The sequence below is a fragment of the Terriglobus roseus DSM 18391 genome, from assembly GCF_000265425.1.
In the GTDB taxonomy this organism is placed as follows: domain Bacteria; phylum Acidobacteriota; class Terriglobia; order Terriglobales; family Acidobacteriaceae; genus Terriglobus; species Terriglobus roseus.
Window position 1 is genome coordinate 4,839,668 of the sequence record NC_018014.1, and the last position, 114,705, is coordinate 4,954,372.

A 114,705-nucleotide genomic window follows, 5' to 3' on the forward strand; every position below is an offset into this window, starting at 1 on the left:
CAGCAGCGTTTGACGAATCATAGGATCTTCGCTGGCACCGGTCTTTTCGTCGGCTAGTGAAGACTGCTCCACCTTCGACTTCAAGCGGACGCCACCGCCGTACTCTTCGACCTGAGAATCGAAGTTGAGGCCGACGTCCAGATACGCAATCTGCCTTCCGGGATCGGCCGCCTGCGCCCCCTTCGTCACGGTCAACGGCACACGGCTGCCCTGCTTCATCTGCATGCGCTGCCCCGGTGCCAGCGTCATGGTGTAGCGAGCCACCCCAATGCGCTTACCGCCGTCACTGTCAGTAAACGTGTAAGTCAGCCGGTAGAGCTTGCTCGGCACGTCCAGCTTGGCCACCAGATCTTCAGTGAGTTTTAGATCTTCCGGGCCTCCCACGGCAGCAATTTCACCACGAGACGGAACCAGCATAATGCGCAGTTGCGGCGACACCAGGTTTCGTATGGCTGTGACTATCTCGTTCTGCTCTGCCTGGGTACTGGCGTAATGAAGAGGGTAAGTGCGCAGAATATGTGGCCCCGCCTGCTGCGGCGGCGCTGGTGCGTTGGTGCCGGCAGTTGGTGACTGCGACAACGCCGCGCCACATGGGGACAGCAGCGCGCAAAGCGCAGCAGTAGCAAGAGAGATCTTCATTGGGTTCCTCCTCCGGATTCCATCAAGGTCGTGTCAGTCCTGTCAGGTTGAGCGATTGGCGGAGCGGGCTTGAAGAACTCGCTCACCTGATCTTTTTCCGCCTGGTAGCGGTCGTCACGCGGACCGGGGCCCAGTCGCGCAAGTTGCACGGGATCATCCCGATGCGCCAGCCGTATCAACAGGCGCTCCTGCTCGGTAAGTGGCAGGGGTGGCGCCGGAAAGCTCTGCGGCTGTGCCGTGGCGTTCGCTGTGTCGTGCGGAATAGTTACGTCAGGCACCAAGCGGCGAGACGGCGCACCTTCTCGCCGCTTGATCACCACAGCAACCCGGGCCGGCGGCTGCGTTGCAATCATCGGTTCCACCAACGGCGCATGATGCGCAACCTTGCTCGTCCGCCGCTCGTGTGAAGGACGCATCACGATAGCGACAAGCACCGCACACACAGCCACAGCACCTGCGAGCCGCAGAGCATGCGACCAGTCTCCAAACCAGCGCACACTCGTAGCTTCCGGCTGTGCCTCACGCAGCGCTTGCGCAATGCGCACTTCCAGCGAAGCATCCGGCGCAACTTCACGCAGACCACGCAATACCCTTTCAAGATTCTTGTCGATGTCGTTCATCGCGCCGACCTCCGATTCAAACGTTCGCGCAGCCGTGTTCGCGCACGGAACAGCAGTGCACGCACAGCCGATTCACTGCGGCCCAGCACGGCCGCCATCTCTGCGTGATTCATCTCTTCCACTGCGGCCAGCAACAACACATGCCGCTCCGCCTTCGGTAGCCGCTCAATCTCCGCGAGCACCGCCTTCAACTCCAGCGCCTCTGCAACGGCACGATCCGCCGGCAGCTCTGCCGATACCAGCGACTGCGCAAAGGCATCCTCCATCTGATCCGGCCGCAACTTACGGCGACGGTCCAGCGCCAGGTTCCACGCGATCCGTACCAGCCACACGCGCATGTCACGGACATCGGGCAACGACATGCGATGTTGCACGACACGCAGGAACGTCTCCTGCACCACGTCATCCGCCTCAGCCCGGTTGCGCAGTACAGCATGCGCCATGCGGAACAGCAGCGGCGTATACGCGGGCACCAGCGACTCCACCGTGATGACCGGCGCGGCTTCTTCTGCTTCAGACAACGACAGGCCGCACCCTTCCGCGTAGATCATGATTACTCTCTACAGGGAAAGACGGTGCGGCCGACATCGCGCTCGAATTATTTTTAGGACTTCGACAGGCTTACTTGCCGTGCGTGACCCGGTACAGGATGCCGTTCTGTTCGTCGCCCAGCAGGATGCTGCCATCCTGCATCTGCGCCAGGCCAAATGGCCGTGCAAAGCGAGCCCATCCACTTCCGCCCTTCACGGGCATCAGGAAGCCTTCGACGAATGGTGTCATCGTCTTCGCACTCCCACCTTCAAAGTGGATACGTACGACCTCGTAACCACTGGGCGGATTCGCTCCCCAGGATCCGTGCATCGTCGCAAGCGCATCGCCGTTGTAGTCCGCGGGCAGGCCCGTGCCACTCAGAAAGATCAACTGCATACCGGACGCGTGCGCCGCCCACGTCAGCACAGGCCGCGTCGACTTCGCATCCCACTGATCCAACGTCACGCCGTGCGGCGGAGTCAGGTACAGGTTGCGCTCGCCGTCGCCCAGAATGTACGGCCAGCCGTAGTCCTTCCCCATCTCCAGCTTATTCAGCTCCTCCCGCTGCGCTTTATCACCCTGCCAGTCGACACCGTCATCCCAGCCATACAGCGCACCCGTTGCCGGCTGAAACGCAAAGCCAATGGTATTGCGCAGACCGGTTGCAAAGGTCTCTTTGCCGCTACCGTCCAGGTTGAAACGCTGCATGGTGGCGTTGGCCTTGTTGTGCTCCTCGCAGGTGTTGCAGGTACTGCCGACGGAGACATACAGCTTGTTATCCGGCCCAACGGCCAGCGTGCGGTCGACGTGCTGGCCCGCGTCCGGCAGGTCCTTGATCAGCAGCTTCGACGTACCCAGCGTTCCATCGGCTTGGATGGGAGCACTGTAAACCTCTTTGATCGTCACGTAGTACATCGTGCCGTCATGGATCACCATGCCATGCACATCTTCCAGCGCCACCACCTGCTTCTTCGTGGCGCCGTCCGGCGACAACATCGTGATGGTGCCGGCGTCGCGGCTGCTCACATAGATATTTCCAGCACGCGAGATCACGATCACGCGCGGACTCTCAAGCCCTTCGGCAAACTTCGCAATATGAAATCCCGCAGGCAGCTTCAGCTTCGCAAGGTTCTCCGGCGTAGCCTTCAGCGGTGCGGGCAGAACCACGTTGACCTGGTGCGTCTCCCTGCTCGGGTTGGGCATTGCCTGCGCATGCACCATGGCAGAAGAGATCAGTACGGCGGCGGAGGCGATCGAAGCAAGCGTGCGTTTCATATCTCTACGGATGCCTCCGAACCTTGCGCTGGATGCTGCATCCGCTAGGTTCGACACCGAACATGGCGCAATTCTGCCTACCCGGATGCGTGTTACTGCGTCCTACAGAAGCGGAGTAGTACTGAGGTGAAAACGATGAAACACCCGCTTGCAATCACCGCTCTATGCGCCGGACTTGCATTGGCGCCATCCATGGGTTGGGCGCAGTCAAACGCTGCGGCGACGCAGCCGAACGCGACAACCCCACAGGACTACAACAGCAAGACCTGGTCCCAGGAGGACGCCGGCCGCATCGTGCAGGAAGTACGCCACCGCCTCCTGAGCCTACCCAACTACAGCGTCTTTGACTCGCTCTCGTTCGGCATCCAGGGCCGCACCATCGTGCTGCGCGGCTTTGCCTCACGACCCACACTCAAGCAGGACGCACAACGCGCCGTGAAGGACATTCCAGGCGTGGAGACGGTCAACAACCAGATCAAGGTACTGCCGCTCTCCCCGATGGATGACCGCATACGGGTCGCCGTCTACGTCCGCATCTACACGCAACCCGCGCTGCGCAGATACACCGGCGCACCCGTTGGCTTTGGCATGGCGCCGTCCGTCGCGCTGCAGGCCGGCGGCATCACGAACGATCCACCGCGCGGCTACCACGCCATCCACATCATCGTGGACCATGGCCACGTCACACTCACCGGCGTAGTCGATCGCGAGTCCGACGCGAACATCGCCTCCATGCAGGCCAACGGCACACCCGGCGTCTTCTCCGTCGACAACGACATCGTGATCGCCGGACAAGCGCCGCGAGAAAAAATGGACTAGCCGCGGTTCTGGTCGTCCTTACCTTCAAACAAGGTAAGGACGACCTACCGGCTCAACCCAACCGCAGCCTTCATCTTGCCCCAGACCCACTTCGGCATCGTCGACCGCACCATGTGGTTCCGCAGCGCCTCATACGTCGACATACCCATGCTGTATCCAAGAATCAGGCGCAGCAGCTCTGGATCTTCCTTCGACTTACGCACCAGCGCATCGATGCGGTCGCTGCCATTGAACAACCGGCTCTGAATGTCCACCGAGTGCTGCAGATCGCTGCCAATCTCCCGCTGCCATGCCACCTGGTAACCGCTCAGCGATCGCGCGTCATACCTCTTGGATCGGATAGCCGTCAGCGCCGCATCCGCTGCCAGTGAGCCGCTGGTCATCGCGTAGTAGATCCCCTCGGCCGTGAACGCATTCACAAACCCGCCCGCATCCCCCGCCAGCAGAACACGATCCGTATAAGTCTTCTCCAGCGGCCCGCTGATCGGAATGGGAAATGCTTTGTATCCCTCAGGGTTGGTCTCGCCAGTCACATCGCCCTTGGCCTTCAACTGATCGACCCACTCCCCATGAAACTCCGCACCCTTGCCGCGCAGCTTCGTCAGGTACCAATCCAGCTTGCATGCATACCCCAGGTTCAGGTGCTCGGTCTTCGGGAAGATGTAGCCATACCCAAAGGCCTCCTTCAGCGTAAGGAAGATGTAGATGCTCTCGCGATCCTTCACATCCAGCCGGTCGTAGGTCGTCTCTTCCATCATGTCGATGGCGTACAGCTTGTGCGCCGCCTCATCCCGCAGCCCCGTATGTCGCGCAATCACAGAGTTCGCAGAGTCCGCACCAATGATCATCGGCGCCGTAAACAGCTCGCCCGTACTGCTCTCCAACTCGACATGGTCCGGCTTCACAATGCAGCGGCGAATCATCACGCCAGTGCGCACCGTGCAGACACTCTCCGCTCGCCGAAACAACGCCGCATCAAACTCCCATCGGCGAATCAGATGCAGACACGTGCTGTCCGCCTGATACGTCGCGCGCGTACCGTCCGGCGACTCCAGGTGGATACGGCTCAGCGGATTTACAGAAACCTCGCCCGCATCCAGAAACTCCCGCACATACGGAAACCTGTCCAGCAGACGAGCCGTCAGGCCGCCACCACAGGGCTTCTCACGCGGAAACGCCGCCGCCTTGTCCAGCAGCAGAACCCTTACGCCGGCCAGTCCCAGTTGATACGCAGCAGTAGCACCTGCAGGGCCACCGCCCACAATGATGATGTCGAAGGTGTTGTCCATCAAATCCATTGTAGGCAATGCGCCTTCCGCCAACGCCCGCATCGCGTATAACCATTGCGTACTTCTGTTTCTCCACTTACAAAAGCTGTTGAGGAAACAATGCGATTTGCAGTAGCTGCACTGGCAGTCATGATGGTTTCAACGAGCACGGCGCTCGCGCAGACGTCCACCACGCTCACCTCGGACGAAACCGCAAAAGTCGACGCCGCCGTCAAGGCCGCCTTCGACAAAAGCGGCGTTCCCAGCGCCGTCGTCGGCATCCGCCGCGGAGGCTCCCTCGTCTACACCAGGGCCTTCGGCAACGCCATCGTGGAGAAAGCTCTCCCCGCACAGACGACCATGGCCTACCCGGTCGGCTCCATCTCCAAACAGTTCACCGCAGCCTGCATTCTTCTCCTCCAGGAGCAGGGCAAGCTCAAACTCGACGACCCAGTCTCCAAGTGGTTTCCCGAATTCACGCGTGCCAACGAAGTCACCATCCGCAACCTGCTGACCCACACAAGCGGCTACAGCGACTACGCCCCCCAGGACTACACCATCCCTGCGTGGACGAAGCCGATCGACAGCTACAAGCTCATCCGCGAGTGGGCAACAAAACCCCTCGACTTCGACCCCGGCACCAGGTGGCAGTACAGCAACACCAACTTCCAGATGGCCGCACTCATCGTCGAAAAGATCACCGGCCAGCCCTTCCACAACTACCTCTGGGCCAACGTCATCCAGCCGCTCAAACTCGAAGGCGTACTCGACCTCGACACCGACCGCACCAAGCTCAAGCCGCACGGCTACGAGCGCCACGCACTAAGCCCGCCGCGCCCCGCCATTCTTGAAGCACCCGGCTGGTACAGTGGCGACGCCATCCTCGCCATGCCCGTCGCCACACTGCTCGCATGGGACGAGAGCATCGTCCACCGCACACTGCTGAAGCCCGAAAGCTACGACGCCATGGAGACCGACTTCAAGCTCAAAGACGGCAGCAGCTCCCACTACGGCCTCGGCGTCTTCGTCGCGCACTCCGGCGGCAAAACCATCCTCTTCCACGGCGGCGAAGTCGGCGGCTTCGTCTCAAACAACGTCGTCGATCTCACCGACGACATCGCCTACGCCGCACTCACCAACTTCGAAGGCCCCGGTGCAGACGCCATCACCAGCGCCATCCGTCCCATCCTCATCGCATCGCCGCCACGTGCCGTCAGACCCGCAGCAGCACCTGAACAGACCAGCGTACCCGCCGCCCCCGTCTACACACCCGCACCCGCCGAACAGGCCAAGGCAATCCTCACCAGCTTGCAGACAGGCAAGATCGATCGATCCCTCTTCACACCCGACGCCAACTTCTACTTCAGCAACGGCACGCTCTCGGACTTCGCCACAAGCCTCGCACCACTTGGCCCCATCGTCACCATCGCCCAGACCAGCGAAGCGCTGCGTGGCGGCATGACCTACCGCACCTATGACGTGAAGTTCGCCACACGCACACTGTCGTTGAACTCTTACACACAGAAGGACGGCAGGATCGAACAGTTCCTCGTAAACGGCGACTAACGGAATACCGCGCGCGTCCAATCAGGCGTGAGGTTTCGCATGTTCGCTCGTTCGATCCGTTTCGCCGTCCTCGCCACCACACTTGCCCTGCCGCTATGCGGCTACGCGTTGGATCGCGGCACCTTCCCGGTGCCCACGCAGGACGTCGCAAAAGCTCCCGGCAAGCTGCAAGTGGCCGTCTTCGCCGGCGGCTGCTTCTGGGGCACGCAGAGCGTCTTCGAACGCGTCAAGGGCGTGAAGAAAACCGTCGTCGGCTATGCGGGAGGCAAAGCCAACACCGCCACCTACGACCAGGTCACCACCGAGACCACCGGCCACGCCGAATCCGTCGAAGTCACCTACGATCCCGCCGTCATCACCTACGGCGGCCTGCTGCGCATCTTCTTCTCCGTCGCGCACGACCCCACACAACTCAACCGCCAGGGACCGGACGAAGGCACGTCCTACCGCTCGGCCATCTTCTTCAACACGCCCGACCAGCAACGCATCGCGCAGGCCTACATCGCGCAGCTGAACGCCGCGCACGCCTTCAAGTCAAAGATCGTCACCGATGTCACACCGCTGAAAGGCTTCTACCGCGGCGAAGACTACCACCAGGACTACGCCCTGCATAACCCGAACAACCCCTACATCCAGACCTGCGACCGCCCAAAGATCGAAGCACTCAAGCGCGAGTACCCAGACCTCTTCGTCGATTACAAAGGCCAGTAAAAGCAGTAAAAACAAGAATCCCGGGTGCCCGCTCAACCAAGTACCCAAACAATCGGGTGCCCCAACAATCGGGTGCCCCATTCTTTGCGAAGCAAAGGGTGGGTTATCGCGCAAAGCGCGACCTACGATCCCCAGGCCGCACGAATGTCTGTGCCACACGGATGCATGTGCCACGGGGATAAATGTGCCGCACGAATCTTCGCGCCGCACAGATTCCGCGCCTCACAGATATTCGGGCCACACAGATCCCAGCGCCGCACAGATCCCAGGCCGCACGAATGTCTGCGCCGCACGAATGAGGGTCATTCGGAAGGGCACAGCTTCAGCTGTGCCAACAACGCCCCTAAAACAGACCGGGCTTTAGCCCCTGAGGTCAGCGTTCTTCCGCGATAGCACGAATGCAAACCAGTAAAGCCAGATTCCTTAACCCGAATAACGGCACAACGCAATCTATGCCGTTACAACCAACGATCCGTCTGCAGCGATTACATCTTCCCAATACTGATCAAAGCAGGCGCACTCCGCTGCGTAGGCACACGCCGCGTCCAGTCCGGAAACCCAAGCTCCGGCATCGGCTTCGCCACAAACAACTTATGACACTGCGCCGCCGTCCACCGGGCCCACGCCTTGCTCTTCTTCTTCCGCGCGCTGTCCGTAGAGATACCGGTACCCGCATACATCTGCCGGTAAAGCTTCGACAGAAACATAAACGCCACACGAGCCTTCAAATTCGGCGTGCATGCACTGCGTTCCCAGATGGCAGGCCAGTCATAGAATTTATCCCACACCTTCTGCGTGCGCTCGCTGATCTCGCCGGAACTCATCGTCGGGTGCGGCGTAAACATCTTCGGCCGCGACTCCGTCGGAATCAGCCAGTACCGCGTGATCGGCACACCATCGATCACCGTCGGATTCTTCGCCTGCTCCTTCTCCCAGCGGCCGAAGTCCACCGTCCCGGGAAAGGGCGTCATCATCACGAACTGCGCAAACGTAACGCCCGCCTTCAGAGCCATGGCTACCGTCGCGTCAAAGGTCGCAGGCTTATCCGTTGGCAGGCCAAAGATGAACGACCCCAGCACGTGTACGCCATGTTGCTTGAACGTCTGTAACTGCTTCGCCAGCGCGTCGCCGGAGTAGTTCCAATCCTTGAAGACAGCCTTCAAACCCTCAGGAGTGACAGCCTCCACCCCCACCAGCGCGCCCTTGATATTCGCGCGCTTCATCGCATCCAAATACTCAGTGTCCTCGCCCGCTTCCATGGTGATCTGCGTGAAGAAAACCATGTCCTTCGGTAACTTGCTCAGCTCGTCCATCAGCTCAAAACGCTCGTTGCGTATCGCCGTCAACTCCGCGATGCGCGCCTCGTTGTTCTGCTCACGCGCCAGTCGCAGATCGGTCAGCGTCACCGGGTAGAAGTTATCGTCCGCGAGGGCAATAAATCGGAAACCGATGCGGCGCAGGTTCACAATCTCATCGATCACGCTCTGGAACTTGCGCTGTCGCGGCTGCTGCCCATCCGTACGCCACACACTGCAGAACGAGCAATGCTTCGGGCATCCACGAATCGTCTGCACCGACGCCCACATGTAGTGATCGCGATTCATCAGGTCCCAGCGTCCCGCCAAAAACTCATTGCCCTGGATGCGTCCGCCTTCGTAGATCCGCGTGCTCTCTGCAAGCCCCATCGAAGGCGATCCCGCAGCGATACAGTCGCGCACCACGTTGCCCCACGCAATATCGCCATCGCCCTTCACCACGGCATGCGCCTCGCCAATCTCCAGGCACTCCTCCGGGAACAGCGTCGCGTGAATGCCGCCATAAACCACCCACGCGCCACGAGCCCGCGCCATGCGGCCAACGGCGTATCCACGCAGTGCATTGCCGGTATGGACACTGACACCGACAATGTCCCCCGGCTTAATCGTCTCCGGGTTAACCTGCTCGATCGATTCGTCCACCAGGATCGGATCGCCCGCAACCTCTGGTGTTGCCGCTGCCAGAACAAAGAGCCAGCGCGGCGTAATGACCGCAGTGCCAAAGGAGTTATCGCTGGGGTTAATGAGGTGAACGCTCAAATCGGATCCCTTTCCTCGTACGAAGTACGTGGTACGTGGCATCCAAGAGCATCCCCTCTGGCCGACCGGTCAGGAACCGGGCAGCGGCGAACGTGGGGAACGTCCTAAGTTGTCCCCAGAATCATACGCTTTTGTGTTCTACCCGACATTTCCCGAACAGACGGGTTCCCCATTCTTTGCGAAGCAAAGAATGGTATCGCCCGTCAGCGCGACCACTTTTTTCTGCCGAGGTGTCGCACCATGCGCGACTCGATCGCGTCGCGCCTTGCAGATCTTCCGTCAGAGGCAACCAGGCACGACAAACTCCTGCCCCCGGGAGTAAGATTTTCGCCGCTGCGATCTCTCCGGGGCCTGCGCGCCCTGATTCGCAAAGAAGGAGCCCTCCGACATGGCCACAACACCCGCACTGAATCCCGCCACCGGCGACCATCCACTCCACCTGCGCAAGCAGTACGACAACTACATCGGCGGCCGTTGGATCGCGCCCGCCAGCGGCCAGTACTTCGATAACGTCACACCCGTCACCGGCGAAGTCCTCTGCCAGATCGCACGCTCCAACGCAGCCGATGTCGACAAGGCGCTCGACGCGGCACACGCCGCGCGTGCCGCATGGGGACGCACCAGCACCACGGAACGCGGCCGCCTGCTCGAGCGGATCGCCCAGCGCATCGAAGACAATCTCGAACTGCTCGCAACCGTCGAGACCTGGGACAACGGCAAGCCCATCCGCGAAACCATGGCCGCCGACCTTCCGCTGATGGTCGATCACTTCCGCTACTTCGCCGGTGTCATCCGCGCCGAAGAAGGCACCATCTCCGAGATCGACGCAACCACCGTCGCCTACCACTACAACGAACCTCTCGGCGTCGTAGGCCTCATCATCCCGTGGAACTTCCCGCTGCTCATGGCCGCATGGAAACTCGCGCCCACACTCGCCGCCGGCAACACCGTCGTGCTGAAGCCCGCAGAACAGACACCGCTCTCGATCCTCGTCTTCATGGGTCTCATCGAAGACATCCTGCCGCCGGGCGTCCTCAACGTCGTGAACGGCTTCGGCCTCGAAGCAGGCAAGCCGCTCGCATCGTCGCCGCGCATCAAGAAAATCGCCTTCACCGGCGAGACGACCACCGGCCGCCTCATCATGCAGTACGCCTCGCAGAATCTCATCCCGGTCACGCTCGAACTCGGCGGCAAGAGCCCCAACATCTTCTTCGAAGACGTCATGCGCGAAGACGATGCCTTCTTCGACAAGGCACTCGAAGGCTTCGCAATGTTCGCCCTCAACCAGGGCGAAGTCTGCACCTGCCCCTCACGCGCACTCGTCCAGCAGAGCATCTACGACCGCTTCATGGAGCGCGCCATCCAGCGTGTCGAAGCCATCAAGCAGGGCTCACCACTCGACAAGACCACCATGATCGGCGCGCAGGCCTCGTCCGAGCAGCTTGAAAAGATCCTGAGCTACATGGACATCGGCAAACAGGAAGGGGCAAAGGTCCTCACCGGCGGCAAGCGCGCCGAGATGTCCGGCGATCTCGCCAACGGCTTCTACGTGCAGCCCACAGTCTTTGAAGGCAACAACAAGATGCGCATCTTCCAGGAGGAGATCTTCGGACCGGTCGTCTCGGTCACGACCTTCAAGACGGAAGACGAGGCGCTCGAGATCGCGAACGACACGCTCTACGGCCTGGGAGCCGGCGTGTGGACACGCGACATGAACCGCGCCTTCAACTTCGGCCGGGGCATTGAAGCAGGCCGCGTCTGGACCAACTGCTACCACCTCTACCCCGCCCACGCAGCCTTCGGCGGCTACAAACAGAGCGGCATCGGCCGCGAGAACCACAAGATGATGATTCATCACTACCAGCAGACGAAGAACGTCCTCGTCAGCTACAGCCCGAACAAGCTCGGCTTCTTTTAAACGGTTTGCCCTCCCGTAGCGCAGTATCGGGCCTGCACGAATGCTGATCCGCCAAGCTGATGCTCCGGATCACTGAAGCAGGCATGCAGCCAACTCGATGCTGCGCTGCGGGAGGGTAAAGTTACGACACCGATGAGCGACACAACCACCATCCCCGAACAAGTTCACCGCACCCCCGCGGCCACAGCACTCATGGAACAACTCGAAGCAAAACACGGCCCACTCATGTTCCACCAGAGTGGCGGCTGCTGCGACGGCTCCTCGCCGATGTGCTACCCACGAGGCGAATTTCTTGTAGGCGATCAGGACGTCCTGCTCGGCACGCTCGGCGAAACCCCGTTCTACATCTCCGGTCCGCAGTTCGAATACTGGAAACACACCGAACTGACACTCGACGTAGTTCCCGGCCGAGGCGGCATGTTCTCACTCGACAATGGCGAAGGCGTCCGCTTCCACATCCGCTCCCGCGTGTTTAACGATGCAGAGATCGCCGCTCTGCGCTCCGCCGGGCGCATCTAGACTCTCCAACGCTTGTCATCCCGCAGCGCGTCTCCCGCGTTCCGCACCCAGCCGCAAATGCCAGGCGCCCGGAAGGGCACAGCTTCAGCTGTGCCAAGGACCTCCCCAACAAGACGGGCTTTAGCCCCTGAGGTTTAGCTTTCTTTCCAACAAACAACCCGAAAGCCTCCGCATGAAACGCTCTCGCGTTCCGCACCTAGCCGCAAATGCCAGGCGCCCGGAAGGGCACAGCTTCAGCTGTGCCAATGACCTCCCCAACAAGACGGGCTTTAGCCCCTGAGGTTTAGCTTTCTTTCCAACAACAACCGAAAGCCTCCGCATGAAACGCTCGCGCGCTCCGCGCCCAACCGCAAATGCTAGGCGCCCGGAAGGGCACAGCTTCAGCTGTGCCAAGAACCTCCCCAACAAGACAGGCTTTAGCCCCTGAGGTTTAGCTTTCTTTCCAACAAACAACCGAAAGCCTCTGCATGCAACGCTCTCGCGCTCCGCGCCCAACCACGAATGCCAGGCGCCCGGAAGGGCACAGCTTCAGCTGTGCCAAGGACCTCCCCAACAAGACGGGCTTTAGCCCCTGAGGTTTAGCTTTCTTTCCAACAAACAACCGAAAGCCTCTACACGCAACGCTCTTACGTCACGCTCTACAGGCGTGCCCGCAGCCACCCACAGCATGTCAGACGTCCCAATGCGCGCGTGGTTCGCGCAAGGCGCGAACAGGAGGAGCCGTGGCCTTCAGGCCACGGCCAAATAGGAGCTTCAGCCCCGGCCCCTCAAAACAGCAAGGGCGCCGCGAACGCGGCGCCCTTCCCCAAACCAACAACCATCTAGGCGTTATACGAAGAAGAAGCCACACGCCCGCCCGTACCAGTCCAGTTCACATGGAAGTACTTCCCACGCGGCTGATCGACCCGCTCAAACGTATGCGCACCAAAGAAGTCCCTCTGAGCCTGCAACAGATTCGCAGGCAAAGTCGCCGTCCGATAGCCGTCGAAGAAGGAAAGCGCAGTCGTAAACGCCGGCATCGGAATCCCCGCAGCTACACCGTGGCCGATCGCCCTTCGCCACTTCGAAACGTACTTCGTCAAAGCATCCTTGAAGAAGTCATCCAGCAACAGGTTCGCCAAGTCAGGATTCTTGTCATAAGCCTTCTTGATGTCGGACAAAAACGCCGAACGGATGATGCATCCACCGCGCCACATCAACGCAATGCCGCCAAGGTTCAGCTTCCAGCCGTACTCCCGCTCAGCCGCCCGCAGCAGCATGTAACCCTGCGCATAGCTGATGATCTTCGAGCAGTAAAGAGCACACCGAACATCCTCGATGAACGCTGCCTTGTCCGTAATCGCGGGAGTGTCCGTCGGTCCACGGAAGACCTTCGAAGCAGCCACGCGCTCATCCTTCAACGAAGACAGGCACCGCGCAAAGACGCTCTCGCCAATCAGCGTGACAGGCTGCCCCAGGTCCAGCGCATTGATCGCCGTCCACTTGCCCGTGCCCTTCTGTCCGGCCGTATCCAGGATCTTGTCGACCATGGGCGAGCCGTCCTCGTCCTTCTTGGCAAAGATCTTCTCGGTGATCTCAATCAGGAAGCTGTCGAGCTCGCCCTTGTTCCACTCGGCAAAGACATCGTGCAGCTCGTCGGGGCTCAAGCCTAGACCGTCCTTCAGCATCTGGTAGGCTTCGCCGATCAACTGCATGTCGCCGTACTCGATGCCGTTATGAACCATCTTCACGTAGTGCCCGGCGCCATCCGGACCGACCCAGTCACAGCAGGGAGTGCCATCGTCCACTTTGGCAGCGATCGACTGGAAGATCTCCTTCAGGTGCGGCCAGCTCTCCGGGTTCCCACCCGGCATGATCGAAGGACCGAAGCGAGCGCCCTCTTCACCACCGGAAACGCCGGTGCCCAGGAAGAGGATTCCCTTGTCCGCAAGCTCCTTCGTGCGGCGGGTGCTGTCCGTGTACAGCGAGTTACCGCCGTCGATGATGATGTCGCCCTTGTCCAGAAACGGAACGATCGACTGAATCGTCTCATCCACGACACTTCCGGCCTTAACCATGATCATAATGCGGCGTGGAAGACGCAGTTTCTGGCACAATTCCTCGATCGAGTGCGTGCCAACAACCTTCGTTCCCTTCGCCTCATCAGCCAGGAAATCATCCACCTTCGAAGTGGTGCGATTGAACACGGCCACGGAGTAACCGTGGTCGTTCATGTTCAAAACAAGGTTCTGGCCCATCACCGCCAGGCCGATCAGACCGATGTCACACGTTGCTTCAGGCATCTGTGCAGTTCCCTTTCGTACCGGCTGCAAGAGTAACCCTGTCCAGCCAGCATGTGAACCATACAGTCTGCCGAGCTTACTTTTCTTCCTTTTTCTTGTTGCGCGCACGCACCTTAAACCAGATGGGCGAGCCAATAAACTTGAAGCTGGCGCGGATCTGGTTTTCAAGAAAGCGTTCATACGAGAAGTGAAGCTTCACATCGCGGTCTGTAAACAACACGAACGTGGGCGGCGCCACAGCGGCCTGCGTCATGTAGTAGATCCGCAGACGCTTGTTGTACGGCACGCCCGCCTTCTCGAATTCAACCGTATCCAGGAAGCGATTCATCTGTCCGGTGGTGACGCGCTTGCGGCGCTCACGCGCGACGAGCTGCACCTTCTTGAAAACTTCTTCGACGTTGATGCCGTCCTTCGCACTGATGAAGAGCAGCGGTGCATAGTCGAGATACTTCAGAGCGTCGCGCACCTGCTCGGTGTACGCCTTGATATCTGCAGGCGCCTTGCCGTCTTCGTAGTCGTCCTTGCCATCCGGACGCATGCGACCAGTAGTTACTTCGTCCCACTTATTGACGACGATGATGACGCTGCGGCCGCTCTCATGCGCGTACCCGCCGATGTTTGCGTCCAGCCCCGTCACACCCTCAGTCGCATCGATGATGAGCAGCGCAACGTCCGCTGCCTCAAGGTGCTTGCGCGCCATGATGACCGACAGCTTCTCCGCCATCAACGTGGTCTTACCCTTGCGGCGGATGCCGGCAGTATCCACAAAGCGGAAGCTATGGTCGTTACGCATGACGACTTCATCGACAGCATCGCGCGTGGTGCCTGCGATGGGCGAGACGATCGCGCGACCGGTACCGGTGAGTGCGTTCAGCAGCGTCGACTTACCAACGTTTGGCCGCCCAATGATGGCGACCCGCGTCTCCTTGCTAATGTGTTCGCCATGGCTGCGCAGCTTACGCTCGCGCTTCGTCTCATCGGTCTCTTCTACCTCTTCGACGTAGATATCGCCCAGGTCTTCGACTTCTTCTTCTTCCACCATCGGCAGCGCAGCGGAGACAGCCTCCAACAGATCGCCCATGCCAAGGCCGTGTTCACCACTTACTGGAAACACTTGCTTGAAGCCGAGCTGGCGGAAGTTCTCCGCATCGGTCGAGATCTTCTCCGTGTCCATCTTGTTGACGGCCAGGAAGATGGGCTTGCCACTCTTGAGCAGGATGCGTGCGAGTTCAATATCGGGCTGCGTCAGTTCGGCGCGGCCATCGACGACCTGCACGATAGCCTCAGCTTCCTCGAGCGCGATGCGCGCCTGCCGGAAGATCTCGGATGGGATGAGTGCTTCGTCGTCCGGAACGACGCCGCCAGTATCGACGATGCGCAGCAGGCGACCGTCGAATTCGACTTCGCCATAGATGCGGTCGCGCGTGATGCCAGGTTCGTCGCCCACAATGGAGCGGCGGGTACCGGTCAGGCGGTTGAAGATGGTACTCTTACCGACGTTCGGGCGGCCACAGATTGCGAAGAGCGGCGCGGCGATGGAGTCGCTGGGGCGCTGTACATCTTCGATCAGCGGCAGCATGGCCGCGAATGCGTTTTCAGTCTCCGGGTCGCTCAGCGATGCGATATTGACGCGCGAACGCACGCCCTCATCACCACCCATGCCGCGCGATCCACGCACCGGACGGTTCGTCGGTGCCTTTTCAGCGGGCTGTGCGCCGCCGGCCATCTGCGCGCCGGTAACAGCTTTGCCCTTCACACGCGTCGGTGACTGCGTGCGAACCTTGCTCTTGGTAAACGCCGCCTCCTTCTTCGCGGAGACGGTCTTGCGGCCCTTCGGCGAAGCTCCGCCAACCGACGTCGCCGACGCCTTCGCGCCCTTCGGCGTTACGCCTTTGTGCGGACGCGTCTGCGCCAACCTGTGCTTCTTACCGAGCCGTTTTTTCTCCTGTGCCATTGCGCCTGCCTGCTTCCCACCTTCAAGGGTAGCAGCGTAGGAGCGATTATCGGCACCCGATCGTCAGTTCTGGTCCGGTGCGTCGGTGGCGTTGATGCGGACCGGAGGCTGCACGTTCGCGGATTTGCGCCGCAGCACCGCGGCAGGCAGGGATGACTTCATCGCCGTCAGCAGGCCCAGGGCAACAATGAGCCAGACTGCGGAACCGGCGACCAGCCTGACGATATTCGCTCCATGGCTTTCGCCAAGAGGCAGCACGCGCAGGACGAAGGACGTAGCAAACCCGCTCGCCATCGCCGCCAGCAAAGCCTTGCCCAGCTCAAGCCACTGTAGATCCGCCAGGCTGACCATGCGTTTGCGATGCAGCAGCACGGCGAGCGAGATCATGTGTGCCGCGATGCCGATGTCGGATGCTATGACCAGGCCGCGCATACCATCTGCGTGAAAGAGGAACCAGTACACCGGCAGCGAAACCACCGTGACGATGGTGCCAGAGATCATGGGCGTCAGCGTATTCCCTGCACCATAGAAGGCGCGTGCATACAGGTTCTGCGAGGTCCAGAAGACCAGCGACAGGCAGAAGAGCACGAAGAGTTCAGCGGCGGCGGAGGCATCGCTGGTGTGAAAGCGCCCACGGCGCAATGCCACGTCAACGATCGGATAGGCAAGAGCAATCATCAGCGCCGAGAGCAGTAGGCTGACGGACAACAGACGTGAAACCGAACGGTTCACGGCAGCACTGAAGGCCGCAACGTCCGCCTTGGCCCAGAGCGATGCGAAGAACGGCAGCGACGCCGCACCGGCTGCCGGGCCAATCATCATCATGGGCGAGTTGAACAACTGCCGCGAGTAGTTCATGGTGGCCACCGCACCCTTCACCTCGCTAGCGAAGTAGCTACGGATCTGCGGGTCGAGCGTGGTCAGCGACTGGCCCAGCATCAACGGCAGGCTGAGACGTATCCACTCGCGCAACGCCGGATGCTTCCAGTCGTATTCCGGCGACCATTGCATGCCGATCGACCGCGCACCCGCCAAGTTCAGCGCAAACATCCCGAAGATCGCACCAACTACAGCGCCGATTGCCACCGAATAGATGCCAAACCGCATGTGCAACAACACCGCGCCCAGGATGATGCCGCCGTTGTAGACCAGCGGCTGAAGTGCCTGGTAGAAGAAGATCTTCTTTGCCATCAGCCGCGATCCAAAGACGCCGCCCGCAAGCAGCAACAGCGGGTTGAAGAGCAACACGCGCGTCATCCAAACGCACTGCTGAGCCGTCTCCGGCGAATCAAAGTTATGGAACTTGTACTTAACGTAGATCGGGGCGATCACCATCCCCAGCAGCGCAGCCGCGGCCAGAACGGTCAACATCACGTTCAGAATGTTTGAGAGTGCCCTGTCACCCTCTTCCAGCCGGCCTTCCGCCTCGTACTGCGTAAGCAGCTTGATGAAAGTGGTGGATGCGACTCCGCCAATGAGCAGGTAGTTGATCGTGTCGGGCAGCTCAAACGCACCGGTGTACGCGTCAACGGCGGGCGACGCTCCGAAGAAATACGCGATGAGGCTGCTGCGAACCAGGCCCAACACGCCGCTGAGCAGCGCAGACACCATCAATAGCAACGACGCGGAGTATGCGGACGACGATCCGCCCGGGCGCAATAGCGCCGCGATTCTGCCTCTGGATGGTGTCGTTTCGTTCAAAGCTTGCTTGATTCTAGCCACCACGGTGCGCGGCGGCGACCCCTAAGCGAGATCGCTCTCTGCCTTCGGCGCATTCAGGTTGCGTGCACGCGGCCCCTGCGCGGTCGATAGTGGACGTGCAACAGGCTGGCTGGGCATCGATGGATCGGTCCAGTTCTTCCAAGTGTCTTGCCTTTCGGCTCTGTGTCCGCCGACCGGTCGTGGCGGAAACGACATCATGGCCACGTTGAAATCTGTGTACTGGCGCTGACCGCAACGGGTGCAGCGCACGGGGTAGCGCATCATCAGGATTTCTGCGAAGTCTGTGAAGCGCAAGCGCGACCGGCGAAAGCGCGGGTTGCCGCAGAGCGGACAGGCGACGACGCCCTCCGCCAGCTCTACGACGGGACGATCTTCGTAGGGGCGGACCAGATGACGGCGGTGGTTGGCCTCAACCGTGGTGACGCCGATGCTGCTCTCTTCCAGTTGCTTTGTGTCGGCCATGTGATGTCAGGCTACGGTCTGACCATGACTGCCGCAAGACAAACAGGTGGATCGCGACCAAATATCCCAAATCAGGAAAAGGGGCGTCGGATAGCCGACATTACTGATCAGTTGGCTGTTTCTGCGGATTGAGCAACCGTTCCAGCTCTGCATCCAGCGAGCCGGCGAAGAGCGGCGGCGGAACATCGGCCACGGCGCGGCGCCTTGCGGTGATCTGCAGACCGCGATGCGCCGGGTTGACCTTTGGCCGGGCGCCGGGTGAGGGCCGTTCCAATAGGGTGGCAAGCTCCCTGAGTTCTGCCTTCATCCGGTGCAGGCGGCTTGCCGCGGTCTCCGAGCCAGTTTCGATCGGTCGGATGGGCTGTGGCTCCGGGGCGACCTTCGCAGCCGGCACGGCACGTGGACCGCGTGGTTCCGCCTTCAGCGCCTGGCGGGCGCCGGGAATGGTGTATCCCTCGTCATAAAGCAACTTGCGGATCTCGAGCGCGGTCTCGACATCGCGGCGGCGGTAGAGCCGCTGGCCGGTGCCGCCCTTATTGGGCTTCAACTGCGGGAATTCACTCTCCCAGAAGCGCAGGACGTATGCGGGCAGATCCAGCAGGCGGGCGACTTCGCCGATGCGGAAGTAGAGCTTGTCGGGAATCTCCGGCAGAGGGCCACTCGACTTCTTCCGGTTTGCATCTGCCCCAGCCAAATCAACTCCCTCACGACCGCATGGTGTATGGCGATTGCCGCTCGCAATTCGCCTCAAGTGTAGTCCTGCGGACACTTCGCCGCGTGAGGAATTCGTGCAAAAACACGAGCGACAGCGGTGTTTCCGCCGAAAAAAAGGCCCCGCAAAGGATGCGGGGCCTTGCTCATGGACAGGAACAGCGGGCTTGCAGCATTCCAAGGGACGTTGGGTGCCTCCCAGCGGGTCGTCTCCCTGACGAAAGACCCGAATCTACTACGCCAACGCTACGGATGGGACACAGGTTGCCAGCCACCCTAGATATTGGGGTAGCGTACCAAGATTGTCAAGCGCAGATTTGCACAACTTCTGTTACAGAAGCAAGCGCCGTGGCTCCGCCGGGATGACCGTCTTCGAAATCAGTTCACTCAACGGAACCATCGGCCCCGTTCCGCCGTATGCTGCTTTCAGAAACGCAGAGGAGCCACCCATGTACGTCCCGCTTCGCACGATCGCTGCACTCACCCTTCTGTTGCCGCTGGCCGGCTGCATGGTCGAATCCCGCAAGGGTGACAAGGGCGGCAAAGACGTCGCCATCACCACGCCGCTGGGCGGTATGAGCGTAAAGACGGACAGTGACACGGTGAGTAAGAAGGTTGGTCTACCGCTGTATCCGGGCGCCGTTCTGGAGAAGAAAAATGGCAAAGACGACGGCGGATCTGCCGACGTCGACATGAACTTCGGCGCGTTTCATCTGCGCGTGCTGGCGCTGAGCTTCGATTCGACCGATTCGCCGGAGAAGATCAGCGAGTTCTACAAGAAGGCACTGTCGCAGTACAGCGACGTGATCACTTGCCGGCACAAGCAGCCAGTTGGCACGCCCGTAAAGACGGGCCTGGGCCTCACCTGCAATGACGATAATCACGTCAAGACACATGGCAAGGAACACATGGACGATGACGACTCCACAGAGATGAAGTCCGGCTCGCCGTCGCGGCAGCACATTGTTTCGTTCAAGAGCAGTGGCAGTGGAACCCATTTTGGCCTGGTCGCGCTGGAACTGCCTCGCGATGACAACAAGGGCGAGTAAAAGTCATTTCTTTCCGGCGGATTTGGCAGCGGCGCGTTTTTCGCGGACTAACACCCGGTACTCGCGCTGCTTCAACTCCATCAGCCGCTGAATGCGTGGCGGCAGCTTTGCCTCGACACGGCTGTGCGCAGCCCGCAGATGGTGCTGCCACTCGGCTGCGGTGAAGACGTCCCAACGTTCGACGACGACCCACTGCGCACGCGCCAGATACGGTGCAGGTCGCACGCCTTCGATCTCCAGCAGCGGCTCAAACTGGTCTGCCGGTACCGCGAACCCGGCGACGTGCGGACCGCCGGGTTCCGGTTCCATCATGGCGAACATCTTGCCGCCGACTGCCTTATCCAGCACCCAGTAGACGAGATTGTCCCACTGCAACGTCTCCTCCACGCGCGGCAGCGATAGAAGGAAGTCGCGGGTGCGATCGAGGCTCATGGCATTACTGTACGGCTACATGCGGTGTGCGGCGCAGGTGCAAAGTGTCGGCTATCCGCGCTAACATAGAGCGCATGTGCCGCTCCCTGGACAGGTTGAAGCGCTTTCGTCACGGCAAGCATGATCGCGGCCGCACTGCCGTTTAGCGACGCCCGTCGCACACACTTCACTTCCCTTTGCTACTCTTTCTCACCACGCCGCCTGGGCCACGTTTCGCGCTTTGTGAAGCACAGTGTCTGCGGCCAGCCCACGCGCCTTCACCGGCTCGTTTGAGGATCTGACAACACTATGAGCACCACTTCCCTGAACACCTTCGAATCACGCGCCACACTACAGAGCGGCGGCAAGAGCTACACCTACTACCGCCTGGATTCCCTGGCCCAGCGGGGCATCGAGCTCTCGCGCCTGCCCTTTTCCCTGCGGGTTCTGCTGGAGAACCTGCTTCGCCGGGAAGACGGCGTGACCGTCACTGCCGACGACATCGAGTTCCTGGCGAAGTGGCAGCCCGCCGCCGAACCCAGCCGCGAGATCGCCTACATGCCCGCGCGCGTGCTGATGCAGGACTTCACCGGCGTTCCCGCCATCGTCGATCTGGCCGCCATGCGCGATGCCATGAAGGTGCTCGGCGGCGATCCGCAGAAGATCAATCCGCTGCAGCCGGCAGAGCTGGTCATTGACCACTCGGTGCAGGTGGATGAGTACGGCCTGAAGAACGCGTACGACCTGAACTCGCTGCTGGAGTTCCAGCGCAACCGCGAGCGTTACGCCTTTCTGAAGTGGGGTCAGACGGCCTTCGACAACTTCAGCGCGGTACCGCCAGGCATGGGTATCTGCCACCAGGTGAACCTGGAGTACCTGGCACGCGTGGTCTTCACGACGCAGGACAACGTTGCGTATCCGGACACGCTGGTCGGCACGGACAGCCACACCACCATGGTCAACGGCCTGGGCGTGCTCGGCTGGGGCGTAGGTGGCATTGAGGCCGAGGCAGCCATGCTGGGCCAGCCGGTATCGATGCTCGTTCCGCAGGTTGTGGGCTTCCGCCTGACGGGCAAGCTCCGTCAGGGCACCACCGCGACCGACCTGGTGCTAACCGTGACCGAGATGCTGCGCAAGCATGGTGTCGTGGGCAAGTTTGTCGAGTTCTACGGTTCGGGCATCAGCGAACTGCCGCTGGCCGATCGCGCGACGATTGCAAACATGGCTCCTGAGTACGGCGCGACCTGCGGCTTCTTCCCTGTGGACGCAGAGACGCTGACCTACCTGCGCCTGACCGGCCGCACCGAAGACCAGGTAAATCTGGTGGAGGAGTACCAGAAGGCACAGGGCATGTTCCACACTGCGGACGCTCCCGAGGCCGAGTACAGCTCCACACTTGCACTCGATCTGGCTACCGTGGAACCCTCCGTCGCCGGCCCCAAGCGTCCTCAGGATCGCGTTGCGCTGTCGCAGACGAAGGAGAGCTTCGCCAAGGTGCTGCCGACGCTCTACGGCCCTAACGCGAACGTGAAGGGTGATCGCCAACTCACGCGGTGGCAGGGCGAAGGCGGCCACTCGTCCGCAGACGGTTCGGTTGAATCCACGGTGGGCATGCCGGAACCCGGCAAGGCCGGTCACCTGGAGACGGGCCTGGAAGCCATCGGTTCCGTCAAGGAACGCCTGGGCATCGATGTCGAACCGTACCTGCACCACGGCAGCATTGTGATCGCGGCCATTACGTCCTGCACCAACACCAGCAATCCTTACGTGATGATCGCGGCAGGTCTGCTGGCGAAGAAGGCTGTCGAGAAGGGCTTGATGACCCCGCCGTGGGTCAAGACCTCGCTCGCGCCGGGTTCGCGTGTTGTGACCGATTACTACGACAAGGCTGGCCTGTCGCAGTACCTGGACGCGCTGCGCTTCAACACCGTCGGCTATGGCTGCACCACCTGCATCGGCAACAGCGGACCGCTGCCCACCGATGTGTCGAAGGCCATTGAAGATCACGGTCTGGTCGCCGTGTCGGTGCTCTCCGGCAATCGCAACTTTGAAGGCCGCATCAACTCTGACGTTCGCGCCAACTACCTGATGAGCCCGCCGCTCGTCGTAGCCTACGCACTTGCTGGCACGATCGATTTCGATTTCGACAAGGAGCCCATCGGCTTCTCGCCGGATCACACCGCGGTCTTCCTGAAGGACATCTGGCCGACGCAGGAAGAGGTCAACAAGACCGTCGCCGACTCTATCGACGCCGAGATGTTCCGCAAGCAGTACTCGACCGTCAGCGATGGAGATAAGAACTGGCAGAGCCTGAAGTTCCCGCTGGGCGATGTCTACGGCTGGGAGCCGGACTCCACCTACATCCGCAAGGCACCGTACTTCGACGGCATGCCGGCAACGCCTGCTCCCGTGGTCGATATCCACGATGCACGCGTGCTCGCCGTCCTTGGCGATTCCGTTACGACCGATCACATCTCGCCTGCGGGCAGCATCAAGCTGAACGGCCCGGCCGGCAAGTACCTGACGGACAACGGCGTGAAGCCCGGCGACTTCAACAGCTACGGCTCGCGTCGTGGCAACCATGAGGTCATGGTGCGCGGAACCTTCGCCAACGTCCGCCTGCGCAACAAGCTGGCTCCCGGTACCGAAGGCGGCGTGACACGCCTCCTCCCTGAGGGCACCGGCATGTCCATCTACGACGCGTCAGTCGAGTACGCCAAGCGCGGCACGCCGCTCGCGATCCTTGCGGGCAAGGAGTACGGTTCCGGCTCGTCGCGGGACTGGGCTGCGAAAGGTCCGCGCCTGCTGGGCATCCGCTTCGTCATTGCGGAGAGCTACGAGCGCATTCACCGCAGCAACCTGGTCGGCATGGGCATTCTTCCCCTGCAGTTCCAGCACGGTGAGAATGCAGAGTCGCTCTGCCTGACCGGCGAGGAGACCTACTCGGTTCCCGGCTTGAAGGACATGCTGGACAGCAAGTTCGCCAACGGCAAGCAGATCACCGTGGAAGCCACGCACGCGGACGGCACGGTCACGAGCATCCCCGCAACCGTCCGCATCGACACACCGCAGGAGATCCTCTACTACCAGCACGGCGGCATCCTGCAGTACGTGCTGCGCCAGTTGGCCGGTAAGGCGTAACCCAATCACAGAGCAGCAAGACAAGGGCCCGGAGCAATCCGGGCCCTTGTCTTGCGAAGAAAGTTATACAAACCGACGACGCCGAAAGTTCACCTAGCGACGGGAACGGCATTAGCGTTCGCAGTCCACTCAGTTTCCGAAAACCCGACTTTCGATGGAACGGGCACCTTCCCGTTACGTCAGGGGCGTTGTGCTCTGTAGCCTGCGGCGGGAATTGTGATCCGGAAGGTGTCTGGGGTGAAGTTGGGGTGATCTTCGAAACTCAGAAAGGTGGTTGTGGTTGACGATCGAAAGCCGTTTGCCTTGTTCTCTATCTCCACCACATCTCGCAAGATGACAGGTCGAATAGGGTCTATGCACATTGTGCGAACGGCCTGCTCCAACACGATGCGGACGACTACACAACGCCTCTCGCTATCCGCGAGATGGACGTAATCATCGCCGACAACGAACAAAGACGCTTGATTGCTGCTTGGTACGATGAAGTTCATGAGCGATGGCTCGTAAAAGGACATGAGTGGAAAGCTGCACTGTCCGCCCGTTTCATTCAAGTAATAGCTCAGCCCTCCATCCCCTGAATAGAACTGTTGGGTTCCGTCGCAGACCATCGTTGTTCGGTCATCCCCGCTGTTGACTCTGCTCATTTTCAGCGGGCCTTCAGCGGCTAGTTTGATGTGAATATCGGTGCTTGCCAGCTTCAACCCAGGCCCAGAAACCTGCATCGTCTGGACGGCTTCGGCTCTCCAACTCCGCGTATTTTCTCCAAAGCTCTTCGCCCTTTGGAGCAATTCCATCGCGTCCGGAGCGCTCTGAGCTCGAATCGATCCTGTCAGTAAGATCAGCAATAGGACTCGGTGCATGGGACTAAGGCTACTACGGCGACCTTGAGGTAAGGTGGCCTCCGCTGACGCTCCCACCAACTCCACAGAAGTCGGCTTATCGTTAGAAGTCAGCTACTCCCTAAACGGCGTTTGCGGAAAGCCCACAGCCGCCTTTTTCCGAAAACCAGACTTTCCGGGTAAAAGGTTTTCTTGCACATCGCAAGCGACCGTTGAGATGATGGGCCATGCCGAATTCGAGGAACAGGTTCCTGTCTTTCGTTATCCTTGCGTCATTCGGTGTCGGCGCAGGGTGTAAACATGCCCAGCAACCAATCACGTCGGGCATTGTGGTTGGAGATTATGTCTACATATCTGAAGATCCGGAGAACAAAGCGAGTGATCACAACGCAGATCACCTGAGGCTCCAGCCTGATGGGAAATACGATCTTGTCCAAGGCGGCTCTTCGAAGCCTAAAACTGAGACCACAGGGAACTGGCGAATATGGAGTGGCGGGAGCAACGGACCAAGAGTCCTGTTAGATAACTCGGGCTACCCGATTGAGATCCATGACCGTGAGATCAGACTTCTCATCGATAACGACGTGGGCATCTGGTTCTCAAAAGCTAGGTGATCTGCAGCGACTCACCGTCAGTTCGCCTAGCGCGGCCGCCATGGATTCCAGAAAACGGGGTTTTCGGAAACTGAGCGGGGATTTGCAATCGGGAGTCGACTTCTCTCACTACTGTCCCTGCCCCCTTGTCATCGGGTGTCACTCAGGACGACACTGTCCTCGATGCCAAGCCTTCGCCCTGTCTCGCTCGCTCTGTTCGTACTGGCACTCTCAGCGCAAGCCCAACAGTCCCTCACCGCGGAACAGGCCATCGCGAAGATGCGTGAGGCTGCGGGCGTTACGGCGGTTCCGAACACGGTGGACACCATTAAAGCGGGCGATCCGGCCACCGTCGTCACCGGCATTGCGACGGTCATCGCGCCCACCATGGAGGTGCTACGCAAGGCCGCCGCCGCGCATGACAACCTGATCATCACGCACGAGCCGACGTTCTATAACCATCAGGACGCGGACACCATGTTCAAGAACGATCCCGTCTATGCCGAAAAGATGGCCTACATCCAAGAGCATGGCCTCGTCATCTTTCGCTGGCATGACGGCTGGCACGCACGCAAGCCGGATGGCATTACAGAGGGCTGGGTGAAGAAGGCTGGCTGGAAGCAATACCAGCATGCGGACAACCAGTACCTCTTTACCGTGCCGACGATCACCGTCGCCGAACTGGCCAAACAGCTTGCGGCAACGATGGGCAATCGCATTGTGCGCGTGATTGGCGATCCGAAGATGAAGGTCACCAAGGCCGCTTACGCGCCGGGAGCTTCCGGCGAGGCACGGCAGATCCAGGCTCTGGAGCGGGACGACGTCGAGGTGCTGGTGGCTGGTGAGATTCCTGAGTGGGAGACGATCTCCTACACGCTGGATGCCGTGCAGCAGGGACGCAGGAAGGCGATGATCCTGCTGGGGCACTACACGTCAGAAGAGCCCGGCATGGACAACTGTGCCGTTTGGCTGAAGACGGTCTTCCACGAGACGAACATCGATTTCATTCCAGCGGGAGAGCCCTACTGGCTCTCTGGGCAGCCACCCAAGCGATAGGAATACCAGTTTCATATGGCTTGAGTATCATGCTCGACATGCGTCCCCAGCGTGTCGTCACCGCAGCCCTTTTCTCAGCTTCGCTCGCAGTCCCTTCTGTCATCGCGCAGCAGCCGCAGACGGTCCTGAACCTGCCATCCAGCAAGCAGCTGATGCTGCCGGTACTGGGCGCGCCGCAGCGCCTGAACAGCCTCCCCATGGCCATGGTGACTTCGCCGGACGGCCGCTATGTCGCCGTCGTCAACGGTGGCTACGGCACCGCCGAGAGCGACTACCTGCAGTCCATCGCCATCATCAACACGGCGACCGACGCGGTACAAGACTTCCCGGAGCACCGGACCGCGCGCGACATGCCGCAGACGCTCTATACGGGCCTGGTCTTCTCATCGGACGGCACACACCTGTATGCCAGCCTGGATTCCCTGACCGATCCGGAAGGTAAGGGCAAGCAGGCCACCGGCAACGCCATCGCCGTCTACAGCTTTCGCGATGGCGTGATCACGCCGGAACGCCTGTTGAAAGTGCCACTGCAGACGCTGGCACCGGGTCGCACGCAGAATGAACTGAACCCAGACACACCCAAGGGCAAGGCGATCCCCGTACCGACCGGCCTCGCGATCGTCCCGGGTAAGAACGGCGCCGCCGACCGGCTGCTGATCGCCGATGACTACTCCGATGACGTGCTGCTGATGGACACGGCCACCGGCGCAACGCTGAAGCGCTTCGACCTGGCCAGCAGTCCGGTCGTGCCTTCGACTTACCCCATCAGCATCGCGGTCAGCCGCGACGGCCGCCGCGCCTTTGTAGGTCTTTGGAATGGCTCTGCCGTCGCCGAGCTTGATCTTGTCAGTGGTCGTACGGTGCAGACGCTCCCGCTGATGCCGCCCGCGCGACCCATCGATCCCAGCTCCCACCCGGCGGCCATGCATCTGAGCGCGGATGAGTCGCGGCTGTACGTCGCGCTTGCCAACCGCGATGCCGTCGCAGCCGTGGGCCTCAACGGCACACGCATGAAGCTGCTGGGCACATGGGACACGCGCCTGCCCGGCCAGACTCTCTTCGGAGCAATCCCCTCTGCGCTGGCCTTCAGCAACGACGGCAAGGAACTCTTCGTCGCCAACTCCGGCTCGAACGCCATCGCAGTACTGCACACCACGGACAAGCTGAGCCCGAAGACACCCGCCATCGCCGCAGGCTTCATCCCCACCGAGTGGTTCCCCACCGCCGTCACCGTGCACGCAGGCCATCTGCTCGTAGCAACCGGTAAGGGCAAGGGCACCGGGCCGAACGCGGCGCCCGCTGCAGCGCCGCACGATCCGGCAGCGGCAAAGGTCTTTAAGCCGCGCGCGCATGCGTACATCGCCACGCTGCTCTACGGCTCCGTGGCGTCCATCGATCTGACAAAGGCGATGCCGGACCTGGCGAAGCTGTCGGCTGCGGTAATGACCAGCAACCGCATGAACGCGGCGCAGGAGCATCTGCGCTTCGCGGGCGGCGCCAATCCCATTAAGCACGTGATCTACATCATCAAAGAGAACCGCACCTACGACCAGATCCTGGGTGACCTGGGTGTAGGCAACGGTGAGCCGTCGCTGACCATGTACGGCAAGAGCATCACGCCCAACGAGCACAAGCTGGCGCTGCAGTACGGCGTACTCGACAACTTCTATGACTCCGGCGAGGTCTCCGGCAACGGCCACGTATGGTCGACCGCAGGGATCACCAGCGACTACACCGAACGCATCTGGCAGCAGAGCTATCGCGGCGGCGAGCGCATGTATGACTTCGAGGGTGTCGTCGAGCAGGGTTATCCGCTGGCTGAAGGCATCAGTGACGTCAACGAGCCGGCGAGCGGCTACATCTGGACGAACGTCGCGCGGCACGGCAAGACGCTGATGAACTTCGGCGAATTCATCAACACCGACTTCTGCACCGACAAGCACGTCGCGCAAGACAAGAGCCCGCTGCTGGGTACTCCGGAAGGCCAGGCGACGGGCTGCCCGCGCACGGCGATTCTGCCTGGCGAGCCCATCCCCACAAACTATGGCGGCGGCAACAGCCCTTACCCCTGGCCGATTCCGCTGATCGCAAAGAACACCGCGACCAAGCCCGAACTCCAGAACCACTACGATCCGCTCTACCCGGACTTCGGACTCGAATTCCCGGAACAGCTTCGTTTCGAAGAGTTTCGCAACCATGTGGAGCAGTGGAAGCGTGATCTGGCAGCGGGCCACGACACCATGCCGAACTTCATCATGATGCGCATGGGCAACGACCACACGGCGGGCACCAAGGCCGGCAGCCCGACGCCGCGCGCCTCCGTTGCGGACAACGATCTGGCCGTTGGCCGGCTGGTCGATGCCATCTCGCACAGTAACCTGTGGGACAGCACTGCAATCTTTGCGCTGGAAGACGATGCGCAGGACGGCGCGGACCACGTGGACGCGCACCGCAGCATCGCTCTGATCGCCAGCAAGTACGCACCGCACGGCCCCAGCGCGACGGTCGATCACACCTTCTACACGACCGTGAGCGTGCTGCGCACCATGGAAGACCTGCTGGGCCTGCCGCCCATGAACAACAACGATGCCTCCGCACCGCTGATCCAGATCTTCAGCGGCGACGGCTCCGCTGAGCCCTTCACGGCCGACTACAGCAATCGCGACAACAAACTGATCTACACCGCGAACACCCCCCAGGCCATTGGTGCGAAGGCCTCGGCGAAGATGGACTTTACCCACGAAGACCGGGCCGACCCGCGCAAACTAAACGTGATCCTGTGGCAGGATGCCATGGGCAATGCCGCGGCGGTGCCGCAGATGATCCTGCATCCGAAGGACGCCCACAAGGACGATGACGACGACTAGCGGCGTGGGTTCGTCACGCGGCTGCGGTCGACGGTTCATGCACCCGTCGTAACTCCGGCACCCCGGCAAACTATACTGCTGGGAGCCATGAGTGAAAGCCACGCCCCCGTGATGGATATCCAGCAGATTATGAAGCTGCTGCCGCACCGCTACCCGTTTCTGCTGATCGACCGCGTCATTGACGTGGATCCCAAGCAGCGCATCGTCTGCCTGAAGAACGTGACGGCGAACGAGCCGCACTTCACCGGACACTTTCCGGACTACCCGCTGATGCCCGGCGTGCTGATCGTGGAAGCGATCGCGCAGGCCGGCGGATGCCTTCTGCTGAACGAGATCCCCGACCGCGAAAACAAGCTGATGGTCTTCACCGGCATCGACGGCGCGAAGTTCCGCCGGCCCGTAACGCCGGGCGACCAGCTCCGCATTGAGGTCACTGTTCTGCAGTGGCGCTCGCGCGCGGTGAAGATGCATGGCGTCGCCACCGTGGACGGCAAAGTCGCCTGCGAGGCGACGGTGATGTGCCAGCTCGTACCGCGCCCCACGGCTCCCGCTGCCGCGCCGACCACCCCAGCCGCCCCAACCACCGTCGGCGAATCGAACCCGCAGCAGGACGCGACCGCACTTCCCGAGGCCGCGGTTTAACGATGCCCATCCATTCCAGCGCGATTGTCGCCGCCGGCGCCGTGGTGCCGGAGAGCTGCACCGTCGGCCCCTTCTGCATCGTGGGGCCGAACGTCGTGCTGGGCGAGCGCTGCGAACTGGTGAGCCACGTCATCCTCGACGGTCACCTGACCATGGGCGACGACAACCGCGTCTTCCCTTTCACTTCCCTCGGCTGCAGCCCGCAGGACCTGAAGTACAAGGGCGAGCCGACGAGGCTGACCATCGGCAACGGCAACACCTTCCGCGAGAGCATCACCATCAGCCGCGGCACCGCAGGCGGCGGCGGCGAGACGACCATTGGCGATGGCTGCCTGATCATGGCCTACGTCCACATCGGCCATGACTCGCACATTGGCAACGGCTGCATCCTGCCCAACGGCGCCACGCTTGCCGGTCACGTCATCGTGGAGGATTATGCGGTCCTGAGCGCCAACGCACCGGTGCACCAGTTCTGCACGATCGGCGCCTATGCCTACATCGGCGGCGGAACGACCATCACGCAGGATGTGATGCCCTACTCGCTCACCAGCGTCCGCCGTGAGAACCGAGCCTTCGGCATCAACAAGGTTGGGCTGGAGCGTCGCGGCTTTACGCCGGAAGAGATCAAGCAGCTGCGTGCCGCCTACCGCCTGCTGCAGAACAACAAGATGAATACCTCGCAGGCGCTGGAAGCCATCCGCGAGAAGATCGCTGCGGGCGAGTTCGGGGAGCGCGTCGGCTACCTCGCCGAGTTCATTGCGAAGAGCGAGCGCGGCGTGATCAAGTAAATCTGCAGAAGCGGACCCCACATCTCGCCTGTGAGACGTGGGGTCCGCACTACACCTTACCGCGTAATGCCTGCGGCAGATCCTCAAACGCAACCTTCGCCTGGTCGCCTGTGCTGAACGTCTTCACCGTTGCAGACTTCGCACTGACCTCATCCTCGCCCAGGATGACGATGCTGCGAGCCACACGGTCTGCAGCGTCGAAGCTCTTCTTCAGACGGAAGGTACCGTCACCGACTTCAACACTCAGTCCACCGGTACGCAACGTGCGTGCCAGCGCCAGCGCAGCGGCGTTCTGCGCAGGGCTGAGCGGTGCAATGTAGGCGTCGATCTTCGCAGCGTCTGCTTCACCCTCAGCAGCGACGCGAGCTTCTTCCAGCGCCTGCAGCGTCAGGATCAATCGGTCCTCACCGATAGCGAAGCCGATGCCCGGAGCCTTGGGGCCGCCCAGCATCTCGCTCAGACCGTCGTAGCGACCGCCGCCCAGCAGCGCGTTCTGCGTGCCCAGACCCAGGTCCACCGTGAACTCAAACGTCGTGCGCGTGTAGTAGTCGAGACCGCGCACCAGTCGCGGGTTCACCGTGTACGGCACGCTGCAGGCATCCAGCGCAGCCTTCACCTCGTTGAAGTGCTGCGTCGATGCTTCGTCCAGATAGTCGGCGATCTTCGGCAGAGCGTTGATGATCTCCTGGTCGGCCTCGTCCTTGCTGTCGAGCACGCGCAGTGGATTCGTCTCGGCACGCCGCTGATTGTCGGGACACATCTGATCCTTCACCGGCAGCAGCGCCTCGCGCAGAGCGGCAACGTAACGCGGGCGATCAGTCGACGATCCAACCGAGTTGAGCAGCAGGCGCCAGCCCTTGTACTCGTTCTCCGCGCTCGCGCGTGGAATACCAAGCTCGTCCAGCAGCGTGGCAAGCATCTCCAGGATCTCCGCATCGCGCAGCGGTGATTCGCTGCCGCTGGTTGCAGGTCCGATGACCTCTGCACCGATCTGGAAGAACTGACGGTAGCGGCCCTTCTGCGGGCGCTCACGCCGGAACTGCGGGCCGATGTAGTACAGCTTCTGCAACTGGCCCGTATCGCCCAGCTTGTGCTCGATGTAGGCGCGCACCACACCGGCTGTATTCTCGGGCCGCAGCGTGAGTGACTGGGCCTTCTCGCTTGCAGCGCGTGCGCGGTCTTCCCACGTGTACATCTCTTTGCTGACGATGTCGGTCTCTTCGCCAACGCCGCGTGCGAAGAGCTCGGTCGCTTCAAGAACGGGTGTGCGGATCTCGCCGAAGTTGTAGCGTGCGAAGACATCGCGTGCCGTGCGTTCGACACGATTCCACAGGGCAGTCTCAGGGGGCAGCAGGTCACGCGTGCCGCGGATTGCTTTGACGATCGGGGCCATCTGTTCAGTTTAGCGAATGGCACAAAGTACGTATGCGCACAGGCTATGCAAGCGAGCTACAGTTGCGATAGAACGTTGTGCGCAGAACGCGGACAACAACTGCGGTGCTGTACGAAGAAGCAGCAGAACCAAATTCTGCTCGCACGGAAAACTTCTTCTTGCCATTGCACCATCTGCGGTGCACCATATTGCTGTGTTGCAATCGTGTCATTCGTCTGCGATTGCCTCATGCGTCCGCTGGGTTTGTTGCATCCTACCTGCATCGGTAGCTGGAGGTTGAACCATGATGTTCGATGAAGAGTTGAAGCTTTACGCCGCGCCCAAGGACGACTACGACGAGCCGGAGCTCGACGAAGAGGACGCCGACGAGGACTTCGACGACGACGAAGACGAAGAGGACGAAGTCACCACGACCTCGGACGATGATGATGACGACGTCACACTGGATGACGAAGAAGACGACATCGACGATGAAGAAGATCGCGATGACGACACCGACGCCGAGGGCAGCGACAAGATGCTGCATAGCGAGCACCATGCGGAAGAGGCCACGCTGAAGGCGCCGCCCTCAAGCCAGGTGGATCCTTATACCCCGGCTGACGAAGAGTCCGTCGTTCCTGAGCAGAGCGTCGCAGAGATTCCCGTTGCGACCACGCTGAGCAGCATTCCCACGCCGGCCAAGAAGGCAGCGCCCGCGAAGGCCACGGCCAAGAAGGCAGCGAAGAAGACGCCGCCACCTGCAGCGAAGAAGGCCGCCAAGAAGACGCCACCGCCTCCGCCGCCCGCGGCCAAGAAGGCTGCTAAGAAAACACCTCCGCCGCCTCCACCCGCAGCGAAGAAGGCAGCCAAGAAGACGCCGCCACCTCCGCCACCCGCGAAGAAGGCTGCGAAGAAAGTAGTCAAGACAGCAGCAAAGCCTGTGGTCACGAAGAAATCCGCACCAGCAAAGAAGACTGTCGCGAAGAAGACCTCCACGAAGAAAGCCGTCGTGACGAAGTCTCCCGCGAAGAAGTCCGGTGCAACGAAGTCTGCCACGAAACCGTCGGTGACGAAACGTGGTGGCAAGGTCGTCAGCAGCAAGGCGGCAAAATCCAACCAGCGAGGCAAAACTTTGGCAACGAAGAAAGCAGCTCCTGCAAAGAAGGCTGTGGCCAAGAAGGCCGTAGCAAAGAAGGCTGTGGCCAAGAAGGTCGTAGCCAAGAAGACAGTGGCCAAGAAGGCTCCTGCTAAGAAGACCGCAGCAAAGAAGACGTCTGCAAAGACGGCGACCAAGACGGCTTCGAAGACAGCTTCCAAGACGGCCACCAAGGCAACCAAGGCCACCGCGAAGAAGGCAACCAAGAAGGCCACCAAGTAATCCGGTTCTTCCCCAACCCGCACCACTGAAGTTAAGGCAAGCAAAAAGGCCCGGCTCCTCATCCCTGAGGCTCCGGGCCTTTTTGCGTCCCGAGGTCGATCACGCTGAAGAAGATTCAGTAGCAGGGCAGGCAAAAGGGCGAGCCCGGAGGCTCGCCCTGCACTTTTTCGAAAACGTAGCTTACGACTTTGCAGCCTTGGCTTCTGCGATCGCGGCCAGGACTTCCTCGCTGTGGTTTGCGACCTTCACATCCGGCCATACCTTAACGACCTTGCCCGCGGGCGAGATCAGGTACGTCACGCGCTTGGCGGCCTTCATCGGTCCCATCGCCATCACAGGGACGCCGTACTCGTCGACGACCTTGTGTTCCGGGTCGGCGAGAAGCTTGAAGGTGAGGTTCTCCTTGGTGCAGAAGATCTTGTGGCTCTCAGCGGTGTCCAGGCTCACGCCCAGGATTGCTGCGTTATTCTTGTCATACAGAGCCTGGTCGCGCTGGAAGTTATGCGCTTCCAGGGTGCAGCCGGCCGTCTGATCCTTCGGGTAGAAGTACAGGACGACCCACTTGCCCTTGTACTGCGACAGGCTCACCTGCTTGTCCTCCTGCGAGGGCAGCGTGAAGTTCGGCGCGGAAGCGCCCGGTTCCAGCATGGCGCCTGCGCCCGCTGCCATTGCCAAACGCGCGGTGGCACCCACTGCCAGCACCGCAACCACTACCATCGACCACAATCCTGCACGCTGCATGGTGAATCTCCCTTGGCCCGTTCGATCATTTGCTTCGAGCCGTGGCAGGACACGCCGCCGCGGCTCTATTTTTGCAATCGGTGATCAGTATGACTCAGCCCACATGCTGCGGGAAGCGCAAACGCGCAAGATTGGGTAAGTCTTTGAAGTGCCGCGGTAAAGCTGCGGTGTGACTTAGACCATTGCTGGTTTCGCTTCACCAACCACGGCGATCCCGGCAGCATCCGCCTCGCGCAGCATCGAAGCCTCATCAAACAGCAGCGTCCGCCCGGCTTCAATCGCCAGACAGGTTGCGCCCGCCGCTGCCATCGCCCGGATGGTGGGCACACCGACGACGGGCACGTCAAAGCGGAGGTCCTGCTTTGGCTTCGCGACCTTCACGACCGTCAGCGACCTGGCCAGTGTCGATGATTCCTCTTCGACCGATTCCATCAGCGCGCCGGCGCGGGCTATGGTTGCGTCCGTGCCCTCCATCGCCTCGACTGCGACGCACGCTCCCGCCGCAATGACGACGGTTTGCCCCAGGTCAAAACCGGCGATGCCACGTGCGACCGTCAGGCCATAGGCGATGTCGTTCCGCTCAACTTCGTTTGGCGCGCGTTGCGTCAGCACACCCGACTTTGCCAGCATTGGCTCAAGATATGCGGTGGAACTGATGAGTTCGATGCCCTCATCGCTCAGGACCTTCGCAATCGCTCCCAGCAGCATGTCGGTGTTGCGGGTGCGGAGATTCATGAGTAGTTTTGCGAGTCGCCAGTCGGGGCGGATGGCGGAGAAGATCTGCTTGTGGCGGACCTGTCCGGCCATTACGGCGTTGCGAACGTGCGCCTTTTGAAACGTCTCAATGAGCCTTGATAACTCTCCCAGGCTCATCCAGTGCACTTCCATGCCGGAGTCGCTCGCGGCGCGCACGTCCATCTCCGGATCGGTCTCTTCCTTGATGGCGGCGACGACCACATGCAGCCCTCGGGCACGCGCAGCGTCCAGCAGCAGGAACGGGAAACTGCCGTTGCCTGCGATCAATCCCAGCTTGTCTGTTTGCTTCTCCACAACAAAGACTCTACCGCGTCGACGACTGCCTACCCCTGGGTGTTTGCCTCGGAGGAGAGCTGCAGCCACTCCTCTTCGAACTCGAGGGGCGAGCCTGTCTGTCCGCAGACGTGCATGTGCAGGTTGGCCGAGGCCTGGCCGCCGGGCAGGGTGATGGAGGCTCGGGCTGTGTCGGCACAGGTGTTCTTGTCGTAGACGGGGCCCACGACCCAGCGCAGCGTGGACTGTGCAGTGGTGCCGGGCCCGAGAGTGACGGGCACCAGCACCGGGCCGGGATGCATGCCGCGCGGCACGTTGACCTGTACCGCGACGGGTTTGCCCGCGGCGTCTGTGAATGTGAGCTGCGGGCGCTTGGGCACACGGCAGGTTCGGGCGCTGGTATTGCGCAGGACCATCAGCGTTCCGTCGTGGGACATGCCGGTGTATTCGCCGTCGCGACCGTCGAAGGTCAGCTTGATCTCGCTCGCAGCGCAATCGCCGGTCGGCGCTGGTGCCTTCAAGGCGGCAGTCGGCACGGCGCGCGCGGGTTGCGCTGCCTTCTCTCCGCAGCCCTGGGTTACGACTGCCAGTAAAGCCATGGCCGTGATCGAAGTGAATGTCTTCATGGTCTGTAGGATGCGGCCTGTAAAAAATCTGCCGGACAGCAGTTGCGCTATCCGGCAGGAGGCCAGTGACACAACTTGTACAGAAGTTAGAAGTTGAGCTTGAGTGCGAACTGGTAGAGTCGCGGCGTGTAGTTGGAGTCGGCATCGGTGACGGTACCGAAGGCTGAGTTGCCAAGCTGCACGTTGCCGCTGCCCTGCGTCAACTGATAGCTGGGTGTGTTGGAGATGTTGAAGCTCTCCGCACGGAACTGTACCTTGGTACGTTCCGTGACGCGGAAGTCCTTGAAGAGCGACAGATCGATGTGACGGAAGTGCGGACCGAAGACGTTATTCCGTTGCGTGGTACCGATGGTGCCCAGCGGCTGCGGAACGAAAGCAGCCGTGTTGAAGTACCTGGCATTCGTGTGGGTGCCAAGATCCGGAGCGGCGATCTGGTTGGGACGATCGGTACCGCCGTTGTTGATGGGAGTGGCGCGGTTGTTATACCCGGAGTCACCGGGCAGGGATGCAGAGCTGCTGTTGAGGATGGAGACGGGCTTGCCGCCCTGCCACACGGTGATGGTGTTGATCTGCCAGCCGCCCAGTGCGAACGTCTCAAAGGCGTTGCTGTAGTGATGGCCATCCAGGATGGCGTAGTTGAGCGAGAGAGCAAAGCGGTTCTTGATGTTGTTCTCCGCAAGGCCGTAGTCGATCAGGCGAATGCGCGTCGGATCTGCGTTGTACGCGCCCTGAGCACCCTCCTGCGAGAAGCCAGTGACATCGTTTGCCGCGCGGCCCCAGGTGTAGTTGCCGTCAAACGACAGGCCGTGCACGAAGCGACGCTGGAAGGAGACCTGCAACGCGCTGTAGTTGGAGATGCCTTCGCTGATGATCCAGCTGACACCGCCCAGGTTCGGCAGGACCGCGTTGAGAGGACGTGCGCTGGACGTACCGCCCTGGCTGATAGGGATGGTTGAGTTACCGGGCTTGGGAACGTTGATGTCGCTGATGGTCTGCGGCAGGTGCTGACCGATGTTGCCGACGTAACCGATGGTCAGGACGTTGGCGCCAAACTGCTGCTGCACCTGCAGATTGAACTGCTGAATCATCGCGGAACGGAAGTTCGGGCTTTCCGCGGTGAAGGAGAGCGCCGGGCTGTTGATCGTCTGCGCGGCGGGCAAGGGCAGGCCCGCGTCAAACGTCGGGATTGCACCGGCAACCGTGGCGCAATCCGGGTTGGACGCACTGGCTGCGATGCCCTGCTGTCTCTGGATCTGGTAACCGACGCTGGAGACGCAGTTGGGGGAGTAGACGGAGACGAACGGAGCATTCTTCAGATCGGCGTTGGAGGTGTAGTTGCCGGGGAAGAAGCTGAGTCCATAGCCACCGCGCAGCACGGTCTTCGGCGCCGCCGAGAAGGAGAAGCCGACACGCGGTGCGAAGTTGCTGTGATCGACACCGATGCCCGCGTGGCCGTCGACACCGTTGACACCCGGAACCTTCAGAGCCTGACCTACGTTGGTCGAGTTCAGCGTAAGAGCCTGGTTGAAGTCGAAGTTCGAGATGTGACCATGTGCCTCAGTAAACGGGGTGAACAAGTCGTAGCGCAGACCGTAGACCACGGTCAGGTTTGGCATCGCCTTCCAACTGTCCTGCACGAAGAAGCTCGGCTCATAGGTGCGGTAGTCGGGCGTGTTGAGGTTGTAATTACGGCCTTCCGAGGAAAAGGCGCCAACCAGTGAGCTTGCCAGCTGGTTATCCTGCTGTTTCTTCTGGCGGGCGGTCGCATCAGGGATCTGTGTGGAGGACACGTTGTCCGAGATCAGGTTGAAGCCATACTGACCACCCGGAAAGGCGCTCTGCAGATTACGAGCCTGGCGACGGATGTAGCTCGCGCCAAACTTCAGGTTGTGGTTCCCCCTGGTCCAGTTGACGATGGCCGCGTACTGAAAGGTGTTGTCGATGTCCTGCAAGGGAACGTAGGCGCCGTCACCGATATCGGCGAAGGGACCGAAGGAGATGGGCGGCAGCACATTGCTGGTGGCGTTGAAGTTCATGTTCGGCCCGAAGCCGACCTGCGTTGCCGCGTTCTTACCGTAGTTGAGCGGCAACGACAGGTTGTTGATGCGGGTGAAGCCCGCCTTCAGATCGATCAGCAGGTTCTGCGTGAAGATGTGGGTGTAGTCGAAGGCGTACTGCTGCGCTGCATCGCTCGCCGGACCGGCGAAGATGTAACGTCCACCGGAGATGTCCAGACCGTTCCGAGTGCCCAGTGCCGGGGGAATGGTGCTGTCCACCTTGTTGTAGGTGTAACGGCCAAAGAAGAGATTGCTGGCGTTGAAGTGATGGTCGATGCGCACATCGAAGAGGTTGCTGGTGGCCGTCTTGCTGGGGCTGACAATATAGTTATTCGTCAGACCGGGCTGGTTGGGTGCGGGAAAGAGCTTCAGATAAGCCAGTGCGATCGGGTCGATCGCACGACCGGCCGTGCCCGCACCATTCGCTACCAGCGCCTGGGGCGAACCGCCATTGATGCCGTTGATGTTGTTGTACTCGTCGAGGGTGGGAACGGTGCTCTTGTAGGTGACGCCGATGACCTGGCGCAGGCCCTCGTAGTCACCGAAGAAGAAGGTCTTGTCTTTAAAGATGGGTCCGCCGATGCTGCCGCCGAACTGATTCTGACGTAATACCGGCTTGCGGCCGGTGTTCTGGGAGAAGGTGCGGGCATCGAAGATGTCGTTGCGGAAGTACTCGTAGACGCTGCCGTGGAACTGGTTCCCGCCACTCTTCGTGACGATGTTGATGACGCCGCCGGCGGTGCGTCCGGCCTCTGGCGCGTAGCTGTTGGTCTGGACGCTGATCTCCTGCATGCCTTCAACGTTCGGACGGACGCCGCTGGTACCGATGACGCGTTCGTTGTTGTCAAAGCCGTCGATGGTGAAGTTGTTCAGCGTGTCGTCCTGGCCGTTGACTGAGATGGAGGAGGACTGGCGACGATCGTCAGGACGTCCACCCGAGGTGAGACCGTTACCGGGACCCTCGTTCGCGCCGGGGACGAGCTGCACCAACTGGACGTAGTTACGGCCGTTGAGCGGCAGATCCTGCACGGCCTGTGCCGTGACCGTCGTGCTGACGGTCGCATTCTCCGACTGAAGCAGTGGAGTCTGCGCTTCGACGCTGATGGTTTCGTTGATGTTTCCGAGCTGCAGGTGGCCGTCAGAACGGGCGCGATCGCCTGCCTCGATCCCGAGGTCGGCGGTGGATGAGGTCTTGAAGCCGGGTGCTGTGATGGTGACGCTGTAATGGCCGGGCTTGAGGTTGCTGACGACATAGTCGCCGCTGGAGCTCGAGGTAACGGTGCGGGTCTCGTTGGTCGCCAGGTTCTTGACCTCGACCTGGGCATTCCCGACGACAGCGTTGCTTGCGTCCGTGACAGTCCCGACGATGTCTGCGGTAGTGAGTTGAGCGTGGGCCGCGGTGGCACCGCCCAACAACATGAGAGTTACGGCCGCACAGGAGAGGCTTTGGGTCGCGCGCGTCTGGCTGCTCCGAAAGATGTTCGAGTAACGATTCATAGTGATCCTTGCCGTTCTGGCTTTGTTGGTTACTCCCGTCACTTCGCGATCAGTCGCCGCGCGATGAAGGGACTAAGTAATGACCAGCGGACTCTATTGAGCAAGGAGAAGAACTGTTCAGGTCTAACGGGTATGGACGGAGAGGTAAACCGGGAAAATGGCCGAAAAATGCATAGGTAAAGAGGAGGTTAAGAGGTTGTCAATCGGTGCAGGAAGCGCCTATGCTCGCACTCGACCTTTCGAAGCGGAACCATATGCTACCCACTGCCCACGATCCCCATGTGCTGTTACCTGCCACGCCGCACGAGGCAGAACCCGTTCGCGCGCAGATGGAAAAGCTGTTGCATTCCACGCACTTTCGCAACAGTCGTCGCTACCCGACGCTGCTGCGATACATCGTCGAAGAGACTTTGGAGGGTCGCGGACCGCACCTGAAGGAGCGGACGCTGGGCGTGGAGGTGTTTGGTCGTGCGCCGGATTACGACACGGCGTCTGACCCGATTGTGCGCGTGACGGTCGCGGAGATCCGAAAACGGATCGCACAGTACTACCACGAGGAGGCGCACGCCTCCGAGATGCGGATTGAACTCACGCCGGGATCCTATATACCGGAGTTTCTGCCGGGCCGCGAGGCGGAAGAGACCGCCCGCCTCGAGGAGAAACCGGCAGCGGAGATCACCGCCTTGCCGCTGGTCCCTTCGGCTCCGGAAGTCACTGTTCCTGCTTCGCGAAAGCTGCGGTGGTGGATCGTGGGCCTGGTCGCTGCAGTGTTGCTGTGTGCGGGCGGAGCCTTTGCCTGGCAGATGATGCGGCCAACGCCGATCGATGTTCTATGGCAGCCGGTCTTTGCAGCAAATGGTCCCATCACGTTTTGCCTGCCTATGAGTGTGAGGAAGAACGGCCACGGCACGGCCAACACCACGCAGGAGGCGATTGCGCATGCACTGGATCTGGCGGACACGCGTCTGCCCGCGTCCGGAACGTTCTTTGACCACCAATTGCTGGGCGAGAACGTGGTGTACTCCGACGTGCTGGCGATGATGAAGCTGGAGTCTGTGGTGGAGCGACAGCACCGGCAGGTGCGCGTGCGGCTGAACCTGGGCACGACGCTGAACGATCTGCGCGAGGGTCCGGTGATCTTTCTGGGTGGGTTGGATAACCAGTGGACGCTGCAGTTGCTGGAGCCTCTGCGCTTCCGGTTTGCGGGCAGCGATGCGGATCTGTATTACATACGCGATGCGACTTCGCCCGCATCGAGACAGTGGTCCGTGCGACTGCATGACAAGATGACCATCGTGAATCGCGATTATGCGCTGGTGGCTCGCGTTCACAGCGAGGCTCTGGGCCAGGTGGTGATGGTGGCAGCAGGAATTGGGATGAGCGGCACGGCGGCTGCGGGTGAGTTTCTGGCGTCGCCGGAGAGCATGCGTGAATTGCAGCGACAGCTAGGCCCGGCGTCGAAAGATCATGACTTTGAAGTGGTACTGCAGACGGATGTCGTGAATGGGATCGCCGGCGCTGCAAAGATCGTTGCGCTGGATGTGCGTTAAGGGGAACGGGACGGCCTATGAGGCCGTCCCGCTTTGTTTGCAGGGGTTGTGAGGCGCGATTACGAGGCGAGGCCGAGGATCGGGCCGTTGCCGATGTTGATCAAGATACCGTCCAATGTGCCGGTCTGTCCGTTGGCTGCGTCACGCATGTGCGCGATCTGGATTTCGGGTTTTGCCCACGCACGGCGGGTCGCCTGGGTGTGATCCTGCGCGCGCTGCGTGTGGCCTTTGGAAAGATTGCTGTTGAGATACACGTGGCACCTACTCTCAGTCGTGGGTTTAGGGCTTTTTGGCCCATTTCCGCTATCTTGACTGAGATTTCAGCGTCAGAATCCGCCGCGCCGGTGCCGCGAAACGATTAAGTTCTGCTTTGATATCATTTCGCGAATTCGAGGAAATTTTGAGTTCGAAAAGGACCTTGGCGGCGGCTATCGGTCCTTCCGCAGAACGACATGTTTGCTGATGAGCCGGGCCTGCGGGTAGAGATATCCGGCATCGGCCAGAGCGCGGCGCTGGTCAGGTTCGAGGACGGGTGGGGTGTACTCGGCGAAGAGGTCGTAGGTACCGGCGCCCTGATTTTCGTAGTGCATGCGGCCGGGGCTGGCGACGCGTTCGAGGTAACCGCCGGGACGCAGGAGCACCCATGACTTTGCCTGCTTGAGGAAGTCCTGGGTGTACGTGAGGTCTGCCCTGCACCTATGTGTAAGAAGGTCGTCGAGGCCGGGCAGCTCCGGGGTGTGTTTCTCCACCAGCAGGACAGCACCGCTGGTGGCGCTGGCGCAGCCCAGGGATGGCTCGGGCAGGCGGATGTCTTGCGTACCGATGTTGCGGAGGATGACGTGGAAGGTGGTGGGGACGCCGCGGACGACATCGCGCGCTTCCAGATTCAGCTCAAGCTCGGCCTTGCCGGCGGGCCTTTTCCCCGTTTGTGCGGAGATGCTCAGGCTGAGGCCGGCAATTGCGACGATGAAGGTGGCCCGCAACACTAGTAGCTGTGTTTCCCGATGGGCGCGTTGGGTGTGAAGAGTGCGGGGTCAACCGGCTTGTAGTGCATCTCTTCGACGAAGCGCTGGGCGACCATGTCGCCGTTGGAGTAGCGCGTGGTGACCATGGGCGTGGGGATGCCATCGATGTCGTGGAAGTCGCTGTACTCCTCGACGTCTTCGTCGAAGTCTTTGTAGGTGGCGTTGCGGAATTTGAAGATACGGCGGAGCGGCAGGTGGGTGCTGGTCTCCATGTCGACTTCGACCGAGTTGTTGTCCTTGTCGATGAGAGTGATCTGTTCCACCTGGCGGCGCGCGACGACGGCGGTGCCGCCGTAGATGAGCAGGGTTGCCGGGTCCTTCAGCCAGACGTTCGCAATGGTATCGAGCGAGTACTTGATGCGGCGGAAGTAGTCTTCCTGCTGCGGTTTAGGCAGGGGCTTCCGGCCCTTGTAGGTGATCTCGACGCCTTCGGTGGTGGTCCATAGCTGGACGATGTCGCGCTTCTTGGTGAGCTCGATGCGGTCTTCCCACTGGTTGTTGGGGAGGGCGTGGTGGAACTGCAGGAAGTCGCCGACGCCGGTGGGGGCGTTCTTGTAAAAGGACGAGGTGTGGCCCTTGAGAACGTAGTCGCCGCGGTTGAGCCAGCGGGCGCCACCCAGCGCGCTGTACATGGCGTTGAGTGCGGCGCGGGCCTTGACCTGATCAAGCTCTTCGCCCGGCTTGGGCTGGGTGACGACGATGTTCTCTTCGCGCTTGGGTGCCTGGGGCTGCTGGGCGTAGGCAAAGGTGCCTGCGAGCAGGGCCAGGAGCAGCGCGGTCTTCAGGGGTTGAACTCGAGTGGGCAATCGAACCTCAGTGATACGGTGTTGGACGTACGTCCCAAGCCGAGGGTACATGCCTCCGCGCAGCGATGGCGAGGCATCAGAGTATGTCATGTTCGAGAGATTGCATCCCGCCGCCCCCACCGAGAAGCAGAAGATGCTGCGCGGTGAACTTTACCAGGCAAAAGACGCCGAGCTGGACGCCGAGCGCATCTGGTGTCAGGCACAACTGCTGCGCTTGAACTCGACCGACCATAGCGCCGAGCGGACTGCGCTGCTGCGCGTCCTGCTGGGCAGTTTTGGCGCAGGGTCCGAGGTTCGCAGCACGTTTGCGTGCGACTACGGCTACAACATCCACATGGGTCAGGGCGTCTTCCTGAACTTCAACTGTGTGTTGCTGGACGTGATGCCGATCCACATTGGCGATGGTACGCAGATTGGCCCGGCGGTGCAGATCTATGCAGCAGATCATCCGCGGGATCATGCGACGCGGCTGAGCGGTCTGGAGAATGGCAGGCCGGTCACGGTCGGGCGGAACTGCTGGATTGGTGGCGGTGCGATCCTGCTGCCGGGCGTTACGGTGGGCGATGACGTGATCATCGGTGCAGGCTCGGTGGTGACGAAGGATGTCCCGGCGGGGGCCACAGTCGCCGGGAATCCTGCGCGCATTCTTCGCTCGAAGTAGGGACTAGCCGACCAGGACGGCACCGCCGTTGACGTTGAAGATCTCGCCAGAGACGAAGCCTGCCCAGGGCGTGCAGAGGAAGAGAATGGGACCGGCGATTTCGTCGGGAGTCGCGACGCGGCCGAGCGGGATGACGCGGAAGACGCGGTCGGCCATGGATGGGTCGTCGAGGGTGGCGGCGCTCATCTCCGTGCGGACCCAGCCGGGCGCGACGCAGTTGACGTAGATGCCTTCGCCCGCGAGTTCGGATGAGAGCCCCTTGGTCATGCTGATGAGCGCGCCCTTGCTGGCGGCGTAGTCGGCGTGGAAGGCCTCGCCGCGCTGGCCGGCGGTGGAGCTCACGAGAACGATGTGGCCTTTTGCGGCCTTCGTCTGGGACGGGTTCTGCTGCTGCATCTGCGCGACCGAGGCGCGCACGAGGCCGAAGACGCTGTCGAGATTGATGGAGAGCGTGCCGCGCCACTGGGCGTCGGTCATGCTGCCGATGGGCGCATCATGCGGCGGCCAGATGCCGTGGTTCGCGATCATGCAGTCGAGACGGCCAAAGTGGGCGACGGCTGCGGCGACCAGGGCGTCGCCGTCGGCGGCGGAGGCAAGTTCCTGCCGGATAGCAAGGCAGACGGATGGCCCGCCCATCTCTGCCTGGAGGGCGAGCGCCTGCTCTTCTGCGGCGCGGTAGCTGAAGGCCACGCGCGCGCCTGCCTGCCGGAAGAGGCGCACGGTTGCCGCGCCAATGCCGCGTGATCCGCCTGTCACCAGGGCGACCTGCCCTGCGAGTGAAAGCACCACGCCGGGTGCCTTGTCCTGAGTATCCATACCGTCCATGATGCAACGAAAGCGGGTGCGCTCAACGCCCGGCTGCGGAGACGGCGCGCTTTGCTGTAGCCTTTTCCTAATGGTGCAAAGCTGTCCCCGCTGTGGCGCAACACTGCCGGCCGTCGATGACGGTCCGGCTGCATTCTGCGCGCATTGCGGTCTGCCGCAACTTACCGTGTCAGAGCATGCGTTACGCGAGCATGCCGAGACGCTGCCGAATGCCGCCGGCGGCGCGACAGGCGGACCGTCGGTCGATGCGACCTCGCTGGACTGGCCGGTTGCCCTGCGCATCCTGAGTGTAGCGACGCTGGCGGGTGTGGTGCCTGCCGCTGCCATTCCAAGTTCTGTGGCGGATGGAACGGTGGGTGGACTTACGCTGCTGCTGGTCCCCATGCTGTCGCTGGCTGCTGTGGCGTTCTACCAGCGCGCGCGTCCCCTGCGCGAGATGTCCCCGGCCACCGGCACACGCCTGGGCGGTACGCTCGGCCTGATGATGGGCACGCTGGTCGCCGTAATCACGGGCATCACGGGGTTCGTTCTGCGGTATCGCTTCCACTCGCATGTGATGGACGACAAGATCAGTGCGGCGTCCGACGCGATGATGAAACAGATCATGGAGACCTCGCCGCCACCGCCCGAGCTGCTTGGATTTCTGCAGTCACCAGAATTTCACGCAGGAAGTTTCATTGCGGGATACGGCATGACGGTGATGCTGTTGATCGTTGCCGGATCGGTCTGCGGATGGATTGCCGGGGCGCTTTTCCGCGCGCGGCGGCAGCGCAATCTGAGCTAACACCCGCCGCAGACTTGCCCTGCGCTTCGGCCCCCTCGTATCATCAGCGCACGATGAGCGACAACACCAGCCCCGCCGCAGCCGACACCACGAAGCCACGCATCCGCGAAAAGGGCCGACTGATGTCCGCGTCCGAGATCGATCGCACGCTGGTACGCCTGGCGCACCAGATCGTGGAGAAGCACGAAGGCAGCGGCAACCTGGGCCTGATCGGCATCAAGCGCCGTGGCGTGCCGCTGGCCAAGCGCATCGCAAAGATCATCGAAGGCATTGAGAAGCAGCCGGTCGAGACGGGCGTGCTCGACATCTCGTTCTACCGCGACGACCTCTCAACCGCAGGCCCCAAGCCGACGGTGCAGGCCGGGGATATCGGGTTCGACATCGCCGGCCGCGACATCGTGCTGATGGATGACGTGCTGTACACCGGCCGCACCATCCGCGCCGCACTGGATGCACTCTTCGACCACGGCCGTCCGCGCTCCGTTCGGCTGCTGGTACTGATCGACCGCGGACATCGCGAACTGCCGATCGAGGCGCAGTTTGTCGGCCGCGTCGTGCCAACCTCCTCGAAGGAGATCATCGAGGTGAAGTTGAACGAGGTGGACGGTACCGACGGCGTTCTGCTTGTGGAACTGGCGGACTAACCGGTTGGCAAGCGGAGCATCGCGATGAAGATTGGCATCACCTGCTATCCCACTTACGGCGGCAGCGGCGTGGTCGCGACGGAGCTGGGCATTGAGTTGGCAGCGCGCGGCCACCAGGTGCACTTCATCACCTATCAGCAGCCGTTTCGGCTGACAGGCCGCGAGGAAGGCATCTTCTTCCACGAGGTCGCGGTGACCACCTACCCGCTCTTCCAGTACCCGCCGTACGACCTGGCGCTCGCCAGTCGCATGGCGGAAGTGGCCGAGTTCTACGGTCTCGATCTGCTGCATGTGCACTACGCGATCCCACACTCCGTAAGCGCCCTGCTGGCGCGCCAGATGCTGGAAGCCAAGGGCATTCGCCTGCCCTTCATCACCACACTGCACGGCACAGACATCACACTGGTCGGCCAGGATCCCGGCTACCTGCCCATCACGCGATTCGGCATCGAGCAGAGCGACGGCGTCACCAGCATCTCCGCGCACTTGAAAGAGGAGACAGAACGCTCCTTCGGCATCACCCGCGAGATCGAAGTGATCCGCAACTTCGTAAACTGCGACGTCTACACACCGGATGAGGCCAAGCGCCGCGAGCTGCGACCGAAGTACGCGCGGGACGACGAGAAGATCCTGATTCACCTGTCGAACTTCCGGCGTGTGAAGCGCGTGGGCGATGTGGTGGAGACGTTTGCCCGCGTCGCGCGCGCGGTACCCAGCCGGCTGATGCTGATTGGCGACGGCCCCGACCGTTCCATCGCAGAGCATCTCGCGCTGCAGTACGGCATCCAGGACCGCATCCACTTTCTGGGCAAGCAGGACAGCGTGCAGGACCTGCTGCCGCTGGGCGACCTGATGCTGATGCCATCGGAGATGGAGAGCTTCGGCCTCGCCGCTCTCGAAGGCATGGCCTGCCGCGTTCCGTGCATCGCAACCCGCGTCGGCGGCGTGCCGGAGCTGGTGGAAGATGGCGTGAACGGCCTGCTCTTCGCTGTAGGCGATGTGGAAGCAATGGCCGCGGGCGCGATTCGAATCCTGACCGACGACACGCTGCAGCGGACGATGGCGGAGGCTGCTCGCAAAACCGCTCAGGATAAGTTCTGCACGAGCCGCATCATCCCGATGTACGAACGTTATTACGAGCAGGTACTGGCTGCGAAGTAGCCGCGCTGCTATGGCTCGCGATCGTCGACCAGGAAGCGCAGCGGCAGATCGACTGCTTTCTTGATGCCGATGCGTGGTGTCGTCAGGATGCTCTTCGGGCGATAGCCGTCGTCCAGAATCTGCAAATCAGACGATGCGCTCGCCATGTTCTGTCCGTGACTGCTGGCCCGCGTGATCCCCATGGCCTGGCACAATCGGGCCGGTCCACCCGTCAGAGCTTTTGCAGATGCGTTGGGCTTGAGGTTGCGCAAAGCAGCCATGGTGTCGATGCCTTCCAGCGGAATGATCGCGCGGAACAGGACGCCACCAGGCTCGCCATCCGGAAGGCACGACACGTTCATGCAGTAATGCAGGCCATAGATTAGATAAATGTCCGCAAAGCCCGGCGGCCCGAAGAGCACCGCGTTAAACGGTGAGACAGCGCGAGCAGCATGTGACGCGGGATCAGCCGCGCCAAGGTAGGCCTCCGTCTCAACGATCCTCCCCGTAAGCCTCTCACCCGCGTAGTGACGAACAAGAATCATTCCCAGAAGCTCCTTCGCTACAACCTCAGGGCTGCGGTTGTAGAACGTCTGCGAAAGCAGCTTCGAGTTGTCGGCACGTTTCATCGGGTGACCGGATGCAGCACAGTCTTATTTCGACCGAATCAGATAGATGCGGTCCTGCAGCGGGAAGAAGGTCTTGTAGCCATCCTTCGTCAGGTACGCGTCGTCCTCGTTCATCATGTAAATCTTCTGGTTGTTCCACTCAGGCAGCGGCGTCGCCGTATTCAGTTCGATGGAGAGGTACGTGCCCTCCTGCTGGATCTTGTCGTGCGCCGCACCCGCCTCGGACGAGCGGTAGTCGAGCGCCGCGCCGAGGCCGTGGCCCTGGTCGCCGATGGGATGGCTGTAGACCTTCGCCTCAATCCCCTGCTTTTTCATCGCGTCCATGATTTCGGCGTAGACTTCGCCCGCCTTGCGGCCCGGCCGCGAGCTCTGTTCCAGCGTGTGCTGCAGCGTGGAGGTGTGCGCAAAGGCGACCTTCATGCCGGCGGGTACGTCCTTCTCGCCGGGTAACAGCACGTAAGCCATCTTCTGCCAGTCAGTGTTCAGGCCCATGCCGGTGACGCCGAAGTCGACGTGCAGCAGATCGCCCGGCTGAATCACCGTCGCCTCAGGCTCGATGGCAAGGAAGCCGCGAGAGGTGCCGACGTCGCGGCCCTTGCGCTGCAGGCGGAGATCCTGCTGAAACCATGTGGTCACATGGTTGGCGTACATGGCGTCGTAGAGCCAGCGACGCACATCGCCAACGGTAGTCTTGCCCGGCGTGATGACTTCGTTGGAGAAGGCGCGCTTCGTGATCTCATCCGTCAGACCGACGAGCAGTTTGTAGGTGTCGAACTCATCGGGAATGCGTGTAGCGCAGTACTCCTCGATGAGGTCCGCTGCGGGGACGAAGTGACTCTCAGCCTCCGGTCCCATGGCCTTGGCGAGGAACTGGTAGGAGTCATGCGTCAGGGATCGCTGTGCGCCACGCTTTGCGTCGACGGCGAGGGCAATCCGCTTGGGCTTGTACTGCGCGTAGAGCTGCGGCAGAAGCTTGTCCGCAGGGATCGGTTCGTCGGGGTTCTCGAAGAAGCGTTTGAGATTGTCTTCGGAGTAGCCGGTGATGGCGATCTTGCGCAGCTCGGTGCCGGTGTCGATGAAGACGAAGATGTCGCGGTTGCCGGTGTAAGGGCGCGGTGGCGCAACGTACTCGGTCAGCGGATCGTTGTGGAACTCCTCATTGACGACCAGCCACATATCGACGTGGTTGCGTCGCATCATGTCGAGCAGCAGCGCATGGTGCTTCGCCAGCCAGCCCTCACGGATGGCGATCTGCTGCGACCAGCCCGGCAGCCGATAGGTTGCGCTCTCCAGTGGGCGTGCCTGCTGTGCGGTTGAGACCAATGGGCAGGCTGCAGCGAGGGCAAGGCCGAGGGCCACGGCATGGGTACGCAGGTTGATCGACATGATCGTTAGTTATACCAACCGGCGCGCCGGGCTGGCCCTTCCTGCTAACATCGGCAGGAGCATGAGCCCCACTGCTGCCAATCCGCACGTCTCTCACCCCGGTTCCCTGCTTTCCATTCACGACATTTCCCTGGAGCAGATCAGCAGCCTGCTGGCGCTGGCGAACGACCTGGAGGCGATGCCGCACCGTGAGCGCATGGGCCGGCTGGATGGCCGCAAGGTCGCGCTGCTGTTCTACGAATCGTCGACGCGTACGCGAACTTCATTTGAGCTGGCGGCGAAGTCGCTGGGCGCGATGACGACGCTGGTCAGCGACAAGTCCTCTTCCATTGAAAAGGGTGAAAGCCTGCATGACACAGGGGTAACGCTGCGTGCGCTGGGTGCCGAGGCGATCATCCTGCGGTCAAACTACAGCGGCGCACCCGAGGTGCTGGCGCGCTGCACCGGTCTGCCGGTATTGAATGCTGGCGACGGCATGCATGAGCATCCGTCACAGGCGCTGCTGGATCTGCGCACGATGCTGAAGCGGCTGGGGCTTTCGGAGTCGTTGACGGCCAATACTTTGAACGGCGTGACAGTCGCGATTACGGGCGATGTGCGGCACTCGCGTGTGGCACGGTCGAATGCGATGCTGCTGCCGCGGCTTGGCGCGCGCGTGATCCTGTGTGGACCGCCGGAGCTTTGCCCTGTAGAAGCGTTGTCGGTGACTCCGGGTGTTGAGATCGAGCGCGACTTTGAGAAGGCTCTCTCACAGGCGACCGTGGCCATGATGCTGCGCATTCAGCGCGAGCGGCTGGCAGGCCTGGACATTGATACGGGCGAGTACATCGCGGGCTATCAATTAAACGCGGAGCGGCTGGCGCGAACGGCACCGAAGGTTCTGGTGATGCATCCCGGGCCGATGGTGCGTGGACTTGAGATTGATTCTGCAGTGGCCGATGGCCCGCAGTCGGCCATTGAAGAGCAGGTCACGCACGGCCTGGCCATACGGATGGCGCTGCTGGACCGTGCCCTGCGACCGGAGACAAACGCATGAGTACGATCCTTCTTCGCGGCGGTTGCATCGTCGATCCTGCCAGCGGTGTGAATGAGTGCGGCGACGTCTTCATCAAGGGCGGAGTGGTGACGCAGGTGAACTATTCCGGCCGCGCGGGCGAGCTGGATACCCTTGCGAAGGACACCGATGCGAAGGTAATCGACTGTACAGGTCTGACCATTGCGCCGGGACTGATCGACATGCACGTTCATCTGCGCGAGCCCGGGCAGACGCATAAGGAGACCATCGCGACTGGCACAAGCGCGGCGGCTGCGGGCGGTGTAACGACGGTGGTTGCCATGCCGAATACCGTGCCTGTGACCGATACGGTGGACTGGCTGCGCTTTGTGCAGTCGCCCGAGCGTGGTGCTTCAGCACGTGTGCTGGCGATGCCGGCGGCTACGGTCGGCAGCATGGGCGGCGAGTTAACGGACTATGCCGCGCTGGCCGCTGCGGGCGCTGTGGGTTTTACGGATGACGGCAAGCCGGTGCTGGCGGACAGCATGATGGAGCACGCGCTGATTGCGGCGGCGCGGCTGGGTCTGCCGATCTCGCAGCACGCGGAAGACACGCGGATGACGGTGGGCGCCAGCATGAACTTTGGCCCGGTCGCGTTTCGGCTGGGGCTGCGTGGCATGCCGATTGAAGCGGAATCGAGCATTGTGGACCGCGACATCGCGCTGCTGGAGAAGATTGAGCGCGAGCACAAGCTGAAGCCGCATCTACATGTGCAGCATGTCTCGACGGCGAAGGCGCTGGGGTCGATCCGTGCGGCGAAGCAGCGTGGCCTGCACGTGACGTGCGAGGTTGCGCCGCACCACATTGCGTTTACCGATGAGGCGATCGCCGGCGATGAGGCGCAGCGTTCGCGCCGCTACGATACCCACTTCAAGATGAATCCGCCGCTGCGTGCTGCGAGCGACCGGGATGCCTGCATCGCCGCGATTCTGGATGGCACGGTAGACGTCATCGCAACAGACCACGCCCCACACGCGGAGCATGAGAAGAACGTGGAGTTTGAGCGCGCCCCGAACGGCATTACCGGGTTGGAGACGGCGCTCGGTGCCTCCCTGCGCATTCTGCACGGCGAGCACGGCATGTCGTTGATGAAGGTTCTGGCGCTCTTCACGTCGGCGCCCGCACAGAAGTTTCGGCTGCGGGAGCTGGGTCATGATGTGGGTCGCATTGCGGTAGGCTCTCCTGCGGACCTGGTGGTCTTCAACGCTGCGACGGAGTGGTCCTACGATGTGACAACGACGCGCTCGAAGTCAAAGAACACGCCGTTTCAGGGTGCGCCGATGCTTGGCCGGATTGCAGTCACACTCGTGGATGGAGTCGTTCGCTTCACGGCTTAGGCCTGTTGCAGGCTTCACTTGCCGCATCGACGTCGCGCTGCGTGAACAAAATTATCAGCAAACTTCACTGTGTCGGGCAGCGTTCGTTTTCTTGCGCAGCATCCCAAGCCCAGGTCGAGAATCCACGCCAGCTTAGGCGCGGTTCTCCCTGGAGGAACGACATGGTCTCTCGGAACACTTTTCTGTCTATGAATTCGTGGAAGCGGCCGGTTGCTGCGCTGTCGTTGGTGGTGTGTCTAGCTACCGGTTGCACCAAGCAGCAGAGTGCCATCGATGCCGCGAAGAAGGATGTTGTCGCGACCGGACAGCCGGAAGAGGTCGTCTATGTCGACGGTGCGGGCAACACAACGCTGACCATGGTGAATGCGCCGGCACCCGGTACGACCCAGCCGACGATGGTGCAGACCACCGCTCCCGCAGGGACGCAGACCGTGGGTCTGCCTGACTGGAGCAACGGCCAGCATCCTCAGCCGCGGCATGCAGCCCGGTACCGTTCCCCCGGAGTCATCCTGCAGGCCGCAGAGCCGGCCGAGCCCGGCACCGCAATGGATCCGAATGCGCGACCGTACAGCGCCGCGGTAGCGCCGGGCGCGGATAACGCAACCAACGGCGCATACGCGCCGCCCGCCAACTTTGTGCCGACCGATGTCACGATTCCAGCCGGTACCGGCCTGGCGATCCGCATCAATCAGCGCATCGATGTGAAGCACACGGCGCCGGGCGAGCGCTTCACTGGCGTGCTCGCCGAAAGCGTCTCGCGCGACGGCAAGGTGATTCTGCCGCGCGGCACCAACGTGCGTGGCGTCGTGGATGCGGCGCATCGCCGCGGCCACTTCAAAGGCCGCTCGATCCTCGAGCTGCGCCTGACCTCGATCGTCTTCAACGGCAAGACCTATCCCTTGGAGACGGCTGATTTTGTCGCGAGCAAGAAGGGCAAGGGCAAGCGTACGGCCGGCTTCATTGGCGGCACAGCCGGCCTGGGCATGCTGGTAGGCGGACTCGCCACGGGCGGCGTTGGCCTGGCGGTCGGCGGACTCGCCGGCGGCGGTCTGGGTACCTTGCTCGCCGGTACAACGGGCAATCGGGACATCGTGATCCCCGCGGAGTCGCTGGTACGCTTCCGCCTGGAAGACAGCCTGACCGTGCAGCCTGCGGACAACGGCGCGGCACAGGTCGCCGAGCGGTAGTTATCGCTTGAAACAAAGCGAAAGGGCAGCCTGCGGGCTGCCCTTTCTATGGCTCGACCGAGCTATCTGCAGGCTTGTCTGGCTGAGACTGGTAAATCTCCTCCACGCGCTCCAGCGTGTCGATCTCCTCGGGCGGCTTGTCCTGCCGGATCTGCACAATGCGCGGAAACCGCAGCGCAAAACCACTGGCATGGCGCTCACTGCGCATGATGTTGTTGAAGGCGATCTCGAGAACGACAAGCGGCTCGACCGTGCGGAAGTGACCGTTGTCTTCGAGCGTGTGCGCCTTGCACCACTCGGTGAGTTCAACGATCTCGACATCCGTCAGCCCGCCATACGCCTTGCCCACGTTGAGCAGCGATCCTTCCGGCCCGCGGATCGCAAACGTGTAGTCGGAGAGCAGTTGCGAACGGCGTCCGCTGCCGTACTCAGCACCGGTGATAACAACGTCCAATGTGTCGAGCGTCCGCTTCAGCTTCATCCAGCTAAGACCCCGACGGCCAGGCTGGTAGAGCGACTCGCTTGCCTTGATCATCACGCCTTCATTGCCGCGGTCGCGCGCTGCCACGTAGACAGAATCCAGTTCCTCCGCGGAGTGCGCCTCGACGACCTGCGACAACTTCAGCCGCTGCTCCCCGTCTGGCGCAAGCGCAACATCCTCAGAAAAAAGGCCGCCCGAGGGCAAGGATGGGGCTAGTTCCAGCGGCGAACTGGTAACCGCCCGAACCTTTTCGGCGAGCGCCTCCAGACGGTGGCGGCGTTCCCGCATTGGCAGTTCCAGCAGCAGTTCGCCACCCGCAAAGAGCAGATCGAACGCCATGAAGACGACCGGTGTGCTCACCCGAATGTCATTCGACACACGCTTGCGGCCGATGCGCGGCGACAGCACCGCAAACGGCAGCGCACGGTCTGCTCGCACATCCCACGCCAGCAGTTCGCCGTCCAGGATCACACCCTGCTCATCCCCATGCAGCACCGCAGAATCGATGCGCCCAAATGCCTCGACGATCTCCGGATAACTCGCCGTCACATCCTCGCGATTACGCGAGTACAGCGCCACGCGGCCCGGCTGCGAAGCATCCCCGCAGTGCAACTGCACACGCATGCCGTCGAACTTGTCTTCGACCTGTGCACTTAGGCGGATGGCCGCAACCGGCACGTGCTCCACCGCAGGATCCTCAAGCGCCGACTCATCCTCTTCCACAATGTGCGGCTTCGGTTCTGCCTCACTCGCGGGCGCGGCAGAGATGTCCGCATCGCGCGCCGCATCGGGCTTGGAGGCGAAGCGCTTCACGGCGTCCGCTGCTGTCTCCACCGGCGAAGCGAGCATGAATCCCAGCGGATGGAAGAGACGCATCCGTGCCTCGCCCAGCGTCCCTTCAAAGGCCATGCGTGTAGCGCGAGACAGGTCCGCCTCCAGCATGACGGCGTTGCGCAAAGTGGGCAGCGGCTGTTCACTGGCAACGGCGATCGCCTCTTCAATCAGCGCCTGCTTCACGCCAATTCGCATATCGCCATTGATAAGTTTGATCAGGTACTTTGCCTCAATCGGCGAGCAACGGCGCAGCAGATCTGCAAGGATGCCCTGCCGCGCGGCCGTCGTCTTCGCTGCGGGAATCGCCGCAAAGGCAGTTTCGATCTCGCGCAACGTCAGCGTGGGTTCCGGTGCGTGCCCAAGCTCTGCAAACAGATCGCCCGCAGCGGCACCCAAATCGCCATGCCGCCGCCAAGCCGCGTTGAACTGCGCCTCGGTCGGCTTCACGATCTCGCGAATCGTCTTCGACAGCACCGCGCCGCCCAGGTTCAGCTTGCGCGTGTCAGCCTCACTGAACGGTTCGCCGGAGAGATAGAGCGCGAACAGCCCTGCGTCATGCGTGTCACCCGTATCGCGCGCCGCAACGATGCCCGTAGCAATGGCCGCACGCTTCTTCAGCTTGCTGGAAGTAGCGGCAAGCTCATCGGCAAGCTGTGCGAGTTGATGAAAGAAAGCCATGGCTCTAAAGCAGATGCGAAATATGCGCTGCGAGTTTTGGATTAGACTGCTGTCAGCTTCGCCAGATGGAGGTTCCGACATGGAGAACCGCACTAAGGTCGAACTCGATTCGAAGATGCAGGAGATCGTCGATCTTGCAACGCAGGCTCGCTTAGGCAAGGATGCGGGGGAGATCGTGCGCCTTGCGCTTGAGGACTGGTGGGGCAACCGTTTGATCGAGTCCATCGGACAAGATGAAGTAAAACGCATCCTGGAAGAAGCCGTGGCCGATACCCGTCCCGGATTGTCGCCCGACGTCGTATTTGCCGAACTGCGAACCGAACTGAAAAGAGATCTGAAGCGTGCCGATGCGGCTTGAGATTTCGCCGCTGGCAGTACTGGACGTCCGGAGGATCGCCAAAAACATCGCGAAGGATAAGCCGCTCGCCGCGATGCGCTGGGTAGACATGATCGAGAGCGAGTTTCTCGTCATTTTGAACTCCCCGCTTGCCTTTCCTCTGACACATCTCTCGCCGTCAGGTTTTCGAAAGCGTAACGTTGGGCAGTACATCATCTTCTTCCGTGCCCTAGGCGACGTCGTCCGCATCGAGCGCGTGATGCACGGTATGCGCGACCTGCCTGCGCACGTGAAATAGACGGAACCTGCGACACCGGATACGCGTATGAAGCTGAGGAGGATCTCGTGCTCAAACTCCTGCTGTTCTGCGTTCTGTTCGTTCTCTGCTGGCCGCTCGCGCTGGTCGCCCTGGTCCTGTACCCCATCGTCTGGCTGCTTCTGCTGCCCTTCCGCATCGTCGGCATCGCGGTCGACGGCGTGCTGGAGCTGATCTCGGCGCTGTTTACCCTGCCGGTGCGCCTGATCCGCGCTATTTAAGCGGCTGGCGCTCCGGTGCCCTCGCGTCGCAGGAGCGGCACATTTCCGCGCCCCTGGGTCGCGATGCATCGCGCGGCACGCGCTATCATCGAATAAGAGTCATGTTGCGCGCCCTGTCCAATTCGGTGAATTCCTCCCGCTCTGCGGCCGCACGCCTCGGCTTTGCCTAGCTACGTCTCCTTGACGCAGCCGCGCGTCTTTCGCGCACACCTTCGCTTCCCAAAATCTGATTTGTGACTGCCCTGCCCACCGCAGGAGGAGATTCGCCCATGTTCGACCGCCTGGAACAACTGGAAGACCGCTACAAAGAACTCGAAGTAGAACTCTCTGACCCTGCTCTCGTCTCCGACCAGCAGCGCTACCAGAAGATCACCAAGCAGCACCGCGATATGGAACCCGTCATCGAACGCTTCCGCGAGTACAAGCGCGTCGCCGCGGGTATCGCCGATGCGAAGGCCATGATGTCCGAGGACGATGAGGACATGCGCTCCATGGCGCAGGAAGAACTCTCCGGTCTCGAACCGCGTCTGCTCGAAGTCGAGGAGCAGTTGAAGATCATGCTGCTGCCCAAGGATCCCAACGACGACAAGAACGTCGTGCTCGAAATCCGCGCGGCCACCGGCGGCGACGAGGCTTCACTCTTCGCCGGCGAGGTCTTCCGCATGTACCTGCGTTACGCTGAGCAGCACCGCTGGAAGGTCCAGATCCTCTCTGAGACCGAATCGACCGTGGGCGGCATGAAGGACGTGACCGCACTGATCGAAGGCGACCGCGTCTACTCCTCTTTGAAGTATGAGAGCGGTGTGCACCGCGTGCAGCGTGTGCCCGCAACCGAGACGCAGGGTCGCGTTCACACCAGTGCCATCACCGTCGCCGTCCTGCCTGAAGCAGAGGAAGTAGACGTGAAGATCGAACAGAAGGATCTTCGCATCGATACCTTCTGTTCATCAGGTCCCGGCGGTCAGTCCGTGAATACGACTTACTCGGCAATCCGAATTACGCACTTACCCACCAATACGGTAGTAAGTTGCCAGGATGAAAAGTCGCAGATCAAGAATCGCGAGAAGGCCATGCGCGTTCTACGTTCGCGCCTCTACGAAGTCGAGATGGAAAAGCAGCACCAGTTGCAGGCGACCGCTCGTAAGTCGCAGGTAGGCACGGGCGATCGCAGCGAAAAGATCCGCACTTACAACTTCCCGCAGAACCGCTTTACCGACCATCGCATCGGACTTACCCTGCACCAGTTGGAATATGTGATGGAAGGCAAGCTGCAGCCGGTGATCGACGCACTGATCGCGCACGATACGAACGAACGCCTGAAGGCGGAAGCGGTGGCGGCGTAAGCATGCACGATCCTCTTACGATAAAGGGCGCCACGGTTCAGTCTGCACTGCGCTTCGGCACGGCGCGGCTTGAGATGAGCGACGATCTGCGTGAGAACGCGGCACGCGACGCACAGCAGATCCTGGAGATTGCAACGGGCCTGACGCGCGTGCAGATGATGGCACAGCCGGATCGTCCCCTGCGTGAAGAAGAGGCCGGCGCATTTCAGGGCATGATTGCGCAACGCCGTGGCGCGGTGCCAATTCAGCACCTGCGCGGATCGCAGGAGTTCTTCGGGCGCGACTTCTTCGTCTCGCCCGATGTGCTGATTCCGCGGCCCGAGACCGAGCACATCATTGAAGAGGTGCTGAGGCTCTACCCCGATCGCAACGCTCCGCTGAAGATTGTGGATGTCGGCACGGGCAGCGGCATCCTGGCGATCACGCTGGCGCTGGAGTATCCGCAGAGCACCGTCACTGCGCTCGACATCTCTCCGGTCGCACTCCGCGAGGCGCGTGCCAATGCCGCACGTCTGGGCGCGGATCGCGTCGTCTTCCTCGAGTCCGATCTGATGGCTGCGGTTGCCGAAGAGACCTTCGACCTGATCGTCTCAAACCCGCCCTACATTCCTCAGCACGAAGCTTCGACGCTGCATCGGCAGGTATTGAACCACGAGCCTCACCTTGCACTCTTCGGCGGCGCGGATGGTCTCGATGTTCTGCGGCGACTGATCCCTCAAGCATCGCAGCGCCTCGTTCCCGGTGGGTGGCTGCTGCTGGAAACCGCCGGCCGCAGCGCCGGTCTTGACGACCTTCTGAAAGGCTGGAAGGATCAGCACTACGTTCGCGATCTACAGGATATTGAGCGCATCGCTTGTCTACGGGCGCCGATCTCGCAGTAGAATCCCACCACGGAGACTGCTCATGACAATCGAACTCGAGCCGGCGTTGGAAGAAGCACTCGAACGCTACGTGACTGCCAGCGGCGTCACTCGCGAACGCGCAGTTGCCAACGCTTTGCATGAGTTTCTGGACGACCGCGAAGATTACGAACGCGCAGCGGCTGCCGTCGCCAAGGGTGGCCAAACCTTCACACTCGTTCAGGTCAGGGAACAACTTGGCTTGGACGATTGAGTTTCAGGCGGACGCTGTACGACAGTTAAGTAAACTGGATCGCCAGTGGCAACGCCGGATCACAGCATACCTTCAGGATGAGATTGCTCCTCTTGATGACCCGAAGCTTCACGGCCATGCGCTGGTTGGTCCCTTGCAAGGTCTGTGGCGCTATCGAGTCGCAGACTATCGCATCCTGTGCCAATTGCAGCAGGAAAGCCTGGTGGTTCTTGTCGTCGAAGTCGTGCATCGCGCCAAAGCTTATCGGTAAGTGACTTACCGTGCAGGCTGTGAGTAACGTTTAGCCAATTGACGGAGTCTTCCTTGTTCTTACGCCCCTGTTTTCTTGTCGTCGACCGCGAATTTGCCGGCAGCATCTCAAGCCGCAAGCTGGTCATTGAAACCGCGAAGTTCAACGTCATCACGGCATACTCATTCCCGGAAGCCTTCGCTACGCTGGAGCGCTTTCCGCGCGTGCATGGCTGTGTTGTCAGCTCGGGCAGCGATGATCAGGTCTCCCAATTCATGCGTGCGGTGCGCGACAAGCATCCGGAGATCAAGCTGATTCTCACGGGTCACAGCACCGACGATGACGCTCCGTGCGACGTGCATGTTGAAGGTTATGCGCCGGACAAGTTACTGGCCGCGCTCCGCGAACTTTTCCCAGCCGATTCCGATACAGTCGACAGGACCGAGGAACGGCTTGAAGAAGAGGCCGGCGAAGCTTAACCGACGGCAATGGGACAATAGAGAGCGATGGCTCATTATCTTGTCACCGGCGCTTCGGGTTTCTTTGGCAGCATTCTGAAGCGGCGACTGCTGCGCGAAGGCCATACCGTGGTCAACATCGACCTTGAGGTCGACGAGGACGCCGGCCTGCCCGGGCTGACCAGCATTCGCGGTGATCTCCGGAACCGCGTGCGCATGGAGCAGGTCTTTGCGGAACATCGCTTTGACGCCATCTTCCACGCTGCGGCCCAGCTTGCACATGGCATGCACCTGGATGAAGAGCTGCTGTGGACGAGCAACGTGGATGCTACGGTGCTCTTAGCCGAACTGGCAAAGCAGCATGGTGTGAAGCCGTTTGTCTTCGTCTCGACGAACTGTCTGTGGGCTTCGAATCTGGGCCATCCAGTGCATGAGGAGCGCGATCTACCCGCGCCGATTGAGATCTATGGCCGCAGCAAGCTGGAGGCAGAGGTGCGCCTGCGGGGCTTCTTCGACGACTTGAACGTCGTCATGCTGCGCTGTCCCACCATCATGGACGAGGGCCGGCTGGGTCTGCTCGCCATCCTCTACGAGTTCATGGATGACAACAAGACGGTCTGGGTCGTGGGCGATGGCGGCAACCAGTACCAGTTCATCTATGCGGACGACCTCGCGACCGCCTGCATCCTGGGCGCACAGTATGGCCGCAGCGGCCTCTTTCACGTGGGCAGCGACGATGTGAAGAGCATGCGCGCCGTGTACGAAAGCGTGATTGCCGCAGGCGGCAGCAAGAGCAAAGTCCGGTCGCTCCCTAAAGGGCCGACGATCGCCGCGATGATGGCCGCGCACAAGCTAAGGATCTCTCCCCTGGGTCCATACCACTACAAGATGATTGCGGAGAGCTTCGTCTTCGACACCACCTCGATCAAGCGCGAACTGGGCTGGCAGCCGACCCTGACGAATGAACAGATGCTGCTGCGGGCGTACGCACACTATCGCGACCACCGCGCGGAGATCCACGGCCGCACAGAGGTCAGCGCACACAGGAAGCCGGCCGGGATGGGTGTGATTCGGCTGCTGAAGTGGCTTAGTTAGCCCTTACAGGTGTCATACGCGGCCGGGCCAGTCCTGAGCACCATGCATGACGCGCAGGATCAAAACGCAGTCGGGAAGCACCTCGTAAATCAGAACGTATTGCGTTCCAGTAGCCGCAAACTGGCGCGCTTCTTCGAGACCCGCGGGCTTGCCAAGCCGCGGATGAATCGCGAGCCTGTAAATCGCAGCAAAGATTCGATCTTCTACGCTGTCCGCAGACCGTTCGCTGGACTGTGCGATGGAGTGCCAAATTCGATCGAGATCACGTTCCGCTGCGATCGAAAGGCGTACGTTCAACTAGCCTTCTCCAATCGAGCCCGTTCACGCCGCTGTTGGAGGCGTAGGCGTACTTCTTCGGGCGTTGACCAAACAGCGCCTGGCACGTGCGCTTCCTTCAAGCCTGCTTCTACCTCGCGACGAAACCACTCGTCATAGGCATCCGATGCCGTTGAAGCAGTCGCACCACCGTCGATGATTTCGTCGTCGCTCATGGAAAAAGCATACCCTCGGCGTCCGAAGCGCGCCAAGCGCGAAATCCGCGCCCCTGTCGTGACGCATCCGACCCGCACGCGATACCCTATAAAGTGCAGCGCCGCGGCAGCCGCGGCCCCAGAAGGAAGCCCCTACATTGGCGATCTCCACCACTACTTCCACTACGTCTTTATACGGCCGCAAGAGCACTGACTACCGTGCCATGAGCATTGCCACCACCTTGTTCTTCATGTGGGGCTTTCTCACGTGCATGAACGACATCCTGATCCCGCACCTGAAGAGCATCTTTGAGCTCAGCATTGCGGAAGCTGCCCTGATCCAGACGGCCTTCTTCGGTTCGTACTTTCTGTTCGCCATTCCCGCCGGCAAGCTGGTCGAATACCGCGGTTATAAGCAGACGATGGTGATCGGCCTGATCGTTGCCGCTGCCGGCGCCGTGCTCTTCATTCCGGCTGCGCACCTGGCCTCGTACCCGCTCTTCCTCGCAGCGCAGGTTGTTCTCGCTGCCGGCATCACTGGCCTCCAGGTCTCCGCGAACCCGTTCGTTGCCAGCGTAGGACCGACGGCGACTGCATCCAGCCGCCTGAACCTGTCGCAGGCATTCAACTCGCTCGGCACAACCATCGCACCGTGGATCGGCCGCGTCACCATCCTGGCCGGCGTCACGGCCATGAGTACGCTCGAGGTCAGCCGTCTCTCCGACGTGCAGCGCGTCGCATACCGCGCGCAGGAAGCCTCCACCGTGACGATGCCGTACCTCGTCATCACCGGCATCCTGCTGGTGCTGGCTGCGTTGCTGGCCTCCGTTCGGCTCGATAATAAAGAGCACATGACCGTTGACTACCGGCCCATCGCCGGCTTCGGCGCAAGTGTCTGGAACCAGCCGTGGCTGCTCGCCGGCGCGGTCGGCATCTTTGTCTACGTGGGCGCCGAGGTCTCCATCGGCAGCTTCCTCATCGGCTACTTCGGTCAGCCCGGCACGGGCAGCATGACCGCCGTTCAGGCCGCCGGCCTGGTGCCCTACTACTGGGGCGGAGCGATGATCGGCCGCTTCATCGGCTCGGCTGTGCTGCAACGCGTCCGCACCGGCACACTGCTGGGCCTTGCCGGAGCAGTCGCCTGCGCTCTGGTTTTGACCAGCGTCTTCACGCACGGCAACGTGGCCGTTTACACCATCCTCGGTGTCGGCTTCTTCAACTCCATCATGTTCCCCTGCATCTTCGCGCTGGGCCTCACGGACCTGGGCGAACTCACCAGCAAGGGATCGAGCCTCCTGGTGCAGGCCATCGTCGGCGGCGCCCTCATCCCGTACCTGTACGGCAAGGTCGCCGATCACGTCGGCTACCAGCAAGCCTTCATCATCCCCGCCGTCTGCTACGTCTACATCGCCATCTATGGCTTTGCGGCCAACAATCGCAAACCGATGTACCCGTCACTGCCCAAAGAGATGATCTAACCGCCCAACGCAACACAATTCTGAACCCCACGTCTCGCTCCGGGACGTGGGGCTTGTCTTTGCGCACGACACGCGGCAGCAACACATCCGCCACGCAACTGTGATTGAATGACCCGCATGAACAAGATCGCAACCGCCGTGGCCGCACTTTGTCTGGCAGCCACCACACTCGCCGCGCAGACATCCCAGCGCAAGCCCATGGTCGTCGTCATCAGCCTGGATGCCTTTGGCGCATCGCTGCTGCAGGACCCGCTGCTGCCCGTGCCCGCGCTCCACGCCCTCATGCAATCCGGCGCCTACGCCAAATCGATGCAGCCCGTGAATCCGACGGTCACCTGGCCCAACCACACCGCCATGGTCACAGGCGTTACGCCCGCAAAGCACGGCCTCATCGCGAACGGCCAGATCACCGGCCAGCGCACCGGCGGCCCCATCTCGGTCGAATTCCACGCGCCCAAGTCCCAACTCGTCCGCGTTCCCACCGTCTACGAGGCCGCACACGCCGCCGGCCTCACCACCGCCGAAATGGACTGGGTAGCAATCGAGCACGCCGGTATCGACTACAGCTTCTTCGAACAGCCAGAACCGGACAGCAAACTCATCAAGGAGATGCTCGCCGACGGCAGCCTCTCCCAGGCCGAGCTCGACAACTTCCGCAAAGCTTCGCAGCCCTCGCGCGACCGCCTCTACACGCGCGGTGCGACGTATGCCATCAAGCACCATCACCCCAACCTGACGCTGCTGCACCTGCTCGCGCTCGACTCTGCCGAGCACACCTACGGCTACGGCACCAACGCCGGCGTCGTCACCGCAGCCTTCCTCGACGACCGCGTCGCAGAAGTCGTGCAGGCCGTGAAGGACGCGGGCGATCTCGACCGCACCACCTTCCTCATCGTCAGCGACCACGGCCAGAGCAGCGTGCACCACACCGCCGATCCCAACGCGATTCTGCGCGACGCCGGCATCACGCCCGCCGAAGCCACCGCCCTGCCCGAAGGCGGCGCAGCCTACATCTACGAGACGCACGCAACACCGGCGCTCACCGCAAAGATCCGCGCAGCCTTCGCCGCATCCCCTGCAACCGACAGCCTCCCCACCGACGCCGAGATCCGCGCCCAGGGCTGGCCGACACCCCACGACGCAGGCAAGCCCAACCCCACCGCCTTCGACGTACTGGTCTATGCCAAGGAAGACTGGAAGTTCGGCGGAATCAAGCCGGGCGCACCCACGGTCGAGAGCCAGACCGGCGCCCACGGCTACCCCAACACCCGCCCGCTGATGCAGGAGATCTTCATCGCAGAAGGCGCTGCCATAAAGCCGCACGCAGGCGAGCAGCCCGCCTTCCCAAACCTGGACGTGGCCGCCACCATCGCAAAGATCCTCGGCCTGCCGCAGACCGGCATGGACGGCAAGCCGCTCACCGCCATCCTGAAATAGGCGCTACTGCCTGGCAAGCGTGCCGGACCAACGTGGTGGTTGCCCCGCCCCAGGGGCAGGCGCAATCACCGCCGTTGGCTTGCAGTCGGACCCCTCATACCAGATGTTCAGCATGACTTGTCCGGGCTGGAGAGCGAACACCGCGACCAGAGGAGGGGAAGGTGTCGGATAGAGCAGCACCGCCGTATTTTGAGCGCCGACACGCGTTCTCGCAATTGGCACTACGACCGAACAGGTTGGGAACGTGAGCTTGGCTGAGCCGGCGATGGAGGACTCGCCTGTCAGCGGGTCCGGATCGCTCTCGCTCAGAGCCATGGAGACACTGGGGATCGCGGTATCAACCGGCCCCGCCGAGACCACCTGTTGCAGAGATCCCACGTAGGTACCGGTGAGAGAGCTCGAGTAGTACGCAAAGGCGGGCGAAGTAGCTACCGCGCATGTGCCGGTAGACCCCACAGCCGTAGTGATTCCCCCCGCAGGTGAATCCACCGCCGGATATGTCGTAGGAATATCCGCGTCGATTGTAAAAACGGTGCCATTCACGGTCGAAGAGCTTAGCGATAAATGCCTCGCGCTGTTCAATGTACCCTGCACCGTCACCGTTGTAGGCTGCACGCAGGCGGAAGCGTTAGACCCCGTCATCAGGAAAAACTGCACCTGACCGACTCCCGTAACCGCAGTCCCGTTGGTGGACAGCACCCCGCTAAACACCACAGATGCAAACGGTACTGTCTGGCTGGTGGTTGAGAAAGACCACCGGCCATCAATCGGCGCAGCCGAGGGTGTGACCGGCGGCGCGGCCACAGGAAGGCTGCCGCCGCCGCATGCCGATAGCAGCACGAGCACCACAGAGCCTAAGCAGCTAGTTAGAATCTTCCGAAGTCTGTACTTGGGCGAGAGGGTGTTGCAGCGTCCGACTGGACGGCCCCGAAAGATTCTTTTGCCAGCCATGGACCACGTTCTACCAGCGCCCCCGGGCTATGCCAACGAAAAAGGCCCGCCACAATTGCTGGTGGCGGGCTTTTGGTTCACTTTAGGAACCTCAGACTTCCACAGGCTCCGGCACAGCCTCATGCACGGTGACGTTGAAGGTCAGGTGTTCGCCCTTCGCATCCACCACCACATGGTCCCCATGCCGCACCTCGCCGCTCAGGATCTTGATCGCCAGCGGATCCTGCACCATCCGCTGGATCGCCCGCTTCAGCGGCCGCGCACCGTACGCACGGTCGTAACCCGCCTCAAAGATCAGGTGCCGAGCCTTCGGTGTCAGCTCCAGCTTGATCTTGCGATCCGTCAGCAACGCCTGCAGTTCGCCCAGGCGCAGGTCGACGATGTGCGTCAACTGCTCCTCGCCCAGCGAATGGAAGACCACCAGGTCATCCACGCGATTCAGGAACTCCGGCCGGAAGTGCTTCTTCAGCTCCTCGAGCACGCGCGTCTTCGCATCCTCGAAGCCATCCGGCCCCTCCGCCCACGCCGTCGTCAACGCGCTCGCACCGATGTTCGACGTAAGGATCAGCACCGTGTTCTTGAAATCCACCGTGCGTCCCTTGGCATCCGTCAGACGGCCATCGTCCAGCACCTGCAGCAGCACGTTGAAGACATCTGGATGCGCCTTCTCAATCTCGTCGAAGAGAATGACGGCATACGGCCGGCGACGCACCGCCTCGGTCAACTGTCCGCCCTCATCGAAACCCACGTACCCCGGAGGCGCGCCGATCAGCCGCGCCACCGCGTGCTTCTCCATGTACTCCGACATGTCGATGCGGACCATCGCCTGCTCATCGTCGAACATAAAGTCCGCAAGCGCGCGCGCCGTCTCCGTCTTACCCACACCCGTCGGGCCCAGGAAGATGAACGAGCCGATCGGCCGCTTCGGATCGCTGAGACCCGCACGACTGCGACGGATCGCATTCGCTACCGCGACCAGCGCCTCATCCTGCCCGATGACCCGCTCGCGCAGACGCGTCTCCATCTGCACCAGCTTCTGCACCTCGCCCTCCAGCATCTTGCTGACCGGGATACCCGTCCAGCGCGAGACGATGTCGGCGATGTCCTCCTCGTCCACCTCTTCCTTCAGCATGCGGCTCGCCGTGCCATCGTTCACCGCGTCCTGCTCGGCCTCCAGCTTCTGCAGCTCGGCCTCCGCCTTGGGCAAATCGCCATAACGAATCGCTGCCGCGCGCTCCAGGTTGCCGCGACGCGTCTGGTCCTCGGCCTCGAAGCGCAGGCTCTCCACCTGCTTCTTCAGCTCCGTAATGTTGCCGATGGCGTCGCGCTCATGCTGCCACTTCGCACGCAGGCCGCTCGCCTTCTCCTGCAGCTCCGCGAGCTCACGCTCCACGGTCTCCAAACGGTCGACAGAATTCGCATCCGTCTCACGCGTCAACGCGGTCTTCTCAATCTGCAACGAGATGACTCGCCGGTCGATCGCATCGATCTCCTCGGGCACCGAACCGATCTGGATGGCAAGCGACGCCGCGGCTTCATCGACCAGGTCGATCGCCTTGTCCGGCAGGAAGCGGTCGCTGATGTACCGGTGCGAAAGCTCCGCCGCCGCGATGATCGCCGCGTCCTTAATCCGCACGTTGTGGTGCGCCTCGTACTTCTCCTTCAGGCCGCGAAGGATGGCGATGGTGTCCTCCACATTCGGCTCACCGACGTACACCTGCTGGAAGCGCCGCTCCAGCGCCGCATCCTTCTCGATGTACTTGCGGAACTCGTTCAGCGTGGTCGCGCCAATCGCACGCAGCTCGCCGCGCGCCAGCGCGGGCTTCAGCATGTTGCTGGCATCGACCGCACCTTCCGAAGCACCCGCACCGACGAGCGTATGCAGCTCGTCGATGAACAGGATGATCTGGCCGTGCGAATCCTCAATATCCTTCAGCATCGCCTTCAGGCGCTCTTCAAACTCGCCGCGGAACTTCGCACCCGCCAGCATGCTCGCAAGATCCAGCGAGACGACACGCTTGTCCTTCAACGACTCCGGTACATCGCCGCGGACGATCCGGTTGGCAAGGCCTTCGACGATAGCCGTCTTGCCCACGCCGGGTTCGCCAATGAGAACGGGATTGTTCTTGGTACGGCGGCTAAGCACCTGGATGACGCGGCGAATCTCTTCATCGCGACCGATCACGGGATCCAGGCGGCCCTCACGCGCCTGCTTCGTCACGTCCTTGCCGTACTTCTCCAGCGCCTGGAACTTGCCCTCAGGGTTCTGGTCGGTCACCCGCTGCGACCCGCGAACCTGCGTCAGCGCACGCAGGATGGCATCATGCGTAGCGCCCAACGCCGCCAGGGCTGTCTGGGTAGGATCGTTCTTGGTCTGCGCAAGCGCCAGCAACAGGTGCTCGGTCGAAACGTACTCGTCCTTGAAGTTGCCGGCCTCTTTGAATGCCTGCTCCAGCACACGATTGAGCGCACCGCCGCCATTAGGCTGCTGCTGCTGACCCTGGATGCGTGGCAGCTTGCCGACGGCGGCATTCACGCTGGCCAGCAGTTGCTGCGCGGGAACGTCCATCTTCTCCAGCACAGGCAGGACGATGCCCTCGCGGTCCTCCAGCAGCGCCGCCAGCAGGTGCAACGGCATCACCTCCGGATTGCCGAACTCCGCGGCCATACTCCCGGCGGCGCTCAGCGCCTCCTGCGACTTCACTGTCAGCTTGTCCCACTTGATCGCCATCGTCAGCCTGTCCTCGTGTTCCGAAAGTGTTCGTGCATCCCGCCGGAAGCAAGGGGGTTGCCGTTATCCTTCGGCAACCCCGGTCATCGCTCAACCCTGCGGGGGTAGGTATTCCAACCGCCGCTGTTATGCGGCTTTCTTCTCGTCAGCAGCAGCCGCGGCCTGTGGCACCTGGGCCTCCACCTGCTTCGGCTGCGTTGCTGCGCCCACGGCCACCTTGATCTGCTTTGGCTGTGCGGCAGCCTTCTTGGGCAGCTCGATCACCAGTACACCGTGCTCGGCACGGGCATTCACCTGCTCGGTGTCCACCGACTGCGGCAGTGTGAAGCTGCGCACAAACGACCCGAAGCGACGCTCGATGCGGCGGAAGTTCTCTTCCTTCGCGTCGGTTGCGAAGCTGCGCTCGCCCTTCACGGTCAGCACATTGTTTTCCACGCGAACATCCACATCCTCCGGACGGATGCCCGGAACTTCGAAGGTCAGCGCCAGTTTCTGCGCGTCCTCATAGATGTCCACAGCCGGCACGAACGATCCGGCGCTCAGGCTCTCGCCGCCCTCCGTTGTGCCCTGCGGACGGTTGAAGTCGTGAAAGATGGAGTTCAGACGGTTCTGCAAAACGGCAACATCAGAAAACGGGGTGAATCGGGTAATGGTCATGACTCGGGTCTCCTGTGACATAAGTGTCGAGCCGGATCGCGAAGTCCGCGGTGACACGGCTCACTACATCTGACGCAGAGCATAGCACAACCGATGCATATTATGTGAGTGTCTTTCACTCACTTTCGAACGTGAAGAGACGCGAAGAAAGGCCCACCAATCGATGGGCCTTCCTGGGAAATGAAATGAGCCTCACTTCTTGTCGGCGACGGCCTCACCCTTCATGTGCTTTGCAATGGCTTCCGCTGTACTTTGCTCGCCATTATAAGCGCTGGTTTTATCCACGGAGTAGGCCCAGACCAATGTCCCATCGGTCGTCTTCAGCTGCACCGCAGCATGCGCAGCCGCCTTCGGAGAAACGAAAATCGTCTTCGCCCAACCGGCCTTCTCAGTGGACGACGTTCCGCTAAGGACGTAGGTGGCCTTCTCTTTCGCGTCGACAATCTGGACGGGGACATCCTTTTTCATGATGGCGGCCGCGATCGAAGTGTCAAATCCGTCCATCGGTTCGATATAAATCTTCGATCCGACCGGGATTTTCTCGGCAGCAAACAGGGGCAAGGTAAACACAAGGAGTGCTACCGCAAAGAACTTACGCATCGTTAACTCTCCGGAAAGGGAATGGGCAATACTATCGCCAACTTCGTTAGAGCGCTTATCGATTGCACTGCGGGACACCCGACCCCGTGCCCACGTGTCGACTTTCAGACCGGGGTGGAGCGAGGCCCCTGGCTCTTAATCCAAGAGCGATGCAGCGACGGCTCGACCGCACCGTGAACGGAAACCTGTCAAGAGGTAAATCGCATAAGTGCTGTCATCAGAACAACTTGCAGTGACCGGATTTCGACGCGAAATTGGTAGAATAGAAGCAGAGATCAGAAAGGCCTCACCGAATCGGTGAGGCCTTCGTCGTTCCCGTAAGTCCTTTGTTTACTAATTTTTGCCCGTAACCCCTTTGGAATCTAATTTTTGCCAAATCGGGAAACGTCAAGCCCTTTGTTTTCTGATATTTACGAAATTACCCCCGGGGGGGTAGGTCAGGGTCGTAGGCCGGCCGCGAGCGTCGCAGGCATCGCCATGGGAGCAAGGAACTGCCGGAGCGAGTCGCGCGCCGTTACACTCTTGCGCATAAGCAGCGCGACCAGGCGGGTGTCGGAATCGATCGCCGGCTGGTGCAGCTGAACCGAGTTCAACTGGTGGCAGGTATCGCAGGTGGTTGGAGCAGCCTTCTGGGCATGGCAGGAGATGCAGCCACCCATGGAAAGATCCTTCTCCTTGGCGATGACCTCGCGCTCGGCAACAGGGCCATGACAGTCCTGGCACTGGGAGCCGGCCGTCGTGTGGGTCTTGTGGCTGAAACTCACGAACGAGGGGACGCGGTAGACGCGGACCCACTGAACGTTCTCTTCATTCTTCGCCATGGCGGCCAGCCGCTGGATGTCCGGCTTGTCGGTGGCGATGGCGGCGTGGCACAGCATGCACTTGGTAGGCTGCGGCATGGCCAGCGTGCTGCCGTTGCGCGACGGCTCGTGGCAGTCGTTGCAACCCATCTTTGCCTCGCCGATGTGCTTCTTGTGGCTGAAGGCGATCGGCTGGGTCGGACCTGCACCCGGGCTGGCAATGGTCGGCGCGCCCGACGACGCGACCGTCCCCGGAGCGGGAGCGGTCGACGGCGGCGGGCCAACCGGAGCATCCTGTGCACGTGCAGTAACGCCACAGAAGAGCACGAACAGCAGTAGGATCAGACGGCGCAAGCTATACATTCCCCTTGCGCATCTCTTCCGCCAAGTGCTCTGACGCACGCATCGCCAGAGCGCACATGGTGATGGTCGGGTTCTGCCAGCCGGCACTCACGAAGACACTGGCGTCCGTGATGAAGACGTTCTTCATGTCGTGCGTCTGGTTCCACTGGTTGACGACACCCTTCTTGGGGTCGGCGCTCATGCGGGCAGTGCCCTGCTCGTGGATGGAGAAGCCCGGCGGGTTGAACTCGTAGTTCTTTACCAGGATTTCGAAGCCTGCATCGGTCGCCATGGCAGCCATGGTGTCGATGTAGTCCTTCGTCATGTTGGTCTCGTTGCTGGTGTACCGGGTCGCGATGTTCAGGGTCGGCATGCCCCAGGCGTCCAACACCTGCTTGTTGAGCGTCACGTGGTTGTCGTAGTGCCCCAGCGTCTCGCCCATGATGTTGGTGGAGAAGCTGCTGCCGTTGTAGCTGGCCAGCTTGCTGTCCAGCTCTGCACCGTAATACGGCAGCGCGCGCGGATCGAACGGACCGTTGCTACAGGAGACATTGACCGCGTAGCGACGCAGGAAGCCGTCTGTCTTGGTGTCGAGGTTGCGGAAGCCTGGGATGAGCGCGCCGCCACCGGTGATGCCGCGGCTCTTGCCGTCGCGAGCTTCGGGAACGCTGCAGATGATGCCTGCGCCATAGATCTGGTCGGTCAGGTAGTGGCCGAGCGCACCGCTGGAATTGCAGATCTCAGACGCCATCAGGAGCTTGGTGGTCTCAAGCGTGCCTGCGGCAACGATGATGACGCGCGCCTTCAGCGTCATCTCGCGGTGCGAGTGACGATCGACGAAGGTGACACCGTCGGCGAGGCCCGTGTTCTTGTCCACGGTGATCTGGCGCACGATCGCGTTGGGAATCATCGTGAGCTTGCCGGTCTGGACGGCGTCCGGCAGCAGCAGGTTCAGCGATGCCGCGAGGCCGTCACGCCCCTGCGAGGAGCGCGGCTTGGTGACGGGAACGCCATGCTTCTTGCCCGCATCGACAAAGCGCTGCATCGCACCCGACCAGGGAGCCTTGTCCTCGATGAACTTGCCGTCCGGGTACTGCGGCAGGTGCTCGGTCGATCCGGTCACGCGGAAGATCTCTTCCACGCGGTCGTAGTAAGGAATCAGGTCGGAGTACTGGATCGGCCAGTTCTCGCCGAAGCCGTCATGATCTTTGCTCTTGAACTCGTAGTCACTGTGGCGGAAGGACTGGCGGCCCCAGAAGGGCGACCGGCCGCCAACGCTGCGCACGCGGACCCAGTTGTAGATCTGATCCGACGGGTGAGAGTACGGAATGACCTTCTCGTCGACCCACTGGTTCTCGTTGAACTCGCTCGACTGGTAGATGTGCGGGTTGCGGCCCGGCGTGCCGAGACCGCGGTACGGAAGCTGCGAAGCAGGCTTCAGTTCGCGATACTTCTCAAAGTTCAGCATCGGACCGGCGTCGAGCATGGTGCATGCGATGCCTTTTTCCGTGAGGATCTTTGCAGCCATACCGCCGGTGTGGCCGGAGCCGATGATGAGGACGTCAACCTTCTTCTGTGCCATGCGCTTCTCTTGCTCTCTCTTGTCGCGAACCCGCGGAACTGTTAGCTGCTGCTGCCTGGCCTGTGTGCGCGCCTAGCTGTGAGCGTGCTTGGTGGTCGGCGTGGCCTGTGCGACGCCATGCTTGACCCACGTCTCAATGCCGGGATCGATCGGGCTCCAGTAGAGACCAACACCCGGTGTACGTTCGCCCGCAGCGTCAGCCGCCATCGCCCATGCGGTGGAGTTCAGCGTGACGGTACGGATGTCGCGATGCGCCAGGTTGACGAAGCGCACATGCGTCTCCCGGGGCGGGTGGTCGTTCATCCAGCCCTTCAAATGAGGACGGATCACGGCGTCGGCCTGCTTCATGTCGGCCTTCGCGAAGGGCGTCTTGAACTGCTTCATGCAATCGGCGTTCAGACGATCGAGGCCGTCGTTGTACAGCTTCTGCTCTTCAGCCGGCGACGCGCCGAGGTAGAAATCCAGGAATTCCGGTGCGCCGGCCTTTACGGCACTGGGATAGTCATTGCTGGCAGGCATCAGGACTTCGCACAGGTGCACAAGCGTGGCGTAGCGAACGGGCGTGAAGTACCGCGTGTCCGTCGTGGCAACAACATCCGGCTGCGAGACCGGGATGTTCGGCGTCTTGAACTGCGCCTGCTGTCTTACCCGGTCCTGCGCTGCAGGTGCCGATGCCGCAGCGGGGTTGACCGCCATGGTTCCCTGGTCCGCTGCGTTCGCGGCAGGTGCCGGATTCTGCGCCTGCGGTGCCGGTTTCTGCTGGCCAATCGCGGTGCCGGCTGTCGCCGTGGCAACGGCCAGCCCCTTTACAAAGTCACGCCTCTTCATGGAGGGAATGCTAGCGATGCGGATAGTGATTGGTCAAACCCGAAGTTGAACCGGTGGGCGGACATCGACACGATCTGTTGTGGGACAACAATCTACGGTGAATTAAGTGACCTAATTGATGACAGGTAACAGAAGCAGCGTTGGATCCGGCCCATGGAAGACTTCTGCGGTTGAAGAGTACAAGACGCCGTGAATGCATGGATTCACGGCAGCCCGTAACCGCGCAACTAGTCGAAGCGAATGCCGTCCCAGAGGCGCAGTTCGGCCTCGAAGGGCCGCTGCTCGACGGTGCTGGTGCCGTTGAAGAGCATGGTGGACCGTTTTTCCGGAGTCCACTTTGGCCACGCAGGCAAACCGGTGGCAGCAGGAGCTCGACCTTGGATGAAGGTGACCCAGGCATCATGCATCTGCCGGGAGAGGTTCTGTGCGGCCGGCGGCTCTTCTGCGGAGAGCTTCTGCCACACGAAGCCCAGGTCGTAGGAGTGGTAGCTTTCGCCCTTGTGCGGGCCGGCGACGGCCGTCTCGTCGAGACGATAGAACCAGGTGGAGCCACCGCCCTTGGCATGCGCCTGCGCCACGCGGATGCTGGGTACCCAGTACTCCTCGGCGGTCAGCGCCCGGATGTTGATGTCCGCGGGTGACATGTCGGGATAAATCTTGCGATAGCTGGCCAGGATCGCGTTGAACTGCGCCTCCGTGGTGTTGCCCAGGCGCTTTTGCGTGATGGGTTCCGCGGCGTGCTTGCCCAGATAGAGAGCGTTCTCGTCACGGTTGGTGCCGATCAGCAGTCGCTTGCCGCGGGTGTTGCCGGCGGCGATAGCAGGGACTGAGCGATGCGGTAGGAGCGCTCCGCCGGCCTCTGCCCGGAGTGGGAAGTTCGCCGGCCATACGTCCGTCATGGCAAGCTGCGCGGCGATGAGCGACTCTCCGCTGGCTGCCTGGATGCCTGCGGGCGTGCGGTCCTTCAACTGTGCTGCGAAGGCATCGGTCACGTGGGGTGCCGCCGTGGGTTCAAGGATGCGCTCCCCGCCACCGCTCTCGCTGATCATGCTCTGGAACAGCGGCTTTGCCTCTTCAATGCCCATGAGGGATCCGACCAGCTTGGCGCCGGCGGATTCGCCACCGATGGTCACGCGCGACGGATCGCCGCCGTACGCCCCAACGTGTTTCTTCACCCATTGCAGTGCGCACACCAGGTCTCGCAGGGCATTGTTTGCGCTATCTGCGTACTCGGCGCCAAGGAGCGGCGACCAATCCAGGAATCCGAAGACGCCCAGCCGATAGGCGACGGTGACAACCACGATTCCCTGCTTCGCGAAGACACCGCCGTCAAAGTCGTTCGGGCTGCCGCCGGTGAAGCCGCCGCCATGGATCCAGACGAAGACCGGGAACGTCTCCGCACCCGGCGTATTTGGATTGGGCGCGTAGACATTCAGGTACAGACAGTCTTCGCTGACGCCCTCGCGACCCGGCTGCATGGCCGGCGACGGCAGATGGCCGAGCGCTGGTGCCCTCTTACGCACAGGCACGGGAGCGCGAAAACGGAGTGGTCCCACGGGCGGCTGCGCGTACGGGATGCCGAGATGCTCGACAGTGCCGTCGCTTCGATGACGTCCTTCAGCACGGTCGGCGCGGGCGTTTCCACCGCGATCCTGTGCATGCAGAGCGGACGCTGCCAGCGTCATGCCTGCTGCCTGTAACCATTGCCGCCGTGTCCAGAGTTGTGTCCGCATCGCACCCACTTTACACGTGTAGCGTGTTGCATCCATCGGCTTACGGTCGGGCAGCGGATCCCGTGACGCAGACCTCGCGCAACGGACAACGGTTGCAATGGGCTTCACGCAGGGTGCAGACGCGCTGGCCGAGTTTCTTGACCAGGGTGTGGTGCTCGTCCATGGTGACGGCCGTCCAGTCGGCGGGTGCGAGGGGCACCAGGGCCGCCTCGACCTGCCGTGCCGTCGCATTAGCAGGCACGACGCCGAGACGGATGGCGATGCGCTGGTGATGGCCATCGATGGCGATCGCGCGTCGTCGAAGCGAAGAGAAGTTGACCACGGCCGCACTGGCCTTAACGCCGGCACCGGGCAGTTCTTCAATCCACGCGCGCACCTTGTCGGTACGGTACTTCCCAAGGAAGGCTAGTGATAACGTGCCGGCCCGTTCCGTGATGCGTTCGAGTGTTTGCTTCAACTGGACAGCTTTTCGATCGGGAAAGGTGGCCAACCGGAGCGTGTCTTCAATCTCTGGGATCGAGGCATCGCGCAGCCGCTCCCACCGCACCTCATCCCAACTGTTCGGGCCTGTCGGCCAGCCGCCGAAGCGGTCCCGCAGAGCGCGAATGGTCGCCTGCGACTCCGCGTCTTTCGTGCGGGATGAGCAGAGGGAATAGATGAGTTGCGTTAACGGATCCCATACCTCGCGCGGTTGCGGCGGACCGCCCCACCATGTAAGCAGGCGATCCTGGAGGTCCTGCAGGTCACGGAAGAGCAGGGTCGGTCCGGGACGCGAGACCGCATCGGGAAAGAGCGCGGCTTGTTGGGCCGGGGGCACGTTTCCTTAGACGCAGATGAGTCGGCAACGCGGGAGACCTAGTTGCTCCTGATCGTGACGCTGCCGTTGCCCGAGGTGAGGCGTAGCGATGGGCCGCCACCGTTGATGTTGCCGTGAAGGTGGTGTCGATCGCTGGTCGACTGGCTCATCATTGGAAGATCGCTGTGAAGAGAGCCGTTGCCGGTGGTGAGGTCCAGCTCTGCCTTCAGGTCGCGCGGCACCGTCAGATGCATGCCGCCGTGACCGGTAGTGGCACGGGAGCTGCTCGTCAACGTTGTGCCCGGCTCCAGGACGATGTTCATGCCGCCATTTCCCGAGCGCACCTCAAACTGTGAGAGCCGACCTTCTAACGTCATAGGGCCGTTGCCGCTGACAGCCATCAACGTTCCTTCGACGCGGCGCACCGTCAAGGCGCCATTACCGCTGGTGATGCGCAATGCTCCTGTGACATCCTCAACTCCGACGGATCCATTACCCGTCTTGACGTCCACGGATCCATGCACGCCGGTGAGTTGCAGGCCTCCGTTGCCAGATCTCAATTCGACGTCAGACTCAGTCGGGAGATCCACGAAGACCTCTGGTGATCGCCCCTGCCATCCCATGAAGAATCGCTCCTCGTCACGGCGCTTCATGGTGAAGTGGACGACGTTGCCACCCTGCATCTCCGTGAGGTGCCAGCGTGAGAGATCGTTTCCATGGGCATCGACATGGATGCGCACCGTACGGCAAGTCCCGCAGGTGCGCGTGATGACCGAGGCATTGTCGACACTGACCTGCACGGCAGCGCGACCGGAGACGTTGTAGGTCTTGTCCCAGTTGCTTTGTGCCGCGGCAGATACGGCAGTAATAAGGACGGCGACAGTAGCAAGGACGGACGAGTAGCGCATACGCGGAGTCTCCCACCGGCAGTTACGCAGGCGAGCCCCATTTTGTTCGCACTATCTTCCAACTCGCAATCAATATTCCTGCGATGCGATGAAGGTCGATGCGTTGCCGTCCGCAGGGTTCACGAAATGCACGTCATCCGGCGGGCGGCGCGGCGTGTCGATGGCGAGAAAGACAAACGGATGTTCGAGAATTTCAGGTGTTCCGTGGACGACGCGGACCTTGAAGTGGATAAGGTCGCCGGGCCCCACCTCGCGCACGGCGTCCTCAATCTGGATCCGGCCGCGGCCCTGCAACACGTACAGATACTCGTCGCAGGCGGTATGGAAGTGCAGCGGCGCCGGGCGGTAGACCCGGAAGATGCGGCAGCTGGCGGCGGCTTCGTCCGTCAGTCGAATGTCGCGCAGCATGGTCTCTGCGGTGGCTGGCAGCGTGGCGGCGAGTGCGGCGATGTCGAAAAACTGGCCCTGGCTCATGCGTTCCATGATGCACTGGCGGACGCATCTGCGGAATTAGCACAAGAAATCTCTGGACTTTGTGAATGTTCCTTATAAACTCGGTCTCACACGATGCCTACTCCCCTGCTGACCCAGAGCACGCCTGCTTCCGGCGAGCCGCCCGCACCCGAGGCGGCCCGGCCGACTCATCTGCGTGAGGCAAACTGCCGCGCGTTGCTGCGTCTGCTGCGCAAGAGCAGTCCCTGCTCCAAGGCAGATCTGGTTCGAAGCTCGGGACTTTCTGCGCCGACGGTCGCGGCTGCCATCGCTCAGCTTGCGGAATGCGGCCTGGTCGAGCCGATCGGTGAAGGCAAGTCTTCGGGCGGACGGCCGCCGGATCTGCTGCAGTTCAACGCCTCGCACGCGTATGTTGCGGGTGCAGACATTGGCGGAACCTACTTGCGCATGATGCTGGCGGACCTGCACGGCCAGACCGTCGCAACGTGGGAGGCACGCCTGGGCGCAGGCCGCAAGACTCCCAGTGCTGTGGTTTCGCTCTTGCGTGAAGGCCTGAAAGCGATGGCGGAGAGCGCAAACGCCGTCGGCCGCGTGCGTCACATCACCGTTGGTGCGCCGGGCATCACCGATGTCCGCAATGGTGTGGTGAAGGCCGCGCCCAATCTGCAGGACTGGAACGACGTCCCCCTGCAGTCCCTGCTTGAGAGTGGCCTGGGTATTGACGCGACCGTGGAGAACGATGTGAACCTGGCCGCCGTGGGCGAGCGTGCGCGCGGCATTGCGCATGATGCCCGCGACTTTGTTTTTATCGCCATGGGAACGGGTGTGGGTGCAGGGATCTATGTGGAGGGCTCACTGCACCATGGAGCAACATGGTCCGCGGGCGAGATCGGGTATCTGCCCGTTGCCGGCATGCCTCGCGAGACGATGCGGCTGGAGCAGACCGGTCAACTGGAGCGGGTGATCGGTGGTGCCGGCATTGAAGATGCCTGGAGCGAGGCGCTGCAGCGCGAAGGGATCATCGAGGGACCGCTGCCGAAGCTGCGCGCGTCACAGATCTTCGACCTGGCGGGCGAGCCGACAGCGGACAGCCATCAACTCGCGATGGAGATCGTCGGCACGACGGCACGCATTCTTGCGGATGCCATCGGCATCCTGGGGCTACTGTATGACCCAAAGCTGGTGGTGCTGGGCGGCGGTGTCGGGTCGCACGGGGTGCTGCGCGCGACAACCGAAATATTTCTGCAGGAGAACGAGCTTGCGCAGCCGCTGCTGCGAACCTCAAGCCTGGGCAAGCAGGCCCAGTTGTTCGGCGCGATTTCATTGTCACTGGCGGCCATCGAGGCCGGCCTTCTCTGTTGATGCCCCACGGTACCAAGACGGCAGACGGCAAGAGCGAGCGGGGCGACACGATCCCAAGGTAAGACAGCCAGCCGTCGCCATATGAAGTGACTTTTACAAGTACTCAATACATTCGGAGGCAGTTGATGTCGAGAATCTCCCGCACGGTGGTTACTTCCGCGTTGATGCTGTCGGCTCTTCCCGCGGCATTGGCTCAACAGTCTGTCAACGGCACCATCCGTGGCCGCGCGCTGGATCCCAGCGGCGCCGCCATTCCTAACGCAACGGTCACTGTCACGAACCCTGCCGTCGGCTTTACGAAGACGGTAACGACTGGCGGCAACGGGCTCTACGTGCTTCCTAATCTGCCACTGGGCGAATACACCGTTCAATTTGTGGCGCCAAGCTTTTCCACCCTGACGGTGAAGAGCGTTGTCTTGAATGCCGGATCAGAAGCCTCTATCGATGGCGAGATGGTGCTGGGTGAAGTTGGATCATCGGTAAGCGTGGTTGCGGACAATGTCAGCATCGATCCCACCAATCTGAATATTCAACGCACACTGGACTCGCGCGAAGTCGAGAACCTGCCGCTGACATCGCGCAATCCTTATAACTTCATCATCTTCCAGCCGGGCGTGTCGGGCCACCCGAATGCCGAGCTTGGTATTCCTCGCACCATCAATACAAACGGTCTGCTGGACCGCATTAACTACCAGATGGACGGCATGCTCAATACGGAGTCGGATCGTATCGGTCTGCGCTTCTTTCCGGTCGGCACCATTTTCGTGAAGGAAGTGCAGGAGGTCGCGAATTCCTTCGCGCCTGAGTATGGATGGACGACGGGTAATGTTTACAACGTCATCTCAAACAACGGCACCAACGCGTATCACGGCATGTTCCAGTTTGTGCAGCGCTGGGTGGACGCGACAGCGTATCCGCTGCTGAGCACCACGGGGTCTGCGAAGCCGAATCTTGAACTGCGTGACTATTCCGGCAACCTGGGCGGACGCATCATCAAGGACAAGCTGTTCTTCTTCGGATCGTACGAGCAGGTGAAGCGCGGCAGCCCGTCGCCCGTCACCGTCTCCCAGGCGAACATTAATGCGCTCGGCATTCCAGCAGAACAGCTGCAGGCGGCGCCCGGACTACTCAACGGTAAGTTCGCCCTTGGACGTCTTGACTGGACCATCAACAAGAAGAACCAGGCGATGATCCGCTACAACTACTTCGTCAACGACTTCCCATACAACACGCAGGTCGGCGGTATCAATCTGCGGTCGACGGGTGCAAACTTCAAGGATCGCGCGCATGTCTTCGGCGGCCAGTTGATCACAACCGTGAGCGACCATCTGCTGAATGAGTTCCGTATCTCGCTTCCGTTGCGTTCGAGTGTCACATCGGCAGCGACTCCCACCAATGCTCCCACAGTTACGATTACAAACGTCGTTACGATGGGTGCGTCGTCCTCTGGTGGAACCACTTATTATGAGCACTCGCCCAATGGATCCGAGAACATTTCTTATACTCGCGGAGCTCATTCCTTGAAGGCAGGCTTCACTCTTGCGGCGCTTCAGCAGCGGCAGCGTTTGGCAAGCTTCAACACCTACACATTCGCCTCGATCGCTGCATATCAGCAAGCAGTGAGCGGAGTAAATCCGCGGTCCTATAACCAATTCAGTTCGCAGACCGACACGACGGGCATCGGGTATGCGTCGCTCTTCTACGGTGGCTACGCGCAGGATACCTGGCAGGTAGCGCCGCGATTGGTCGTTGTGGGTGGGTTGCGGTATGACCGCTTCCAGTCGCCCAATGCGAACCCGAACGCGCCGGTTGCGGACTCCCGCACGTTCCGCGTGCCGGCCGGTAACTTCGCTCCCCGTCTCGGCTTCTCGTTCAAGGCGACAGACAAGACTGTCTTCAAGGCATCGGCCGGTATCTTCTATCAGCAGACGCCGACTAACCTTTGGTTTAATGCCCTCAACTCCGACGGCTCCAACCGCATCAACAGCTACACCTTCCAGCCCACGCAGACGGGTGCTCCGGCCTACCCGAACATCCCGAGCGCAACCGGCGTCGTGGCAGCGCAGAACGTGCTGACCGTCTCACCGAAGATCAAGAACGAGTACACGTGGAACTTCAACACGCAGCTCACGCAGCAGCTCGGTTCGCGCAGTTCGTTCACCGTGGGCTACATCCTTTCCAATGGCCGCAACCTGATGTACCTGCACAACATCAACCTCCAGAACCCAGTGGGTTCGCTGGCAGATGGACGGCCGGTATTTAACCCGAACCTGGCGTCTACAAAAATCGACACGCGCTTCAACCAGATCAATCGCGTGGAGTCCGGTGCGAACAGCAGCTTCAACGCGTTGGTGCTGAACTACTCGATGTCGCCGATCCACGGACTGCAGTTCAACGCGAACTACACCTGGTCCCACACGATCACGGACGCTCCGGAGGTCAACACCTTCGAGCAGAACACCACGGTTATGGACACCACTAACTACCGCCGCGACCGTGGCAACTCACTCGTTAATCGTCCGAGCGCTTTCAACATGACCGCAGTGCTTGAGCCGACCTTCCACTATGGCAATGGCTTCCTGAACACCGTTGCCAACGGCAATCGCTTTGCGATCCTGGCGAATCTGTCTTCGGGAGACCAGGCTAACCTAACCACATCTACCGGGACACTGAACGGCGATTCGTTTGCCGCCAGCGTTCAGCGCCCGGCCTTTGTCGGTCGCAATACGTTCCGTTCGCCGAACATCTACCAGTTCGACGCGCGCTACACCCGGACCTTTGGCAAGTACTGGGATCGTCTGGAGCCGTCGTTCCTGCTGGAGGCGAACAACGTCTTCAATCACCGGAACATCACCGGGCTGACAGTGACCCAGGCGACCACGCCATACAACTTCACGCTTTCACCAGCCGCCAACGCCAACGCCGGAGTCGCGACGGGTGCGATCACCACCGTTCCTAGCACGGTGCTGGAAGCACGTATTGTGCAGTGGGGCTTTGCAGTCCGCTTCTAACGGAAACGCAACCGGGGACGGCACATGTGGCCGTCCCCGGTTGCTGTTTTGAGTTATCACTCCTTGGAGAAATGCGTGCGATCGAACGACAAAGCCGGCAACCACGAATACGCGGCGACCGGATCGAAGTTTCCGGCAGATGTTTATCGCGACACCGTGCTCGCACACGTCTTCGCCGATGCGCAGCGCCTCTTCCTTCCGTCACTCATTGAATGCGATCTGGCGCATGTGCTGATGCTGGCGAAGCAGGGCATCTTGTCGCAGGACAGTGCATCGGCATGTCTTCGCGCGATCCTTTCGCTTGACCTTGATGCCATTCGATCCGTGCCTTATGACGGCTCTGTCGAAGACCTCTTTTTCTACGTTGAGCAGAAGCTTGCGGAGGCTGCAGGCGCGGACAACGCCGGCCGCATCCACACAGCGCGTTCGCGTAACGATCTCGATCTGACGATGTACCGCATGACGCTGCGGCAGCGCCTGCTGGATCTGCTTGGCAGCGCGATAACTTTGCGCCGCACCCTGCTGGAGATTGCAACAAGGTACAGCGAGGCAATCATGCCCGCCTATACGCACAACCAGCCTGCGCAGCCCACGACGCTGGGTCACTTCCTGATGGCTTACATCGAGGTGATGGAGCGCGATGCAGAGCGCATCATCGGCTGCTATGCGCGTGTGAATCGCTCACCGTTGGGTGCGTGCGCGATTACAACGACTGGCTTCCCCATTGACCGCGCCATGACAGCAGAGGCGCTAGGTTTCCGAGGCCTTGTTACTAATTCCTACGGTGCGATTGCTTCCGTCGACTACGTCGCCGAGGCATGCGGTGTGGTTGCTGCAGCGATGTTATCCATGGGCCGCTTCGCGCAGGAGATGCTGTTGTGGTCTACCGCAGAGTTTGGCTACCTGCGGCTGTCAGAGGGCTACGTGCAGATCAGCAGCATCATGCCACAGAAGCGCAACCCTGTGCCGTTGGAGCACACGCGCATCCTTGCATCGCGTGCGTTGACTGAGGCGCAATCTGTTCTCGGATCGTTGCACAATACCCCCTTCACCGATATGAATGACGGCGAAGATTCCCTGCAGCCGTTAGTCGCGCTTGCCTTTGCCGACGCAGTGCGATCGACCACGCTACTGGCCGGCGCGTTGTCCGAGGCGACCTTTAATGTTCAACGGATGCGCGAGCGGGCCGGTACAAGCTTTCTCACGGTAACGGAACTGGCGGATACGCTGGTGCGATCGACCGGTATGTCTTTCCATGATGCACATAGCATCGTCTCGCTCGCCGTCCGGGACGCAGCCTCCGACGACAACGAAGCACTTGCGAAGGACGTGCATCGGCAACTGCTCGCAGGTGGCTTCGATGTCCCGTTTGAAACGATTCAAACCGCGTTACAGCCTGCACACTTCATCGAGGTGCGAGGCATCGCGGGAGGTCCTGCGAAGTCTGCGCTTGATCCTGAGTTGCAACGCGCTGCAACTCAACTGCAGCGTGATCATGATTGGCTTCGTGCCGAACGTGAGTATCTGACTACGAAGCACCTGGACTTGTTGAAGGCCGCGCAGTCGCACCTGATCTAGCGACTGCGCGTGACCCTACGAGATCGGGTGTGGTCGCGGCGTGTACTGTGTCAGCCCCATTGACCACTTCAATGCTTCCAGGTACATCGTCTGTACCTCTGGCTTATCCCACGCTGCAACGGGGTGACCGAAGGTGGAGTAGAAGACATTGCCCTTGCCATACTGCTTTACCCAGGCAACGGGAAAGTCTCCGTCGGTGCGATGCAGGTCCTTCACCTTCATGTCGAGCTTTGACGCATCAAGCCGTGCCAGCACATCGACGTCCTTACGGGAGTAAGGCTTATCGGTCGCGACGTAGATTTCGTCCTGGATATAAAACTCCCTCGGAAACTGCTTGAAGCCCGGGAAGGTCGGCTGCTCAACGATGACGGGAGCCTTGAAGACACCCCACGGGTGGTTATCGAAGTAAGCGCCAAGCATCTGACCATACTCCGGCCATGAGAAGAACGCATCAATGGCGGAGTGCGCGCCGACGAAGCCCTTGCCGTCATCGTGGATAAATGACAGCAGGTCACGCTTCTGGTCATCGCGCAGCTCCTCTTCGCCCAGGCCATAGAAGAAGATCGCGTCGAAATCGTTGAGGTTCTTCGCATTCGATCGGCGCTCGCCTCCGGGGCCGTACTTGCCTATTCCGTATACGGGGGACTTGGTGATCAGTTGGGTGTCCGTCCGGATATAAGTCTCAAAGAGGCCGGTCGAGGTACCAAGGCGCTCAATAGTGGCCAGTGCATGCGATACCGAATCATGCTGATAGGCCGTATGAACATCGCCGATCGCGAGTACTCGGCGAGGTCTTGGCGCTGTCTGCGCAAGCGCGGCCTGCGGCGCCACCGCGGCAGCGGCAGTAACAACGCTCAGACTCTTCAGAAAACTGCGTCGCGTGCGTGCTTCCATGCCGATATCCCTCATCCTTCTTCCACCCATCCTTTGTAAGCCGGCGTTTCTTTTGCTCTCACCAACCTTGAAAGCACCACCGGATTCTGTTCACAAACGAGCGCCCTGCCAATGGCCTCAGTAATCGTTACAGCTGTGTAGACGCCGCGCGTGATCTTGGTTATAGTTCGTTCTATACACTAACTATCTTTCAGACGAAGACGATCTGGACGACGCATATCTGCCCTGCACCGACACATCCTTTCTGTCGGTTCCGCGGCTTTCTTTGTCCGGGCATCCTGCCTGGCGCGTTCCTCTCTGCAGCAAAAGTCCCCCGTACCTGCACATCGCAGCATCGCAGCAAAATCAGTCAGCACTTCAAGAAGCTCTCTTTTCAGTCGCACCCAGCCTACTAAAGTATTCACTTTGTTTGAGCGAGGTTCCTGCACGATGAAGATGCTCCGCCTTGTTGTCCCTGTCGTTCTCCTCTCAGCCGCGTCCGCGATGGCGCAACAGACTGGCCTGACCGGCAAAGTGACCGATGCCAGCGGTGCCGTAATTGCGGGCGCCACCGTGGATGTGAAGCAGGCTGGCGCCTCCACCTTTCACACCCGATCCAATGGGGACGGATCCTGGACTTTGCCCTCGCTGCCTGCTGGGGATTATCTGGTTACCGTTACCTCCTCTGGTTTCTCGACGATGGAGACGAAGATCAGCGTGCTGGTGGGCCAGACGCCCAGTGTGGACAGTGTATTGCCCGCTGCGGGTGGTTCAACATCCGTGGTGGTAACGGCAGAGGCCGTGGCGATCGACACGACTTCTTCTGCAGTCGCAGGCAACATCACGCCGCAAGAAGTACAGGGCGTTCCGATCAACGGCCGCAACTATATGTCGCTGGCCACGCTGGTTCCCGGTGTTCGCATCAACGCGATTACGGCAGACGTTCCAGTCGGTTCGGCCTCCGAGTCGGGTAAGTTTCAGATCACGATGGACGGTCTTCAGGTCTCGCAGGATACGGCCGGTTCGTCCTTTGGACAGCCGCGATTCTCGCAGGATGCAATCGCACAGTTTCAGATCATCACCAATCGTTTTGACGCGACGCTCGGGCGCTCCGCCGGTGTGTATGTGAATTCGCAGTCGAAGAGCGGCACCAACACACTGCATGGCGGCCTCTTCGGATACTTCCGCAACGACGCGCTGAACGCTGCCGATCCAATCTCAAAAACCGTCCTACCCTTCAGCGATCAGCAGTTTGGCGGAACCCTGGGCGGCAAGATTAAAACAAACAAGCTCTGGTACTTCGGTTCGTACGAGGGGGAACGGCAGCCGTCTACTTCGACAAGCACACCTCTGACGACGAATACGGTATTTACAAATCCAGGCCTGCTCCGCCTGAATGAATACCTGGGACGCGGCGACTATCAGATCAACGACAAGAATCACATCCTGCTGCGAGGCGATGGCTTTACTTACAACAGTAACTATCTCGGCGTGACCGGCAGCGCCGATCCCTCCCGCGCGTATCAGGGAACGCGCACCAGCTATGGATTTACGGCGGATTGGAACAGCAACATCTCCTCGTCGCTGGTGAATGACCTGCGCGTGGGTTACCACCACTTCGGCTGGCAGAACCTGCCCTTCTTCCTCAGCATGGAACTGATTCTGCCGACTTCTACGATTGGTGGTCCCTATAACTATCCACAGATCTTCTCGCAGGACACACAACAGTATCGCGACGATATTTTCTGGTTGAAGGGTAAGCATTCGATCAAGGCCGGTGCGGAATACATCTACACAGCGCACGGCGGTTTCTTTCAACAGAACGTCCGTGGCCGCGTCTCCGCCTGCAGCAGCTCGAAGACGCTGGTTTCCACGCCAAATATCAATAGCGCGACGCAGACCAGTTACAACATCCTGTTCCCAACCGGCACGACAGACTTTGCGAACTGGAATCTCTCGGCCATCAGTAACTACTGCAACACCGGCCTGACTTACATCCAGGGTTTCGGTAACTTCACCGTTGATGTGCCGCGTTCGATCCTTGGCATATGGCTGCAAGACGACTGGAAAGTCATGTCGCGGCTGACGCTCAATTTAGGTCTGCGCTTCGATGACGATCTCGGGGCCTTCACAGGCGGACCGAAGTTGAACAATGGCTTGCTGGTACCGAAGGGCAATGACAACAACAACATCTCGCCACGTATCGGCTTTGCGTACGACGTCATGGGCGACGGTAAGACGTCAGTGCGCGGCGGCGCTGGCATCTACTTTGCGGATGTTTCGGCCAATCAAATCATCGATCAGCAGATCTTCAACGGCGTCTCCACCATTCAAGCTTCAGTTACAGGCACGAACGGTTCCGTCAATCTGGCGAACCCATTCGGCGGCGGTAATCCCGCAGCGAACCCCGCTGCCTACACCCAGGCAGTGCAGCCATTGGCGCAGGATGCCAAGGTCCCATACGCATTGCAGGCCTCCTTCGGAGTGCAGCGGGAACTGCCCGGCAGGATCATGATGAATGCCGACCTGGTGCATACGCGTACCTATCACGACTGGGTTCGCGCGCAGGGCAATCTGCTGGTGGATCCTGCCAACCCGCAGCGCGCGCTAAATGCGAACGCTGCCATGACCGCCACCAATGTCGCTGCAGGCCTGAACTGCGGTAATGGTTCGGTCGCTCTGCAGACACCGACCGCATTCAGTGCCGCGACGAAACTGGTGTGCAACCAGGCCTTCACCAACGTCCAGCAGTTCTTCACGCCGGCGGGCGCTGGCTCTGTTTATGACGCGCTACAGCTTGGTCTTCACAAGTCCGTCGCGAAGTATTCTGCAGGCATCGCGTATACGTGGGGACGCACAAAGAACTCGACCGAGGGACCGTTCTACTACCCGAACAAACCCTTCCTGAAAGACATCAAGAGTGAGTGGGCGAATGGCACCGACGACCAGCGACATTCGCTGACCGTAAACGGCGAGTACAAGTTCCCGCTGGGACTTTCACTCTCTGGCCTGTATCGCTTTGGTTCGGGCCTGGCGTATGCCACTTCGACGGGCGGATCGAACTCGTTTGGATATGCCCCATCGTTCAATCGCACGCTAGCCAACGGTGCCATCCCAATCGCGGCTGGTACCACTTGCCCGACCGGCAGCACGTGCTTTAGCACGTACGCACCGGTGAGTAAGTTCAAGCTGGATACGGGCATCGGTAACTACGTAATGGATCGCAACACCTTCCGCGGCATTGCTTATCACCGTGCGGATGCCCGCCTGCAAGAGACATTCCCGATCCACGAACGCTATAAGGCAATCGTTGCGGTCGAGGCATTCAACCTATTCAATCACTCCAACTACAGTGCCTACCAAACAACCGCCAACAACCTTCGCTATGGTCTACCGACGACGGCAGGTGGCGGTGGCGTGCTGGAATACGCTGCACGTCAACTGCAGTTCCTGGTTCGCTTCCAGTTCTAACGGCCCCGCCTTGCCCTACACTTGGCGGCACGCAGCTTTCTTCGCTGCGTGCCGTCAACGTCTTCCGGTCACCCTGATCCAGGTTCCACAGAAGCCACTGAAGGAGCACGCCGCGTAATGTCCTCTGTCCTGAAAAGCTCTGTCGCAAGCCTTGCGCTTGCCGCCGTCTCCACTGCCGGGCTGCATGCGGCTCCCGTGAAGCCCTCGTCCAAATCTTCTGCCGCCAGCATCACCATTCACGAGGCTACGAACGCGCAAGTGACTGTTTCGCCCGATGGCAAGACCATCCTCGCTGATTTCCAGGGGCTGATCTATTCCCTGCCCATGAGCGGCGGCCCTGCGAAGCGGCTGACAGAAGTAGTTCAGGAGGCTTCTCATCCGGACTGGTCGAAGACCGGCGACATCGTCGCGCTGCAGTGCTACGCGGGCGGCACCTTTCACATCTGGACGATGAAACCCGACGGCACGGGGATGAAGCAGGTAACGTTCGGCCATGGTGATGATCGCGAGCCGCGCATCAGTCCCGATGGCAAGACCATCGTTTTCGCCAGTGACCGCGCATTCAAAACAGGTGCCGATGGGTCGTCACAGGGTTCGTACGACATCTGGACCGTGTCCATCACGGGCGGCGAGCCTACACAACTTACGAAGAGTGATGCCGACGAGTTTGGCCCATCTTGGTCGCCCGATGGCATGAAGATCGCGTTTGTCAGTGGCACTGGGATTACAGCGACATCGATCCACACTATCGACGTTGCGAGCGGCAAGCAGACGGAACTGCTGAAGGTCGGCGGTGCGAATCGTGTCGAGGCACCGTCCTGGTCACCGGATGCGAAGCACCTGGCCTATGTTGAGTTTGAAGCGACCGACGCGCGTACTGTCAATGCCGGCGTGCTCAAGATTGTCGGCGCCGACGGTAAGGGGACGCCGACCGTTGCAAAGTCAACCGATGTCTTCCCCTTCCCTGCTGTGTGGCTTTCGCCGACGCAGTTGGTGTACACGGGCAGCGGCCATATTGTGAAGATGGATATCAGCAGCGGCAGCGAATCGGCAATCTCGTTCACGGCAGCCATTCCGTATCAGCCACATGGGTTTCCGCACAAGGTGCACAACTTCGACTCGGCTGTTGCAAAGCAGGTGAAGGGGATCTACGCGCCCGCACTATCGCCGGATGGCAAGAGCCTTGCCTTTGTCGCGCTAAATCAGCTATACGTCATGCCAATTGGCGGTGTGCCGAAGGCGATCACCAATGACACCTTCTACAAGCAGGGTCCAACGTGGAGTCCGGATGGATCGAAACTCGCATACATCAGCGATCGCGATGGCATTGAAAATGTCTATCTGCACGGTATGGGCGATTCGTCCGACGCGAACGACAAGCGCGTTGCACCGCAGCCAACCGCGCAGATCATGCCGGCATGGTCACCCGATGGCAAATCGCTGGCGTTCCAGGATCAGACTGGCGCGACGCTGCTTGCGGACGTTGCCAGCGGCTCTCTGAAGACGCTGGCGGCATCAACCTTCTTCCCAGGCCGTGCGTCCTTCTCGCCGAACGGCAAGACCGTCGCCATCGCAACCATTCGGCCGTACACGAAGCGTTTCCGCGAAGGCACCAGCGCCATCCTTACCGTGGACCTGGCAACGCTAAAGCAACACTGGTTTGATCCTGCGCCCTTTGAGTCGGTGACGACACGGACGGAAGATGGCCCGACCTACACGCCCGATGGGAAGGAGATGATCTTCGTCCTGAGCGATCTGCTGTACTCCATGCCCGTCGACGGCGACGGACATCCCGCAGGAAAAGCTGTGAAGCTGAATGACGAGACAACTGACGCCCCATCGATCAGCGCGGACTCGAAGACGATCCTGTATCTGAACAATGGCAAGCTGAAGCTAATGGACCGCGCAACTGGCAAGATCACTCCGGTCGCCATGCCGCTGACGTACACGACTGCCAAGCCAACGCAGAAGCTGCTGATCCACGCCGGCAAAGTCTGGCAAGGGACGGGACCGGGCGTGCTGACGGATGTCGACATCGTCATCACGGACAATCGCATCACCAGCGTTGGTCCGCATAAGAGCACACCACCTGCAGGCATTACACGCACCATTGAAGCACCGGACAGCACCGTGATGCCGGGTCTATGGGAGAACCACGCGCACCCCGACAGCGACAACGGTATTTACTACGGCGCACGCATGGGCCGGCTTTGGCTGAGCTACGGCGTCACCACGACACGCGGCATTGCAGACAACGCCTACCGGAGCGTGGAACACAACGAAAGCTACCGCGCTGGCGCTGCCGTTGGACCGCGTACCTTCTCTACCGGCGAAGCTGTGGACGGCGAGCGCGTGTACTACCCCATGATGATTGCGACGACCAGCGAGGCGCAGTTGCAGCGCGAGTTCCTTCGGCTGAAAGCTCTCGACTTCGACATGGTGAAGCTTTATGTCCGGCTCCCGTTTGCGTGGGCAAAAAAGGGCATCGACTTCGCCCACACGCAGATGGGTGTAGACACGGCCAGCCACTATCTACTGCCAGCCGTGGCTCTCGGCGAAGATGGCATGTCGCATCTCTCCGCTACTTCCCGTTTCGGATGGGCGTATTCGCGTTCGCTCACGGGTCACTCGTATGACGACGTGCAGACGTTGCTGGCAAAGAGTGGCATGTGGACTATCTCAACCACTTTTGCGCAGGCGCAGTATGCCGAAGACCCAGCGATGCCCAACGATCCTCGCCAGGGCGTTGCGCCGCCATGGGAGCATGCGCGTGTCGTCACCGCATTCAACACGGCAAAGGCCAACGATCAGAAGTCTGCCTACATCCATCTCCGCGATGAAGAGTCGACCGTCGCAAACGACTTCCACACCGGAGGCATCGTCCTCGCGGGAACGGATTCGCCCCTCGACATCCCGGCGACCAGCCTTCACCTGAACCTGCGCGCGCAGGTGAAGTACGGCGGCATGAAGCCGTGGGAGGCGCTGACCACCGCGACGTCCATGGCCGCGAAGGCCTACGGCTACGGCAAGGACCTGGGCACGCTGGAGACGGGTAAGCTAGCCGATCTGATCATCGTGGGCGGTGATCCGCTTACGGCCATCGACGACGTCGCTAAGGTGCAGTGCGTCGCAGTGAACGGCAGGCTGCAGAGCGTCGATGAGATTGCCGCGCCTTTCGCAAAAGATGTTCCGAAGAATAACGTCTGTTCAAAGTAAGCGGGACGTGGGTGCAATGAAGGCAGTGACTGCTGACTCTTAGTCATGAAGCAGTCGGGAAAAGCGCAAGGGCCGGTAGCATCACCGGCCCTTACGCTTTCTGTGTTGTCCTCCGTCTTAGAAGACCAGCTTCGCACCCAACTGAAGGATGCGCTTATCGCGATAGTTCGTGATGTTCCCGGCCGTCGAGCTAAGTCCCGCGGTCGAGATAAGGGCACCAGTCGAAACGGTATCCGGGTTTGTATGGTTGAAAATGTTGAACGCCTCGCCGCGCAGCTGCAGGTTCAGGCTTTCAAAGATGCGGATGTTCCGGAACAGGCCGGGATCCACACGCCACCAACCAGGTCCGTTAACACCGTTCCTCTGTGCGTTGCCCGGCCGGTACTGGCCCGCGGGCACAGCCTGGTAGGCATTCACATTGAACCAGTGCCGGCGATTGTGGATGTCGCCGCTCGTAGCGCTCGCCACATTCGGGTTTGCCACCTGGTCCGGGCGTCCGCTTGCCGCGCTCGTCGAAACGATCACACCCACGCCGGCAGGATCAAGAGCGCTGGTTGTTACATTCAGCGGCAGACCGCTGTTGAAGTAACCAAGGGCCGAGATCTCCCATCCGCCGAGCAAGTGGCCGACGAATCCCTTTTGCTCATAGAAGAACGGGATAGCGAAGACCGCATTGAAGTTGAAGATATGGGTGCGGTCCGCAGCGCTGCGGCCGTACTCCAGGTAGGTCAGCGATGAGATCTGCGGCGCGCCCGTGCGGTCCGCATTGGCATTCGTCAACGCGCGAGACCACGTATAGTTCATGCTCAACTGCGAGTCATGCTTCCACTGTTTGCGCCCGCTGATCTGCAGCGAATTGTAGTTGCCGTCGAAGATTGGCTGGACAGAGTTGATGGGACCATAGCCACGATAAGGACGGATCTGATTGATCAGGTTTACGTTCGTCGTGGTAAGGCTGTAGTTGCCGTTCGTCAAGGTTCCCAACTTAGCCGCGGCAAACGCGCCCGGCGCCGGTTGGTTGATGTCCACCAGACCAAGCAGGTGCACCTGGTGCGATCCGACATAGCTGATGTCGGTGGTTATTCCGAGACCGATGGCTGCCTGCACGCCCAGCGAGAACTGCTGGTTGTACGGCGTGCGGAACTTCGGCGAAGTCGCACGCAGCACCGGCGCTGCAAAGCTAACATTCGCAGCCACAGCAGCGGGGTTATCGAAGGTGGTATTCGAGATCGTCGGTGTGTTTACAAAGGGTGTGTTCTGGAAGATGTTCTGCTCGTAGATGCCGAACAACGACGAATCATACGAGATGCCGTAGCCGCCGCGCACTGACATCTTGCCGTTCCCCATAACATCCCACGCGAAGCCAACACGCGGAGCGAAGTTCAGGTTGTCGCTTTTGCCCACCTTCTCGCCATAGGGAGATGTTGCCGTTACACCGTTCGCAGCATTCGCATTAATGCTGATGCCGTTGAGGCGGTTTGCATTTGGATTGACCGTCGTGCCTGCGCAGCCTGCACCGGGCAGGCAGAGATTGCCGGCAGTGGTGGTGTCGATGGTCGGCGCATTCGCCGCTACATACAGCGATGGATCGAACGTAGTCAGAGAATGATTCGCATCCGTGGGCTGCGCGTATTTGCTGTAGCGCAGGCCAAGGTTCAACTTGAAGCGCGGCGAGACCTTCCAGTCGTCCTGAGCGTATGCCTCAATTTGATTCACCTTGATGTCAGGCGTCACATCGATGGAAGCCTGCGAGAACGTCGACACAAAGCCGGTGAGGAAGTTTGCAAACGACTGCTGGTACGACTGTGCGCCAGCCTGGATGCCTGCGTTCGTGAAGGTAAAGCTGCCTGCATTCGCCGCCGCATTGTTCTCGCGCTTGTTGTAGTGGTTGTAATCCACGCCAACGTGAACGGTGTGGCTGCCAAGCGTCTTCGTCAAATTCAGGAAGATGTTGTGATTGCGACTGAAATCGCGATACGGACCGTAGGTCGTAATGCCCGTGCCGCCCCCCGTGAACGAGATAGCTGGGACACGCGGCAAGACCGACTGATACGGCAGCTTGGTCGCCGCGGCAACATTGGTGGCTGACGCAAGCCGTGCCGTTCCTATCGGATCACTCAGTAGCGCTCCCTGAGAGAAGGCATACCCACCATCGATCAGCAGAGTCGGTGTGATGACGTACGTCACATGCCCCAGATAGATGCGGCCCGGCGCATTCGTCGACGTTGTCTGCACACCCGGATATCCGGATCCAGAAAAGAGACCACCCGGCTCAATCGTCGGGATCGAATCGTTGATGATGCGGAAGAACACCTGCAGCTTCTCGCCGAACGACTGATCGATACGGCCGATCTGCTGGTTTGCATTGAAGACGTTCTGCAATGGAGCCGTCACGAGTGTTCCAGTGCCGTCGGTCGAGGGCTGCGGCACACCCGCATAGATGTCCTGCAGGTAAGCGCGTGCCATGGCACTGGTGATTGGAACGTTCTTGCTCACGGAGCCCGGAGTGCAGGTGCCACCGCTGTTCACAGCCGTACACACATTCACGTTGAAGACACCGCGGCGCTCGTCCAACGTGGGAACCCCTGTCAGTGTCACAGGCTTGTACGTGATGACCCGCCGAATCTCCTGCGAGAAGAAGAAGTATGTCTTGTGCTTGCGGCCATCGTAAACGTGAGGAATAAGGACGGGGCCACCCAGCGTATAGCCAAAGTCGTTATAGCGCAGTTTGCCGCGCGGAACCACGCCAGTCGCCTTTGCCGTACCGTTTGGATTCGTCGTCTGCTTGTTCAGCACGTCGTTCGCGTTGAACAGATCATTGCGCACGAACTCGTATGCAGATCCGTGCAGGCCGTTCGTGCCACTCTTGGTGACCACGTTGATCTGCCCGCTGGCGCTGCGGCCAAACTCGGCAGAGTACTGTCCACGCAGCGTCTTGAACTCTGCAATGGCATCCACCGACGGATATGTGAGAAGCGTGGAGTTCGATCCGCGATCTACGTTGTCCGCGCCATCCACGGTCCATGCATTGCCGCTGGTACGCCCGCCGTTCACGCTGAAGTTCACCACGTTGGTGGCGCCATTCGGGCTGCTGTTGCCGATGTAAATCTGGTCGCCGCCGCTGTACGACACACCCGGCTGCAGTCCCACGAGTTGCTCGTAATTACGCGTGCCAAGCACGAGTTCACGCACCTGTGTCCCGTTGATCAGGCCCGCCTGCGTCGCATCTTCCAGGTTGATCTGCAGCTGGTCTGTGGTGACCGTCACGGCATCGCTGCCGCCACCGGCCTTTAACGTGCCATTGATCGTCAGGGCATCATTCACATGCAGCGTAATGCCGCTCAGCGTCTGGGTAGAGAAGCCTGGTGCGGTCACTTCCACTGTGTAGCCGCCCAGCGGCAGCGCCGTGGCATTGTAGGTTCCGGAGCCGGACGTGGTCAGCGTCCGCACGACCAGGCTGCGATCCGTGTTGGTGAGTTTGATCGTGGCATTGGGGATCGCAGCGCCGCTTGCATCACGAACCGTGCCGGCGATGCTGCCGCTAACATCCTGCGCGTGCATCGGTGCGGCCATTACCGCCACAGCAGCGATGGGCAGAAGCGCACCGAAGACGGCGCTACGTGTAAAACGATGATTCATTGGTCGTGCCTCCAGAAGGAAAACAAGTGGTTCCGGACGAACTGATCCGGGAAGCCCGCTGCCCTTCTCTCAGAGGGAAAGGTCAACGGCTTGGGGATGACACAGTACGGGGAATGGTCGAAACTCTATCCGTGCGCCCTCAGCAGAGTCAACGGCGTGGCGACGATTGGCGCCAACCCATTCTTGTTCCCGTCGCGCTACAACGCCTCCCGGAATTGCACAGGGGGCTGCCGTGCGTGCGATAAGGCGGTACGGCACAATCCAAAATCGAGGCGAACTGTGGCGTGCACGTCGGCGCAGCAAGCCTCGATCAGCACACTGCATGAAAGCCTGAAACACAAAGTGGATTGGAGAAAGGAATGGTAGGCACGAGGAGACTCGAACTCCTGACCTCTACCGTGTCAAGGTAGCGCTCTAACCAACTGAGCTACGCGCCTGCGCAGGTGACGCCCGGGCGATGCTTCTGCCACTGGCGTCCTTTCAGTGTACGTTGCCTTTCGCAGGAGAGCAACCGTGCGAATGCATCATGCCTGACTCCCGTAGCTTGGTCTGCAGGCGTAAAGAGCGCCCGCACCGGCCTAACGCATTTTGCGCATGACCAGACGATGCAGATGACCAGCCTGTTCCGGCGTCAGTGACCTGCCAGGCACTGCGTCAAAACCATCCAGATGCACGAGAACGACCACGCCATTGCCCTGCCGTGCCTCCACCACGTCGCTCCACGACCGTAGGGCTAGCGGCGCACCCGAACTCGGCGCAAGACCAGCGGAAGCTTCGGAGGGCAGGAGAGCCTGCGGTTGGAGCCTGGTGAACCGCCAACCGGCTTCCTGCAGCACCATCTCGCGGGTTCCCCGCGGCATAGGGCAGACGCCATCCCGCTGGCGTCGACGTCTGCGTCGGGCGACGATCAGCGCGGCCGCCGTCAGTGCGAAGAGCACCAGCAGCAGGGGTAGAAGGGATCCGGCGAGGCTGACCCTCCCCGAAGCGCGCACCAGCGAGATCAGATCGCCCGCCGCACCCAGCAGCGGAATACCCACCAGTGCGTAGATCATGCTGGGCAGCGGTGCTCCGCGGGCGGGTTTGCGCGTGGCCACGCCCACCGCCTCGTCCCACTCACGCTCCGTCCATTCGTAGGTGATGCGCAACGTCGCTCCGCGCCGCTGGCGTAGCGACTCCCACACTCTATCGGCTGCCTACCGGGCTCGCATCACCCGCCCGGGTCAAACGGGCTGCCCCGGAAAGGCACACGCGCGGAACGGTGCGCCGCTGCATACTAAGAGGGTTCACACAAACCATTCGACCCCGCCCAACGGCCCATAGACTTACCCGGAACCGAACGATGACGCTGCTCCGCCAAGCCCGCGCCCTGCCGAACCTACTCACGCTGGTACGGGTCATCGCCATCCCGTTCCTGGTGAAGGCCATGCTGCACCGGCGTGAGGAAGTGGCATTGCTCATCTTTGTGGTTGCCGGCGCAACCGACGCGGTTGACGGTCGGCTGGCGCGCCGGCTGAACCAGAGCACAAAGCTGGGACAATTCCTGGATCCCATCGCCGACAAGCTAATGCTCTCGACCCTCTTCCTGACTGCAACTTATATAGGACTGGTCCCGCTCTACGTCACCGTACTGGTCTTCGCACGAGACGTCGGCATCCTCTTGATCGCCACACTGCTCTTCTTCTCCCACACCATGCGCGACTTTCGCCCCAGCGCCATCGGTAAAACGAACACCCTGGTGCAGATTTTCACCATGCTCCTGGTGATGGTGACGGCCGTCCGCACTACGCCGGAACTGTCGCATCTGCGACACAGCCTGCTGGTCATGATCGCCTGGCTCGCCCCACTCTCCGCCGCGCAGTACGCTTGGGTGGTCATCCACCGCATCGGCACTGAGCCTCTGGAAGCGCTCTAGTCTGCATGGATCCCGCGCCCCTTCTTTGAGAATTATTCTCAAAGAACACCTCTTTGCCATTGCAAGCGTCTGTTCCCGGGCCTACACTTAGGACTGCACTGGTCGGATATCGTCCGGTCATGCTCTAAAACCATGCTGCGGCTGACTAAAAAAGCGGATTACGGCCTGATGGCGCTGAAGTACCTGGCGGAGCAGGCGCTGCTGAGCGGCAAGACCGGCGCCGCCAGCGCACAGTCTGCCAAGGACATCGCGGAGGCATATCACATCCCTCCTCAACTCCTTGCCAAGATTCTGCAGACGCTGGCCCGGCAGGGAATCCTTGCATCGCATGCCGGTACCAACGGCGGCTATGCGCTCGCCCGGCCCGCCACGGAAATCAACGCCTTTGAGGTTATTCGGGCCATTGACGGCCCCCTTTTCATTACCAGTTGCATCACGATTCACGGCACCTGCGACCTCGCGGGCCACTGCACCATCAAAGAGCCGCTACGCAAGGTGAATGACAGTATCAAAGATTTGCTGACCGGCATCATCATCGCCGATCTGGCCGAAGTTCCAGACACAGAACCGACCACAACACTCGGCGGCGGTCTGGTCTCTATCGCTCTCTAAGGAGAGCTCGTTCTTTCGAAAGTCTGCGCATTGCATGAAGCAGACAGACACACGCATCACCTTTGCTCAACCCGGGCTGCACCGCCCGCAACGGATCAGGAGATTAAGAAGCATGAGCCTCGCCACCGAAATCGAACTGCTGGAGTCCACGCCCGTGCATAAGGGCGTTCAGTTGCCCATCTATATGGACAACCATGCCACCACGGCGCTTGACCCGCGCGTGCTGGAAGCAATGCTGCCGTACATGACCAAGATCTACGGCAACGCCGCCAGCCGCAATCACCAGTTTGGGTGGGAAGCTGAGCAGGGCGTCGAACTGGCCCGCGAACAGATCGCAAAGCTCATCGGTGCCACGCCGAAGGAGATCATCTTCACCTCCGGCGCGACCGAAGGCAACAACCTCGCCATCAAGGGCGTCGCCGAGATGTACCGCGAAAAGGGCAACCACATCATCACCCAGGTGACCGAGCACAAGGCTGTGCTGGATACCTGTAAGCGCCTGGAAAAGAACGGTTACAAGGTAACCTACCTTCCCGTTCAGCCCGATGGCCTGGTCTCCGTTGCCGACATTGAAGCAGCTATGACGACCGAGACCATCCTGGTCACGATCATGTACGCGAACAACGAGATCGGCGTGGTCAACCCCATCGCCGAGATCGGTAAGCTCTGCCACGCCAAGGGCGTTCTCTTCCACACGGATGGCGTGCAGGCTGTAGGCAAGATCCCGGTCAACGTGCAGACGGACAACATCGACCTGCTGTCGCTGACTGCACACAAGATTTACGGCCCCAAGGGTGTGGGCGCGCTGTACGTTCGCCGCCGCAATCCGCGTGTCCAACTGAACGCACAGATCGACGGCGGCGGCCATGAGCGCGGCATGCGTTCCGGAACGCTGAATGTCGCCGGCATCGTCGGCCTCGGTAAGGCCTGCGAGATCGCCGGCGCAGAGATGGAAGCCGAGATCGCACGCCTGACCGGTCTGCGTGACTACATGCGCGGCAAGTTTGAGGCAGCGCTGGACTACATTGCGGTCAACGGCAACATGGATCACCACCTGCCCGGCAACCTGAACATGAGCTTCGTCTACGTCGAGGGCGAGTCGCTCCTGATGGGCATCAATGACATCGCGGTCTCATCCGGTTCGGCCTGCACCTCCGCCACGCTGGAGCCGTCGTATGTTCTCAAGGCGCTGGGCCTTGGCGACGACGTCGCTCACTCGTCCATCCGCTTCGGTCTTGGCCGCTTCAATACCAAGGAAGAAGTGGACTATGTTGCCGACAAGCTGATCGACACTGTTCTGAAGCTGCGCGAACTGTCGCCGCTATACGAGATGGTCAAGGAAGGCATTGACCTTACCAAGATCGAGTGGACCGCTCACTAAGGAGCTTCGATGAAGGAGCCGACGGGCAAGACCTGGGTATCCACGATGTTGTTCACATGGATCTCCAGCATGGCCGCCGGCTATTTCAGTACGCCCCTGACGTGGCGTGAGGCTTTGAAGACGTTCGATTATTCGGTCGCATTTGCGACACTGGTTTGGCTCTTCGCCCTGGCTCGATGGAACCGGGCAATCATCAAGAATTAGCATCCGGCAGGGATTTGCACTGAAGTCTGACCGGCAGGCATCTAATTAACGCATTCGCTCAACAGGAGACGAACATGGCATATAGCGATAAGGTTGTTGATCACTACGAAAACCCCCGCAACGTCGGCACGCTCGACAAGAGCTCGTCCGAGGTTGGCACCGGCCTGGTCGGTGCACCGGAGTGCGGCGACGTCATGCGTCTCCAGATCAAGGTGAACCCGGATACCCAGGTCATCGAAGACGCGAAGTTTAAGACCTTCGGCTGCGGCTCCGCCATTGCCTCTTCGTCGCTTGCGACCGAGTGGGTGAAGGGCAAGACGGTTGCCGAGGCTCTCGCAATCTCGAACACGGAGATCGTGAAGGAACTCGCACTTCCCCCGGTCAAGATTCACTGCTCGGTTCTGGCGGAAGACGCCATCCGCGCCGCGATCGGTGACTGGAAGAAGAAGAACAACGTTGCCGAGACTGAGCCCGCGCTCGTCGGCGCATCCGCGTAATCACGCTTTGTTCAGGAACGCGCAGAGGCACTTCCGCCAGCACCTGGCGAAGCACTCTGCGCGTTTCTGTTCGTACCACCCGGTCTCTGAAGCCAGCATGAGAACCTTCCGCTCAGCCACGCATTGCCTCGCGCTTGCCGCCCTTCTTCTGATCGGCGCGGCCACAGGCTCTGCACAGCAGATCGTCCAACGCGGCGCCCTGGGCACGCCTGCCCTGGTGCAGGATGATACGGAACAGTGGACGACTCCTCTTCTGCTTGCGGAAGATCACGACGTCTCCATCTACATGCCGGACGTGTCGACCCCGCAATGGCTGCAGAAAAACTACGACAGCTTCATCAACAAGGGTACGTACGTCCTGACGCTCTTCACCTTCTACCGCACGCCGGCAGCCTGCCGCGCAAACCAGGTGGCATGGGGCCTAGGCGATGCCGCCCATCTCAACGCGTGCGTCGATACGGGATATCGCGCCCGCCGCGCGCTCATCGATCCGCAATCGAAGTCGGTTACGCTGCAGGCAGCGGTCATGGTCGATCAGAGCGGTTACATTCAGCCGTCTACCCTGCGCGACGACCAGCTCTTCCGCACATGGGATCAGCTCGACGGCAACACACAGCTCGCACTCAAGAAGGCAGACGAGTTCGTCACGCGGCAGTTAAAGATCTACGACGTCAGACAACGTAGCCTGCACTAAGCCATCAGTAAAGGAACATCCATGTCCGTAGTCGGCATCAGCACCACCACCAGCAACGAGATGAGCGCGCCCGCACCGCAGGCCGGCGCTCCCGTGTACTCCAGTCCCATCGCTCCGCCGGTATCCGCACCCGCCGACAATGCGAAGGCGCAGAACATCCAGGTTACTGAGAAGGCGCTCAAGCGCATCCGCGCCGCCATGGCGAAAGAGAACGTAAACGGGGAGCAGGGCGGTCTGCGCGTCGGCATCACTGGCGGCGGCTGCAGTGGACTCAGCTACAACATCCGATTCGATTCGCAGCCGCGCGAGCGTGACCGCGTCTACGTCTACGCGCAGGATGGCGACAAGGTTCAGATCTTCGTCGACCCGAAATCGTTCCTCTACCTCAGCGGCATGACGCTCGACTTTGAAGAGACGCTGATGCGCCAGGGCTTCAACTTCATCAACCCGCACAGCACCAAGAGCTGCGGCTGCGGATCGTCTTTCACAGCGTAAGATCATCCCACCGTCTAGAGCCGCCTGTGCCCATCAAGTTCCTATCCGTTGAGAAAGTCAGGTTCGATGAGGACCGGCTGAAAGAAGCACACTATTGGGCTTCTAAGTCGGTAGCGGAACGCGTGATCGCGGGCTGGGAACTCGCAGACGAGGACTTCCGCTTGAGAGAGGGCGATGAGCCGAAGGGACGAACAGCTAGCACTCTTCGCCGCGTTCCACGCAGCGGGAGTTGAATACGCAGTGGTTGGAGGCGTTGCAGTAAACGCCCATGGCTTCGTGCGGAATACTCGCGATCTCGACATCTTCCTGCGACCCACGGTGGAGAACGCTCATGCGGCATTCAATGCCCTTAAAGCGCTTGGCGCACCCGTGGAAGGCCTTGAGGCCACCGATCTCCTCACCGATGACGGCCAATACCAGTTCCAGACGGAGTTCAACCGAGTTGACCTTCTCACCTTTATCGGCGAAATGCAGTTCGACACGGTTTGGCGGAACCGCGTCGACACGGAGATCGACGGTGTTCCCGTACGGTTCATCTCGAGAACAGATCTCATCGAGAACAAACGCCAGGTCGGCAGACTGATTGACTTGGCAGATGTCGAGCAGCTTTCCGTAATCCCCGAGGCGGACCAGCTGCGCTTGCAAGAGGACTAGCCGGTGACTATGGAGTATCTGCATACTGCCGAACACCCAGCTACCCGCACTCCCGCCCGCTACTACCGGATGGTCAGTCCTGACGGCGAGCACGTCGGCAACATCAATCTCCGCCTCGACAACTCTGAAGCGATCACCCGCTACGCGGGCCACATTGGCTACGAGGTACTACCCGAACACCGCGGGCACCGCTACGCCGCAAATGCCGTCCGCCTCATGATCCCCATCGCGCGCGAGCACGGCATCGATCCGCTCTGGATCACTTGCGATCCGGGAAATACAGCCTCCCGCCGCACGCTGGAACTCGCCGGTGCGGAGTACGTCGAGACCGTCTCCGTTCTCTATAACAACGCCATCTTTCTCGCGGGCCATCCCCGCAAGTGTCGCTACCGGCTTCAAACCGCGCAAGAATCCAATGCGCACAAAGTACCATCGGAACAACCATGACCTACTTCGAAGTCTTCTCGTTGCCGCCCAAATTACAGATCGACACCGCCGCACTTGAGAAGACTTTCTACAAGCTGTCGCGCGAGTTCCACCCCGACCGCTTCGCCTCAAAGCCCGCGGAAGAACAGGCCGCAGCAACCGAAAAATCTTCCCTGCTGAACGACGCCTATCGCGCGCTGCGTGATCCCATCCGCCGCACCGAATACCTGCTGGAGCAGGAGGGCGTTGAGCTGGAAGAGCAGTCCGTCAAGGCCACGGAGTCTGCCCGCGCGGCCGGTACGCAGAAGAAACAGATCGTCCCGCCCGATCTGCTGGAAGAGGCCTTTGAGCTGAACATGGCCCTCGAAGAGATGAAAATGGCGAAGAAGATGGGCGACGACGACCCGCAGCTTCGCAAGGATCTTGAAACAGCGAAGTCCAACTTCACCAACATGCTCGATGCCTCTGGCCGTGAGCTGGAAGCGCTGTGGACCAGTTGGGATGCGGCCGTGGATAGCGGTGACGACGGCGCGAAAGACGCCGCGAAGGATGAGATGGTGGCGCTGCTCAATCGCCGCAGCTATCTGCGCAACCTGGTTCGTGACGTAAACGCAACACTCGAATAGCTTTTTGGCGCGCACTCCGCATCGAATAGGGGTGCTCGTCCCTAATCAGATCTCTTCCATCCCTGCAGAACCCAGCCAGCCCTGGAGCTGGCGAAGCATCGTGCTCTTCCTCCTCACGATGCTCCTCATCCTGCTCGCACTCGGCATTGCAGCGCCGTTCATGCCCGCCCTCACGTGGTCCATCGCCCTTGCCGTGTCGGTGCAACGGCCTTACAGGTGGCTGCTGCGTAAGACGCACAGACCCGCACTCGCTGCCGGACTCGGCACCATTCTTGTCATGCTGCTCATCGTAGGTCCGGTGCTCCTCCTACTGGAACGGCTCGCCAGCCAGTTCTTTCAGGTTGTGCCACTGTTCACCTCCGGCGCCGCGCAGGACTGGGTGCAGGCCACGCTGCAGAGCCACCCCAAGCTGAACTCGCTGCTCTCTCAGGCCACCGCTGGCATGGATCTCAAGGACAGTGCACGCACCGCAGCGGCCTTCATCGCGGGCAAGCTGCAGGGCATCCTCGCCGGCTCCGTCAACACACTGACGCAGATGGCCATCATGCTCTACGCTCTCTTCTTCTTCCTGCTCGACGGCAAGCAGATTGCGACCGCGCTGGGCTCCATCCTGCCCATGACTGCCGGTGAAAGCAGCAACCTGCTGCGCCGTATGCAGAGTGCCGTCGAAGCCTCCATCCTCGGCAGCCTCACAATCGCCGCCATCCAGGGCACCGTAGGTGGGATCATTTTCGCCCTCCTGGGCGTGCCAAACGCTATTCTGTGGGGCTTCATGATGGGCGTACTGGCGACCGTTCCCAGCCTCGGAACCTTCCTTGTCTGGGCTCCTGTCGCCGTCTTCCTTCTGCTCTCCGGCCACGTCATCAAGGCCGCCATCCTTGTGGCATGCGGCATGTTCATCATCGGCTCCATCGACAACGTGCTCTACCCGTCGCTCGTCAGCAAACGGCTTGAGATGCACACCCTTGCGGCCTTCTTCGGCGTGCTTGGCGGCGTCGCGATCTTCGGCATCAGCGGTCTTGTCCTTGGACCACTCGTGCTCGTCACCGCCACCGAACTCATCCGCATCTGGCTGCCCGGCGCCTTCCGCGTTCCTACGACGGAGTCGTAGCTACGCGGCGTCTGCCAGGGCTGGGTCTGTTCAATGCGTTCCGCGAAGCGCTTGCGTGATGCTTCGATCTGATCGCGATACCTCTCGGCCCAGATCCAGACGCCGCAGAAGGCTTCACTCAGGCTCGCGCCCAACGGCGTCAGTTCGTACTCCACACGCGGCGGTATGACGGGGAAGACGGTCCGCAGCAGCAGGCCGTCGCTCTCCATCTGCCGTAGCGTCTTGGTCAGCATCTTCTGACTGATGCCCTTCAGTTCTACCGCAACTTCGGTAAATCGCAAGCGGCCGTGCTCCTGCAGAGCCTCCAGCGCGAGCATGGTCCACTTATCCGCAACACGACCGATGACCTCCGTCACCAGCGCATCCAGCGCCGGGTCGGTCGTCCCCGGCGGCAGCGGGAAGGTTACGTCGCGTGAGTCCTGTGCAGGCAGCTTCATGCGCCCAGTCTATGCCTCGCCCGATACTCTCCGGGCGGTAAGTATGGCGCGAAAAGGTGCGTACTTCCGCGATTCACAAGCGCATCCTATCCTCAAAATCAGAGGTGAAAGCACATGCAGATCAAGGGCAACACGATTCTCATCACCGGCGGCGGCAGCGGCATCGGACGCGGCCTGGCCGAGGCCTTCCACAAGGAAGGCAATCACGTCATCATCGCGGGCCGTCGTAAGGAAGCGCTCGACGCCGTCGTCGCGGCAAATCCCGGCATGAGCGCGGAAGTGCTCGACATCAACAGCGCCGACACCATCAAGACCTTCGCCACCGAACTCATCGCAAAGTATCCGAAGCTGAATGCCGTCATGCACAACGCCGGAATTATGAAGAACGAAGACGTCAAGCAGGGCCGAACCGAGGACGCCGAAGCGACCATCACGACCAACCTGCTTGGCCCCATCCGCCTGAACGCCGCGCTGCTCCCGCACCTGATGCAGCAGCCGTCGGCCACCGTGATGACTGTGACCTCAGGCCTCGCCTACGTGCCACTCTCCATGACACCGACTTACTGCGCGACCAAGGCCGCCATCCACAGCTACACGCAGTCTCTGCGCTTCCAGCTACGCGACACCGGCGTGCAGGTGATCGAGATCATCCCACCCTACGTGCAGACCGAGTTGATGGGCGACCGCCAGAAGAACGATCCCATGGCTATGCCGCTCGCCGATTACCTGAGCGACACCTTGAACTTCCTCCGCGACAATCCCGACGCACCCGAAGTCATCATCGACCGCGTCAAGCCGCTGCGCTTCGCGGCACAGGGTGGCGACTACGACATCTTCTACAAGACCTTCAACGACCGCATGATCGCAGCCCGTCCGAACGGCTAGAGCAGCGAAGATCCTGGTGCCCCACGTCTCGCGTTTGAGACGTGGGTTTCACCACCAACGCCACCTACGCTGTATGCGCAGCCCACGGGTCATACTCCCCCACGCTCCAGATCTGTCCCTCCGGATCACGCACCGTGAAGCTCCCGCCGCCATAATCCATCGCCTTCAGCTCCATCAGGATCTCGGCGCCAGCAGCCTTCGCACTCGCATACACCGGCGCACAGTCCGGCACCACCAGGTACGTCGACGCCGTCACGGCATTGCCGATCTCTGCCGGCTGCTTGTACCAGTCCGCCGCCTCACGGTTCTCGCCCACGCTTCCCAGCATCACCATGCCACTGCCCAGCAACAGCTCTGCATGGATGATCACCCCACCCTCGTTGCGGTAGACCGCATGCTCCGTAAAGCCGAGAGCTTTCTTCAGCCACAGAATCGCCGCGTCGACATCACGATAGCGAACCGCAGGAATCACGTGAGCCGTTCGTCCCGCTGTGCTCATTGCAAAACCCCTTTCCCATTTCGCAGACCAAGCTATCACTCAATCTTTTGCTTGACACACGATAGTCCTGGCTCCACGATGGGCGCGACTTCAAAACGTTCCGTCAAGGTGGTTCCCATGAAAGAAGTTGTCGAAGTTCCAGGCATGCCGGCGATCGGTCCTTACTCGCACGCAGTCAAAGCGGGCGGGCTGCTCTTCATCGCAGGACAGGCCGGCTTGAATCCCCTGACCGGCAAGGTGGAAGGTACCTCCCTCACGGAGCAGGCGAGGCAGGCCTTCCTGAACCTTGGAGTCATTCTCGAAGCCGGCGGCAGCTCCTTTGCGCAGGTGGTCAACACCACACTGCTGGTGGCGGACGCGGCCGAATTTCCCGCAGTCAATGCTCTCTTCGCAGAAGTCTTCGGACCGCAGCCCCCCGCGCGCATGACCATGCAGGTCACGCTTCCAAAGGGCCTGCTGTTCTCCATCGGGTGTGTTGCCTCTCTCGACTAAACCCGCCAAAAGCCCGGATGCGACAATGGAGAGTCGGCCTTTTCGCAGAAACACTGCGTCACAACGGCCCCGGAAGCATCCGAAAGAAGAGCTATGGCAGAACAGAATCGCGTTGTCGGCATCGATCTTGGCACCACCAACTCACTCGTCGCCTTCCTTGAAGGCGGCACGCCCGTGGTCATCCCGGGTGAGGACGGATCGTCCCTCGTCCCATCCGTCGTCGCCATTGAAGGTGGCAACGTCACCGTCGGCAACGGCGCGCGCGGCACCCTGCTGACGCAGCCCGGCAATGCCGTCTACAGCGCCAAGCGCCTGATGGGTCGCGGCATCGAGGACGTGCGCGATGAACTCGCCATGTTCCCCTTCCAGGTCGTCGAAGGTCAGGATGCCGACGGCGCCCTGAAGCTGAAGGTTGGCGACCGTACGCTGACGCCGCCCGAAATCTCCGCCATGGTGCTTGGCCAGCTCAAGAAAAACGCCGAGCGCTACTTCGGCCAGCCCGTCACACGCGCGGTCATCACCGTCCCCGCGTACTTCAACGACGCGCAGCGCCAGGCCACCAAGGACGCCGGCCGCATCGCCGGCCTTGACGTCCTGCGCCTCGTGAACGAACCAACCGCTGCCGCGCTCGCCTACGGTCTCGACCGCAAGAAGGAAGGCACTGTAGCCGTCTATGACTTCGGCGGCGGCACCTTTGATGTTTCGATCCTCAAGTTGCATGATGGCATCTTCGAAGTCATCAGCACTAACGGCGACACACACCTGGGCGGCGATGACATCGACAATCTGCTGATGCACATTGCACTCGATGAGATCGCCAACGACCTTGGCCTGCCCGCGACGCCTGAGATCGTTCAGGCCGTCCGCAAGGCCGTCATCGAGGTAAAGATCACGCTCTCCTCTGCCGATTCCGCAAGGTTCGATCTGGAACTCACCGGTGGTAAGCGTTACCGCCGCGAGATCACGCGCGAGCAGTTTGAGCAGCTCATCGCACCCGTCATCACCCGCACCGCCGCACCGGCAAAGCAGGCGCTTAAAGACGCCGGCATCACACCCGAGCAGATCGACGAAGTCGTGCTCGTCGGTGGTTCCACGCGGATCCCAGCCGTGCGCAAGCTGGTCGACGAGGTCTTCACACTCTCCGCCCGCGGCAAGAGCGCACACACCGAACTGAATCCGGATGAAGTCGTCGCACTCGGCGCGGCCGTGCAGGCAGACATCCTCGCCGGTGGCTCCGCTGCAACCAATGAGCTTCTGCTGCTCGACGTCACGCCGCTCTCCCTCGGCATCGAGGCGCTTGGCGGCGTTGTCGCGAAGATTATCCAGCGCAACAGCACCATCCCCGCCTCAGCAACGGAGCACTTCACCACCGGCGTTGATGGTCAGACGAACGTCGCCATCCACGTCGTCCAGGGCGAACGCGAACTCGCAAAGGACTGCCGCTCCCTCGCCCGCTTCGACCTCAAGAACATCCCGCCCATGACCGCCGGCATGCCGCGCATTGAGGTCAAGTTCCTCATCGACGCCAACGGCATCCTGCAGGTCAGCGCACGCGAACAGCGCAGCGGCCAGGCAGCTGAAGTGGAAGTTAAGCCAAGCTACGGCCTGACCGACGACCAGGTTGAAGAGATGATCCTCGCTTCCTTTGACCACGCGGAAGACGACCTGAATCAGCGCCAGCTTATTGAAGCGACCAACGAAGCCAACACCATCAAGGAAGCCGTCGAAAAGGGCCAGAAGCACCCGGCGTGGCAGCAGCTGACGCCCAATGAGATCGAGAAGATCCACGCAGCCCAGCTCGAACTCGACGCCAGCATCCGCGGCCAGGACTACAAGATCATCCGCGCCGCGATCGATCGCCTCGACAAGGCCACTACGCGCTTCGCAGAACTTATGATGGACACCGCCGTATCCTCGGCTCTAACCGGTAAGACCATGGGAGCAGCGGGCGACGACATGGGCACAGGTCCAAGCGCGCCGCATCCTTTTGCACCTGCGCAGATCGACGACTCAAAGACGAAGTAACTTACCAGCCCATCGTGCCCGGTGGCCCCTTGAAGGGGCCGCGCACGTGCGATGTGATCCACCCGCCGTAGAAGTCACCTGGCTGCGGCTGCACCTTTTCCCCATCCACATAGCACTCATCGACGCGGCTGGCGTAGAACGCCAGGTGGTCTTTTAGCGCGGCAAATGATCCGGTTGGCTTCGGATAACTCCATGCTGCATCGCGCACTACGGCGTCGTTGATCACGATGTTCCAGTAGTCAGCGGAGCCTTTCCATTCGCAGAAACTGCTGCGTTTTGCGGAAGGCACGATGTGTTTCATTGCGATGTCGGATTGCGGGATGTAATAGACGGGCGGGTGGCTGGTCTCCAGAATCCGCAGCGATTGCGACGTTTCTGCGATTACGATGCCGCCGTGAACAATGCGTAGATGGCGGGGTGTTGGCTCCATCCGCGGGGGTCTTGGATAGTCCCATACTGATTCTGGTTCGGTCTTGTTGATCACTCGCGCGTCGCCCCCAATCGTTCAGCCATTGGACGTATTTCGCACGTAAACTGCGCAAGAACAGGTGATGTGATGAACAGTACGGACAAGCGTTTGAATGAAATGAATCGTCTCAGTGATATGGGGCACTTTCCCGCCATTGTGAACGCGGGAGCGACGCTTAACATCCTGCTGACCATCACCATCACATGGTGGCTCCAGCCACGTCACCCGCAGACGTATGCACCCATGGTCTGGATTTCGCTGGTGCTGTTTTTTAACCTGCTGCCGGTCGTGATGCTGCGGATGTCCATCACGCCGTCGACGACCTATCCCAGGTTGAGTGAGATGGACTTCATTCGTGACCAGCACAAGTTCTCTGACTGGGTATACCTGGCCGCGTCCGCGAATATGACGTTCTGGGTGCTGGCCGCGTGGGCGGTCTTTTCGGTCTCGCACACTGCGCCGAGGCTTATCGCAATGCTGGTGGTCGCGTTTGTTGCGACGTTCTCGCCGGTGCTGCTCCGCACGGCGCGCCGGCCACGGCGACGAGCCTAACGCCGCAGAATCGCTTCTATGCTGTGCGGTTTGCCTCTGCTGGGCCTTATTCTGCTCACTTCTGCAGGCGGCCACCGAGGGGGTCTTCGGTAGAATGATTCTCGAGAGATAACTTATGTCTGAGCACAACCTCGATCTACCCGAAGTCGACCTTTCGAAGCCACCCGCGGAGAACATTGTTCGCGTGACCTTCCAGCCGGAGAACAAGACGGTCGAGTTCCCCTTCGGATCGCTGCCCTACGACGGCCACGGCCAGCCCATGAGCCTGCTCGACGTCGCCGAGAACTACGGCATCTTCATGGACCACGCCTGTGGCGGCGTCTGCGCCTGCACCACCTGCCACGTCTACGTGAAGCAGGGCGAAAAGGGCCTGAACGATCCGGAAGATGACGAGCTCGATCGCATTGACCTGGCCGCCGGCCCCCAGACCAACTCGCGCCTCGGCTGCCAGGCGGTCATCACCGCGCCCGGCACCTACCTCGTCGAGATTCCCGCTTGGAATCGTAACTATGTGCAGGAAGGCAAGCCCGCTGCAGTCCTTGCAACGGGTAAGGAGTAATCGATGCCCTTTGAATACGGATGGGAAGAGACCGAAGAGATCGGTATCCAGCTCCAGGAGAAGTACCCGGAGATCGATCCGCTCACGGTCCGCTTCACCGACATGCACAAGTACATCACCGAGCTGCCGGGCTTCACCGGCGACCCTGCAAAGTCGAACGAGGGCCTGCTGGAAGCCATCCAGATGGCCTGGCTGGACGAGTACAACGACGCGAAGTAGGCGAGGGAACTCACGCTAAAAGCAACGGGTAGTGCCCGCTAGTTCAGGGCACTACCCGTTGCACGTTTGAGACTGCCGCACGGTATCTTCCCGCGCCGTTGTCCTAGACCGACACACCCTCAGCCGTCAGCACCGGCAGCGACTCCGTCTTGGGCTGCAATCCAGCCTTGGCCAGAATGACGTAGACGATAAATCCGGCGATGAAGCTGTAGAGCGCTGCCGGCTGCGTGTAGGCCTTTACGGCATCGCTGACCGGCAGGAATGGCAGGATGCCGATGACAAAGCCCACGGCCCACGCACCATATCCTGCGAAGTTGATCCCTGCGCGTGGTCCTGCCCACTTCCTGCCCGACAGCAGGTAGTCCGCAACCATCGCGCCGATGATGGGGCCAAACGATGCGCCGATGATGGTGAAGAGGCCCACCAGGTTTGCCGCCACCCCTGTAATCGCCAGCACCGCGGCAATGACCGCGCCCACCATGGTGGACGTGATGCGCGGCACACCCGGAATCATCGTTGCCAGGCTGTTGCCGGCGATGAACGACGAGAAGCACATGGAGACGATCGATGCGACCGCGAAGAGCAGGAAGGCGATGGAAGCGAAGCTGCCCGTCTGTGCGATGGCCGAATCGAAGTGGTAGTCCTTCACACCGAATGCGACGTGCGCGCCCGCAACCGAGATCAGCGGCAGTCCGCCTGCGATGACGGCGGCAAGCAGGATGCCGATGATGCCGCCCCACTTCACATCGCTCTCATTCCGAGCGCCCATACCGAAGTCCACACCAGCCGCGCCCGCCGTGGCGGAGAAGCCAACCACCACCTGCACCATCGTCATAAAGCCGATGTACGGGGCCGGATGTTCCGGCACATACTGGAAGGCCGAACCGCCTGTTTTGGCGGCGACGATGAGGATCATGAGCAATGGCACGAGGTTGAGATAGAGCGCGAACTTGCCGACGTACTGAATGCCCTTGGCGCCGACGAAGCCCAGCGCCAGCGACCACACTGCTGCGATCACCGCGAATGGCAACGTTCCCGGGCCGGCCTTGGAACCGAAGGCCGTCAGGATGAAGCTGGTCGAGACGTAGGCGTTCACCGACATCCAACCGACCTGCAACAGTCCCATGAGCAGGCCCGGCATCAGGTAGCCACCCTGCGTGCCGAAGGTGGAGCTGCCGACGACGTAGAGCGGGAAGCCCGTCTTCTGCCCGAGCATGCCGGGAACGTAATAAAAGAGCGCGTAACTGATGACGCCGCCCGCCAGCAGCGCCAGCAGCGATAGCCCGAGACCCGCACGATCGAGCGTACCGCCGGCAATCTCGCGATAGAAGACGACCCACAGGAAGATGCCCGCGTAGGTCGGCGCGATGTTCTTGTACCAGGGGGCGCGATTGGAGATGGGGTTCGGGACAGCTTTCGAGATGTAGCCAGGCAACATCACAGCTCCTTGAGGTTCGTGAAAGGAGCCAATTATAGCCACGGGAAGATACAGAAGACCCGCACCAAATCGAATGATTCCTTAACCTTCCCGATACTGCACCGGCACGGCGGGGTAGAAGCACTGCGGCTACGCCCTGACGGCATAAGATAGAGTCTGTTCGCCCTCTCTTCGCGCTCGCATGCCAACTACGACCATGACCGATAAGCTGCCCACGCTGCACGAGTTCTTCGCGCCGGGCGGCGTGCTGGCTGGATCGTCGCTGAACTACGAGCACCGCAAGGGTCAGTATGAGATGGCCAAGGCCGTCGAGAAGGCGCTGGAAGACCATCGTCACCTGATCGTCGAGGCAGGCACCGGCACCGGCAAGACGCTTGCGTACCTGCTGCCCGCGCTGCGGATCGCACGGGAGCGTGGCCAGCGCGTCATCATTTCGACCGGAACCAAGAACCTGCAGGAACAGCTGTTCTTCAAGGACATCCCCTTCCTCGAATCGCTGCTGGGGCCGCTGAAGGTCTGTTACATGAAGGGCCGCGGCAACTACGTGTGCAAGCAGAAGCTTTATGCGTTGACCGCGGCGCCACTGCTCTCTGGCCTGGAGGAGATCGACCAGTTCCACAAGATCTCGGTGTGGGAACGCGACACGGAGACGGGTGATCGCGCAGAGATCGTGGGCCTGCCCGAGCCTTCAATGCTCTTCAGCAAACTGGACGCACGCAGTGAAGCCTGCCTGGGCCAGACCTGCCCCAACTTCGAACCGTGCTACATCACGGCGATGCGACGCAAGGCGCTTGAGAGCGACATTGTCATCGTCAATCACCACCTGTTTTTCGCGGACCTGAACATCAAGCAGCAGGCGCCCGGTGCGCCGGACGCAGGCATTCTGCCTGACGCTGCCGCCGTCATCTTCGACGAAGCGCATGAGATGGAGTCTGTTGCCAGCGACTACTTCGGCGTAGCGATCAGTCAGCAGCGCGTGGAAGAACTCGCGCGAGATACCGAGATGCTGCTGCGCGCCAAGGCTGTCTCGTCCTCAAGCATCGAAAGCGCCACCGTCAATCTGCGGGAGCGTGCGCGGTCGTTCTTCGCGTCGCTCCCCATGGAAGGCTTCCAACTGGGACGCCAGCCCTTTCACGACCGGCCGGGATTTCTGGAAGAGCGTGGCGAGAACTACGCGACCTACCTGACTGCACTGGACCGTCTGCGCGACGAACTGGACCGCGTAAAGGACGTCGACGAGGTGAACGGACTGAAGCGGCGCGTGACCGATCTGCGCACCTCCTCAAGCTTCCTGATGGAAGCGGAAGACCCCAACACCGTCTTCTGGATTGAGCGCCGCGCTGCCGGCGGCGTGAAGAACTTCAGCCGCACACAGACGGGCACACCCGCGGCCTTCCACACGTATCTGCAGGCGACGCCCATCGATGTTTCGGAGATTCTGCAGACGTCGCTCTTCGCCGGCTTTACCAGCGTCATCCTGACCAGCGCCACGCTTACCGTGCAGGGCGGTTTCGATCACGTCGCGAAGCGCCTGGGACTGGTGGGCGCGCGGGAACTCACGGTGCCGTCGCACTTCGACTATACGAAGCAGGCGCTACTCTACCTGCCGCCGTACATGCCTGACCCGCGCGACCAGGACTTTATTCCGCAGGCGTCTGAACGGATGCGGCGTGTGTTGGAACTGTCGCGCGGCCGCGCCTTCTGCCTGTTCACCAGCTACGCGCAGATGAAGGTGATGTACGAGCGGATGCTGGTCGAGTTGCCCTTCCCGCTGCTGCTGCAGGGCCAGGCTCCGCGCAAACAGCTGCTAGACGAGTTCCGCGAGACACCGAATGCAGTGCTCTTTGGTACATCGTCGTTCTGGCAGGGTGTCGACGTACAGGGCGACCAGTTAAGCTGCGTGATCATCGATCGGCTTCCCTTCGCTGTACCCAGCGACCCCGTGCAACAGGCACGTATGGAAGCGATTGAAGCCAATGGCGGCAAGCCCTTCCACGACCTCTCGATCCCGCAGGCTGTGATCACGCTGAAGCAGGGCTTTGGCCGCCTGATCCGATCGGCCACAGATCGCGGCGTACTGATGCTGCTGGACAGCCGCGTGCAGCGCCAGAGCTACGGCAAGATCTTTCTGGACAGCCTGCCACCCTACCGCCTGACGCAGGATATTGATGACGTCGAGAAGTTCTTTGCACGAGACTCCTCCTCGACCTAGTTCCCGCAGGAATACGCGCATCGCAGATTCTTCGTTGCGCGAAGCCTTATGACGTGATCAACTTTTCTCGCCGTTTCCCAGCGAGAGTCCATGAAGCGATTCCATTCCTACCTGGCAGGATTTGCTGTTTCACTGTCGTTCCTGTGCTCCGTTGCCCACGCCGCGTCCAAGCCGGCGCTGACGGTCAAGCTGATACCGTGGCGGACACGGTGGGTGCTGCCGGTAAGCGTGGGTGGTGCAGAGCGTAAGTTGCTCTTCGACACGGGAGGTGGGCTGACACTGCTCTCTCCGGATGCGTTGAAGGGTTGCGACGCATGGGGACGTCTTACCGGCTTTCGCATGTTTGGCGACCGCGGTGACACGAAGCGGTGCTCCAACATCAGGATCGGTGTCTCGGACTACAGTGTGGTCCTGCCCGCTGTGGGCTTTATCAACCTCGGCAAGCTGAATCCGGGCGATGCGGATCTGGATGGAATCGCGTCGCTGAACCTGTTCGACGGCAAGCCGGTGACCATCGACTTTTTGAATGGACAACTTACGGTCGAGAGCCCGGAGAGTCTTGCCGAACGCACCAAAGGGATGCGGCATCTGAAGGCTCGACTGAACCGTGAGGTGCAGGGCCTGGCACTGTCGGTGATGCTGGAGGTGCCGACGTCCAAGGGCCCCGCCTACATGGAGCTGGATTCCGGCAATGGCGGCACGGTCCTGGTCGGGAAACAGGTTGCCGAGCTTTTCGGTCTGGATCCGGCCAAGGAAGCGAAGCAGACTGCGCACTTCTCCGTCGTGCCGGGCGTCGACGTGGATACGGAGGACGCGTTCACGCCGGACATCATTTTGGATGGCAATCTGGGCATGCCTTTTTTGAAGAGGTGGGTTGTCACTCTGGATCTGAAGACCGGGGATGTGTGGGTTGCTGCTGCGAAGAGACCTTCGTGAGGAGTGCTTGGCGACCCTATGCCAGAGACGCCGGCGCATGACCGCTTAGAGATGCTGCACGACGTACACCCCAGGCCTGCCACAGATGGCGTCTTTCGTGAGCCGTGATCACGTGAAGGCCGGTTGCGAGGCTGAAGCGAATGCCGCGAAGCAGTGGGTTCGCAAACCGGATGTCCGCAAGGTCCAAGTCGGAATTTGCGCGGAGGTAAGCCCTGACTTCGTCCTGAGATTTCAGGAAAGTGGCGAGAGCGTCCATGAGCGAAGGCGAGTTACCAGGCTTAATGTTGCGCGGCGCTTTCACCTTGAAGAAGGCTTTCACGGGAGGCTCAAGGTTTGCTGCGAACCAGCGTCCGACGCGTCCGGGAAGCGCAGGTCGCTGCCTGAATCTGCCGGCTTCGCGAGCACGCATGGCGGCTTCTTTCATTGCGCCGAGGTAGACCTGGTTCGTGACCGCAATGTGGTCGAGGCATTGCGCGACGCTCCATGAGTCTGGTCCAGGCCGCCAGCAGCCCTGCGCTTCGGGGAGGTCTTCCACGAGCAGCAGGGCATCGCGCTCCGCTGCGTCCAGTTGATCGTGGAGATCTGCGATCTCGGCGAAGAGTTCTGACATGGCTCCACACGCTAAGGTGCGGAAGAGAACGACGTCAATGGTTTTTGCGTTCAACCCCGCCTTCTCTATGAGGCGCCGGCCACACACGCTACGCAAAGAACGCCCTAACTGCGATAGCCTGATGCAGACATGGCAAGCGTCCGTAAGATCGTCGCACCACTGCTCGCCGCCGCCGCCGTCAGCATCCTGACGGGCTGCCGTCCCAAAGAGATGCAGCGCTGCGTGGACGAACACGACAACGTCGTTGACGACAAGCTCTGCGCCAATCTGCCTCAGAACGCTGTGCAGCAGCAGCGGCCCGACGGACATGGCGGCTTCATTCCGTTCATTCTTCCCTATCGCTACTACTATGGCGGCGGGGGCGGATATGGGATGGGTTCGCGTGTCTTTGGCGGTGGCTACCAGCCGCAACCGAACCACATCTATGGCCGGCCCGGCAGCGGGCGTGGTGGGTTTTTCAATGGCGTCACCCGCGGCGGCTTCGGGTCGCACTTTGGCGGAGGGGGCGAATAATGCAGCGGAACACAGCGAAACCGCGCGCGGACTGGCAACGCAAAGTGGAAGTGGACGGCCTCACCTTCCATTCGCCGGAGGACCTTGCCGAGCAGGGTGCCGTCTACTGGGACGAGTCGGCTTTTTACAGCTTTAATGCCGACGAGATCGACACGCTGGAGTCTGCGGCGAACGAGCTGCAGACGATGTGCCTGGCCGCCGCGCAGCACATCATCGACACGAAGCGTTACGCCGACCTGACCATTCCGCCGGAGGCTATCCCGCTGATCGAGCGGACGTGGAACAGCGAGCCGCCCGCGCTCTACGGACGCTTCGACCTGATGTATGACGGCAGCGGCCCGCCGAAGCTGCTGGAGTACAACGCCGACACCCCCACCTCGCTGATTGAGGCTGCGGTGACGCAGTGGAACTGGCTGAATGAGTGCCATGTGGGTTCCGACCAGTTCAACAGCCTGCATGAACGCCTGGTCGCGAAGTGGAAGGACATTGCGCCGTTTCTGCAGCAGCCCGTGCACTTTGCGAGCGCCGACAGCGAGGAGGATGTGCTGACCGTCGCCTATTTGCGCGATACCGCACAGGAGGCCGGGCTGGCCACCGCGCAACTGTTGATGGAAGAGATTGGCTGGGACAATGGCGCGCGGCGCTTTGTGGATCTTGAGGACCAGCCGATCCGGACGCTCTTCAAGCTGTACCCGTGGGAGTGTCTGCTCGCTGAGTCGTTCGGCCCAGACGCAATCGCTACCTACGATCGCACCACCTGGATTGAACCGATCTGGAAGATGCTGCTGGCGAACAAGGGCATACTGCCCATCCTGTGGGAGCTTTATCCGAACCATCCGCTGCTGCTGGAGGCTTACTTCGACGATCCGCACGCGATGCGCAGTTATGTCCGCAAGCCGCTGCTGAGTCGGGAGGGGGCGAATATCACGCTGGTCGCTCCGGGAGCGTCCACGAAGACGGAGGGGCGGTACGGCGAAGGACGGTTTGTCTGTCAGCAGGCAGCGCCACTCGCGACGTTCCCCGCTGCGGATGGCAGTGCGCGTTATCCGGTGCTTGGGCTTTGGATGATCGATCAGGAGTGTGGCGGCATGGGCATCCGCGAATCGCGGACACCCATTACCGGCAATCTAAGCAGCTTCGTCCCACACCTGTTCCGGTAGCGACGATTACTGCGGTGTCTGTGTGGTACCGGCTTCCGGCGTGCGGGGGCGCATGATCGTGCCCGAGCTGCCGTTCAGTCCGCGCGTTTTGCCGTTGCCCGTCGGCAGAGCACCGGTTCCGCTGTTGGCGGATGCGGCATTGCCCTGCAACGTGACGATGAGCGCCTTGGCGGGTTCGTTGGAGGCGTTGGCGTAGCTGTGCGGCGTGTTGGCGTCGAAGTAGACCGCATCGCCCGCGCCGAGCTTGTGTTTGCCCTCGCCGTGCGAAATAACCATCTCGCCTTCAAGTACATACAGGAACTCGCAGCCCGGGTGCTGGTGTGCACGCCGCGGCGTCATGTTCGGCAGGAACTCTGCGAAGTAGGGATCGAGCTGACGATCGGGGATGAGGTAGCCAAGCGATTCGAAGTAGTACGACGGATCGTCGGTTCCACTCTGCGGCAGACGGATACGGTCCTTGCCGCGCTGTACGCGGAAGAGTGTCTTCGGCTCCGGCTCGAAGAAGTAGCTCAGGTCCTTCGAGAAGACCAGCGCGATGCGTGCCAGGTTGCGCAGTGTGGGCACGACGCGGCCCGTCTCAAGCTGGGAGAGGAAGCTGGCCGAGAGGCCGGTGTGTCGGCCAAGTTCGACGAGGCCCATGGATTTCTTGAGGCGAAGCTGCTTGATGCGGTCGCCAAGACGTTTTTCAGAGATGAAGGATTCAGCAGCTTCGGCGGCGACACGAACATCTTTTTCGCCGGGCTCCTCGGGGGACGGTAGTGGTGGTGTTGCCAGCTCTTGGGGGTCGATCTGGGTTGCCATGGGTCGATATGCTCCTGACGGTCGGCAGTGTCGCAAGCCGAAAAGATGTTGTAACCCCGTCGAAAGATGTACGCGACAC

General features: G+C 61.0%; 103 protein-coding genes, 1 tRNA gene and 1 pseudogene (1 of these 105 running past the window's edge). 56 read left to right on the forward strand and 49 right to left on the reverse strand.

Annotated features, from left to right (window positions below; all coding sequences use genetic code 11):
• The 4 genes from TERRO_RS20045 to TERRO_RS20060 form a co-directional block, all read right to left on the reverse strand.
• Positions 1 to 639: the 5' portion of a hypothetical protein gene (locus TERRO_RS20045; protein WP_014787543.1), read on the reverse strand. Its footprint begins 111 nt before the window's first position; the window shows 639 of its 750 coding nt (coding positions 1-639); the start codon lies at positions 637 to 639; its stop codon lies off the left edge, out of view.
• Positions 636 to 1,259 (reverse strand): hypothetical protein, encoded by a 624-nt coding sequence (locus TERRO_RS20050; protein WP_014787544.1) that lies wholly within the window; start codon positions 1,257 to 1,259, stop codon positions 636 to 638. Before TERRO_RS20050 ends, TERRO_RS20045 begins: the two co-directional genes overlap by 4 nt.
• Complete coding sequence (locus TERRO_RS20055) at positions 1,256 to 1,810, reverse strand: RNA polymerase sigma factor (protein ID WP_014787545.1); 555 nt, start codon at positions 1,808 to 1,810, stop codon at positions 1,256 to 1,258. Before TERRO_RS20055 ends, TERRO_RS20050 begins: the two co-directional genes overlap by 4 nt.
• Before the next feature lie 70 nt (positions 1,811 to 1,880).
• Positions 1,881 to 3,065 (reverse strand): PQQ-dependent sugar dehydrogenase, encoded by a 1,185-nt coding sequence (locus TERRO_RS20060; RefSeq protein WP_014787546.1) that lies wholly within the window; start codon positions 3,063 to 3,065, stop codon positions 1,881 to 1,883.
• Positions 3,066 to 3,200: 135 nt separating this feature from the next.
• On the opposite strand from TERRO_RS20060, the gene TERRO_RS20065 reads away from it, so the two are divergent.
• Entirely contained in the window at positions 3,201 to 3,884 is a 684-nt protein-coding gene (locus TERRO_RS20065) for a BON domain-containing protein (protein ID WP_014787547.1), read from the forward strand.
• Between the two features lie 44 nt (positions 3,885 to 3,928).
• Here TERRO_RS20065 and TERRO_RS20070 read toward each other — a convergent pair whose 3' ends face one another.
• Positions 3,929 to 5,173 (reverse strand): NAD(P)/FAD-dependent oxidoreductase, encoded by a 1,245-nt coding sequence (locus TERRO_RS20070; RefSeq protein ID WP_157178462.1) that lies wholly within the window; start codon positions 5,171 to 5,173, stop codon positions 3,929 to 3,931.
• A gap of 99 nt (positions 5,174 to 5,272) precedes the next feature.
• Here TERRO_RS20070 and TERRO_RS20075 point away from each other — a divergent pair, with 99 nt between their 5' ends.
• A complete protein-coding gene (locus tag TERRO_RS20075) occupies positions 5,273 to 6,718 on the forward strand; it encodes a serine hydrolase domain-containing protein (RefSeq protein ID WP_014787549.1) in 1,446 nt (481 codons plus the stop codon).
• A gap of 39 nt (positions 6,719 to 6,757) precedes the next feature.
• Positions 6,758 to 7,429 (forward strand): peptide-methionine (S)-S-oxide reductase MsrA, encoded by a 672-nt coding sequence (msrA, locus tag TERRO_RS20080; protein ID WP_014787550.1) that lies wholly within the window; start codon positions 6,758 to 6,760, stop codon positions 7,427 to 7,429.
• A 485-nt stretch (positions 7,430 to 7,914) separates the two neighbouring features.
• Here the strand turns inward: msrA and TERRO_RS20085 are convergent, their stop codons facing one another.
• Positions 7,915 to 9,504, reverse strand: coding sequence for a B12-binding domain-containing radical SAM protein (locus tag TERRO_RS20085; RefSeq protein ID WP_157178463.1), 1,590 nt, complete (start codon positions 9,502 to 9,504; stop codon positions 7,915 to 7,917).
• Positions 9,505 to 9,892: 388 nt separating this feature from the next.
• Between TERRO_RS20085 and adh the strand changes: the two genes are divergently transcribed.
• Entirely contained in the window at positions 9,893 to 11,422 is a 1,530-nt protein-coding gene (adh, locus tag TERRO_RS20090) for an aldehyde dehydrogenase (RefSeq protein WP_014787552.1), read from the forward strand.
• A gap of 132 nt (positions 11,423 to 11,554) precedes the next feature.
• The gene (locus TERRO_RS20095) at positions 11,555 to 11,941 is read left to right on the forward strand and encodes a DUF779 domain-containing protein (protein WP_014787553.1); all 387 of its coding nucleotides are present in this window, start codon (positions 11,555 to 11,557) and stop codon (positions 11,939 to 11,941) included.
• An 821-nt stretch (positions 11,942 to 12,762) separates the two neighbouring features.
• Here TERRO_RS20095 and gnd read toward each other — a convergent pair.
• From gnd to TERRO_RS22475, 5 genes are all read right to left on the reverse strand, one after another.
• Positions 12,763 to 14,223 carry a decarboxylating NADP(+)-dependent phosphogluconate dehydrogenase gene (gene gnd, locus TERRO_RS20105; protein WP_014787554.1) on the reverse strand — a complete coding sequence of 487 codons (1,461 nt, stop codon included), beginning with the start codon at positions 14,221 to 14,223 and terminating at the stop codon, positions 12,763 to 12,765.
• Positions 14,224 to 14,299: 76 nt separating this feature from the next.
• Complete coding sequence (gene der / locus TERRO_RS20110) at positions 14,300 to 16,177, reverse strand: ribosome biogenesis GTPase Der (RefSeq protein ID WP_014787555.1); 1,878 nt, start codon at positions 16,175 to 16,177, stop codon at positions 14,300 to 14,302.
• Positions 16,178 to 16,240: 63 nt separating this feature from the next.
• The gene (gene murJ / locus TERRO_RS20115) at positions 16,241 to 17,878 is read right to left on the reverse strand and encodes a murein biosynthesis integral membrane protein MurJ (protein ID WP_157178464.1); all 1,638 of its coding nucleotides are present in this window, start codon (positions 17,876 to 17,878) and stop codon (positions 16,241 to 16,243) included.
• Positions 17,879 to 17,920: 42 nt separating this feature from the next.
• Positions 17,921 to 18,361 carry a hypothetical protein gene (locus TERRO_RS20120; protein WP_014787557.1) on the reverse strand — a complete coding sequence of 147 codons (441 nt, stop codon included), beginning with the start codon at positions 18,359 to 18,361 and terminating at the stop codon, positions 17,921 to 17,923.
• Positions 18,362 to 18,461: 100 nt separating this feature from the next.
• On the reverse strand, positions 18,462 to 19,055 hold the full coding sequence (locus TERRO_RS22475) for a MerR family transcriptional regulator (protein ID WP_014787558.1): 594 nt from the start codon (positions 19,053 to 19,055) through the stop codon (positions 18,462 to 18,464).
• Between the two features lie 466 nt (positions 19,056 to 19,521).
• Here TERRO_RS22475 and TERRO_RS20130 point away from each other — a divergent pair, with 466 nt between their 5' ends.
• Complete coding sequence (locus TERRO_RS20130) at positions 19,522 to 20,121, forward strand: hypothetical protein (protein ID WP_014787559.1); 600 nt, start codon at positions 19,522 to 19,524, stop codon at positions 20,119 to 20,121.
• Positions 20,122 to 20,124: 3 nt separating this feature from the next.
• Here TERRO_RS20130 and TERRO_RS20135 read toward each other — a convergent pair whose 3' ends face one another.
• On the reverse strand, positions 20,125 to 20,553 hold the full coding sequence (locus TERRO_RS20135; protein ID WP_014787560.1) for an MmcQ/YjbR family DNA-binding protein: 429 nt from the start codon (positions 20,551 to 20,553) through the stop codon (positions 20,125 to 20,127).
• A gap of 288 nt (positions 20,554 to 20,841) precedes the next feature.
• Here TERRO_RS20135 and acnA point away from each other — a divergent pair, with 288 nt between their 5' ends.
• A complete protein-coding gene (acnA, locus tag TERRO_RS20140; RefSeq protein WP_014787561.1) occupies positions 20,842 to 23,673 on the forward strand; it encodes an aconitate hydratase in 2,832 nt (943 codons plus the stop codon).
• A 179-nt stretch (positions 23,674 to 23,852) separates the two neighbouring features.
• Here acnA and TERRO_RS20145 read toward each other — a convergent pair whose 3' ends face one another.
• On the reverse strand, positions 23,853 to 24,533 hold the full coding sequence (locus tag TERRO_RS20145) for a LolA family protein (RefSeq protein WP_014787562.1): 681 nt from the start codon (positions 24,531 to 24,533) through the stop codon (positions 23,853 to 23,855).
• 755 nt (positions 24,534 to 25,288) lie between these two features.
• On the opposite strand from TERRO_RS20145, the gene TERRO_RS20155 reads away from it, so the two are divergent.
• The 4 genes from TERRO_RS20155 (at position 25,289) to lpxA (ending at position 30,458) form a co-directional block, all read left to right on the forward strand.
• Positions 25,289 to 26,161 (forward strand): Nif3-like dinuclear metal center hexameric protein, encoded by an 873-nt coding sequence (locus TERRO_RS20155; RefSeq protein WP_014787564.1) that lies wholly within the window; start codon positions 25,289 to 25,291, stop codon positions 26,159 to 26,161.
• Positions 26,162 to 26,199: 38 nt separating this feature from the next.
• On the forward strand, positions 26,200 to 29,028 hold the full coding sequence (locus tag TERRO_RS20160; protein ID WP_157178465.1) for a bifunctional YncE family protein/alkaline phosphatase family protein: 2,829 nt from the start codon (positions 26,200 to 26,202) through the stop codon (positions 29,026 to 29,028).
• Positions 29,029 to 29,115: 87 nt separating this feature from the next.
• Positions 29,116 to 29,670, forward strand: coding sequence for a 3-hydroxyacyl-ACP dehydratase FabZ (gene fabZ, locus TERRO_RS20165; protein WP_014787566.1), 555 nt, complete (start codon positions 29,116 to 29,118; stop codon positions 29,668 to 29,670).
• A gap of 2 nt (positions 29,671 to 29,672) precedes the next feature.
• Entirely contained in the window at positions 29,673 to 30,458 is a 786-nt protein-coding gene (gene lpxA, locus TERRO_RS20170; RefSeq protein ID WP_014787567.1) for an acyl-ACP--UDP-N-acetylglucosamine O-acyltransferase, read from the forward strand.
• 49 nt (positions 30,459 to 30,507) lie between these two features.
• Here lpxA and hisS read toward each other — a convergent pair whose 3' ends face one another.
• Complete coding sequence (hisS, locus tag TERRO_RS20175) at positions 30,508 to 31,851, reverse strand: histidine--tRNA ligase (protein ID WP_014787568.1); 1,344 nt, start codon at positions 31,849 to 31,851, stop codon at positions 30,508 to 30,510.
• A gap of 283 nt (positions 31,852 to 32,134) precedes the next feature.
• Here hisS and TERRO_RS23540 point away from each other — a divergent pair, with 283 nt between their 5' ends.
• On the forward strand, positions 32,135 to 33,208 hold the full coding sequence (locus TERRO_RS23540) for a hypothetical protein (RefSeq protein ID WP_014787569.1): 1,074 nt from the start codon (positions 32,135 to 32,137) through the stop codon (positions 33,206 to 33,208).
• A 180-nt stretch (positions 33,209 to 33,388) separates the two neighbouring features.
• On the opposite strand, the gene TERRO_RS20185 is transcribed toward TERRO_RS23540, so the two are convergent.
• The 4 genes from TERRO_RS20185 to TERRO_RS20200 all read right to left on the reverse strand — a co-directional run bounded on the left by TERRO_RS20185 (position 33,389) and on the right by TERRO_RS20200 (position 39,158).
• Positions 33,389 to 33,949 carry a peroxiredoxin gene (locus tag TERRO_RS20185; RefSeq protein WP_014787570.1) on the reverse strand — a complete coding sequence of 187 codons (561 nt, stop codon included), beginning with the start codon at positions 33,947 to 33,949 and terminating at the stop codon, positions 33,389 to 33,391.
• A gap of 174 nt (positions 33,950 to 34,123) precedes the next feature.
• A complete protein-coding gene (locus tag TERRO_RS20190) occupies positions 34,124 to 34,999 on the reverse strand; it encodes an LpxI family protein (RefSeq protein ID WP_014787571.1) in 876 nt (291 codons plus the stop codon).
• A gap of 29 nt (positions 35,000 to 35,028) precedes the next feature.
• Positions 35,029 to 35,604 carry a DUF4232 domain-containing protein gene (locus TERRO_RS22480; protein ID WP_014787572.1) on the reverse strand — a complete coding sequence of 192 codons (576 nt, stop codon included), beginning with the start codon at positions 35,602 to 35,604 and terminating at the stop codon, positions 35,029 to 35,031.
• 86 nt (positions 35,605 to 35,690) lie between these two features.
• Positions 35,691 to 39,158: a TonB-dependent receptor gene (locus tag TERRO_RS20200; protein ID WP_014787573.1), complete on the reverse strand. Its 3,468-nt coding sequence runs from the start codon at positions 39,156 to 39,158 to the stop codon at positions 35,691 to 35,693.
• Between the two features lie 221 nt (positions 39,159 to 39,379).
• On the opposite strand from TERRO_RS20200, the gene TERRO_RS20205 reads away from it, so the two are divergent.
• Positions 39,380 to 40,708, forward strand: a complete 1,329-nt coding sequence (locus tag TERRO_RS20205; protein WP_014787574.1) for a hypothetical protein — start codon at positions 39,380 to 39,382, stop codon at positions 40,706 to 40,708.
• 59 nt (positions 40,709 to 40,767) lie between these two features.
• Here the strand turns inward: TERRO_RS20205 and TERRO_RS20210 are convergent, their stop codons facing one another.
• The 3 genes from TERRO_RS20210 to TERRO_RS20220 form a co-directional block, all read right to left on the reverse strand.
• Entirely contained in the window at positions 40,768 to 40,962 is a 195-nt protein-coding gene (locus TERRO_RS20210; protein WP_014787575.1) for a hypothetical protein, read from the reverse strand.
• A gap of 174 nt (positions 40,963 to 41,136) precedes the next feature.
• Positions 41,137 to 41,694: a hypothetical protein gene (locus TERRO_RS20215; RefSeq protein ID WP_014787576.1), complete on the reverse strand. Its 558-nt coding sequence runs from the start codon at positions 41,692 to 41,694 to the stop codon at positions 41,137 to 41,139.
• Positions 41,694 to 42,539 carry a hypothetical protein gene (locus tag TERRO_RS20220; RefSeq protein WP_014787577.1) on the reverse strand — a complete coding sequence of 282 codons (846 nt, stop codon included), beginning with the start codon at positions 42,537 to 42,539 and terminating at the stop codon, positions 41,694 to 41,696. The genes TERRO_RS20215 and TERRO_RS20220 overlap by 1 nt, the downstream gene beginning before the upstream one ends.
• Before the next feature lie 88 nt (positions 42,540 to 42,627).
• Here TERRO_RS20220 and TERRO_RS20225 point away from each other — a divergent pair, with 88 nt between their 5' ends.
• The gene (locus TERRO_RS20225) at positions 42,628 to 43,200 is read left to right on the forward strand and encodes a sugar O-acetyltransferase (RefSeq protein ID WP_014787578.1); all 573 of its coding nucleotides are present in this window, start codon (positions 42,628 to 42,630) and stop codon (positions 43,198 to 43,200) included.
• Between the two features lie 3 nt (positions 43,201 to 43,203).
• Here TERRO_RS20225 and TERRO_RS20230 read toward each other — a convergent pair whose 3' ends face one another.
• A complete protein-coding gene (locus TERRO_RS20230; RefSeq protein WP_014787579.1) occupies positions 43,204 to 44,025 on the reverse strand; it encodes an SDR family NAD(P)-dependent oxidoreductase in 822 nt (273 codons plus the stop codon).
• A gap of 70 nt (positions 44,026 to 44,095) precedes the next feature.
• Between TERRO_RS20230 and TERRO_RS20235 the strand changes: the two genes are divergently transcribed.
• The 3 genes from TERRO_RS20235 to bshA are packed head-to-tail and all read left to right on the forward strand — an operon-like array spanning position 44,096 to position 46,614.
• On the forward strand, positions 44,096 to 44,809 hold the full coding sequence (locus TERRO_RS20235; protein WP_014787580.1) for a TFIIB-type zinc ribbon-containing protein: 714 nt from the start codon (positions 44,096 to 44,098) through the stop codon (positions 44,807 to 44,809).
• Between the two features lie 53 nt (positions 44,810 to 44,862).
• Positions 44,863 to 45,453 carry a bifunctional pyr operon transcriptional regulator/uracil phosphoribosyltransferase PyrR gene (gene pyrR, locus TERRO_RS20240; RefSeq protein WP_014787581.1) on the forward strand — a complete coding sequence of 197 codons (591 nt, stop codon included), beginning with the start codon at positions 44,863 to 44,865 and terminating at the stop codon, positions 45,451 to 45,453.
• Positions 45,454 to 45,477: 24 nt separating this feature from the next.
• Complete coding sequence (gene bshA / locus TERRO_RS20245) at positions 45,478 to 46,614, forward strand: N-acetyl-alpha-D-glucosaminyl L-malate synthase BshA (protein ID WP_014787582.1); 1,137 nt, start codon at positions 45,478 to 45,480, stop codon at positions 46,612 to 46,614.
• A gap of 8 nt (positions 46,615 to 46,622) precedes the next feature.
• On the opposite strand, the gene TERRO_RS20250 is transcribed toward bshA, so the two are convergent.
• Both TERRO_RS20250 and TERRO_RS20255 read right to left on the reverse strand, forming a co-directional pair.
• Positions 46,623 to 47,222, reverse strand: coding sequence for a DNA-3-methyladenine glycosylase (locus TERRO_RS20250; RefSeq protein ID WP_014787583.1), 600 nt, complete (start codon positions 47,220 to 47,222; stop codon positions 46,623 to 46,625).
• A 24-nt stretch (positions 47,223 to 47,246) separates the two neighbouring features.
• Entirely contained in the window at positions 47,247 to 48,608 is a 1,362-nt protein-coding gene (locus tag TERRO_RS20255; RefSeq protein WP_014787584.1) for a M24 family metallopeptidase, read from the reverse strand.
• Positions 48,609 to 48,669: 61 nt separating this feature from the next.
• Between TERRO_RS20255 and TERRO_RS20260 the strand changes: the two genes are divergently transcribed.
• The 3 genes from TERRO_RS20260 to TERRO_RS20270 all read left to right on the forward strand — a co-directional run bounded on the left by TERRO_RS20260 (position 48,670) and on the right by TERRO_RS20270 (position 52,186).
• Entirely contained in the window at positions 48,670 to 49,644 is a 975-nt protein-coding gene (locus TERRO_RS20260; RefSeq protein WP_014787585.1) for an aspartate carbamoyltransferase catalytic subunit, read from the forward strand.
• Positions 49,641 to 50,999, forward strand: a complete 1,359-nt coding sequence (locus TERRO_RS20265; protein WP_014787586.1) for a dihydroorotase — start codon at positions 49,641 to 49,643, stop codon at positions 50,997 to 50,999. The genes TERRO_RS20260 and TERRO_RS20265 overlap by 4 nt, the downstream gene beginning before the upstream one ends.
• A gap of 188 nt (positions 51,000 to 51,187) precedes the next feature.
• Complete coding sequence (locus TERRO_RS20270; RefSeq protein ID WP_052313416.1) at positions 51,188 to 52,186, forward strand: hypothetical protein; 999 nt, start codon at positions 51,188 to 51,190, stop codon at positions 52,184 to 52,186.
• Positions 52,187 to 52,232: 46 nt separating this feature from the next.
• On the opposite strand, the gene TERRO_RS20275 is transcribed toward TERRO_RS20270, so the two are convergent.
• A complete protein-coding gene (locus tag TERRO_RS20275; RefSeq protein WP_014787588.1) occupies positions 52,233 to 54,179 on the reverse strand; it encodes an ATP-dependent DNA ligase in 1,947 nt (648 codons plus the stop codon).
• Here TERRO_RS20275 and TERRO_RS20280 point away from each other — a divergent pair.
• From TERRO_RS20280 to TERRO_RS20320, 9 genes are all read left to right on the forward strand, one after another.
• Positions 54,178 to 54,537 carry a hypothetical protein gene (locus tag TERRO_RS20280; RefSeq protein WP_157178466.1) on the forward strand — a complete coding sequence of 120 codons (360 nt, stop codon included), beginning with the start codon at positions 54,178 to 54,180 and terminating at the stop codon, positions 54,535 to 54,537. The two genes, TERRO_RS20275 and TERRO_RS20280, sit on opposite strands and share 2 nt — an antisense overlap.
• Positions 54,527 to 54,814 (forward strand): type II toxin-antitoxin system RelE/ParE family toxin, encoded by a 288-nt coding sequence (locus tag TERRO_RS20285; RefSeq protein ID WP_014787590.1) that lies wholly within the window; start codon positions 54,527 to 54,529, stop codon positions 54,812 to 54,814. Before TERRO_RS20280 ends, TERRO_RS20285 begins: the two co-directional genes overlap by 11 nt.
• Before the next feature lie 47 nt (positions 54,815 to 54,861).
• A complete protein-coding gene (locus tag TERRO_RS20290) occupies positions 54,862 to 55,053 on the forward strand; it encodes a hypothetical protein (protein WP_014787591.1) in 192 nt (63 codons plus the stop codon).
• Positions 55,054 to 55,322: 269 nt separating this feature from the next.
• Complete coding sequence (gene prfA, locus TERRO_RS20295; RefSeq protein WP_014787592.1) at positions 55,323 to 56,396, forward strand: peptide chain release factor 1; 1,074 nt, start codon at positions 55,323 to 55,325, stop codon at positions 56,394 to 56,396.
• A 2-nt stretch (positions 56,397 to 56,398) separates the two neighbouring features.
• Positions 56,399 to 57,277: a peptide chain release factor N(5)-glutamine methyltransferase gene (prmC, locus tag TERRO_RS20300; RefSeq protein ID WP_014787593.1), complete on the forward strand. Its 879-nt coding sequence runs from the start codon at positions 56,399 to 56,401 to the stop codon at positions 57,275 to 57,277.
• A gap of 22 nt (positions 57,278 to 57,299) precedes the next feature.
• Positions 57,300 to 57,509 carry a hypothetical protein gene (locus TERRO_RS20305; protein WP_014787594.1) on the forward strand — a complete coding sequence of 70 codons (210 nt, stop codon included), beginning with the start codon at positions 57,300 to 57,302 and terminating at the stop codon, positions 57,507 to 57,509.
• A complete protein-coding gene (locus TERRO_RS22885) occupies positions 57,493 to 57,759 on the forward strand; it encodes a type II toxin-antitoxin system RelE family toxin (RefSeq protein WP_014787595.1) in 267 nt (88 codons plus the stop codon). The genes TERRO_RS20305 and TERRO_RS22885 overlap by 17 nt, the downstream gene beginning before the upstream one ends.
• A 53-nt stretch (positions 57,760 to 57,812) precedes the next feature.
• On the forward strand, positions 57,813 to 58,217 hold the full coding sequence (locus TERRO_RS20315; protein WP_014787596.1) for a response regulator: 405 nt from the start codon (positions 57,813 to 57,815) through the stop codon (positions 58,215 to 58,217).
• A gap of 27 nt (positions 58,218 to 58,244) precedes the next feature.
• On the forward strand, positions 58,245 to 59,291 hold the full coding sequence (locus TERRO_RS20320) for an NAD-dependent epimerase/dehydratase family protein (RefSeq protein ID WP_014787597.1): 1,047 nt from the start codon (positions 58,245 to 58,247) through the stop codon (positions 59,289 to 59,291).
• 12 nt (positions 59,292 to 59,303) lie between these two features.
• Here TERRO_RS20320 and TERRO_RS20325 read toward each other — a convergent pair whose 3' ends face one another.
• On the reverse strand, positions 59,304 to 59,588 hold the full coding sequence (locus TERRO_RS20325; RefSeq protein WP_014787598.1) for a type II toxin-antitoxin system RelE/ParE family toxin: 285 nt from the start codon (positions 59,586 to 59,588) through the stop codon (positions 59,304 to 59,306).
• Positions 59,585 to 59,782: a hypothetical protein gene (locus TERRO_RS23345; protein ID WP_157178468.1), complete on the reverse strand. Its 198-nt coding sequence runs from the start codon at positions 59,780 to 59,782 to the stop codon at positions 59,585 to 59,587. Before TERRO_RS23345 ends, TERRO_RS20325 begins: the two co-directional genes overlap by 4 nt.
• Positions 59,783 to 59,985: 203 nt before the next feature.
• On the opposite strand from TERRO_RS23345, the gene TERRO_RS20330 reads away from it, so the two are divergent.
• Together TERRO_RS20330 and TERRO_RS20335 are read left to right on the forward strand one after the other, a co-directional pair.
• A complete protein-coding gene (locus TERRO_RS20330) occupies positions 59,986 to 61,239 on the forward strand; it encodes a sugar MFS transporter (RefSeq protein ID WP_157178469.1) in 1,254 nt (417 codons plus the stop codon).
• Positions 61,240 to 61,356: 117 nt separating this feature from the next.
• A complete protein-coding gene (locus TERRO_RS20335) occupies positions 61,357 to 62,676 on the forward strand; it encodes an alkaline phosphatase family protein (RefSeq protein ID WP_157178470.1) in 1,320 nt (439 codons plus the stop codon).
• Between the two features lie 3 nt (positions 62,677 to 62,679).
• Here TERRO_RS20335 and TERRO_RS20340 read toward each other — a convergent pair whose 3' ends face one another.
• From TERRO_RS20340 to TERRO_RS20390, 11 genes are all read right to left on the reverse strand, one after another.
• Entirely contained in the window at positions 62,680 to 63,516 is an 837-nt protein-coding gene (locus tag TERRO_RS20340) for a hypothetical protein (RefSeq protein WP_157178471.1), read from the reverse strand.
• A 202-nt stretch (positions 63,517 to 63,718) separates the two neighbouring features.
• On the reverse strand, positions 63,719 to 66,358 hold the full coding sequence (clpB, locus tag TERRO_RS20345; protein ID WP_014787602.1) for an ATP-dependent chaperone ClpB: 2,640 nt from the start codon (positions 66,356 to 66,358) through the stop codon (positions 63,719 to 63,721).
• 126 nt (positions 66,359 to 66,484) lie between these two features.
• A complete protein-coding gene (locus TERRO_RS20350) occupies positions 66,485 to 67,015 on the reverse strand; it encodes an Hsp20/alpha crystallin family protein (protein WP_014787603.1) in 531 nt (176 codons plus the stop codon).
• A 192-nt stretch (positions 67,016 to 67,207) separates the two neighbouring features.
• Positions 67,208 to 67,615, reverse strand: a complete 408-nt coding sequence (locus TERRO_RS20355; protein ID WP_014787604.1) for a hypothetical protein — start codon at positions 67,613 to 67,615, stop codon at positions 67,208 to 67,210.
• A gap of 437 nt (positions 67,616 to 68,052) precedes the next feature.
• Complete coding sequence (locus TERRO_RS22485) at positions 68,053 to 68,769, reverse strand: cytochrome c3 family protein (RefSeq protein ID WP_052313417.1); 717 nt, start codon at positions 68,767 to 68,769, stop codon at positions 68,053 to 68,055.
• A 1-nt stretch (position 68,770) separates the two neighbouring features.
• Positions 68,771 to 70,339 carry a GMC oxidoreductase gene (locus TERRO_RS20365; protein WP_014787606.1) on the reverse strand — a complete coding sequence of 523 codons (1,569 nt, stop codon included), beginning with the start codon at positions 70,337 to 70,339 and terminating at the stop codon, positions 68,771 to 68,773.
• 72 nt (positions 70,340 to 70,411) lie between these two features.
• A complete protein-coding gene (locus TERRO_RS20370; RefSeq protein WP_014787607.1) occupies positions 70,412 to 71,167 on the reverse strand; it encodes a gluconate 2-dehydrogenase subunit 3 family protein in 756 nt (251 codons plus the stop codon).
• A 227-nt stretch (positions 71,168 to 71,394) separates the two neighbouring features.
• A complete protein-coding gene (locus tag TERRO_RS20375) occupies positions 71,395 to 72,900 on the reverse strand; it encodes a carboxylesterase/lipase family protein (RefSeq protein WP_157178472.1) in 1,506 nt (501 codons plus the stop codon).
• A 40-nt stretch (positions 72,901 to 72,940) separates the two neighbouring features.
• On the reverse strand, positions 72,941 to 73,717 hold the full coding sequence (locus TERRO_RS20380) for an endonuclease III domain-containing protein (protein WP_014787609.1): 777 nt from the start codon (positions 73,715 to 73,717) through the stop codon (positions 72,941 to 72,943).
• A gap of 38 nt (positions 73,718 to 73,755) precedes the next feature.
• Entirely contained in the window at positions 73,756 to 74,604 is an 849-nt protein-coding gene (locus TERRO_RS20385; RefSeq protein ID WP_014787610.1) for a DUF4097 family beta strand repeat-containing protein, read from the reverse strand.
• Between the two features lie 69 nt (positions 74,605 to 74,673).
• Positions 74,674 to 75,078 (reverse strand): cupin domain-containing protein, encoded by a 405-nt coding sequence (locus TERRO_RS20390; RefSeq protein ID WP_245536156.1) that lies wholly within the window; start codon positions 75,076 to 75,078, stop codon positions 74,674 to 74,676.
• A gap of 93 nt (positions 75,079 to 75,171) precedes the next feature.
• Between TERRO_RS20390 and TERRO_RS20395 the strand changes: the two genes are divergently transcribed.
• From TERRO_RS20395 to argH, 3 genes are all read left to right on the forward strand, one after another.
• Positions 75,172 to 76,419: an ROK family transcriptional regulator gene (locus TERRO_RS20395; protein WP_014787612.1), complete on the forward strand. Its 1,248-nt coding sequence runs from the start codon at positions 75,172 to 75,174 to the stop codon at positions 76,417 to 76,419.
• Positions 76,420 to 76,544: 125 nt separating this feature from the next.
• Positions 76,545 to 79,430 carry a TonB-dependent receptor gene (locus tag TERRO_RS20400; protein WP_014787613.1) on the forward strand — a complete coding sequence of 962 codons (2,886 nt, stop codon included), beginning with the start codon at positions 76,545 to 76,547 and terminating at the stop codon, positions 79,428 to 79,430.
• A 75-nt stretch (positions 79,431 to 79,505) separates the two neighbouring features.
• Positions 79,506 to 81,008, forward strand: a complete 1,503-nt coding sequence (gene argH, locus TERRO_RS20405) for an argininosuccinate lyase (RefSeq protein WP_245536157.1) — start codon at positions 79,506 to 79,508, stop codon at positions 81,006 to 81,008.
• 15 nt (positions 81,009 to 81,023) lie between these two features.
• Here the strand turns inward: argH and TERRO_RS20410 are convergent, their stop codons facing one another.
• Positions 81,024 to 81,902, reverse strand: coding sequence for a ThuA domain-containing protein (locus TERRO_RS20410; RefSeq protein WP_014787615.1), 879 nt, complete (start codon positions 81,900 to 81,902; stop codon positions 81,024 to 81,026).
• A 435-nt stretch (positions 81,903 to 82,337) separates the two neighbouring features.
• Between TERRO_RS20410 and TERRO_RS20415 the strand changes: the two genes are divergently transcribed.
• Both TERRO_RS20415 and TERRO_RS20420 read left to right on the forward strand, forming a co-directional pair.
• Positions 82,338 to 85,352: a TonB-dependent receptor gene (locus tag TERRO_RS20415; protein ID WP_157178474.1), complete on the forward strand. Its 3,015-nt coding sequence runs from the start codon at positions 82,338 to 82,340 to the stop codon at positions 85,350 to 85,352.
• A 117-nt stretch (positions 85,353 to 85,469) separates the two neighbouring features.
• Complete coding sequence (locus TERRO_RS20420; RefSeq protein WP_014787617.1) at positions 85,470 to 88,568, forward strand: amidohydrolase family protein; 3,099 nt, start codon at positions 85,470 to 85,472, stop codon at positions 88,566 to 88,568.
• Between the two features lie 117 nt (positions 88,569 to 88,685).
• Here TERRO_RS20420 and TERRO_RS20425 read toward each other — a convergent pair whose 3' ends face one another.
• The 3 genes from TERRO_RS20425 to TERRO_RS20435 form a co-directional block, all read right to left on the reverse strand.
• The gene (locus TERRO_RS20425; protein WP_014787618.1) at positions 88,686 to 92,207 is read right to left on the reverse strand and encodes a TonB-dependent receptor; all 3,522 of its coding nucleotides are present in this window, start codon (positions 92,205 to 92,207) and stop codon (positions 88,686 to 88,688) included.
• Between the two features lie 360 nt (positions 92,208 to 92,567).
• Positions 92,568 to 92,644, reverse strand: a tRNA-Val gene (locus TERRO_RS20430).
• A 141-nt stretch (positions 92,645 to 92,785) separates the two neighbouring features.
• Complete coding sequence (locus TERRO_RS20435; protein WP_014787619.1) at positions 92,786 to 93,352, reverse strand: hypothetical protein; 567 nt, start codon at positions 93,350 to 93,352, stop codon at positions 92,786 to 92,788.
• Between the two features lie 194 nt (positions 93,353 to 93,546).
• Between TERRO_RS20435 and TERRO_RS20440 the strand changes: the two genes are divergently transcribed.
• The 7 genes from TERRO_RS20440 to TERRO_RS20470 all read left to right on the forward strand — a co-directional run bounded on the left by TERRO_RS20440 (position 93,547) and on the right by TERRO_RS20470 (position 98,002).
• On the forward strand, positions 93,547 to 94,119 hold the full coding sequence (locus TERRO_RS20440; protein WP_014787620.1) for a CDP-alcohol phosphatidyltransferase family protein: 573 nt from the start codon (positions 93,547 to 93,549) through the stop codon (positions 94,117 to 94,119).
• Positions 94,120 to 94,251: 132 nt separating this feature from the next.
• Positions 94,252 to 94,731: an RrF2 family transcriptional regulator gene (locus TERRO_RS20445; RefSeq protein ID WP_014787621.1), complete on the forward strand. Its 480-nt coding sequence runs from the start codon at positions 94,252 to 94,254 to the stop codon at positions 94,729 to 94,731.
• 112 nt (positions 94,732 to 94,843) lie between these two features.
• Positions 94,844 to 96,112: an IscS subfamily cysteine desulfurase gene (locus tag TERRO_RS20450; protein WP_014787622.1), complete on the forward strand. Its 1,269-nt coding sequence runs from the start codon at positions 94,844 to 94,846 to the stop codon at positions 96,110 to 96,112.
• 9 nt (positions 96,113 to 96,121) lie between these two features.
• On the forward strand, positions 96,122 to 96,316 hold the full coding sequence (locus tag TERRO_RS20455; RefSeq protein WP_014787623.1) for a hypothetical protein: 195 nt from the start codon (positions 96,122 to 96,124) through the stop codon (positions 96,314 to 96,316).
• A 74-nt stretch (positions 96,317 to 96,390) separates the two neighbouring features.
• Positions 96,391 to 96,813: a Fe-S cluster assembly scaffold IscU gene (gene iscU, locus TERRO_RS20460; RefSeq protein WP_014787624.1), complete on the forward strand. Its 423-nt coding sequence runs from the start codon at positions 96,391 to 96,393 to the stop codon at positions 96,811 to 96,813.
• 97 nt (positions 96,814 to 96,910) lie between these two features.
• Positions 96,911 to 97,507, forward strand: coding sequence for a hypothetical protein (locus TERRO_RS20465; protein WP_014787625.1), 597 nt, complete (start codon positions 96,911 to 96,913; stop codon positions 97,505 to 97,507).
• 21 nt (positions 97,508 to 97,528) lie between these two features.
• Positions 97,529 to 98,002, forward strand: coding sequence for a HesB/IscA family protein (locus TERRO_RS20470; RefSeq protein WP_014787626.1), 474 nt, complete (start codon positions 97,529 to 97,531; stop codon positions 98,000 to 98,002).
• A gap of 195 nt (positions 98,003 to 98,197) precedes the next feature.
• Here the strand turns inward: TERRO_RS20470 and TERRO_RS23350 are convergent, their stop codons facing one another.
• A complete protein-coding gene (locus TERRO_RS23350) occupies positions 98,198 to 98,647 on the reverse strand; it encodes a hypothetical protein (RefSeq protein ID WP_157178475.1) in 450 nt (149 codons plus the stop codon).
• An 18-nt stretch (positions 98,648 to 98,665) separates the two neighbouring features.
• Between TERRO_RS23350 and TERRO_RS20480 the strand changes: the two genes are divergently transcribed.
• Genes TERRO_RS20480 through TERRO_RS20490 form a run of 3 tightly spaced genes read left to right on the forward strand, consistent with a single transcriptional unit; the run spans position 98,666 to position 100,819 of the window.
• Positions 98,666 to 99,103 carry a GNAT family N-acetyltransferase gene (locus TERRO_RS20480; RefSeq protein ID WP_014787628.1) on the forward strand — a complete coding sequence of 146 codons (438 nt, stop codon included), beginning with the start codon at positions 98,666 to 98,668 and terminating at the stop codon, positions 99,101 to 99,103.
• A complete protein-coding gene (gene hscB / locus TERRO_RS20485; RefSeq protein WP_014787629.1) occupies positions 99,100 to 99,708 on the forward strand; it encodes a Fe-S protein assembly co-chaperone HscB in 609 nt (202 codons plus the stop codon). The genes TERRO_RS20480 and hscB overlap by 4 nt, the downstream gene beginning before the upstream one ends.
• 31 nt (positions 99,709 to 99,739) lie before the next feature.
• Complete coding sequence (locus TERRO_RS20490) at positions 99,740 to 100,819, forward strand: AI-2E family transporter (RefSeq protein ID WP_041592750.1); 1,080 nt, start codon at positions 99,740 to 99,742, stop codon at positions 100,817 to 100,819.
• 80 nt (positions 100,820 to 100,899) lie between these two features.
• On the opposite strand, the pseudogene TERRO_RS23860 reads toward TERRO_RS20490, so the two are convergent.
• A pseudogene (locus TERRO_RS23860) lies at positions 100,900 to 101,256 on the reverse strand (winged helix-turn-helix transcriptional regulator); the annotation flags it as partial.
• A gap of 114 nt (positions 101,257 to 101,370) precedes the next feature.
• Here TERRO_RS23860 and TERRO_RS20495 point away from each other — a divergent pair.
• Positions 101,371 to 102,141 carry an SDR family oxidoreductase gene (locus tag TERRO_RS20495; RefSeq protein WP_014787631.1) on the forward strand — a complete coding sequence of 257 codons (771 nt, stop codon included), beginning with the start codon at positions 101,371 to 101,373 and terminating at the stop codon, positions 102,139 to 102,141.
• A 64-nt stretch (positions 102,142 to 102,205) separates the two neighbouring features.
• Here the strand turns inward: TERRO_RS20495 and TERRO_RS20500 are convergent, their stop codons facing one another.
• Complete coding sequence (locus TERRO_RS20500; protein ID WP_014787632.1) at positions 102,206 to 102,640, reverse strand: VOC family protein; 435 nt, start codon at positions 102,638 to 102,640, stop codon at positions 102,206 to 102,208.
• 117 nt (positions 102,641 to 102,757) lie between these two features.
• Between TERRO_RS20500 and TERRO_RS20505 the strand changes: the two genes are divergently transcribed.
• Together TERRO_RS20505 and hscA are read left to right on the forward strand one after the other, a co-directional pair.
• The gene (locus TERRO_RS20505) at positions 102,758 to 103,132 is read left to right on the forward strand and encodes a RidA family protein (RefSeq protein ID WP_014787633.1); all 375 of its coding nucleotides are present in this window, start codon (positions 102,758 to 102,760) and stop codon (positions 103,130 to 103,132) included.
• A gap of 93 nt (positions 103,133 to 103,225) precedes the next feature.
• Positions 103,226 to 105,157 (forward strand): Fe-S protein assembly chaperone HscA, encoded by a 1,932-nt coding sequence (gene hscA, locus TERRO_RS20510; RefSeq protein ID WP_014787634.1) that lies wholly within the window; start codon positions 103,226 to 103,228, stop codon positions 105,155 to 105,157.
• 1 nt (position 105,158) lies between these two features.
• On the opposite strand, the gene TERRO_RS20515 is transcribed toward hscA, so the two are convergent.
• Positions 105,159 to 105,641 carry a DUF427 domain-containing protein gene (locus tag TERRO_RS20515; protein ID WP_014787635.1) on the reverse strand — a complete coding sequence of 161 codons (483 nt, stop codon included), beginning with the start codon at positions 105,639 to 105,641 and terminating at the stop codon, positions 105,159 to 105,161.
• A gap of 72 nt (positions 105,642 to 105,713) precedes the next feature.
• Between TERRO_RS20515 and TERRO_RS20520 the strand changes: the two genes are divergently transcribed.
• The 3 genes from TERRO_RS20520 (at position 105,714) to iscX (ending at position 106,956) form a co-directional block, all read left to right on the forward strand.
• Positions 105,714 to 106,178 carry a hypothetical protein gene (locus TERRO_RS20520; protein ID WP_014787636.1) on the forward strand — a complete coding sequence of 155 codons (465 nt, stop codon included), beginning with the start codon at positions 105,714 to 105,716 and terminating at the stop codon, positions 106,176 to 106,178.
• 115 nt (positions 106,179 to 106,293) lie between these two features.
• Entirely contained in the window at positions 106,294 to 106,737 is a 444-nt protein-coding gene (locus TERRO_RS20525; RefSeq protein WP_014787637.1) for a 2Fe-2S iron-sulfur cluster-binding protein, read from the forward strand.
• A gap of 3 nt (positions 106,738 to 106,740) precedes the next feature.
• Positions 106,741 to 106,956, forward strand: coding sequence for a Fe-S cluster assembly protein IscX (iscX, locus tag TERRO_RS20530; protein WP_014787638.1), 216 nt, complete (start codon positions 106,741 to 106,743; stop codon positions 106,954 to 106,956).
• Between the two features lie 103 nt (positions 106,957 to 107,059).
• Here the strand turns inward: iscX and TERRO_RS20535 are convergent, their stop codons facing one another.
• On the reverse strand, positions 107,060 to 108,394 hold the full coding sequence (locus tag TERRO_RS20535; protein ID WP_014787639.1) for a cytosine permease: 1,335 nt from the start codon (positions 108,392 to 108,394) through the stop codon (positions 107,060 to 107,062).
• Between the two features lie 196 nt (positions 108,395 to 108,590).
• Here TERRO_RS20535 and yoaA point away from each other — a divergent pair, with 196 nt between their 5' ends.
• Together yoaA and TERRO_RS20545 are read left to right on the forward strand one after the other, a co-directional pair.
• The gene (gene yoaA, locus TERRO_RS20540; protein WP_014787640.1) at positions 108,591 to 110,606 is read left to right on the forward strand and encodes a DNA repair helicase YoaA; all 2,016 of its coding nucleotides are present in this window, start codon (positions 108,591 to 108,593) and stop codon (positions 110,604 to 110,606) included.
• Positions 110,607 to 110,696: 90 nt separating this feature from the next.
• On the forward strand, positions 110,697 to 111,542 hold the full coding sequence (locus TERRO_RS20545) for a hypothetical protein (RefSeq protein WP_014787641.1): 846 nt from the start codon (positions 110,697 to 110,699) through the stop codon (positions 111,540 to 111,542).
• Between the two features lie 16 nt (positions 111,543 to 111,558).
• Here TERRO_RS20545 and TERRO_RS20550 read toward each other — a convergent pair whose 3' ends face one another.
• A complete protein-coding gene (locus TERRO_RS20550; protein ID WP_014787642.1) occupies positions 111,559 to 112,152 on the reverse strand; it encodes a DinB family protein in 594 nt (197 codons plus the stop codon).
• Positions 112,153 to 112,281: 129 nt separating this feature from the next.
• Between TERRO_RS20550 and TERRO_RS20555 the strand changes: the two genes are divergently transcribed.
• Both TERRO_RS20555 and TERRO_RS20560 read left to right on the forward strand, forming a co-directional pair.
• Positions 112,282 to 112,665: a hypothetical protein gene (locus TERRO_RS20555; protein ID WP_014787643.1), complete on the forward strand. Its 384-nt coding sequence runs from the start codon at positions 112,282 to 112,284 to the stop codon at positions 112,663 to 112,665.
• Positions 112,665 to 113,825 carry a glutathionylspermidine synthase family protein gene (locus tag TERRO_RS20560; RefSeq protein ID WP_014787644.1) on the forward strand — a complete coding sequence of 387 codons (1,161 nt, stop codon included), beginning with the start codon at positions 112,665 to 112,667 and terminating at the stop codon, positions 113,823 to 113,825. The genes TERRO_RS20555 and TERRO_RS20560 overlap by 1 nt, the downstream gene beginning before the upstream one ends.
• Positions 113,826 to 113,831: 6 nt before the next feature.
• Here the strand turns inward: TERRO_RS20560 and TERRO_RS20565 are convergent, their stop codons facing one another.
• A complete protein-coding gene (locus TERRO_RS20565) occupies positions 113,832 to 114,626 on the reverse strand; it encodes a helix-turn-helix domain-containing protein (protein WP_014787645.1) in 795 nt (264 codons plus the stop codon).
• Between the last annotated feature and the right edge of the window lie 79 nt (positions 114,627 to 114,705).

What these genes read in the sequence shown, in the direction of transcription:
- TERRO_RS20050 (WP_014787544.1), bottom strand. Translation starts at nt 1,259, where the DNA reads ATGAACGACATCGACAAGAATCTTGAAAGGGTATTGCGTGGTCTGCGT.
- TERRO_RS20055 (WP_014787545.1), bottom strand. Translation starts at nt 1,810, where the DNA reads ATGATCTACGCGGAAGGGTGCGGCCTGTCGTTGTCTGAAGCAGAAGAA.
- TERRO_RS20060 (WP_014787546.1), bottom strand. Translation starts at nt 3,065, where the DNA reads ATGAAACGCACGCTTGCTTCGATCGCCTCCGCCGCCGTACTGATCTCT.
- TERRO_RS20065 (WP_014787547.1), top strand. Translation starts at nt 3,201, where the DNA reads ATGAAACACCCGCTTGCAATCACCGCTCTATGCGCCGGACTTGCATTG.
- TERRO_RS20070 (WP_157178462.1), bottom strand. Translation starts at nt 5,173, where the DNA reads ATGGACAACACCTTCGACATCATCATTGTGGGCGGTGGCCCTGCAGGT.
- TERRO_RS20075 (WP_014787549.1), top strand. Translation starts at nt 5,273, where the DNA reads ATGCGATTTGCAGTAGCTGCACTGGCAGTCATGATGGTTTCAACGAGC.
- msrA (WP_014787550.1), top strand. Translation starts at nt 6,758, where the DNA reads ATGTTCGCTCGTTCGATCCGTTTCGCCGTCCTCGCCACCACACTTGCC.
- adh (WP_014787552.1), top strand. Translation starts at nt 9,893, where the DNA reads ATGGCCACAACACCCGCACTGAATCCCGCCACCGGCGACCATCCACTC.
- TERRO_RS20095 (WP_014787553.1), top strand. Translation starts at nt 11,555, where the DNA reads ATGAGCGACACAACCACCATCCCCGAACAAGTTCACCGCACCCCCGCG.
- gnd (WP_014787554.1), bottom strand. Translation starts at nt 14,223, where the DNA reads ATGCCTGAAGCAACGTGTGACATCGGTCTGATCGGCCTGGCGGTGATG.
- der (WP_014787555.1), bottom strand. Translation starts at nt 16,177, where the DNA reads ATGGCACAGGAGAAAAAACGGCTCGGTAAGAAGCACAGGTTGGCGCAG.
- TERRO_RS20120 (WP_014787557.1), bottom strand. Translation starts at nt 18,361, where the DNA reads ATGGCCGACACAAAGCAACTGGAAGAGAGCAGCATCGGCGTCACCACG.
- TERRO_RS20130 (WP_014787559.1), top strand. Translation starts at nt 19,522, where the DNA reads ATGTACGTCCCGCTTCGCACGATCGCTGCACTCACCCTTCTGTTGCCG.
- TERRO_RS20135 (WP_014787560.1), bottom strand. Translation starts at nt 20,553, where the DNA reads ATGAGCCTCGATCGCACCCGCGACTTCCTTCTATCGCTGCCGCGCGTG.
- acnA (WP_014787561.1), top strand. Translation starts at nt 20,842, where the DNA reads ATGAGCACCACTTCCCTGAACACCTTCGAATCACGCGCCACACTACAG.
- TERRO_RS20145 (WP_014787562.1), bottom strand. Translation starts at nt 24,533, where the DNA reads ATGCACCGAGTCCTATTGCTGATCTTACTGACAGGATCGATTCGAGCT.
- TERRO_RS20155 (WP_014787564.1), top strand. Translation starts at nt 25,289, where the DNA reads ATGCCAAGCCTTCGCCCTGTCTCGCTCGCTCTGTTCGTACTGGCACTC.
- TERRO_RS20160 (WP_157178465.1), top strand. Translation starts at nt 26,200, where the DNA reads ATGCGTCCCCAGCGTGTCGTCACCGCAGCCCTTTTCTCAGCTTCGCTC.
- fabZ (WP_014787566.1), top strand. Translation starts at nt 29,116, where the DNA reads ATGAGTGAAAGCCACGCCCCCGTGATGGATATCCAGCAGATTATGAAG.
- lpxA (WP_014787567.1), top strand. Translation starts at nt 29,673, where the DNA reads ATGCCCATCCATTCCAGCGCGATTGTCGCCGCCGGCGCCGTGGTGCCG.
- hisS (WP_014787568.1), bottom strand. Translation starts at nt 31,851, where the DNA reads ATGGCCCCGATCGTCAAAGCAATCCGCGGCACGCGTGACCTGCTGCCC.
- TERRO_RS23540 (WP_014787569.1), top strand. Translation starts at nt 32,135, where the DNA reads ATGATGTTCGATGAAGAGTTGAAGCTTTACGCCGCGCCCAAGGACGAC.
- TERRO_RS20185 (WP_014787570.1), bottom strand. Translation starts at nt 33,949, where the DNA reads ATGCAGCGTGCAGGATTGTGGTCGATGGTAGTGGTTGCGGTGCTGGCA.
- TERRO_RS22480 (WP_014787572.1), bottom strand. Translation starts at nt 35,604, where the DNA reads ATGAAGACATTCACTTCGATCACGGCCATGGCTTTACTGGCAGTCGTA.
- TERRO_RS20200 (WP_014787573.1), bottom strand. Translation starts at nt 39,158, where the DNA reads ATGAATCGTTACTCGAACATCTTTCGGAGCAGCCAGACGCGCGCGACC.
- TERRO_RS20205 (WP_014787574.1), top strand. Translation starts at nt 39,380, where the DNA reads ATGCTCGCACTCGACCTTTCGAAGCGGAACCATATGCTACCCACTGCC.
- TERRO_RS20225 (WP_014787578.1), top strand. Translation starts at nt 42,628, where the DNA reads ATGTTCGAGAGATTGCATCCCGCCGCCCCCACCGAGAAGCAGAAGATG.
- TERRO_RS20230 (WP_014787579.1), bottom strand. Translation starts at nt 44,025, where the DNA reads ATGGACGGTATGGATACTCAGGACAAGGCACCCGGCGTGGTGCTTTCA.
- TERRO_RS20235 (WP_014787580.1), top strand. Translation starts at nt 44,096, where the DNA reads ATGGTGCAAAGCTGTCCCCGCTGTGGCGCAACACTGCCGGCCGTCGAT.
- pyrR (WP_014787581.1), top strand. Translation starts at nt 44,863, where the DNA reads ATGAGCGACAACACCAGCCCCGCCGCAGCCGACACCACGAAGCCACGC.
- bshA (WP_014787582.1), top strand. Translation starts at nt 45,478, where the DNA reads ATGAAGATTGGCATCACCTGCTATCCCACTTACGGCGGCAGCGGCGTG.
- TERRO_RS20250 (WP_014787583.1), bottom strand. Translation starts at nt 47,222, where the DNA reads ATGAAACGTGCCGACAACTCGAAGCTGCTTTCGCAGACGTTCTACAAC.
- TERRO_RS20255 (WP_014787584.1), bottom strand. Translation starts at nt 48,608, where the DNA reads ATGTCGATCAACCTGCGTACCCATGCCGTGGCCCTCGGCCTTGCCCTC.
- TERRO_RS20260 (WP_014787585.1), top strand. Translation starts at nt 48,670, where the DNA reads ATGAGCCCCACTGCTGCCAATCCGCACGTCTCTCACCCCGGTTCCCTG.
- TERRO_RS20265 (WP_014787586.1), top strand. Translation starts at nt 49,641, where the DNA reads ATGAGTACGATCCTTCTTCGCGGCGGTTGCATCGTCGATCCTGCCAGC.
- TERRO_RS20270 (WP_052313416.1), top strand. Translation starts at nt 51,188, where the DNA reads ATGAATTCGTGGAAGCGGCCGGTTGCTGCGCTGTCGTTGGTGGTGTGT.
- TERRO_RS20280 (WP_157178466.1), top strand. Translation starts at nt 54,178, where the DNA reads ATGGCTCTAAAGCAGATGCGAAATATGCGCTGCGAGTTTTGGATTAGA.
- TERRO_RS20275 (WP_014787588.1), bottom strand. Translation starts at nt 54,179, where the DNA reads ATGGCTTTCTTTCATCAACTCGCACAGCTTGCCGATGAGCTTGCCGCT.
- TERRO_RS20285 (WP_014787590.1), top strand. Translation starts at nt 54,527, where the DNA reads ATGCGGCTTGAGATTTCGCCGCTGGCAGTACTGGACGTCCGGAGGATC.
- prfA (WP_014787592.1), top strand. Translation starts at nt 55,323, where the DNA reads ATGTTCGACCGCCTGGAACAACTGGAAGACCGCTACAAAGAACTCGAA.
- prmC (WP_014787593.1), top strand. Translation starts at nt 56,399, where the DNA reads ATGCACGATCCTCTTACGATAAAGGGCGCCACGGTTCAGTCTGCACTG.
- TERRO_RS20305 (WP_014787594.1), top strand. Translation starts at nt 57,300, where the DNA reads ATGACAATCGAACTCGAGCCGGCGTTGGAAGAAGCACTCGAACGCTAC.
- TERRO_RS20320 (WP_014787597.1), top strand. Translation starts at nt 58,245, where the DNA reads ATGGCTCATTATCTTGTCACCGGCGCTTCGGGTTTCTTTGGCAGCATT.
- TERRO_RS23345 (WP_157178468.1), bottom strand. Translation starts at nt 59,782, where the DNA reads ATGAGCGACGACGAAATCATCGACGGTGGTGCGACTGCTTCAACGGCA.
- TERRO_RS20330 (WP_157178469.1), top strand. Translation starts at nt 59,986, where the DNA reads ATGAGCATTGCCACCACCTTGTTCTTCATGTGGGGCTTTCTCACGTGC.
- TERRO_RS20335 (WP_157178470.1), top strand. Translation starts at nt 61,357, where the DNA reads ATGAACAAGATCGCAACCGCCGTGGCCGCACTTTGTCTGGCAGCCACC.
- clpB (WP_014787602.1), bottom strand. Translation starts at nt 66,358, where the DNA reads ATGGCGATCAAGTGGGACAAGCTGACAGTGAAGTCGCAGGAGGCGCTG.
- TERRO_RS20350 (WP_014787603.1), bottom strand. Translation starts at nt 67,015, where the DNA reads ATGACCATTACCCGATTCACCCCGTTTTCTGATGTTGCCGTTTTGCAG.
- TERRO_RS20355 (WP_014787604.1), bottom strand. Translation starts at nt 67,615, where the DNA reads ATGCGTAAGTTCTTTGCGGTAGCACTCCTTGTGTTTACCTTGCCCCTG.
- TERRO_RS20365 (WP_014787606.1), bottom strand. Translation starts at nt 70,339, where the DNA reads ATGGCACAGAAGAAGGTTGACGTCCTCATCATCGGCTCCGGCCACACC.
- TERRO_RS20370 (WP_014787607.1), bottom strand. Translation starts at nt 71,167, where the DNA reads ATGAAGAGGCGTGACTTTGTAAAGGGGCTGGCCGTTGCCACGGCGACA.
- TERRO_RS20375 (WP_157178472.1), bottom strand. Translation starts at nt 72,900, where the DNA reads ATGCGGACACAACTCTGGACACGGCGGCAATGGTTACAGGCAGCAGGC.
- TERRO_RS20385 (WP_014787610.1), bottom strand. Translation starts at nt 74,604, where the DNA reads ATGCGCTACTCGTCCGTCCTTGCTACTGTCGCCGTCCTTATTACTGCC.
- TERRO_RS20390 (WP_245536156.1), bottom strand. Translation starts at nt 75,078, where the DNA reads ATGAGCCAGGGCCAGTTTTTCGACATCGCCGCACTCGCCGCCACGCTG.
- TERRO_RS20395 (WP_014787612.1), top strand. Translation starts at nt 75,172, where the DNA reads ATGCCTACTCCCCTGCTGACCCAGAGCACGCCTGCTTCCGGCGAGCCG.
- TERRO_RS20400 (WP_014787613.1), top strand. Translation starts at nt 76,545, where the DNA reads ATGTCGAGAATCTCCCGCACGGTGGTTACTTCCGCGTTGATGCTGTCG.
- TERRO_RS20410 (WP_014787615.1), bottom strand. Translation starts at nt 81,902, where the DNA reads ATGGAAGCACGCACGCGACGCAGTTTTCTGAAGAGTCTGAGCGTTGTT.
- TERRO_RS20415 (WP_157178474.1), top strand. Translation starts at nt 82,338, where the DNA reads ATGCTCCGCCTTGTTGTCCCTGTCGTTCTCCTCTCAGCCGCGTCCGCG.
- TERRO_RS20420 (WP_014787617.1), top strand. Translation starts at nt 85,470, where the DNA reads ATGTCCTCTGTCCTGAAAAGCTCTGTCGCAAGCCTTGCGCTTGCCGCC.
- TERRO_RS20425 (WP_014787618.1), bottom strand. Translation starts at nt 92,207, where the DNA reads ATGAATCATCGTTTTACACGTAGCGCCGTCTTCGGTGCGCTTCTGCCC.
- TERRO_RS20440 (WP_014787620.1), top strand. Translation starts at nt 93,547, where the DNA reads ATGACGCTGCTCCGCCAAGCCCGCGCCCTGCCGAACCTACTCACGCTG.
- TERRO_RS20445 (WP_014787621.1), top strand. Translation starts at nt 94,252, where the DNA reads ATGCTGCGGCTGACTAAAAAAGCGGATTACGGCCTGATGGCGCTGAAG.
- TERRO_RS20450 (WP_014787622.1), top strand. Translation starts at nt 94,844, where the DNA reads ATGAGCCTCGCCACCGAAATCGAACTGCTGGAGTCCACGCCCGTGCAT.
- TERRO_RS20455 (WP_014787623.1), top strand. Translation starts at nt 96,122, where the DNA reads ATGAAGGAGCCGACGGGCAAGACCTGGGTATCCACGATGTTGTTCACA.
- iscU (WP_014787624.1), top strand. Translation starts at nt 96,391, where the DNA reads ATGGCATATAGCGATAAGGTTGTTGATCACTACGAAAACCCCCGCAAC.
- TERRO_RS20465 (WP_014787625.1), top strand. Translation starts at nt 96,911, where the DNA reads ATGAGAACCTTCCGCTCAGCCACGCATTGCCTCGCGCTTGCCGCCCTT.
- TERRO_RS20470 (WP_014787626.1), top strand. Translation starts at nt 97,529, where the DNA reads ATGTCCGTAGTCGGCATCAGCACCACCACCAGCAACGAGATGAGCGCG.
- TERRO_RS20480 (WP_014787628.1), top strand. Translation starts at nt 98,666, where the DNA reads ATGGAGTATCTGCATACTGCCGAACACCCAGCTACCCGCACTCCCGCC.
- hscB (WP_014787629.1), top strand. Translation starts at nt 99,100, where the DNA reads ATGACCTACTTCGAAGTCTTCTCGTTGCCGCCCAAATTACAGATCGAC.
- TERRO_RS20495 (WP_014787631.1), top strand. Translation starts at nt 101,371, where the DNA reads ATGCAGATCAAGGGCAACACGATTCTCATCACCGGCGGCGGCAGCGGC.
- TERRO_RS20500 (WP_014787632.1), bottom strand. Translation starts at nt 102,640, where the DNA reads ATGAGCACAGCGGGACGAACGGCTCACGTGATTCCTGCGGTTCGCTAT.
- TERRO_RS20505 (WP_014787633.1), top strand. Translation starts at nt 102,758, where the DNA reads ATGAAAGAAGTTGTCGAAGTTCCAGGCATGCCGGCGATCGGTCCTTAC.
- hscA (WP_014787634.1), top strand. Translation starts at nt 103,226, where the DNA reads ATGGCAGAACAGAATCGCGTTGTCGGCATCGATCTTGGCACCACCAAC.
- TERRO_RS20520 (WP_014787636.1), top strand. Translation starts at nt 105,714, where the DNA reads ATGAACAGTACGGACAAGCGTTTGAATGAAATGAATCGTCTCAGTGAT.
- TERRO_RS20525 (WP_014787637.1), top strand. Translation starts at nt 106,294, where the DNA reads ATGTCTGAGCACAACCTCGATCTACCCGAAGTCGACCTTTCGAAGCCA.
- iscX (WP_014787638.1), top strand. Translation starts at nt 106,741, where the DNA reads ATGCCCTTTGAATACGGATGGGAAGAGACCGAAGAGATCGGTATCCAG.
- TERRO_RS20535 (WP_014787639.1), bottom strand. Translation starts at nt 108,394, where the DNA reads ATGTTGCCTGGCTACATCTCGAAAGCTGTCCCGAACCCCATCTCCAAT.
- yoaA (WP_014787640.1), top strand. Translation starts at nt 108,591, where the DNA reads ATGACCGATAAGCTGCCCACGCTGCACGAGTTCTTCGCGCCGGGCGGC.
- TERRO_RS20545 (WP_014787641.1), top strand. Translation starts at nt 110,697, where the DNA reads ATGAAGCGATTCCATTCCTACCTGGCAGGATTTGCTGTTTCACTGTCG.
- TERRO_RS20550 (WP_014787642.1), bottom strand. Translation starts at nt 112,152, where the DNA reads ATGTCAGAACTCTTCGCCGAGATCGCAGATCTCCACGATCAACTGGAC.
- TERRO_RS20555 (WP_014787643.1), top strand. Translation starts at nt 112,282, where the DNA reads ATGGCAAGCGTCCGTAAGATCGTCGCACCACTGCTCGCCGCCGCCGCC.
- TERRO_RS20560 (WP_014787644.1), top strand. Translation starts at nt 112,665, where the DNA reads ATGCAGCGGAACACAGCGAAACCGCGCGCGGACTGGCAACGCAAAGTG.
- TERRO_RS20565 (WP_014787645.1), bottom strand. Translation starts at nt 114,626, where the DNA reads ATGGCAACCCAGATCGACCCCCAAGAGCTGGCAACACCACCACTACCG.